General features: G+C 59.3%; 102 protein-coding genes, 2 tRNA genes and 2 pseudogenes (2 of these 106 only partly in view). 42 read left to right on the forward strand and 64 right to left on the reverse strand.

The genetic code is table 11. From position 1 onward, the window contains the following. The 4 genes and pseudogenes from I6I72_RS01610 to I6I72_RS01625 all read left to right on the forward strand — a co-directional run. Nucleotides 1-107 carry the final stretch of a LutC/YkgG family protein gene (locus I6I72_RS01610; RefSeq protein ID WP_201807339.1) on the forward strand. The gene continues 529 nt to the left of window position 1, outside the view, so the window shows 107 of its 636 coding nt (coding positions 530-636); its start codon lies off the left edge, out of view; the stop codon is at nt 105-107. A gap of 108 nt (nt 108-215) precedes the next feature. Next, nucleotides 216-289: transfer RNA gene (locus I6I72_RS01615), tRNA-Arg, on the forward strand. A gap of 218 nt (nt 290-507) precedes the next feature. After that, the gene (locus I6I72_RS01620; protein ID WP_049166722.1) at nt 508-834 is read left to right on the forward strand and encodes a hypothetical protein; all 327 of its coding nucleotides are present in this window, start codon (nt 508-510) and stop codon (nt 832-834) included. An 819-nt stretch (nt 835-1,653) separates the two neighbouring features. Beyond that, nucleotides 1,654-1,884 (forward strand): annotated as a pseudogene (locus I6I72_RS01625) (cupin domain-containing protein); the annotation flags it as partial. A gap of 148 nt (nt 1,885-2,032) precedes the next feature. Here I6I72_RS01625 and I6I72_RS01630 read toward each other — a convergent pair. The 7 genes from I6I72_RS01630 to I6I72_RS01660 all read right to left on the reverse strand — a co-directional run bounded on the left by I6I72_RS01630 (nt 2,033) and on the right by I6I72_RS01660 (nt 10,898). Continuing rightward, nucleotides 2,033-2,233: a hypothetical protein gene (locus I6I72_RS01630; protein WP_005531992.1), complete on the reverse strand. Its 201-nt coding sequence runs from the start codon at nt 2,231-2,233 to the stop codon at nt 2,033-2,035. 141 nt (nt 2,234-2,374) lie between these two features. Continuing rightward, nucleotides 2,375-2,662, reverse strand: coding sequence for a hypothetical protein (locus I6I72_RS01635; protein WP_005531991.1), 288 nt, complete (start codon nt 2,660-2,662; stop codon nt 2,375-2,377). Nucleotides 2,663-2,730: 68 nt separating this feature from the next. Further along, a complete protein-coding gene (locus I6I72_RS01640; RefSeq protein ID WP_034657594.1) occupies nt 2,731-3,255 on the reverse strand; it encodes a MarR family winged helix-turn-helix transcriptional regulator in 525 nt (174 codons plus the stop codon). 37 nt (nt 3,256-3,292) lie between these two features. Continuing rightward, entirely contained in the window at nt 3,293-5,893 is a 2,601-nt protein-coding gene (locus tag I6I72_RS01645; RefSeq protein WP_201807341.1) for an AAA family ATPase, read from the reverse strand. 3 nt (nt 5,894-5,896) lie between these two features. After that, entirely contained in the window at nt 5,897-6,994 is a 1,098-nt protein-coding gene (locus I6I72_RS01650) for a metallophosphoesterase family protein (protein WP_049166725.1), read from the reverse strand. Between the two features lie 20 nt (nt 6,995-7,014). After that, the gene (locus I6I72_RS01655; protein WP_005531981.1) at nt 7,015-7,857 is read right to left on the reverse strand and encodes an SWIM zinc finger family protein; all 843 of its coding nucleotides are present in this window, start codon (nt 7,855-7,857) and stop codon (nt 7,015-7,017) included. After that, nucleotides 7,857-10,898: a DEAD/DEAH box helicase gene (locus I6I72_RS01660; protein WP_049166726.1), complete on the reverse strand. Its 3,042-nt coding sequence runs from the start codon at nt 10,896-10,898 to the stop codon at nt 7,857-7,859. The genes I6I72_RS01655 and I6I72_RS01660 overlap by 1 nt, the downstream gene beginning before the upstream one ends. A 237-nt stretch (nt 10,899-11,135) precedes the next feature. Here I6I72_RS01660 and putP point away from each other — a divergent pair, with 237 nt between their 5' ends. The 3 genes from putP to I6I72_RS01675 all read left to right on the forward strand — a co-directional run bounded on the left by putP (nt 11,136) and on the right by I6I72_RS01675 (nt 13,779). Then, entirely contained in the window at nt 11,136-12,698 is a 1,563-nt protein-coding gene (putP, locus tag I6I72_RS01665) for a sodium/proline symporter PutP (RefSeq protein WP_049166729.1), read from the forward strand. Nucleotides 12,699-12,762: 64 nt separating this feature from the next. Next, nucleotides 12,763-13,299 (forward strand): HNH endonuclease family protein, encoded by a 537-nt coding sequence (locus I6I72_RS01670; protein WP_053085005.1) that lies wholly within the window; start codon nt 12,763-12,765, stop codon nt 13,297-13,299. Between the two features lie 36 nt (nt 13,300-13,335). Next, nucleotides 13,336-13,779 carry a hypothetical protein gene (locus tag I6I72_RS01675; RefSeq protein WP_005531974.1) on the forward strand — a complete coding sequence of 148 codons (444 nt, stop codon included), beginning with the start codon at nt 13,336-13,338 and terminating at the stop codon, nt 13,777-13,779. Nucleotides 13,780-14,084: 305 nt separating this feature from the next. Here I6I72_RS01675 and I6I72_RS01680 read toward each other — a convergent pair whose 3' ends face one another. Continuing rightward, a complete protein-coding gene (locus tag I6I72_RS01680; RefSeq protein ID WP_201807359.1) occupies nt 14,085-16,088 on the reverse strand; it encodes a DEAD/DEAH box helicase in 2,004 nt (667 codons plus the stop codon). A 234-nt stretch (nt 16,089-16,322) separates the two neighbouring features. Between I6I72_RS01680 and I6I72_RS01685 the strand changes: the two genes are divergently transcribed. Continuing rightward, a complete protein-coding gene (locus I6I72_RS01685) occupies nt 16,323-17,171 on the forward strand; it encodes an SGNH/GDSL hydrolase family protein (protein WP_049151788.1) in 849 nt (282 codons plus the stop codon). Here I6I72_RS01685 and hutI read toward each other — a convergent pair. From hutI to I6I72_RS01705, 4 genes are all read right to left on the reverse strand, one after another. Beyond that, the gene (gene hutI, locus I6I72_RS01690) at nt 17,168-18,346 is read right to left on the reverse strand and encodes an imidazolonepropionase (RefSeq protein ID WP_201807770.1); all 1,179 of its coding nucleotides are present in this window, start codon (nt 18,344-18,346) and stop codon (nt 17,168-17,170) included. The two genes, I6I72_RS01685 and hutI, sit on opposite strands and share 4 nt — an antisense overlap. A 14-nt stretch (nt 18,347-18,360) precedes the next feature. Continuing rightward, entirely contained in the window at nt 18,361-20,037 is a 1,677-nt protein-coding gene (gene hutU / locus I6I72_RS01695) for a urocanate hydratase (RefSeq protein ID WP_049151786.1), read from the reverse strand. Between the two features lie 406 nt (nt 20,038-20,443). Continuing rightward, the gene (hutH, locus tag I6I72_RS01700) at nt 20,444-21,997 is read right to left on the reverse strand and encodes a histidine ammonia-lyase (RefSeq protein WP_049151785.1); all 1,554 of its coding nucleotides are present in this window, start codon (nt 21,995-21,997) and stop codon (nt 20,444-20,446) included. Between the two features lie 78 nt (nt 21,998-22,075). Continuing rightward, nucleotides 22,076-22,783 carry an IclR family transcriptional regulator gene (locus tag I6I72_RS01705; RefSeq protein WP_049151784.1) on the reverse strand — a complete coding sequence of 236 codons (708 nt, stop codon included), beginning with the start codon at nt 22,781-22,783 and terminating at the stop codon, nt 22,076-22,078. 98 nt (nt 22,784-22,881) lie between these two features. Between I6I72_RS01705 and hutG the strand changes: the two genes are divergently transcribed. After that, complete coding sequence (hutG, locus tag I6I72_RS01710; protein WP_049146333.1) at nt 22,882-23,814, forward strand: formimidoylglutamase; 933 nt, start codon at nt 22,882-22,884, stop codon at nt 23,812-23,814. A gap of 138 nt (nt 23,815-23,952) precedes the next feature. Here the strand turns inward: hutG and I6I72_RS01715 are convergent, their stop codons facing one another. Further along, nucleotides 23,953-25,299 carry a YjiH family protein gene (locus I6I72_RS01715; protein WP_201807362.1) on the reverse strand — a complete coding sequence of 449 codons (1,347 nt, stop codon included), beginning with the start codon at nt 25,297-25,299 and terminating at the stop codon, nt 23,953-23,955. A 133-nt stretch (nt 25,300-25,432) separates the two neighbouring features. On the opposite strand from I6I72_RS01715, the gene I6I72_RS01720 reads away from it, so the two are divergent. Both I6I72_RS01720 and I6I72_RS01725 read left to right on the forward strand, forming a co-directional pair. Further along, entirely contained in the window at nt 25,433-25,837 is a 405-nt protein-coding gene (locus tag I6I72_RS01720) for a (deoxy)nucleoside triphosphate pyrophosphohydrolase (RefSeq protein WP_049146329.1), read from the forward strand. Between the two features lie 27 nt (nt 25,838-25,864). Next, nucleotides 25,865-28,978 (forward strand): DUF3427 domain-containing protein, encoded by a 3,114-nt coding sequence (locus I6I72_RS01725; protein ID WP_049146327.1) that lies wholly within the window; start codon nt 25,865-25,867, stop codon nt 28,976-28,978. Between the two features lie 150 nt (nt 28,979-29,128). Here the strand turns inward: I6I72_RS01725 and I6I72_RS01730 are convergent, their stop codons facing one another. Then, nucleotides 29,129-32,107, reverse strand: a complete 2,979-nt coding sequence (locus I6I72_RS01730) for an FAD-binding and (Fe-S)-binding domain-containing protein (protein ID WP_201807364.1) — start codon at nt 32,105-32,107, stop codon at nt 29,129-29,131. Nucleotides 32,108-32,236: 129 nt separating this feature from the next. Between I6I72_RS01730 and I6I72_RS01735 the strand changes: the two genes are divergently transcribed. Next, nucleotides 32,237-33,028 (forward strand): GntR family transcriptional regulator, encoded by a 792-nt coding sequence (locus I6I72_RS01735; RefSeq protein ID WP_005531944.1) that lies wholly within the window; start codon nt 32,237-32,239, stop codon nt 33,026-33,028. A gap of 17 nt (nt 33,029-33,045) precedes the next feature. On the opposite strand, the gene I6I72_RS01740 is transcribed toward I6I72_RS01735, so the two are convergent. From I6I72_RS01740 to I6I72_RS01755, 4 genes are all read right to left on the reverse strand, one after another. Then, nucleotides 33,046-33,306, reverse strand: coding sequence for a hypothetical protein (locus tag I6I72_RS01740; protein ID WP_005531942.1), 261 nt, complete (start codon nt 33,304-33,306; stop codon nt 33,046-33,048). Between the two features lie 15 nt (nt 33,307-33,321). After that, nucleotides 33,322-34,671 carry a TRAP transporter large permease subunit gene (locus tag I6I72_RS01745; RefSeq protein WP_005531940.1) on the reverse strand — a complete coding sequence of 450 codons (1,350 nt, stop codon included), beginning with the start codon at nt 34,669-34,671 and terminating at the stop codon, nt 33,322-33,324. Between the two features lie 176 nt (nt 34,672-34,847). Beyond that, the gene (locus I6I72_RS01750) at nt 34,848-34,994 is read right to left on the reverse strand and encodes a hypothetical protein (RefSeq protein WP_005531938.1); all 147 of its coding nucleotides are present in this window, start codon (nt 34,992-34,994) and stop codon (nt 34,848-34,850) included. Between the two features lie 66 nt (nt 34,995-35,060). Then, nucleotides 35,061-36,311 (reverse strand): MFS transporter, encoded by a 1,251-nt coding sequence (locus I6I72_RS01755; protein ID WP_049146323.1) that lies wholly within the window; start codon nt 36,309-36,311, stop codon nt 35,061-35,063. Between the two features lie 124 nt (nt 36,312-36,435). On the opposite strand from I6I72_RS01755, the gene I6I72_RS01760 reads away from it, so the two are divergent. Beyond that, complete coding sequence (locus I6I72_RS01760) at nt 36,436-36,999, forward strand: hypothetical protein (RefSeq protein ID WP_223197284.1); 564 nt, start codon at nt 36,436-36,438, stop codon at nt 36,997-36,999. 27 nt (nt 37,000-37,026) lie between these two features. Here I6I72_RS01760 and I6I72_RS01765 read toward each other — a convergent pair whose 3' ends face one another. The 3 genes from I6I72_RS01765 to I6I72_RS01775 all read right to left on the reverse strand — a co-directional run bounded on the left by I6I72_RS01765 (nt 37,027) and on the right by I6I72_RS01775 (nt 40,693). Then, a complete protein-coding gene (locus I6I72_RS01765) occupies nt 37,027-37,743 on the reverse strand; it encodes a hypothetical protein (RefSeq protein ID WP_141276826.1) in 717 nt (238 codons plus the stop codon). Between the two features lie 322 nt (nt 37,744-38,065). Continuing rightward, the gene (locus I6I72_RS01770) at nt 38,066-38,938 is read right to left on the reverse strand and encodes a DNA primase (RefSeq protein ID WP_201807366.1); all 873 of its coding nucleotides are present in this window, start codon (nt 38,936-38,938) and stop codon (nt 38,066-38,068) included. A gap of 60 nt (nt 38,939-38,998) precedes the next feature. Next, nucleotides 38,999-40,693: a carboxylesterase/lipase family protein gene (locus tag I6I72_RS01775; protein ID WP_034657585.1), complete on the reverse strand. Its 1,695-nt coding sequence runs from the start codon at nt 40,691-40,693 to the stop codon at nt 38,999-39,001. Nucleotides 40,694-40,875: 182 nt separating this feature from the next. Between I6I72_RS01775 and I6I72_RS01780 the strand changes: the two genes are divergently transcribed. Together I6I72_RS01780 and I6I72_RS01785 are read left to right on the forward strand one after the other, a co-directional pair. Next, on the forward strand, nt 40,876-41,670 hold the full coding sequence (locus I6I72_RS01780) for a hypothetical protein (RefSeq protein WP_005531928.1): 795 nt from the start codon (nt 40,876-40,878) through the stop codon (nt 41,668-41,670). Between the two features lie 173 nt (nt 41,671-41,843). Next, on the forward strand, nt 41,844-45,560 hold the full coding sequence (locus I6I72_RS01785; RefSeq protein ID WP_201807377.1) for a multifunctional oxoglutarate decarboxylase/oxoglutarate dehydrogenase thiamine pyrophosphate-binding subunit/dihydrolipoyllysine-residue succinyltransferase subunit: 3,717 nt from the start codon (nt 41,844-41,846) through the stop codon (nt 45,558-45,560). Nucleotides 45,561-45,731: 171 nt separating this feature from the next. Here I6I72_RS01785 and I6I72_RS01790 read toward each other — a convergent pair whose 3' ends face one another. Next, on the reverse strand, nt 45,732-46,517 hold the full coding sequence (locus tag I6I72_RS01790) for a hypothetical protein (RefSeq protein WP_046645497.1): 786 nt from the start codon (nt 46,515-46,517) through the stop codon (nt 45,732-45,734). Nucleotides 46,518-46,675: 158 nt separating this feature from the next. On the opposite strand from I6I72_RS01790, the gene I6I72_RS01795 reads away from it, so the two are divergent. Next, nucleotides 46,676-47,812, forward strand: coding sequence for an Mrp/NBP35 family ATP-binding protein (locus tag I6I72_RS01795; RefSeq protein ID WP_049062631.1), 1,137 nt, complete (start codon nt 46,676-46,678; stop codon nt 47,810-47,812). Between the two features lie 22 nt (nt 47,813-47,834). Here I6I72_RS01795 and I6I72_RS01800 read toward each other — a convergent pair whose 3' ends face one another. The 3 genes from I6I72_RS01800 to sigE form a co-directional block, all read right to left on the reverse strand. Further along, complete coding sequence (locus I6I72_RS01800) at nt 47,835-48,422, reverse strand: Sec-independent protein translocase family protein (protein ID WP_005531919.1); 588 nt, start codon at nt 48,420-48,422, stop codon at nt 47,835-47,837. A gap of 67 nt (nt 48,423-48,489) precedes the next feature. Further along, nucleotides 48,490-48,975 carry an anti-sigma factor family protein gene (locus I6I72_RS01805; protein ID WP_053085004.1) on the reverse strand — a complete coding sequence of 162 codons (486 nt, stop codon included), beginning with the start codon at nt 48,973-48,975 and terminating at the stop codon, nt 48,490-48,492. 99 nt (nt 48,976-49,074) lie between these two features. Further along, the gene (gene sigE / locus I6I72_RS01810; protein ID WP_005531914.1) at nt 49,075-49,740 is read right to left on the reverse strand and encodes an RNA polymerase sigma factor SigE; all 666 of its coding nucleotides are present in this window, start codon (nt 49,738-49,740) and stop codon (nt 49,075-49,077) included. Between the two features lie 132 nt (nt 49,741-49,872). Here sigE and I6I72_RS01815 point away from each other — a divergent pair, with 132 nt between their 5' ends. Beyond that, entirely contained in the window at nt 49,873-50,517 is a 645-nt protein-coding gene (locus I6I72_RS01815) for an O-methyltransferase (protein ID WP_005531912.1), read from the forward strand. 122 nt (nt 50,518-50,639) lie between these two features. Here the strand turns inward: I6I72_RS01815 and glgC are convergent, their stop codons facing one another. Next, a complete protein-coding gene (gene glgC / locus I6I72_RS01820; protein WP_005531910.1) occupies nt 50,640-51,857 on the reverse strand; it encodes a glucose-1-phosphate adenylyltransferase in 1,218 nt (405 codons plus the stop codon). Nucleotides 51,858-51,966: 109 nt separating this feature from the next. Between glgC and glgA the strand changes: the two genes are divergently transcribed. Together glgA and I6I72_RS01830 are read left to right on the forward strand one after the other, a co-directional pair. Then, nucleotides 51,967-53,121: a glycogen synthase gene (glgA, locus tag I6I72_RS01825; protein ID WP_049145184.1), complete on the forward strand. Its 1,155-nt coding sequence runs from the start codon at nt 51,967-51,969 to the stop codon at nt 53,119-53,121. A 23-nt stretch (nt 53,122-53,144) separates the two neighbouring features. Further along, nucleotides 53,145-54,587, forward strand: a complete 1,443-nt coding sequence (locus tag I6I72_RS01830) for a GH32 C-terminal domain-containing protein (protein WP_049151772.1) — start codon at nt 53,145-53,147, stop codon at nt 54,585-54,587. A 114-nt stretch (nt 54,588-54,701) separates the two neighbouring features. Here the strand turns inward: I6I72_RS01830 and I6I72_RS01835 are convergent, their stop codons facing one another. The 7 genes from I6I72_RS01835 to dapE all read right to left on the reverse strand — a co-directional run bounded on the left by I6I72_RS01835 (nt 54,702) and on the right by dapE (nt 59,668). Beyond that, on the reverse strand, nt 54,702-55,568 hold the full coding sequence (locus I6I72_RS01835) for a methyltransferase domain-containing protein (RefSeq protein ID WP_005531905.1): 867 nt from the start codon (nt 55,566-55,568) through the stop codon (nt 54,702-54,704). A 9-nt stretch (nt 55,569-55,577) separates the two neighbouring features. Next, nucleotides 55,578-55,745, reverse strand: coding sequence for a DUF3117 domain-containing protein (locus I6I72_RS01840; RefSeq protein WP_005531903.1), 168 nt, complete (start codon nt 55,743-55,745; stop codon nt 55,578-55,580). 63 nt (nt 55,746-55,808) lie between these two features. Then, nucleotides 55,809-56,180, reverse strand: coding sequence for a hypothetical protein (locus tag I6I72_RS01845; RefSeq protein ID WP_005531900.1), 372 nt, complete (start codon nt 56,178-56,180; stop codon nt 55,809-55,811). 3 nt (nt 56,181-56,183) lie between these two features. Further along, nucleotides 56,184-56,918, reverse strand: coding sequence for a glucosyl-3-phosphoglycerate synthase (locus tag I6I72_RS01850; RefSeq protein WP_201807380.1), 735 nt, complete (start codon nt 56,916-56,918; stop codon nt 56,184-56,186). Further along, entirely contained in the window at nt 56,915-57,751 is an 837-nt protein-coding gene (gene folP, locus I6I72_RS01855; protein WP_100087683.1) for a dihydropteroate synthase, read from the reverse strand. Before folP ends, I6I72_RS01850 begins: the two co-directional genes overlap by 4 nt. Continuing rightward, nucleotides 57,741-58,505, reverse strand: coding sequence for an LOG family protein (locus I6I72_RS01860; RefSeq protein WP_005531895.1), 765 nt, complete (start codon nt 58,503-58,505; stop codon nt 57,741-57,743). Before I6I72_RS01860 ends, folP begins: the two co-directional genes overlap by 11 nt. 77 nt (nt 58,506-58,582) lie before the next feature. After that, nucleotides 58,583-59,668 (reverse strand): succinyl-diaminopimelate desuccinylase, encoded by a 1,086-nt coding sequence (dapE, locus tag I6I72_RS01865; RefSeq protein WP_049151769.1) that lies wholly within the window; start codon nt 59,666-59,668, stop codon nt 58,583-58,585. A gap of 89 nt (nt 59,669-59,757) precedes the next feature. On the opposite strand from dapE, the gene I6I72_RS01870 reads away from it, so the two are divergent. The 3 genes from I6I72_RS01870 to I6I72_RS01880 all read left to right on the forward strand — a co-directional run bounded on the left by I6I72_RS01870 (nt 59,758) and on the right by I6I72_RS01880 (nt 63,668). Beyond that, nucleotides 59,758-61,119, forward strand: a complete 1,362-nt coding sequence (locus tag I6I72_RS01870; RefSeq protein ID WP_049151768.1) for an amino acid permease — start codon at nt 59,758-59,760, stop codon at nt 61,117-61,119. 80 nt (nt 61,120-61,199) lie between these two features. Further along, nucleotides 61,200-62,177, forward strand: coding sequence for a 2,3,4,5-tetrahydropyridine-2,6-dicarboxylate N-succinyltransferase (dapD, locus tag I6I72_RS01875; RefSeq protein ID WP_005531889.1), 978 nt, complete (start codon nt 61,200-61,202; stop codon nt 62,175-62,177). 123 nt (nt 62,178-62,300) lie between these two features. Further along, entirely contained in the window at nt 62,301-63,668 is a 1,368-nt protein-coding gene (locus tag I6I72_RS01880) for an amino acid permease (RefSeq protein ID WP_100618608.1), read from the forward strand. Nucleotides 63,669-63,725: 57 nt separating this feature from the next. Here I6I72_RS01880 and I6I72_RS01885 read toward each other — a convergent pair whose 3' ends face one another. The 9 genes from I6I72_RS01885 to typA all read right to left on the reverse strand — a co-directional run bounded on the left by I6I72_RS01885 (nt 63,726) and on the right by typA (nt 72,323). Then, nucleotides 63,726-64,109, reverse strand: a complete 384-nt coding sequence (locus I6I72_RS01885; protein ID WP_005531884.1) for a hypothetical protein — start codon at nt 64,107-64,109, stop codon at nt 63,726-63,728. Nucleotides 64,110-64,319: 210 nt separating this feature from the next. Further along, complete coding sequence (locus I6I72_RS01890) at nt 64,320-64,883, reverse strand: GtrA family protein (RefSeq protein WP_005531882.1); 564 nt, start codon at nt 64,881-64,883, stop codon at nt 64,320-64,322. Between the two features lie 51 nt (nt 64,884-64,934). After that, nucleotides 64,935-65,750: a pseudouridine synthase gene (locus I6I72_RS01895; RefSeq protein ID WP_049151766.1), complete on the reverse strand. Its 816-nt coding sequence runs from the start codon at nt 65,748-65,750 to the stop codon at nt 64,935-64,937. Between the two features lie 19 nt (nt 65,751-65,769). After that, a complete protein-coding gene (gene dapC / locus I6I72_RS01900; protein WP_005531878.1) occupies nt 65,770-66,867 on the reverse strand; it encodes a succinyldiaminopimelate transaminase in 1,098 nt (365 codons plus the stop codon). 103 nt (nt 66,868-66,970) lie between these two features. Then, entirely contained in the window at nt 66,971-67,294 is a 324-nt protein-coding gene (gene fdxA / locus I6I72_RS01905) for a ferredoxin (RefSeq protein WP_005531876.1), read from the reverse strand. Nucleotides 67,295-67,344: 50 nt separating this feature from the next. Continuing rightward, complete coding sequence (locus I6I72_RS01910; RefSeq protein WP_005531874.1) at nt 67,345-67,725, reverse strand: hypothetical protein; 381 nt, start codon at nt 67,723-67,725, stop codon at nt 67,345-67,347. Continuing rightward, nucleotides 67,722-68,591: a PIG-L family deacetylase gene (locus I6I72_RS01915; RefSeq protein ID WP_005531872.1), complete on the reverse strand. Its 870-nt coding sequence runs from the start codon at nt 68,589-68,591 to the stop codon at nt 67,722-67,724. The genes I6I72_RS01910 and I6I72_RS01915 overlap by 4 nt, the downstream gene beginning before the upstream one ends. Next, entirely contained in the window at nt 68,581-70,158 is a 1,578-nt protein-coding gene (locus I6I72_RS01920; protein ID WP_034657580.1) for an ABC transporter family substrate-binding protein, read from the reverse strand. The genes I6I72_RS01915 and I6I72_RS01920 overlap by 11 nt, the downstream gene beginning before the upstream one ends. Before the next feature lie 254 nt (nt 70,159-70,412). Then, nucleotides 70,413-72,323: a translational GTPase TypA gene (gene typA / locus I6I72_RS01925; RefSeq protein WP_005531868.1), complete on the reverse strand. Its 1,911-nt coding sequence runs from the start codon at nt 72,321-72,323 to the stop codon at nt 70,413-70,415. A 398-nt stretch (nt 72,324-72,721) separates the two neighbouring features. Between typA and I6I72_RS01930 the strand changes: the two genes are divergently transcribed. The 3 genes from I6I72_RS01930 to I6I72_RS01940 are packed head-to-tail and all read left to right on the forward strand — an operon-like array spanning nt 72,722 to nt 74,920. Next, a complete protein-coding gene (locus tag I6I72_RS01930) occupies nt 72,722-73,399 on the forward strand; it encodes an Rv1157c family protein (protein WP_049145262.1) in 678 nt (225 codons plus the stop codon). Continuing rightward, complete coding sequence (locus tag I6I72_RS01935) at nt 73,399-73,935, forward strand: DUF402 domain-containing protein (RefSeq protein ID WP_049062642.1); 537 nt, start codon at nt 73,399-73,401, stop codon at nt 73,933-73,935. The genes I6I72_RS01930 and I6I72_RS01935 overlap by 1 nt, the downstream gene beginning before the upstream one ends. A gap of 55 nt (nt 73,936-73,990) precedes the next feature. Further along, nucleotides 73,991-74,920 (forward strand): DUF808 domain-containing protein, encoded by a 930-nt coding sequence (locus I6I72_RS01940; protein WP_049062643.1) that lies wholly within the window; start codon nt 73,991-73,993, stop codon nt 74,918-74,920. Nucleotides 74,921-74,945: 25 nt separating this feature from the next. On the opposite strand, the gene zupT is transcribed toward I6I72_RS01940, so the two are convergent. Next, the gene (gene zupT / locus I6I72_RS01945) at nt 74,946-75,746 is read right to left on the reverse strand and encodes a zinc transporter ZupT (protein ID WP_034657613.1); all 801 of its coding nucleotides are present in this window, start codon (nt 75,744-75,746) and stop codon (nt 74,946-74,948) included. Nucleotides 75,747-75,847: 101 nt separating this feature from the next. Here zupT and I6I72_RS01950 point away from each other — a divergent pair, with 101 nt between their 5' ends. Both I6I72_RS01950 and I6I72_RS01955 read left to right on the forward strand, forming a co-directional pair. Continuing rightward, nucleotides 75,848-76,975, forward strand: coding sequence for a hypothetical protein (locus I6I72_RS01950; protein ID WP_236081475.1), 1,128 nt, complete (start codon nt 75,848-75,850; stop codon nt 76,973-76,975). A gap of 44 nt (nt 76,976-77,019) precedes the next feature. Next, nucleotides 77,020-78,432 (forward strand): hypothetical protein, encoded by a 1,413-nt coding sequence (locus I6I72_RS01955; protein WP_129720902.1) that lies wholly within the window; start codon nt 77,020-77,022, stop codon nt 78,430-78,432. Between the two features lie 56 nt (nt 78,433-78,488). On the opposite strand, the gene selB is transcribed toward I6I72_RS01955, so the two are convergent. The 3 genes from selB to I6I72_RS01970 all read right to left on the reverse strand — a co-directional run bounded on the left by selB (nt 78,489) and on the right by I6I72_RS01970 (nt 81,831). Continuing rightward, nucleotides 78,489-80,273, reverse strand: coding sequence for a selenocysteine-specific translation elongation factor (gene selB / locus I6I72_RS01960; RefSeq protein ID WP_049145203.1), 1,785 nt, complete (start codon nt 80,271-80,273; stop codon nt 78,489-78,491). Then, nucleotides 80,274-81,644 (reverse strand): L-seryl-tRNA(Sec) selenium transferase, encoded by a 1,371-nt coding sequence (gene selA, locus I6I72_RS01965; RefSeq protein WP_049145206.1) that lies wholly within the window; start codon nt 81,642-81,644, stop codon nt 80,274-80,276. A gap of 92 nt (nt 81,645-81,736) precedes the next feature. After that, nucleotides 81,737-81,831, reverse strand: a tRNA-Sec gene (locus tag I6I72_RS01970). Between the two features lie 189 nt (nt 81,832-82,020). On the opposite strand from I6I72_RS01970, the gene selD reads away from it, so the two are divergent. After that, nucleotides 82,021-83,019, forward strand: a complete 999-nt coding sequence (gene selD / locus I6I72_RS01975) for a selenide, water dikinase SelD (RefSeq protein WP_049145207.1) — start codon at nt 82,021-82,023, stop codon at nt 83,017-83,019. Nucleotides 83,020-83,052: 33 nt separating this feature from the next. Here the strand turns inward: selD and I6I72_RS01980 are convergent, their stop codons facing one another. From I6I72_RS01980 to fdnG, 4 genes are read right to left on the reverse strand one after another with little or no spacing between them, the layout of a single operon-like run. Further along, complete coding sequence (locus I6I72_RS01980; protein ID WP_129720900.1) at nt 83,053-83,256, reverse strand: sulfurtransferase TusA family protein; 204 nt, start codon at nt 83,254-83,256, stop codon at nt 83,053-83,055. Nucleotides 83,257-83,309: 53 nt separating this feature from the next. Further along, complete coding sequence (nrfD, locus tag I6I72_RS01985; RefSeq protein WP_046645472.1) at nt 83,310-84,428, reverse strand: NrfD/PsrC family molybdoenzyme membrane anchor subunit; 1,119 nt, start codon at nt 84,426-84,428, stop codon at nt 83,310-83,312. Further along, nucleotides 84,425-85,483, reverse strand: a complete 1,059-nt coding sequence (locus tag I6I72_RS01990) for a 4Fe-4S dicluster domain-containing protein (protein WP_049145209.1) — start codon at nt 85,481-85,483, stop codon at nt 84,425-84,427. The genes nrfD and I6I72_RS01990 overlap by 4 nt, the downstream gene beginning before the upstream one ends. A 13-nt stretch (nt 85,484-85,496) precedes the next feature. Continuing rightward, complete coding sequence (gene fdnG / locus I6I72_RS01995) at nt 85,497-88,784, reverse strand: formate dehydrogenase-N subunit alpha (protein WP_236592650.1); 3,288 nt, start codon at nt 88,782-88,784, stop codon at nt 85,497-85,499. 138 nt (nt 88,785-88,922) lie between these two features. Here fdnG and I6I72_RS02005 point away from each other — a divergent pair, with 138 nt between their 5' ends. After that, nucleotides 88,923-89,996, forward strand: a complete 1,074-nt coding sequence (locus I6I72_RS02005) for a lipoate--protein ligase family protein (protein WP_049152268.1) — start codon at nt 88,923-88,925, stop codon at nt 89,994-89,996. Nucleotides 89,997-90,069: 73 nt separating this feature from the next. Here the strand turns inward: I6I72_RS02005 and I6I72_RS02010 are convergent, their stop codons facing one another. Next, complete coding sequence (locus tag I6I72_RS02010) at nt 90,070-90,285, reverse strand: helix-turn-helix domain-containing protein (protein WP_005531838.1); 216 nt, start codon at nt 90,283-90,285, stop codon at nt 90,070-90,072. Nucleotides 90,286-90,662: 377 nt separating this feature from the next. On the opposite strand from I6I72_RS02010, the gene I6I72_RS02015 reads away from it, so the two are divergent. Beyond that, complete coding sequence (locus I6I72_RS02015) at nt 90,663-92,030, forward strand: dicarboxylate/amino acid:cation symporter (RefSeq protein WP_049145219.1); 1,368 nt, start codon at nt 90,663-90,665, stop codon at nt 92,028-92,030. Nucleotides 92,031-92,169: 139 nt separating this feature from the next. Here the strand turns inward: I6I72_RS02015 and I6I72_RS02020 are convergent, their stop codons facing one another. The 9 genes and pseudogenes from I6I72_RS02020 to I6I72_RS13590 all read right to left on the reverse strand — a co-directional run bounded on the left by I6I72_RS02020 (nt 92,170) and on the right by I6I72_RS13590 (nt 98,652). Beyond that, nucleotides 92,170-92,811 (reverse strand): pentapeptide repeat-containing protein, encoded by a 642-nt coding sequence (locus tag I6I72_RS02020; protein ID WP_049062652.1) that lies wholly within the window; start codon nt 92,809-92,811, stop codon nt 92,170-92,172. 197 nt (nt 92,812-93,008) lie between these two features. Beyond that, nucleotides 93,009-93,476, reverse strand: a complete 468-nt coding sequence (locus tag I6I72_RS02025) for a hypothetical protein (protein WP_049145221.1) — start codon at nt 93,474-93,476, stop codon at nt 93,009-93,011. Then, nucleotides 93,476-94,150 (reverse strand): hypothetical protein, encoded by a 675-nt coding sequence (locus I6I72_RS02030; protein ID WP_049062654.1) that lies wholly within the window; start codon nt 94,148-94,150, stop codon nt 93,476-93,478. The genes I6I72_RS02025 and I6I72_RS02030 overlap by 1 nt, the downstream gene beginning before the upstream one ends. Nucleotides 94,151-94,308: 158 nt before the next feature. Further along, nucleotides 94,309-95,505, reverse strand: a complete 1,197-nt coding sequence (locus I6I72_RS02035) for an MFS transporter (protein ID WP_080972040.1) — start codon at nt 95,503-95,505, stop codon at nt 94,309-94,311. 67 nt (nt 95,506-95,572) lie between these two features. After that, on the reverse strand, nt 95,573-96,646 hold the full coding sequence (locus I6I72_RS02040) for a GTP-binding protein (RefSeq protein ID WP_034657610.1): 1,074 nt from the start codon (nt 96,644-96,646) through the stop codon (nt 95,573-95,575). A 43-nt stretch (nt 96,647-96,689) separates the two neighbouring features. Beyond that, nucleotides 96,690-97,199, reverse strand: a pseudogene (locus I6I72_RS13575) (D-arabinono-1,4-lactone oxidase). 24 nt (nt 97,200-97,223) lie between these two features. Then, nucleotides 97,224-97,811: an FAD-binding protein gene (locus I6I72_RS13580; RefSeq protein WP_236592651.1), complete on the reverse strand. Its 588-nt coding sequence runs from the start codon at nt 97,809-97,811 to the stop codon at nt 97,224-97,226. Next, complete coding sequence (locus I6I72_RS13585) at nt 97,808-98,020, reverse strand: hypothetical protein (protein WP_236592652.1); 213 nt, start codon at nt 98,018-98,020, stop codon at nt 97,808-97,810. Before I6I72_RS13585 ends, I6I72_RS13580 begins: the two co-directional genes overlap by 4 nt. A 119-nt stretch (nt 98,021-98,139) precedes the next feature. Continuing rightward, the gene (locus I6I72_RS13590) at nt 98,140-98,652 is read right to left on the reverse strand and encodes a type III PLP-dependent enzyme domain-containing protein (protein WP_236592653.1); all 513 of its coding nucleotides are present in this window, start codon (nt 98,650-98,652) and stop codon (nt 98,140-98,142) included. A 201-nt stretch (nt 98,653-98,853) separates the two neighbouring features. Here I6I72_RS13590 and I6I72_RS02055 point away from each other — a divergent pair, with 201 nt between their 5' ends. Beyond that, complete coding sequence (locus tag I6I72_RS02055) at nt 98,854-100,401, forward strand: succinic semialdehyde dehydrogenase (RefSeq protein WP_049145223.1); 1,548 nt, start codon at nt 98,854-98,856, stop codon at nt 100,399-100,401. Nucleotides 100,402-100,459: 58 nt separating this feature from the next. Here the strand turns inward: I6I72_RS02055 and I6I72_RS02060 are convergent, their stop codons facing one another. Then, nucleotides 100,460-101,368: a cation diffusion facilitator family transporter gene (locus tag I6I72_RS02060; RefSeq protein ID WP_005531810.1), complete on the reverse strand. Its 909-nt coding sequence runs from the start codon at nt 101,366-101,368 to the stop codon at nt 100,460-100,462. 282 nt (nt 101,369-101,650) lie between these two features. Continuing rightward, nucleotides 101,651-102,736 carry a redox-regulated ATPase YchF gene (gene ychF / locus I6I72_RS02065; RefSeq protein WP_005529923.1) on the reverse strand — a complete coding sequence of 362 codons (1,086 nt, stop codon included), beginning with the start codon at nt 102,734-102,736 and terminating at the stop codon, nt 101,651-101,653. 77 nt (nt 102,737-102,813) lie between these two features. Here ychF and I6I72_RS02070 point away from each other — a divergent pair, with 77 nt between their 5' ends. The 3 genes from I6I72_RS02070 to I6I72_RS02080 all read left to right on the forward strand — a co-directional run bounded on the left by I6I72_RS02070 (nt 102,814) and on the right by I6I72_RS02080 (nt 106,304). Beyond that, nucleotides 102,814-104,313 (forward strand): AI-2E family transporter, encoded by a 1,500-nt coding sequence (locus I6I72_RS02070; protein ID WP_152681347.1) that lies wholly within the window; start codon nt 102,814-102,816, stop codon nt 104,311-104,313. Between the two features lie 36 nt (nt 104,314-104,349). Beyond that, nucleotides 104,350-105,423, forward strand: coding sequence for a DNA recombination protein RmuC (locus tag I6I72_RS02075; protein ID WP_049152258.1), 1,074 nt, complete (start codon nt 104,350-104,352; stop codon nt 105,421-105,423). Between the two features lie 77 nt (nt 105,424-105,500). Further along, nucleotides 105,501-106,304, forward strand: a complete 804-nt coding sequence (locus I6I72_RS02080) for a DUF6542 domain-containing protein (RefSeq protein ID WP_141276832.1) — start codon at nt 105,501-105,503, stop codon at nt 106,302-106,304. 106 nt (nt 106,305-106,410) lie between these two features. Here the strand turns inward: I6I72_RS02080 and I6I72_RS02085 are convergent, their stop codons facing one another. After that, nucleotides 106,411-107,382: a 4-hydroxy-3-methylbut-2-enyl diphosphate reductase gene (locus tag I6I72_RS02085; protein ID WP_005529931.1), complete on the reverse strand. Its 972-nt coding sequence runs from the start codon at nt 107,380-107,382 to the stop codon at nt 106,411-106,413. 206 nt (nt 107,383-107,588) lie between these two features. Here I6I72_RS02085 and xseA point away from each other — a divergent pair, with 206 nt between their 5' ends. The 3 genes from xseA to I6I72_RS02100 all read left to right on the forward strand — a co-directional run bounded on the left by xseA (nt 107,589) and on the right by I6I72_RS02100 (nt 109,597). Next, nucleotides 107,589-108,830 (forward strand): exodeoxyribonuclease VII large subunit, encoded by a 1,242-nt coding sequence (gene xseA / locus I6I72_RS02090; RefSeq protein ID WP_049152257.1) that lies wholly within the window; start codon nt 107,589-107,591, stop codon nt 108,828-108,830. 84 nt (nt 108,831-108,914) lie between these two features. After that, complete coding sequence (locus I6I72_RS02095) at nt 108,915-109,235, forward strand: exodeoxyribonuclease VII small subunit (protein WP_005529934.1); 321 nt, start codon at nt 108,915-108,917, stop codon at nt 109,233-109,235. Continuing rightward, entirely contained in the window at nt 109,235-109,597 is a 363-nt protein-coding gene (locus I6I72_RS02100; protein WP_049145234.1) for a hypothetical protein, read from the forward strand. The genes I6I72_RS02095 and I6I72_RS02100 overlap by 1 nt, the downstream gene beginning before the upstream one ends. Here the strand turns inward: I6I72_RS02100 and I6I72_RS02105 are convergent. Further along, nucleotides 109,590-110,210: a DUF4245 domain-containing protein gene (locus tag I6I72_RS02105; protein ID WP_005529938.1), complete on the reverse strand. Its 621-nt coding sequence runs from the start codon at nt 110,208-110,210 to the stop codon at nt 109,590-109,592. The two genes, I6I72_RS02100 and I6I72_RS02105, sit on opposite strands and share 8 nt — an antisense overlap. 243 nt (nt 110,211-110,453) lie before the next feature. Between I6I72_RS02105 and glpX the strand changes: the two genes are divergently transcribed. The 5 genes from glpX to I6I72_RS02130 form a co-directional block, all read left to right on the forward strand. Further along, a complete protein-coding gene (gene glpX, locus I6I72_RS02110) occupies nt 110,454-111,467 on the forward strand; it encodes a class II fructose-bisphosphatase (RefSeq protein ID WP_005529940.1) in 1,014 nt (337 codons plus the stop codon). 286 nt (nt 111,468-111,753) lie between these two features. After that, on the forward strand, nt 111,754-113,154 hold the full coding sequence (locus I6I72_RS02115; RefSeq protein WP_049145235.1) for a class II fumarate hydratase: 1,401 nt from the start codon (nt 111,754-111,756) through the stop codon (nt 113,152-113,154). Nucleotides 113,155-113,384: 230 nt separating this feature from the next. Further along, a complete protein-coding gene (locus I6I72_RS02120) occupies nt 113,385-113,501 on the forward strand; it encodes a hypothetical protein (protein ID WP_080986220.1) in 117 nt (38 codons plus the stop codon). A 125-nt stretch (nt 113,502-113,626) separates the two neighbouring features. After that, nucleotides 113,627-114,238 (forward strand): TetR/AcrR family transcriptional regulator, encoded by a 612-nt coding sequence (locus I6I72_RS02125; RefSeq protein ID WP_005529943.1) that lies wholly within the window; start codon nt 113,627-113,629, stop codon nt 114,236-114,238. After that, nucleotides 114,232-115,343 carry the 5' portion of an MDR family MFS transporter gene (locus I6I72_RS02130; protein ID WP_049145238.1) on the forward strand. Its footprint extends 490 nt past the window's final position, so the window shows 1,112 of its 1,602 coding nt (coding positions 1-1,112); it begins with the start codon at nt 114,232-114,234; its stop codon lies beyond the right edge, outside the window. Before I6I72_RS02125 ends, I6I72_RS02130 begins: the two co-directional genes overlap by 7 nt.

Below are 115,343 nucleotides of genomic sequence, written 5' to 3' on the forward strand. Positions count from 1 at the left end.
TCCCCGCTACGTGGATCTCCGGCCCGTCTGCTACCTCTGACATTGAGCTCTCCCGTGTGGAGGGCGTCCACGGTCCGCGCGACCTCATCGTGGTCATCGTGAAGTAGCCAGGCTAGCTAGACGCCACACCACTAAGTAGCCCCCGTATTGGCTACTTGGTGACAGCATGCGCTAGAATCACACCGTTGATATCTGGCGCATGCCGCATATCTTTTGCCTCCGTAGCTCAGCGGATTAGAGCATCGGTTTCCGGTACCGAAGGTCGCAGGTTCGATCCCTGTCGGGGGCACAATTTCTCCCCTCGCTTTCTCGGCGTTCAACCCCAGCAGGCGAGGGTTTTACCTTCGCCCCTTATCTTTCAACTCATAGTTAAGAGTTCAGACATTAGGCAGACTTTAGGTCAAAGACAGCGAATTCTTTTCAATCTATTTCGATAGGAATCCCCCTGCCGCTCGAAGTCAAAGAATCATTCCTAAGAATGATCCCGCGGGCTGTAAGGTCAGGGCCATGGATTCGACGTCTCGTCCGAAGCAGGCCTACCTCTCGTTTATCGCAACCGCGTTAGCGTTCTTCGTGGTGCCGGGGATTGTGGGCGCGGCTCTTAGTGGGGGTACAGCGACTGTGTCCATGCTGGTGCTGCTGCCAGTGATGGCGTTGGCATTGGGCATGCTGGATGGCCGGCTCTTCCGCTATACGCTGTCCTTTCCGCTCATTGCGGCTTTTATGTTCTGGCTTTCTACCAAGGTCTACTACAACACCGCTACGTGGATTTACGCAGTTGAAGTCGTCCTGCTTGCTTGGTTGGGCAGCTGGTTAACAGGAAGGAAGGCCTAGATCATGGAAACGTGGACTCTTGACCATCCGGAGGCCGGAAAACTCGAAGTCACGGTCGGCCCAGATGTGGAGTTTGCTGAAGCTTATGAAGACTGGCCGCAAGAACCGAGCGAGCAAGAATACACCGCCCTGGACGCCAACATGCCGCTTAAAGAAAGAATCCGGGCATTCATTAATAATCCACCTATTCGCGTGCAAGTTTGCCTCGATAGCGAAGTCCTTGGAAGGTACACCTCGTTGTCTTCGGCGCGAGTGGCACTAAAACAAATCGATACCGACGAGCTACGCAGCATAGAGCTTGTCAACCGCACGAAGCCGCACCTCAAGCTCCACGCGAATGCCCTCGACGAGTTGATCGAGGTGACCTATCACAACGGCTCAGAGGTGGTCGAGTTTGAGCCACCAGCTGGCAGCCGTGGAGCGCAGCGTCGCGAAGAGATGGAGCAAAGCCCCGTTAAACGCGTGGCCTATCCCCTTCTTGCAGGCCTTGGTAAAGGCGGATGGGCGTTGGCTGTTATCGTGCTCGGCCCAATCCTGCGCAAGCTTTTCGACTTGCTGCCTATCCCCGACATCGACTGGCCAGATCTGCCAGATCTCCCCGAGCTTCCCCAAATCCATCTGCCAACCATCAGTATCGATTGGCCAGACATCAACTGGCCGAACATCAATTTCCCTGACCTCCCGCCGCTGCCCGAGTGGATGGTTTTCTTGCTCAATAACTCGAAGGTGTGGGTGCCCATCGTCATCGGTATCGCCTTCGGCGTGATATCCATGCGCAACCACAAAAAGTCCGAACGGCATAAGAGGCAATGGCAGGACGGCGGCGAAATCGGCGCGGAGGTCCACGATGACCATGACCAGTTCCTGCGCCTCGAGTCCGGCCAGGGCCGCATCATGATTGGTGAAGACAAGAACAACCTGGACATCGACCAGGTAGTCGAAGACGACTTTGCCGTCTTCGTACCAGCTGGCAAGTGGCACAACTTCGTCAACGAGGGTTCCGAGCCGGTAAAGCTCTACTCCATCTACGCCGCCCCGGATCACGTTTAGGGCACCATCCACGAGACCAAGGAAGACGCGGACAACGATCCGAACGAGCAGCACTAATTGCGGCAGGCTTTAAAAACAACAATATGGCGGTCCAGAAGATGGGCCGCCATTTTAATATTTAGCTATTGAGCTTTGAGTTCTCCAAGTACTACTTGATGAATGGGTTTACGATCTCCTGGGTGATATCAAGGGTGCCGTGCTCGATGTAGTACATTCCGAGGAACATGGCGGTAACCAGAACGAATGCGAAAAGCATGTTAGGGATCCACTGGACAAACACGGAAACCCAGCCGTCAGCCTTGTCACGTGCAGCTGCTTCGCGCTGTTCCTGTGCCTCGTATTCGTTCATAATCCGTTGTTTCCTTTCACTGCGCCTGAAACCGCTAGGCACACTCCGCCTAGCAAGAGAAATCACTGCGGATAACTTTAGCAGTAGATCGTTATGAATTCGTAGTTATCCACCGTTTTATTGACACCGAATTGGCAAGATTTACACTCCGGGGTCTTCATTGTTCTCTAACGCCTCCACGAAGGCGTCCCTATCAGCGAACATACGGTTTATATCTGCCTCTGCGCCGACTATCCAGTGGCCCGATTCCTCGTCGAAAGTAATCGCGGCATCAGGATACTTGTCGAGGGCTTCCTCCATCGCAGCGGACTCCGCTTCAGAGGCAGTGCCATTCAGGTGCGACTCGGGATCTCCTAGCCCGTCTAGGACCGCAACGTTATAAATCGGGTACTGCGACTTGGGATGCTCAAAGAGCTCTTGCCCCATCATGGTGATTCCTCCCTTAGGTGGTGATTGCCCCACAAAACACTAAAGCAGGTAAGAGCCTGCTGAGATAACTAATTCTTTTCATCCACGGTGCACCTGCCATGCAGCAGTTCGTCCGGAACGAAGCCGTCATACCCAGGCACGTTGTTGACTGCGAGAATTCCCTGGAAGAAATTAACAAGGGATGGAATGTCCTTCTCGTTGAGATGGTCAAAGACTATGCGGCGCACAGACTCTACGTGTTCGGGCACGGCGCGTTCGAGACGCTCAAGGCCCTCATCGGTAATACGAACGATGACGCCTCGCGCATCACCGACGCTCTTGGACTTTGTGACCAAACCACGCTTTTCCATACGCGTTACTTGGTGGGAGGTACGTGAACGGTCCCACTCCAAGTCCGCGCAAAGCTCACGCAAACGCAGCTCATTGCCTTCTGCCTCGGAAAGTGCAACGAGAACGGCGAACTCTGACATTGAGACCTCGCCCCCAGCCATGAGGGTTTCCTCCATGCCGCGGTTAATCTTGCGAATAGAACCGAGGATGAGGCGCCACAGCTCTTGCTCTTCTTCGTTTAGCCACCGAGTTTCTGTAGTCATGTCAACAACTTTACACATTCGTTTAGGTATTAGAAAGCTATCCCTTTAACGCTTCTATATCCAGTTCTACCCTGCTGGGTACACGTGCATATCGCTGTGGCATGCATGTTAACACCAATACTTGGGAGTGCTTGGCCACTTGAGCAAACAACGTGGCCATAAGGTTGAGTCGAGTCGAGTCGGTAGATCCAAGAGCATCGTCAACAATAACGGGTACTCCGTCATCTTGCACCAATCCCGCTATTGCAAAGCGCGTAAGAATGGCCATCTGTTCCTTGGCCCCGCCCGAGAGGGAACCAAGATCTACGGTCTGACCATCGCGGCTGCGCGCCGTGACCACAAGCTCCTCAGAGAGTTCGAAATCCACGTCGCCACCGAAAACCTTACGGGCGAGCCCGTTGAGCTTGGTGACGAAGGGTTGCGCGTAGCGCTGACGTGCCGCATCGCGGTGCGTGAGCAAGAGCTCCCGCAGGTATCGCGCTGCGTTGGCACGCTTTTCCACCGCGGCCAGCACTTCCCGAGCAATCTCCAGTTCTGCGTTCGCAGATTCGAGCCGTTCCGCCACGCCCGAGTGCATCTCGATGCGGCCGGAGTATTCACGCATATCACCATCCGCATCGTGCACGGTGTTGTGCAGGCTCCGGACCTCTTCCTTAACCCCCTCATAAAGCGCAAACACAGTATCGACGTCCACGGCGCTAAGTTCGGCCAAGACTCCGCGTTGCCGGGTGAGCTTCTCCTCCGCCGCTGCAACCGCAGAGTCCAGCGCCGCGTCCGTTGCCACTTCCCTAGCCTTCTGCAGCGCTGCGTCGGCTGAATCATGATGTTCGACGGCCGCCTCATGACGAGCCTGGGCACCGGCCAACACCGCTGCTGTCGAACTCTCCCGGTACGGAGCAAGTTCCTTCTCAGCGCCGGTTACAGCAACGCGTGCCGCCTCCTCTGCTGCCTCCGCATCCACCAAAGAAACTTGGTCCTGCTCGCCCTGTTCCTCCAGCTCTGCTACCCCTTCAAAGCTGTCCGCTTGGGCCGCATGTCGGGCTTCTAGCTCGCCCAAATCATCGGCGCCAAGAGCAGCCTTAAGCTCCCGCTGTGCCTGCTCCACGGCACTGCGCAAACGCTGGTACTCGTCGTTTTTCGCGCGGGCTTCCTCGACCGACTCGCAGCCGGCCGCATCCAAAAGTTCCGCGAGCCGGGCCCGCACATGTTGCAGGGTATCTTCTGATGCCTCACCTGCGCCAGCTTGATACGTCGCGCGCAACGCGCCGAACTCGAAGGCCATTCCGTCGCGCAGCTGAACGGTGGCACCTGCATCGGTAGCCTCACTGCCAGTTTCGGAAGGCACATTTCGCTCTTCACCGTCGACGACGAAGGCGCCCTCACCGCTAAACACGAGCTTGGCAGCGGCAGCGGCGTGAACCCGTTCCTGGACGGTTACCTCAGTGGCTGCTTGTTCAAGCGCGCGCAGATCGCCCACCTCAGGCGCCTCGGCAAGTTGGCTGCGGCGGCGCTTGAGCTCAGCGTCGAGTTCCTTTAGCCCCGCAAGGCGCTGCCCCAACGCTTCCCACTGCTTTTTCTCATGGAAGCGGCGCGCAAGCTGCAGTTGCTTGCGGGCAGCTTCATAAGACTTCTGTGCCTCGGCGAGCTTGCCTGCAAGCTGCTCACGGACTTCCTCTTCCTGCGCGGTGCTCAGTTTAAGCTCCTCGACCTTGGCCGCCAAGGCCTCGACTGCCTCTGCTGCGATTGCCACGTCCTGTGCCATCGCGCGGCGCCGCTCCACGGCCTCGCGTGCAGTCTCCAGTTCCGCCTCGACACGGGAAAGCTCTGCTTTTTGAGCCTCGATCTTCTCCAGTGCTGCTCTAGCCTCCGCGACCTCAGTTTCGCGCTGGGCGAGTTCTGTCTCAGCGGCCGGCAAAGCCTGCTCAGCCTCCGCCTTGGCTTGCTGGGCAGCTTCGTGTTTGATCACGACGTCGTCAAGTTGGCGTAATGCCTGCTCAGCATCTTGTTGCACGGACTCGGCCTCGCTCACCCGGGTCTGCGCGTCCTTGTATTCCTTGGCCGGCGCCCCGGTCCGTGCGGTGAAGTACTTCTCGTATTCCTTCTGTACTCGCGTGATGAGCTCGGAGTCCTCGGCCACAGCGGTGTCCATCCCGGAAGCAGATTCCAGCGCACTGGTCACCGATGGAATGCCGACCGCAGCCACGCCGGAACCTAGGTCATCCTGGCGCAGGAAGAGGGCGTCGAGAAGCTGGCGATCCAGATGCTCTGAGAGGATTCGGTCGAGCTCGTCATCGGCCGCGCCACCGGTAAATTGCGCGGGGCGTGGTTCAAGAACGTGGAGCTCAGAGATCTTCTTCTTCAGCCACCGCTTGTGAATGCGGAAGCGATACGGGCCCACGGTCGCCTCAAGTCTGACCTCCGGTGATGCGTCGCGATGCACCGGCTTGAGCGCCTTAATCTTCTTCGAGGCGCCCGAGTGCTTCTCCGTCAGTACGGTGTCAATGGCCTCAACGATGGTGGACTTTCCGGCCTCGTTCTCACCGTGGATGACCACCACGCCTGTTTCCGGAAGCTCGTCGACGCGCAGGTGCTCAACGCCGCGGACGTTGTGGATCTCGATGGAGTGAAGTCGCTTCATGGCCTAGGCCTCCTTTGCGGTAAGTCGGAACAACAGGTTGGCGGCATCACGCGCAACCGGGTCATGAAGATTGCCCACCAGGTCGGCCAAAGCATCGGCGGCAAATCCATGCAGGTCAAGGTTGGCCAGCTCCTCCTCCGACGGGGCAAGGTGCAAATCCATGGTGCGCTCACGCGGGCGCAGCGAGGCAAACACCGGCTCCAGATCCGCCAGTCCCTGCTCGAGCCGCGCCTGCGCCTCCAGCCCCACGGTGCCGCGCAAGCCATATTTCACAGCCGTGCGCCTCTTGTACGGCAGCTCATCGACTTCCTTCAAGAAACGCTCCACGTCTTCCATGGAGTTCACGTCGGCCTCCAGCGCCCGGAAGTGCCAGCGGCCCACGCGATGCTTGACGACGTCGACCTCTCCCCCGTCGACCGTCACTATCAGCGCATTGCCTGAGCCACGCTCGCGGTCATCAAAGGCGGTGGTCTCAGGGCTGCCGGAGAACCATACCCGGCCGCTTGAGCCCAGCTCCTGCGTGGAGTGGGTATCCCCGAGGGCCAAGTAATCAATGACGCCCGCCTCGATTTGTTCCTCCACGAAGCGCAGATCGATGACGTCCGCTTCCGAATCGCGCGCCTCGACCTGGCCGTGACCTACCGCAATACGCACGCCGTCGTATGGCTCCAGCGGGGCAAGCGCCTCGCGCACCAAGTCATAGTTGGCCCGCTTGGTCAGATACGGGGCGCCAACGATTTCTACTCCAGGACGAAACTCAATGGGTGCAAAGTCCGCGATGACGTGAACATTGTCAGCAAATGGCTTGCGCAACACCGAATCAGCCACGAGTGGATCGTGGTTGCCGGGCAAGAGGTAGACCGGCACCGGCAGGTTGCGGAAGGTCTCCTTCGCGCGGCTCAACGTGTTCTTGCTCAACGCATTATGCTCGAAGACATCACCGGCCACGACGATGAACTCCGCGCCCGTCTCGCGCGCCAGCTCGCCAAGACGCACCACGGACTCCATGCGGTCGTCGTTAAAGCGTGCCTGGGCTTCCCCCTCCAGAAACCACCGCGTCATGCCTAACTGGAAATCAGAAGTATGAATGAACTTGACCATGAGTTTCCCCCTTTTAAGAATCAGTGCGTCAGATGATAGTAGAGGTCCTCGACATCAGAGACCGCTCGAAGCAAATCTATGTTCGTATGGCTTACTGCACGCATGGCTTTTCGCAGCAACTCTGGGTCCGAATCATCCACGGCCGGCGCCACCTTTGGCCGCGGCATATCGGGCAGTTGCCGCCCGCCCCAGAACAGCTCATTGCGCTCCTCGGTAGAAAGCCCCGCTCCAGCAAAACTATCCTCCGAGACAGCCTTGGCCTGTTCCATCACGGACTGCTCAAGGCGTCCAAAGTCGAGCCCACGCAGGGCAAAGACGACGGAGGAATCCGCGTCGATGCGGGTAGCCAAGCGGTCCGCCACCGCGATCACGTGCTTACACACGTACTCCGGGTCCGGGCAGGTGCAGGAAAAGCGCATGTCGCTTGGGTCCTCAGCGATGAGGATGTCGAGCGCTTCCTCGCTAAGCAGGCCGTCGCGCGCATTAGCAATGGAGTTCGGCGTGCGGGCAAACATCTGGCTCAGCGTCGCGATGTCATCATTAGTGCGATACGGCACCTGAATGAGGACGGTAAAGGGCTCGTTCTGCGAGCCGGCCACCTTGCCGTGAACGGCACCGTTGCGCACGTCCAGGCCCACAACATGACCGCCAGTTGCGTATTGCCGGCCGCGCGTAATGCGCCCGCTGTCCGCGTCCTTGTTCACAAAGGACACGATGCGCGTGGCAGCCGGAGACATGCTGTGCACGCGCGAGACGCGGCCTACCTCCTCCGGGGAGGTCACGCGTTTGCGCGCACCAAAGTTGGCGTAGATGACGTTATCTTCTGAGCCCTTGCCGGAATTACCCGAGGTATAGCGCGCCATTAGTCAGCCTCCTTGTAGCTCATCAACTGGGCCAGCTGCTCGGGATCGAGTTCCGTGAGCCAGCCCTCGCCCTCGCCCACCACGGCGCCAGCAAGATGCATCTTGCCGTCGAGGATGTCCTGAATAGACTCCTCCAAAGTACCGGCGGTGATCATCTTGTACACCTGCACGTTGCGCTGCTGACCAATGCGGAACGCGCGGTCGGTGGCTTGGTTCTCCACGGCCGGATTCCACCAGCGGTCCATGTGCACGACAATCGACGCCGCCGTCAGGTTCAGGCCCGTGCCACCCGCCTTGAGCGAGAGAATCATCGCCGGCGGGCCGTCCGGGGATTGGAAATCTTCCACCATCTGGTCGCGTTTGTTCTTGGTCACGCCACCGTGCAGGAAAGGAATCTCGCGCCCTAACTGCTGGGTGAGATAAGGCTGCAAGATGTCACCGAATGCCTTGTACTGCGTGAACACGAGGATGCGCTCCTCAGACTCAATCGCCTGGTCCACGATCCGCATAAGCTCCTCGACCTTGCCCGAGCGATGCTTGCCCTTCAACGTGACCGAGGAACCGTCGCCCAGGTAGTGCGCCGGATGGTTACAAATCTGCTTGATGCGAGTCAAAGACGCTAACACCAGGCCGCGCCGCGACATGCCCTCGCGTGTCTCCAGTGCCTTTTGCACGTCGTCGACAAGCGCCTTGTACAAGGCCGCCTGCTCGGGGGTCATCGCGACGGTGATGATCTGCTCGGACTTCTCCGGCAGGTCATCGATGATACTCGGGTCCGTCTTCAGGCGACGCAAGATAAACGGCGCGGTAAGCAGGCGCAGGCGCTCGGCCATGGTGTCGTCGTTCTCGCGCTCGATGGCCTTGGCAAAGTGATTGCGGAAGAAGGACGCGCTGCCCAGCACGCCAGGATTACAGAAGTCCAGGATGGAGCGCATCTCAGAGAGGCGGTTCTCCACCGGCGTGCCTGTTAGCGCAATGCGGTGGCGCGACGGCAGCGAACGCACGGCTTTCGACGAGCGCGTGGCCGCGTTCTTGATCGCCTGCGCCTCGTCGAGCACCACGCGATCCCACTCGACCTTGCCCAGCGTGAGGAAGTCGCGTCCCACGGTGCCGTAGGAGGTAATGACGAGGTCTGCGGACTCGGCGGCCTTGACCAGCTCTGTCTCTTTAAGTCGGTTCGAACCATGCTGGACCAGCACCTTCAGGTGCGGGACGAACTTCGCGGCCTCGCGCGCCCAGTTGCCCACCACGGAGGTAGGCGCCACCACGAGGGTGGGCTTGACCTCGGGGTTATCTTGATGCTCGACAGCAAGCAGGGTTAGCAACTGCAGGGTCTTCCCCAAGCCCATGTCGTCGGCCAGCACCGCGCCAATATTGTTGCGGGACATCCAATAAAGCCAATCCACGCCGCGCCGCTGGTACTCGCGCAGCTCGGCATTGACGGTTTCTGGAATCTCGATGCGCGCGGGTGCCACGGTGTCCATGCCGCCCAGCAGCGAAGCGTGCCACGTCGAGCCGGTGAACTCCACCGGTTCTTCAGCCATGGATTGCAAGGCCAGCTCGCGCAGCTCCGCCACGGAAACCTGCGCGGTCTCACCGTCGTTGAACTCTTTGAGCCGTTTTTCGACGTCCGCCACCAACGCCTGCCAGCCCGGTTGCTCCAGCTTCCGCGCCATCTCTGCGGCAGCGGCCAGGCGCTCGAGCTCCTTCTGTTTGCGCTTGCGAGCCGTCTCCGCGAGCTTGTCCATATACTCCGAGATCTTGGACAGCGCCTGCGTGTCAGCCATGACCCATTCGCCGCGGAGGCGAATAAGCCCGGACTTAGACTGCACCAGCTGGCGCATCTCTTCTTCGCTCAGATCGGTGTCGCCTACGGACAGGTGCCAGTCATATTCCACCAGCTTGTCCATGCCCAAGTGCGCCTTGGTAGAGCCCTCAGCGGGATCGCGGACCTCGCGGGTCTCCAGCTTGGCCTTGGTCTCCATGTGTGCCCATGCCTTGGGCAGCATGACGGTAAAGCCAGCCGCCTTGAGTGCGGACACGTCCTTGGCGATGAACTCCACCAAATCATCAGTGCCCAGGAATACGTCCCAGTCACCCGCGTCATAGTCAGGGATTCCGGAGGACTCGCGCAGGCGCGGCGCCAAGGTCAGGGCCTTGCGCTGTGAGTTCCGTAGCTTCTCCACGCTGCCCCTATCGAGCTGATCCAACACGATGGGCTGTGGTGCGTCGGTGCCGGAGCGCACCTGCACGCGAATCGGCCACACTGAGGTCTCAGGGTCCTCATCCTTGGGCGGCTCCTCCACGATGAAGACGAGCTGCAGGTCCACCGAAGTAATCGAGTCTTTCCACTCGTTGAGGCCGCGCAGCAGCTGCGCACGACCCTTTTTCACTGGCGACGTCGTCAGCATCGCCTGCGCAAAGTCGTGCCACGGTGCCGGGCGCGGGGCGTCGGCAAGCGGGCGTAAAACCATAAACGCAATCCAGTGCGTCAGCTCATCCGCCATGTCATCGGACAAGGCCCTGTTATTAATTGTCAGAATGCCAGGCGCCGCCGCGAGCATCTCCGCGAGCCAGCCACGCTCACCCAAACCAGAGGCCAGCTGCCACATGGGGTACCACTCGCCTGCCTGGTAGGCCAAGCGGATCGTCACACGTCCGGCACGCACAAACTTGCTAAGTCCACGGTAGACGCGAATAAGCCACAGCAGGTCTGGGGCGATGGTTGCCTTCTGCTCGGGCGTGGCGGCCTGACTTAGGGAATCGAGGAACTCCAGCTTGGCCAGAGTGGCCACGGCCTCCTCGGGCGCAAACATCGCCATGGGCACCATGAGGGAGACGTCCTTGCCCTTGGGCGTGCGCAAGGAAACTCGCGCTCGATTACGGAAGGATTTCTTGCCCAAAATTGTTTCGACTGCCTCAGGAAAGGTCCCTTCGGGAACGGCGGAAGGCATAACAATTTTGTGCCCTTCTACCTGCTCAATCCATAGACTAAGTCCCGAAACTGGGAGCCACAGGCCATGGATAAGGTAAGAAGCCATAGCTACCAGTCTAGCAGCGCACCATTTGGGGGCATGTTTTGAGGTTTTCGAGCAATTATTGCCGCCGAACGCAATCGTTATCTCCTCGTTATAACTTTGCGTTTACACTGTTAAAACATTACAACCAGCTGTGCGCAGGGCAGCTTCTTGCCAACAAATCCCCAGAAAAGCATTGGGTTGTTACCCACGTCTCGTTAACGTGGGATGGTCCTACTCTCAAACTACGAGGAGAAATCAGTGCAAGATTCCACCTGGTACGTCGTGGCGATGATTGTCTATCTGCTCGCGATGGCCGCCATCGGTTTCTGGAGCTACAAGCAAACAGATCAGTATGACGACTATGTTCTCGGCGGCCGTGGGTTGCACCCGTTCGTTGCAGCATTGTCTGCTGGCGCATCCGACATGTCCGGCTGGCTGCTCATGGGCCTGCCCGGCGCCCTGTTCCTGACAGGCATGTCTGAGCTATGGATGGCCATCGGCCTACTGGTTGGCGCATGGGCCAACTGGAAGTGGGTGGCGCCGCGTCTGCGCTCTTACTCTGAGATTGCCGGCAACTCGATTACGGTGCCGTCCTTCTTCGAAAACCGCCTCCACGACAAGTCCCGTCTGCTGCGTGTTCTTTCCGCGGCGATCATCATATTCTTCTTCACCTTCTATGTCTCTTCGGGCATGGTGTCGGGTGGCCGCTACTTCGAGTCGACCTTCGGCGGCGACTACCTCGTCGGCATGCTCATCGTCGCGGCAGTGACGGTGTTCTACACCTTCGTGGGCGGCTTCCTTGCTGTTTCCTACACCGATACCGTGCAGGGCTTGCTCATGTTCGCTTCTCTCATCATCGTCCCGATTATGGCCATCATGGCCTTGGACGACCCAGGCCAGATCTTCAGCTTCGCCGCTAACAATCCCTACGCCACGGGCGGTGTGATTGAGAACCCCAACTACTTCTCGCTCTTCTCCGGTGTTTCTGCCGCGGTCATCATCGGCAACCTGGCGTGGGGCCTGGGCTACTTTGGACAGCCGCACATCATCGTGCGCTTCATGGCGCTGCGCAAGCCTTCCGACGCCCGCGCCGGCCGCTTCTACGGCATCGGCTGGATGCTGCTTTCCCTGATCGGCGCCGTCTTCGTTGCGCTGGCCGGCACGGTTTTCTTCACCCAGACCAACCACTCCATCACCGACCAGGAAAACTACGAGACCATCTTCCTGGACATGGCGCAGGTCATGTTCCACCCACTGTTCGCAGGCCTGGTTCTGACTGCAGTTCTGGCAGCAATCATGTCCACCATGTCCTCCCAGATGCTCGTGGTTTCCACCTCGCTGATTGAGGATCTGTTCCTCATCTTCGCAAAGAAGAAGCCATCCCAGGACGTGCTGATCAACCTCTCTCGCACTGCGGTTGTGGGCATCGCGGTCATCGCGGCAGTCCTGGCGATTAATCCTTCCGATTCCATCCTGGGCTTGGTCGGCTTCGCTTGGGCTGGCTTCGGTTCCGCATTCGGCCCGCTGGTGCTGCTGTCCCTGCACTGGAAGCGCCTGAACTCCACCGGCGCGATTGCCGGTATGGTGACCGGTGCCATCGTGGCTATCGGCTGGGGCATGTCGCCGCTTTCCGACGCCCTTTATGAGCTCGTCCCAGGCTTTGCCATCTCCCTTATCACCACGGTTGTGGTCTCCTTGGTCACCAAGGCTCCAGAGCCAAAGGTTATGGCCGAGTTCGAGGAAGCCTCCAAGCTTGCCAAACTGGTGGAAGAAAACAAGAACTTAGACTTCGAGCAAGCTGCTGAGCAGGTTCAGAAGTAACTTCCCCCCACAAGCTTCTATAGCCACGGAACCGCGCACCTGTCCGCTTCAGTCTAAATAGTGCATGAAGCACTATTATCTGGCCGGACTGTGCGCGGTTTCTGCGTTGTGGGCCCTCAATTTCTGGGCGCCGGGGCCTCCCCTGGGCGTGAGCACTACCCCGGAGCGCGTGCGCATCTTGGGCTACGACCGCGAACTTTTCGGCGGCTGGCTGCCCTCCACCAAGGACACTGTTCGCGCTGCACAGACGACGCCAATGGGGCTTGCGGATCCGTACTCCGGGCTGCATAATCCCCCGGCCGTGGAAATCGACCACGTCTTTCCGCTCTCGGCGGCGTGGGACATGGGGGCGTGGGGTTGGGATAATAAGCGCAAGGCGGAGTTTGCCAACGATCCTTTGAACCTCGTGGCCACGGACAAGGCCTTGAACCAAGCAAAGTCTGACTCTTTGCCCTCTGAGTGGCTCCCGCCTGCTAACCGATGCGACTACTCCCGCCGGCTTGCGGCCGTGGCACGCAAATATGATTTGCCCCTTCCAGCTGCAGATGTACGCACGATGCGCAGGCAGTGTCGGTTCGATTTCCGGCTGCCCAATGGCTAGACTGCTTGTGACCCCATGACTTTGTGAAAGGCATCCATGTCTAGTTTTCTGATCATTCTTCACGTCCTCGCAGCAGTGCTGCTCATCGGTCCGGTGTGCGTTGCTACCTCTGCATTCCCCGGCCAACTGTTAAACGCGGCAAAGGGCGATCAGGCTGGTAGCGGTGCGACACGCGTTCTGCACAACATCACCAACACTTACGGCTACATTTCCGCTATTGTGCCGGTGCTGGGTATTGCGGTGTTCCTGACTGACCTGGCTGCATATAAGTCCGATATTCAGTTCCACATTGCAATCCTGCTCGCCGTCATCGCATGGTGCCTGCTCTTCTTCCTAATCATCCCGAAGCAGAAGAAGGCCGTCGCCGCACTCGAGGGCGCTGGCGCTGTTGACGTGGAGGGCACGAAAAAGCAGCTGGCTGCTTTCTCCGGCATCTTCAACTTGCTCTGGATGATCTGCGCAATCCTGATGTTCATCTAGGACACCCAAGCACTCAAGCCGCGGTCTTCGGACTCGCGGCTTTTCGCGTTTTCCGGTAACTCCGCGCCTGGCCCGGGTGCCCTCCCTTCCCTAGGAAACCCAGACCTAGATGCCCAGACCTGGATGCCCAGAACCCCAGCTCGCCATCCGAGCGCCAACCACGGCCACGATCCGCGACCTCAGGCTCTGGGTTTCCAAGGTTGTTGTTTTAGAAAAGAGCCCGCTACAAAGCTCCGAATACGCGCAGCAAAAAGGCGCCACCTCCCCTGTTTCGGGGAAGGCAGCGCCTTCGTCAGCTCACGTTACTAGTCGCGCCAACCGCCACGGCGGTCATCACGGTGTCCATGTCCGCCACGGTCGTCGCGGTCGCGGTAACCACCGCGACCACGGCCGCCGCGGTCATTGCGGTCGCGGTAGCCACCACGGCGGTCGTCACGACGTCCGCCACGGTCACCGCGGTCATCGAAGTCACGGCGCGGCGGGCGGCCAGTGTCCTTTGCGATGTTGATCAACTGACCAGAAATGCGGGTGTCCTTCAGACGGTCCAGCACGGCCGGGTCGAGGTTCTTCGGCAGGTCAACCAGGGTGTGGCCCACCGCAATGGTGATGCGGCCGAAGTCCTTGGAGGACAGGCCGCCCTCGTTTGCCAGAGCACCAACGATGGCACCCGGGCGCACGTTCTGGCGCTTGCCCACGTCCAAGCGGTAGGTCTCAAAGTCGCCATCCGGACGGCGCGGGCCACGGTCGCGGTCACGGAAGCCGCCACGTCCACCGCGGTCACCACGGTCGCGGCGATCCCCACGATCAAAGCGGTCACGGTCACGGCGGTCGCGCTTCGGCGCTGGCTGTTCCTTGAGCAGGAAGTCCTTGCCGCCCTGCAGCTGCACTGCGAGTGCCGCAGCAATATCGTCCATCGCAACGTTGTTGGCAGCGGAGTACTCGCGAACCATATCGCGGAAGAACTCGAACTGCTTATCGCCTAAGGACTCGCCGATCTTGGCCAAGAACTTTTCCTTGCGCTTCTCGTTGACTGCGTCAGCAGAAGGCAGGTCCATTTCCTCAAGGCGAGCGTTGGTCACGCGCTCAATGGAGCGCAGCATGCGGCGCTCACGCGGGGTCACGAACAGGATTGCCTCACCAGTACGTCCTGCACGGCCGGTACGGCCAATGCGGTGAACATAAGATTCGGTGTCGTTCGGGATGTCGTAGTTAACCACGTGGGTAATGCGGTCAACGTCGAGACCACGTGCTGCAACGTCGGTAGCCACGAGGATGTCCAAGCGGCCATCCTTGAGCTGGTCAACGGTGCGCTCACGCTGCTGCTGGGCGATATCGCCGTTGATGGCAGCAGCATTGTAGCCGGCGTCGCGAAGCGAATCTGCAACCTCTTCGGTCTCGTGCTTCGTACGGCAGAAGACGATGATTGCGTCATACTCAATGACCTCGAGAATGCGGGTGAACGCATCCATCTTCTGACGGTGCGGGGTCAAAAGGTAACGCTGGGTGATGTTGTCGTTCGTACGACGCTCGGATTTAACAGTAACCTCAGCAGGATCGTTGAGGTACTGCTTGGACAGGCGGCGAATCGAGTTCGGCATGGTTGCCGAGAACAGCGCGACCTGCTTCTCCTCAGGAGTGTCTTCCAGAATGCGCTCAACGTCTTCCTGGAAGCCCATGTTCAGCATCTCGTCGGCCTCATCGAGGACCAAGAAGCGCAGCTGGGAAATGTCCAGGGAGCCCTTCTCCAGGTGGTCGATGACGCGGCCCGGGGTGCCGACGATGATCTGTGCGCCACGGCGCAGACCAGAAAGCTGAATGCCGTATGCCTGGCCACCGTAGATGGGCAGCACCTCGATGCGGCCTAGGTGGTCAGCAAAGGACTGGAAGGAGTCTGCGACCTGCAGGGCAAGCTCACGCGTGGGCGCGAGGACGAGCGCCTGTGGGTGGCGGACTTCTGGGTCAACCTGGGATAGAACCGGCAGCGCGAAAGCTGCGGTCTTACCGGTACCCGTCTGGGCGAGGCCCACGACGTCGCGGCCTTCCATCAAGATCGGGATGGTCTGTTCCTGAATTGGGGATGGCTGAGTAAAGCCGACCTTCGCAACCGCCTGCTGAACTTCTTCTGGCAGGCCGAGAGTTGCAAACCCCTGGGAATTGTCGTTGGCTGAAGTATCTTCAGCGCCGGTGTCCTCAGGGTTATTCGCAGCCCCGGTGGTTTCAACGTCACCTTGCGAGATTTCCTGAGATTCCGACTTATTGAATTCTTCCGGCTCGTTTACGCCGCCGGTGGCGTTATCGGTAATGCTCATTGCTCGTCCCACAGTACGTTAAACATTGTGCATTAGCTATTGAACGAGCTAAACCCATTCGAAAGGTGTGCACAAACACATAGACCAGCGAGGCTCCGAACGGTCACACAACCCCGCTGTGGCAGGCGATTTACACACGCAGCTTACCGACGTCACCTGCCAGGGCGCCGTCGTTTCCAACGTCTTGGAGGCCCACGAGGGCTTGAACGATGAGGGAACAGTACAATCGCCCGCATGACCCACCGCGCGCGAACTGTTGGACCGCTGCTTGCTCTTGTCTTAGTTGGCAGCGGGTGTGCTTCTGCGCCGGAGAATTCCCCCGCCCCGCAGGACGCGCCGGCGCAACAACTCAGCTATGTGGCACTTGGTGATTCTTATGCGTCGATGGGAACGCGCCAAGGCCCGCACTCGGGGCCACGGTGGTGCGAGCGCGCCACGGACAACTACCCCACCAAGCTGCAAGAGCTCACCGGGATGCAGCTCAATGACCTGACGTGCCAGGGTGCATTGACCGATCATGTGCTGGGGCCGCGGGCGGATTTGCCGCCACAAATCGATGCGGTGGATTCGACGACGGATGTGGTGACGTTGTCGATTGGCGGCAACGACGCGGGATTCGGCGTTCTGACCAGCTGCGCCATGAACACCAGTGGCCTCAACTGCGCGGAGCTACACGGGGCGGAAATCGACGCCGCGCTGGCCGCGCTGCCCGCGAAGTTGGACGGCGTCTACCGGGAGTTGGAGCGGCGCGCGCCACGGGCCAAGGTGTTTGCCACGGGATATATGCCGTTGCTTGCCGACGCCGACACCGGGGCAACGTGCCCTGAAATCGCCAAGGTCAGTGACGTGGACCGGCTGTGGTTCACGCTGAAAATTTCACAAATCAACGTCGAGGTGGAAAAGGCTGCGCTGCGCGCCGGTGCGCAGTACGTGATGCCGCCTGAGATAGAGAAACACACCGGCTGCGCGCCCGCGGATCAACGCTGGGTTGATCTCGCGGGCACCGAAACTGGTGCGTTTCCGATGCACCCTACCCCGCTGGGGCAGGAGGAAATGGCCAAGACCATCGCTGCCTATCTCTAGAAGGCGCGTTTTCCTGCCACGTAGGTTCGCCACGTCATCGGCATGCCTGGGCGGTATGCCAGGTGGATGGCGCTGGGTGCGTCGAGGACGTGGAGATCGCCTGCCGCGCCTTCGACGATGGTGCCCTTGGCTGGGCGGCCTTGGGCGTCGACGCCACCGCCGACGTCGTGGCGACGCAAGGCTTGCGCGCCGCCATAGGTTGCGGCACGGATCGCCTCATCCAAGGAAAGGTGCTGCTGCAAGACTGCGGTGGTCACGCAGAAATTCATCGACGAAGTGTATGAGGTGCCCGGGTTGAGGTTCGAGGCGATGGCCACGGTTGCACCGGCATCGAGCAGACGCCGGCCCGGTGCGAGGGGCTCACGGGTAGACAGGTCGCAGGCAGGCAGCATGGTGGCCACGGTGTTCGAGGAAGCAAGCGCCTCGACGTCCGCGTCGCTGAGGTAGTTGACGTGGTCGACGGACGTTGCGCCCAGTTCGACCGCGAGCGCCACGCCGGGGCCTTCGCCTAGCTGATTGCCGTGCACGCGAACGCCAAGGCCACGCTCGATGCCGGCGGCCAGGACGCGGCGAGACTGCGCCTCGTCGAAGGCGCCGCGCTCGCAAAAGACGTCAATCCACTGCACATACGGGGCGACGCCGTCGAGCATGGGACCAACCACCTCGTCGAGGTATGACTCGGCCTGAGCTCCTGGCGGGACGAGGTGTGCGCCAAGGAAGGTGACGTCGTCGACGTGGCGGGAGGCCACCTGTGCGGCGAGAATCTCGGACTCGGTGTTAAGGCCGTAGCCGGTCTTGGTCTCCAGCGTCGTGGTGCCGCCCTTGTGAGCAGCCGCGATGCGGTCGATGAGGAGGGCTTCGAGGCGCTCCTCACCTGCCGAACGCGTGGCATCCATGGTGACAGCAATGCCCCCTGCTTGGTAGGTACCTCCACCCATACGAGCTTCGAATTCGGCGGAGCGATCTCCGTCGAAAATCATGTGGGTGTGCGAGTCCACCCAGCCCGGCAGGACGGCACGGCCGCCGAGGTCGACGGCGTCGTCAGCCGCAGGTGCCTTATCCGCCGGGCCCACCCAGGAGATGGTGCCGTCGGTGACCACAAGGGCGGCGTCGTTAAGCGTGCCCGCATCACTAACCGTGCGCAGTTCAGAGATTCCAGTAAACAGGGTGCTCATCGTCATTTTCGCTCCTAGTCGCGCGCCTTGAACTCCATTGGGATGCGTACGCCGCGCTCGTCGGCTACTTCTTTGGCGCGAGTGTAGCCTGCATCCACGTGGCGGATAACGCCCATGCCCGGGTCGTTGGTGAGCACCGCGCGCAGCTTGGCGGCGGCCAGCTCGGTGCCGTCGGCCACGGAGACCTGGCCCGCGTGGATGGAACGGCCCATGCCCACGCCGCCACCGTGGTGGAGCGAGACCCAGGTAGCGCCGGAGGAAACGGCAGTCATGGCGTTGAGCAGCGGCCAGTCGGCTACGGCATCGGTGCCGTCGAGCATGGACTCGGTCTCGCGGTATGGGGAGGCCACGGAACCGGAGTCTAGGTGATCGCGGCCGATGACGATTGGTGCGGAGACCTTGCCGTCGCGGACCAGCTCGTTGAAGAGCAAGCCAGCCTTGTGGCGCTCGTTGTAGCCCAGCCAGCAGATACGTGCCGGCAGTCCTTCGAACTCGACGTACTCCTCAGCGGCGTCGAGCCAGTTGTGCAAATGCTCGTTGTCCGGGAAGAGCTCCTTGAGAGCTTGGTCGGTGACCTTGATGTCCTCTGGGTCGCCGGACAGCGCTGCCCAGCGGAACGGGCCAAGGCCCTCGCAGAACAGCGGGCGGATGTAGGCCGGAACGAAACCTGGGAACTCGAAGGCGCGCTGGTAACCCGCGTGACGGGCCTCATCACGGATGGAGTTGCCGTAGTCGAAGACCTCAGCGCCTTCGTCCTGGAACTCCACCATGGCCTGGACCTGTGCTGCCATGGACTCGCGTGCCTTCTTGGTGAAGGTGGTCGGGTCAGCCTTGGCTTCGTTGTGCCAGTCCTCCACGGTGATTTCGGTTGGCAGGTAGGACAGCGGATCGTGCGCAGAGGTCTGGTCGGTGACCACATCTACGGTGAACTCGCCGGCACGCTGGCGGCGCAGTACCTCAGGGAATACTTCTGCGGCATTGCCCACGAGACCAACAGACAGCGGCCGCTTGTCCGCCTTCGCGGCAAGCACGAGTTTAAGAGCCTCATCCAGGTCGGTGACAACTTCATCGAGGTAACGCTTGGACTGACGGCGCTTGAGGCGGGTCTCGTCCACATCCACGATGAGGCAAGCGCCGCCGTTGAGGGTGACGGACAGCGGCTGTGCGCCGCCCATGCCGCCGCATCCGCCGGTAAGGGTGAAGGTGCCGGCGAGGGTGCCGCCGAAGCGCTTGCGAGCGACAGCTGCGAAGGTCTCATAGGTGCCCTGCAGGATGCCCTGGGTAGCGATGTAGATCCAGGAGCCGGCCGTCATTTGGCCGTACATCATGAGGCCCTCGTCCTCGAGCTTGCGGAAGTGTTCCCAGTTTGCCCAGTCGCCCACGAGGTTGGAGTTGGCGATGAGAACGCGCGGTGCCCACTCGTTGGTCTTCCAAATGCCTACCGGCTTGCCGGACTGCACGAGCAGGGTTTCGTCGGACTCGAGATCCTTAAGGGACTCTACGATGGCATCGAAAGCTTCCCAGCTACGTGCGGCACGGCCGGTGCCACCGTAGACCACGAGGTCCTCGGGACGCTCGGCAACCTCTGGGTCGAGGTTATTCATGAGCATGCGCAGCGGGGCTTCGGTCTGCCAGGACTTGGCGGATAGTTCGGTTCCGCGCGGCGCGCGTACTTCGCGTGGTTGAGACATGGTGCGGATTCCTTTCGCTTGTGCTTTTCGACGCCCTCCCAAGCCCCCTAGGCCGGTATCCCGGGGCTGTCCCCGAGGGCTTGTTTAGCGTCACAAGTCACAAGTTACTGTGATTCATGCCTATGCAACAGGCCACAAAACCTCAGACTGTCTCGTATATGAGACTCGCTCGGCGTGGTCTACCATGTCCGCGCGGCGACCATCCGGGTACTGGTTGGCCGAAAACATCACCATGGGTGGATCGAAGGTGAGGTTTTGCCACTGGCTATAGGGCGCGATGTTTTCGCGCCCCTCACCGTCCACGCTAGAGACCCATCCAATAGGGCGCGGTACCGTGCTGGCTTTAAAAGGGGAAAACGGCAAGGGGTTGGGCTCAGATTGTGGGCGCCAAGAGATGGTCGCCATTTTAATCACGCAGCTTTCCAGTAGCATTCTCGACGGCTTCGACAAGCGCGCCCTCCTTGACCAGGCGCACCGTCTCTTCGATTTCCGGGGACAAATAGCGGTCCACACCTGGACCCTTGACAGTCTCGCGCAGCTTGGCGATTACCGCGCCGGTTCCTTTAGCCGGGGTGCCCTCGCGCATATCGATGGCGCGGGCGGCGGTGAGGATTTCTACGGCAAGCACACGCTGCAAACCATCGACGGACTTGCGCAGCTTGCGGGCTGCGGACCATCCCATGGACACGTGGTCTTCCTGCATGGCAGATGATGGAATGGAATCGGCCGAAGATGGGTTGGCCAGGCGCTTCAATTCGCTCACAATGCCGGCCTGGGCGTACTGGGCAATCATGTGCCCGGAGTCAACCCCGGGGTCGTCGGCAAGAAAGGCGTTCAGCCCGCGGTTGCGCGCCGGGTCCAGGAAGCGGTCGGTGCGACGCTCGGAAATCGAGGCCAAGTCCGCGGTGACAATTGCCAGGAAGTCAAGCGCATAAGCCACCGGCGCGCCGTGGAAGTTGCCATTGGAGACCACGCGGCCGTCCTTGGCCACCACCGGGTTATCCACAGCGGCGGCTAGCTCGCGTTCGGCCACCTGGGCAGTGTGGCTCAAGGTATCGCGGAAACCGCCGGCGACCTGCGGGGCGCAGCGCACGGAGTAGGCGTCTTGTACCTGATTCTTCTTGAACTCCTCGAGGGCCGATTCCAGGATCTCAGATCCCTCGGCCACCTGGAGGATATTCGCAGCGGCATCGGCCTGTCCTGGGTGCGGGCGCAGCTGCTGGAGGTCATCGGCAAAGACCACCAAGGTGCCGAGCAGGCCCTCCACTGTCATAGCGGTGGCAATATCGGCGGTCTTTGCGGCCGCGCGCAGGTCAGTAATGGCCAGGCATAGTTGGCCGAGCATTCCATCGGTGCCGTTGATGAGCGCTAGGCCCTCCTTCTCGCGTAGCTGCAGCGGCTCGATGCCAGCTGCGGCCAAAGCTTCGCCCGCATCCTGCAGCTCGCCGTTCACGCGTACCTCGCCCTCTCCCAACAGGGCCAGCGCACAGTGAGCAAGCGGCGCCAAGTCACCGGAGCAGCCCAGCGAGCCATACTCGCGCACCACCGGCACAATCCCGGCGTTCAAGGCCTTGGCATACGTTTCCACCACTACGGGGCGCACGCCGGTACGGCCGGTGCACAGGGTGGACAGGCGCAGCAGCATCAGTGCGCGGATGACTTCTTCTTCTACTTCCGGGCCGGTGCCCGCAGCGTGCGAGCGCACCAGCGAAAGCTGCAGCTGGGCGCGCATCTCTTCCGGGATATGGCGGCGAGCGAGCGCGCCAAAGCCGGTGGAAATGCCATAGACCGGAGTGGGATCTTGTGCCAGTTCTTCCACGCGCTCGCGGGTAGCGGCCACCTCTTCTAGCGCCTCGGGAGCAATCTCCACCTGCGCGCCATAACGGGCAACAGCAACGACGTCGTCGATGCTCAGCGCGCCGACATTTACGGTCACGGTGGTTGGGTAGGCGTTAGGCATGGCAAAAACTCCTTTAAAAAAGGGATCAATAATTTCGATGTGTCACGCGACAGCCTAACGCGATAAATGTATGCTACCTCACTTTTTGTGATTGCGGTACATTTTGGCCGCCACCTTGTCTGATACCTCCAACAAAGCTCGAATAAGGGCGTCTACCTTCACATCCGGCGTCCCTACCGGATACGTCACCGCCACCGCTGCCGCCGGACGCTCCAAGTGATCCAAGATAGGCACCGCCACAGAGGCCTGACCGCGGCTAATTTCTTCAATCTCCTGGTCCCACCCGCGTGCAGCTACCAAACGCAAGTGTTCTTTCAACGCGTTAAAGCCGCTACCTCCCGCAGTATCAAAGGCGGCGCGCACCTCCGCATCAGGCAGATGCGCCAGCATCACGCGCCCCGACGCCGTCTTATGTGCCTGCAGGCGCACCCCCACCTCAGTCACCAAGGAGGTAGCACCCGCCGCACGTACCTCCTGCAAATACAAGATTTCTGAGCCGGCCATACGCGAGAGGTGCCCCGATCCACCCACCAGCGCGGCACACTGTTCCAAGTCCCGAGTGGCCATACGCACCAAGGGCTGCTGCGTCACGTAGGCCGAAGCCATGGAATACGCCGCCAGCCCCAAGCCATACGTCTTATGTTCCGGCAAATGGACCACAAAACCAGCATCAACCATCTCCGCCAGCAGGTGATATGTAGACGAGCGCGGCAGGTTGAGCTCTCCTTGAATGCGGGCGGCAGATATAGGGACGTCGATGGTGGACAAAAGCTTGAGGATCTCCATCGCGTGACGCGCTGCGGGGACTCTGTTGGTACTCACGTTTAGTGATTGTAGGCAGAGTTTCCTGTCACATTCCGCGGTTTTACCTAACATCGAAAACCATGAACACTGAAACAGCTGAACTTTTCACCCCCGCCCCCGAATGGTCCGGCCGCTCTGATGGCCCGGGCCCAGAGCACGCCCGCTGGCATAGCGTTATCAATCAGTCCGCCGCTTGCCCAGCCCCAGTCACTCTCCTGGGTTTTGCTTCCGATGAGGGCGTGCTGCGTAATGGTGGGCGCCAGGGTGCAGCCGCAGGCCCGGCTACACTGCGCTCCGCGCTCGGCTCCTTGGCGGTACACCATGAGCATGCGCTTGCCGACGCCGGCACGATCACCACCCAGGCCGATGACCTCGAGGGCGCCCACGACGCCCTTTCCGAAAAGGTGCAAGAACTCGTCGCGGCCGGCAGCCTACCCATCATCCTGGGCGGCGGGCACGAGACCGCCTTTGGCTCTCACCGCGGCCTGTATCGCGCGGTAGGCGCCACCAAGATCATCAATCTGGACGCCCATTTCGATCTGCGCCGCGCGGACCGAGCCACCTCCGGCACCCCGTTCAAGCAGATCGCCGACCTGTCTGACGACTTCGATTACACCGTGCTGGGTATTTCCCGCCCCAATAACACCGCGGTGCTTTTCAACGAAGCCGAATCGCTCGGTGTAGCCGTCACCCTGGACGAAGAGCTAGTCAACCTCACTCCCGCCGAATGCGGCGAGCTTGCCGCTCGTGCCACCGAGGGCAAGGACAAGGTTCACTTGTCCATCGACCTCGATGTCCTGCCAGCTTCTACCGCACCGGGCGTATCCGCCCCGGCATCTCTGGGCGTAAGCTATGAGCGCATCCGCGCCATGGCGGTGGCTATTGCGCAGACGGGAAAGCTGGCCTTGGTGGACGTCGTCGAGCTCAACCCCACCTTTGACATAGATAACCGCACCGCCAAAGCAGCGGCGCGGCTTATCGACGACATTGTCACGGCCCACCTCACTAGCTAAACGCCAACGACGTTGGGGACAACCTTGGCCGCACGGTTTAGCGGGTAGCTTTCTTACTCATCCAAGCTGCGATGGTGGCTATAAGCATCATTGCCCTCCAGCGATATCGATCCACTCACCCGTTTTGGACTCGACCTATCAAAACAGCAGGTGGGCAATCGGAGTGGCGATGAGAATGGTCAGCGCTACACGCTCAAACCAAATGATGACCAAGTGGGTCAGCTTCACCGGAATCTTGGTAGCCAGGATGCACGGCACCAGCGCCGAGAAGAAAATAATGGCAGAGACTGCCACCACGCCGATGACGAACTTGAGCACCATGCTGTCGCTTCCTGCCACTGCCGTGGCAGGCAGGAACATCTCCGCAATCCCCATGGCCGCGCCCTTGCCCGCTAGTACTGGCTCCGGCAACTGCACTACCCACGCAAACGGATAGAACAGGTAGCCAATCCACTCGAAAATGGGCGTAAAGCGCGCAAGCAGCAGTCCAATGAGACCCACCGACATAATAGACGGCACGATTGCCGCCGCCATGCGCACACCATCGCGCAGGTTCTCCCAAATGGATTCCCACAAAGACGGTGCGCGTTGTAGCGCCAGCATCGCCTCACGCCACGCGTTTTTGATGCGCGAGCCTTCCACCGGCTTTTCCGGATCTGGATGCGCGTCCGCAAAATACTCGTCTGGAATGGTGCGCAACGGCGGAATCCGCACGGTAATGGCGGTAACCACAAAGGTCACGATGAGCGTGACAATGAAGTATGTGCCCCAAACTTTCATCAGGTCGAGCTGCTTGGCCACGATGACCATAAAGGCCGCAGAGACCGTCGAAAAGCCGGTGGCAATAATCGCTGCCTCACGCCCGGTGTATCCGCCCTTTTGGTAGACGCGGTCCGTGACCAAAATTCCCAGGGAATATGAGCCCACGAACGAGGCCACTGCATCAATGGCAGAGCGCCCCGGCGTCTTCCACAACGGCCGCATGATGGGCTGCATGAGCACGCCGACGAACTCCAGCAGGCCAAAGCCAATGAGAAACGCAAGGAACGCACCACCAATAGGCACGATGAGGCCTACCGGAACGGCAATCGAGTTCCACAAGAACGGCACCAAGTCCTCGTCACCGAGCACCCACGGCAGCGCATCGATGACCATAAGAAAGGAGATCACCGCACCGACAATATTGAGCACCGCAAAGACTGCCTGAAGCGCGCTTTCTTTAAATGCGCCGGAAGTAAAACTTCGCACCGTTCCGTACACGGCCAAGGCAAAAATAATCCACGGCACCGCCGCCGGAATCCCCTCCCGCAGCATGGTGACCATGTGGTCCAAAGGGATGGAGCGCTTTTCCTGATATGTCACCGGGAGGAAGAATACGAACGCGCCAATCGCGCTATATAAAAAGAGTTTCCACCGTCCCCCAGGCTGCGGGATTTCCCCGTCATGGCTCTGGTGGGAGGAATAAACCGATTCGGTAGAAGTCACAGTAAAACCGTCCCCTCAAGCTTGCATACAAAAATCAAGCCCGCGTGACAGCCTTACGCGAACATTGGGGACATGTTATCTAAGTAACAGCTCAGTGTCTAGACGTTTTCGAGTTCCAAGGCACAATAGAGTCATGTCTAAACCTATCCGCGTCGTGGGCGCCGTCTTCGTCGATGAAGAACGCACACAGCTTTTAGCCTTCCGCAAGAAGCCCGGCACTTCCCTTGCTGGCAGGTGGGAATTTCCTGGCGGCAAGATCGAACCCGGCGAAACACCAGAGCAAGCACTCGCGCGCGAACTAAAGGAAGAACTCAGCATTTCAGCCACCATCGGCGAACAGGTAACGACCACCGTTCATCATTACGATTTCGCCACCATCGAGCTCACCACCTTTTACTGCACCACCACCGCTTCCCTGCTAGCCGACAATCTCAGTCTCACCGACCACGACGCCACCCGCTGGGTCAACATCTCCGACGCCCTCGAACTCGAGTGGGCTCCGGCGGACGTGCCTGCGGTAGAGCAGCTCTCCTCTTAAATCTCCCACCGATTCCTAGCTTTTCCAATGAATAAAGATTCCGCGCTCCCTTTCGGCATTTATGAAACGCCGGTGACCTCACGCATTTCCGAACGAATTCAGCAGACACAAGCCATTAATCCAACTTCCGCTTTCGGAATCGCAAGCGGCTCAGATCCGCAGGCACAAGGTCGCTTTACTTCTGCCTTCGCTCATCACGTTTCCTCTGTCATTGAGGCCCGCCTTTCTGAGTTAAACAACCAGGAAGATCGAATCGCATTCATCAACGGTCTCTCCCAGCTATTGGGCAAAGGCGAGGAAGTTTCGAGCGAAGAGCTTCTCTATGCCGTCTACAACAACTCTTTATCCGAGCCGCCTCAGCTTCCTGAGGTATCGCTCAACAAGAGCGCACTATTTACGAACTCTCTAGGAGACGCGAACCTATCTAGCGAAATCGCCCGCGAAATCAAGACTGCCGATTCCGTTGACCTACTCTGTGCTTTCGTCAAAAGCTCTGGCATTGCTGTTCTCGACGAACAACTGTCCTACTTGCGTGACAACAACATCCCGTTGCGCGTTATTACGTCGACCTATTGCGGCGCGACCGACGCGGCTGCAGTAAAGCGTCTCGTCGAACACTACGGTGCTGAAGTTCGCGTTTGCTACGAACACCAAACCACGCGTCTGCACGCCAAGGCATGGCTTTTCCGTCGCGACTCTGGCTTCGATACCGCGTTTATCGGTAGCTCAAACCTTTCGCGTTCCGCGCTTGTCGACGGCTGGGAATGGAACGTCCGCGGTTCAACCGCCAGCACCCCAGAGGTTATTTCCAAGTTCATCAAGACCTTCGACAGCTACTGGCACGATAATCACTTCCAGAACTTCAATCCTGACGCTGACTTCTTCCGCCTCAAGACAGCACTTGGAGCCGCCAAAGGAGTCCATGACGAGAAGCTTCAAAACGTGGAGCTATCTGGCTTGCGAGTCGAGCCATATCCTTACCAACAGGAAATGCTCGAAGCATTACGTTCCGAACGCGATGTAAAAGACCGCCACCGTAATCTCCTGGTTGCAGCTACCGGCACAGGCAAGACAGTTGTAGCTGCGCTTGATTACCGAGGCATTGCCGAAGACCAGGGACGCCGCCCAAAGCTATTGTTCGTCGCACACCGCAAAGAAATTCTCGTCCAGGCGCTTCGCACATACCGAGAGGTTCTGCAAGACTCCGGCTTCGGCGAACTGCTTGTAGATGGCCACGTCCCCAGTGAATGGAACCATGTATTCGCCAGCGTTCAATCCCTAAATACAGCACGCCTGGATGCGCTCGCAGAAGACCACTTCGAGGTTGTCGTCATCGACGAGTTCCACCACGCTGAGGCACGCACGTACAAACAAATTCTTACTCACTTCACTCCAACGGAGCTACTAGGTCTAACAGCAACTCCGGAGCGCGGCGACGGCGAAAACATCGAGAAATTCTTCGATTACCGCGTCGCACACGAGCTTCGCTTGTGGGATGCATTGCGGCTACAGCTGCTTGCACCACTTCACTATTACGGAATTGCAGATGGCACGGATCTCACGAGCCTAACGTGGAACCGCAACAAGAAGGACTACAACGTAAGTGAGCTCAATGAGCTTTATTTAAAGGCCGGCGAGAAGCGCACTCGATTCATCATCAACGAACTGCAAAAGCGCATCTTTGATTTATCGACAATGAAAGCCCTCGGCTTCTGCGTTTCCATCGCCCATGCGGAGTACATGGCCGAACAGTTCAATAAATTCGGCATCCCGGCGCTAGCTGTAAGTAGTGCGCTTAGCTCTTCCGACCGCAAAACTGCCATCGATTCACTTCATGAAGGCAAGACCAAGGTCCTCTTCTCCGTCGACATCTTCAACGAAGGCGTCGATATCCCGAGCGTTAATACCCTGCTACTTCTTCGTCCAACCCAAAGCCCGGTACTCTTCGTACAGCAGCTTGGTCGTGGCCTGCGCCTTCACCGAGGCAAGGAAGTCTGCAATGTATTCGACTTCATCGGCCAGCAGCATAAAGAATTCAATTTTGAAGAACGCTTCAAGTCGTTGACCCCGAAGCGAGGCAAACACCTCATCCACGAAATTGAGCAAGGCTTCCCGACGACCGCGCCTGGCTCGCATATCTCACTCGATCGCGAAACAACTGAACAGGTTCTCGCAAACGTCAAGCGGATTGCACGGAATTCTGCGAAGAAAATTCTTTCTCTAGTTTCTGAATTGAAGACGACCAACTTGCGAGAATTCCTCGACGACAGCGGCGTTCCGATCGAGGACATCTACCGCCGAAAAGGCAAGACCTGGACTACCTATTTGCGGGAAGCAGGACTAAAGGATGGAGAGTCTTCTCAACAAGAAGAATTCCTTTTGGGGCGACTTCGCTCAATGCTGCACATTAACGATTCCATTCGTGCACAGGCATATCTCCACCTGCTTTGTCCTGAAGGCCCGAGTGAAACGGAGCTCTCGGCGACTGAGCAAAAATACGCGCAGATGCTAGTACTTTCCTTCTGGGCTAATTCCGGCACCAAAGTTCCGGAGTCCCTCGACGAGGCTTTAGAAGCGCTGCGCCGCTGCCCCGCTGTCAAGGACGAGCTTGAACAGATTATGGAGTATCGCCTCGATCAATCTCGTGTGATTCCGCAGGCTGATCAAGCTGGCGTACTACAAACCCATGCAGACTATTCACTGAGCGAGCTAATCGGCGCGCTCGACCGAGGTCCGTTGAGCAGGCTCGCATCGCTTCCGCGCGAAGGCGTGAAGTACTTCGACTACATCAATACGGATCTTTTCCTGGTCACATTCCAAAAGGATGAAAACGTCAGTGCAAGCACCAACTACCGCGACTATCCAATTTCTCCGGTTTTGATGCACTGGGAATCGCAATCGACGACAACATTGAACTCGAAAGCAGCTCGTCGCTATATCCATCACCAGGAAACTGGCGGCTCAATCATCATCGCAACCCGATTTTCTAAGCAAAATGCTGTGGGCACTGCGAGCGCTTACACATTCTTAGGCAACGTCGATTACGTCTCCCACAAGAGTGAAAAGCCGATTCAGTTCGAGTGGGCTCTTAGGCGAGAAATGCCAAAGCAGCTCTTCGTTGCGGGCCGAACCGTCGCCTAGTTTTCTGGCCGGCCCGCTTCCCCGCCAAAAGCTCCATTCAGCCGCTCAAAGAAGAATAAGTTTTTCCGAATGTCGGGTGTTTCACTCCAATCGTATTCTGGAAACTTATAGTAATCGTTGGATGGCGAGCTAACTTGAGGTCACCATCGCTTAGTCGCGATAGGTCGCCTCGTCCAGGATTCCGCGGACTATTTCCGCAATGTGCTTGGCATCACTTCCTGTTCCCTGTTGAATCTGAGTGCGGCAGGAAAAGCCATCAGCGATGACAACCTTGCCTTCCGTGGCTGCCTTCCTCACCTTCGGGAATAGTTCGCGCTCCCCCAGCGCCATGGACACTTCAGCGTGGCCTTTCTCAAAGCCCCAGTTGCCGGCCAGGCCGCAGCAGCCGGTAGCGATCTGTTCCTCGTTGATCCCCAATGCCCGCAGCACGGCAGCGGAATGTTGCGGGTCGCCCAGTGACTTCTCATGGCAGTGCACCTGTGTCAGCGCGGAGACATCGCCCGGCGCGATGACGCCGGCGGCGACGAATTGCTCAAGGCGGCTGGCAATAAACTCGCTAAACGAGTGGGTGTTGCGTGCTAGGTTCTTAATCACTGCGCCGTATGTCGGGTCGTCGCAAAGCTCAGCGGCTTCATGTTGCAGCATCACGGTGCATGAGGGCTCCACGCCGATGACCTGCAGGCCGCGGTCCAGGTAGGGTTTCATCACCTTCGCCGTCTGTTTGAGCACGCGCTGCGTCATATCCAACTGACCCGTCGAGTGCCAGGTCAGGCCGCAGCAGACGAACTGTTGAGGGATAATGACCGTGTAGCCGAGTGCTTCGAGAACCTCAACTGCGGCCGTCGCAGGCGAGGTACCCAACGAGGAGTTGAAGGAGTCCGGCCACAGGACCACCGTCCGCTCGTTGTCGGCCAGCGGCGGTACCGTCGCCTTGTCATTGTTGTGCGCGGTGCCGCTGTTCGCGGTGCCGTTGTGCGCGACGTCGTCAAGCGCGGCGACGGGGGTGTGCTGCTTGTGCCACTTGCGCAGAGACGTGTGGGCGAAGCGGATGAGCGGACGGTTCGGATCGAGGCCGCCCGCCTTCGCGATGAGCTTGTCGAGGCCCTTGGTGGACATCGCCTTATCGATGAGCGTGGGCACCACCGGAATCTTGTGCGCGATATACCCCAGCAGCGGCAGCCAGCCCATCACGTAGTGCGCGCCTGGGCGCAGCTTTCCTTTGTAATGGTTGTGCAGGAACTCCGCCTTATACGTCGCCATGTCCACGTTCACCGGGCATTCGGAAACGCACGCCTTGCAGGACAAGCACAGGTCGAGGGCTTCCTCCACTTCCTTGGAATCGAAGCCGTCCCCTATGGACTCGCCACGGAACATCTCACTGAACATGCGGGCACGGCCGCGGGTCGAGTGCATCTCGTCGCCGGTGATCTGGAAGGACGGACACATCGAGCCCGACTCACTACGACAAGCGGACACGCCAACGCAACGGTTAATTGCATTGACCATCGAGCCCTTGTCGTGGCTCAGCGCGTGGACCGGAGTGAGCTCAAAGTGACGCTGCCCCGGCGCCATGCGCAGGCCCTGGGTCACGGCATCGGCCTTGACGAGCACGCCTGGGTTGAAGAAGTTCTCCGGGTCGAAGATCTCCTTGAACTGCTCAAACAACGCACGCATCTCATCGGAGTACATGCGGTCCAGCAGCGCCGATCGGGCACGGCCATCGCCATGCTCACCGGAGAGCGATCCGCCATACGAGGACACCAGCTCAGCGGCCTCATTCATGAAGGACTCAAACTGCTTGACGCCCTCCTCAGTACCAAAATTGAAGGAGATGCGCACGTGCACGCAGCCCTCACCGAAGTGGCCAAAAGGAATGCCGCGCAGCTCGTACTTGTCCATCAACGCGTAGAGGTCCCGCAGGTAGTCCGCGAGGTTCTCCGGGGGAACTGCGGAGTCCTCCCAGTTGGGCCAGGCTTCCCCGCCATCCGGCAGACGGGTCACGATGCCCGCGGACGCCTCGCGGATGCGCCACAACTCGCGCATCTCCTTCTGCTCGTGAACCACCACGTAGTCCACGGTCTCTACGGCAGTGGCCACCTCCTGCGCACGCGCGAGCGCATGCTCCAGGTCCTCAGCACCAACCTCACAGTAGAGCCAGCCGCCAGCCTCAATCCCCTTGCGGTTGCCCGGCAGATTCTCACCCGCGTGCTCCTGCCCCACTTTGGAGCGCAGCGCCCCCAGCAGATCACCGCCCATGCCCTCAATGGTCGCCACGTCAGGCAAACGCAGCTTGGCCGCGACAGCCGCTGCGTCAAAGACCGTATCGAAGGCCAACACCGCAAGTGCCTTGGCCTTGGGCACCGGCACCAACTTGACCGTCAGCTTGGTGATGATGCCGGTGGTTCCCTCCGATCCCGCCAACGCCTTGGCAGTGTCGAAGCCATTGCGCTCCAAGAGGTAGTGCAAACCGTAACCGGACACCTGGCGTGGAAAGCGGCCGAGCTCGGCGTCGATAAGCGCGGCGTTGTCCTCCACCAAAGCCTTAAGCTGTGCGTCAATCTCAGGGTCGTCGCAACCGCCCTCGCTAAAGGTCACCTCGCGGCCATCGGCCAGCATGATCGTAACGTCAACGAGGTTCTCCGCGGCCGTACCAAAAGCCACCGAGTGGGAGCCACAGGCATTGTTGGCCACCATGCCGCCCACAGTGCAGCGCGAGTGCGTGGAAGGATCCGGGCCGTAAGTGAGGCCGTGCGGGAGGGCGGCGTCGCGCAGCGCATCTGCCACCACACCTGGTTCGATGGTGGCAGTGCGCTTGGCGACGTCGATATCCAGAATGCGGTTGAAGTAGCGCGAGGTATCGATGATGAGACCCTCGCCAATGGCGTTACCCGCAACGGACGTGCCGCCGCCGCGACCCACGACCTTCCAACCTTTGGCCTTCGCGATGTCCAAACCATCGCGAATCTCGTCCACGTTGTGCGGCTCCAAAATGGCCGAGGGCACGCGGCGGAAGATGGAGGCGTCTGAGGTATAAGCCGCGCGTGATGCCATGTCGGTGCGCAAGTTCGTGCGTGCAATCTTTGAGTAGACGCTGGGGTCTAAACGATTGAAGTGAATTGTATTCGTCATTTTCGCAGCTTTCGATGTGGTACTCATCAGTGACTCGGCCTCAAGGTAAGTAACATGTTACTTCACGAAGGGGCCCTCCGGGCAAGAACTTCGCCTCAATTCATCGGCAATTCGTTATGGTGATTAGCTATGGCAACAAACTCCCCGGCAGCGCAGTCCTCGTCAAGCACCCAGCCAGCACGAGCCATGGCGCTTGCGGTGACACCTGCAAAGAACCTGGCCACCCAGGTCATGAACTACGTGCGCGATTGTGCGCAAAATGGCTCAATGGCACCCGGCGAGTGGTACAGCGTCTACAAGCTTTCAGAAGAGCTGGGCATTTCCCGCTCCCCCGTTCGCGACGGCTTGCTGCGCCTAGAAGAAGCCGGACTCATTGAATTCTCCCGCAACCGGGGATTCCAGATTGTAGAGACCAAGCCTTCCGATGTTGCCGATATCTTCGACATGCGCCTGGCCCTAGAGCCGCGCATCGCCGCCCGCGCCGCGTTGGCACGCAGCGACGAGCAGCTGGCGCAGATGCGCGCGCTCCTCCAATCCATGGAAGCCAGCGTCCAGTCCGGCAACGAGCCGGAGTTTTTCTCTTGGGACAAGCAGCTTCACGACGCCATCTTGGTCGCCGGTGGCTCTACCCGCGCCAGGGACACCCTGGACAAGCTGCGCACGCACACCCAAATTCTGACCGATTCCACGGTGCGCAACGAGCGCTCCTTGGAGCAGGTGCATTCAGAGCACGTACCGATCATTGATGCCATCGCAAAAGGCGACGCCCAAAGGGCGCGACAGGACATGGCGTCACACATCACGGCAACCGGTCGCCTGCTCCTGCGCCAGACTCTGCGCCGCCGCAACCCGCAGCTATCAGAAGCCGAGGCAGAGCAGCGAGTCGAAGAGATTTGGGATGCTCACACCCGTGAGCTTTAGGGCATGTGCTTTAAAAATTAATCCTCACCGTGTGCGCGAACGTGGGCCTTTTCTGCGTCCGTCTTGGGACGGTAGTTCAGGATGAAGGCGCATACAGCGCACAGGGTAGAACAGGTAAAAGTCACCGGAGCCAACCAGTTTTCTACGCCGGTCACGGTGCCTTGGTTAAGGGTTACGATGCCCAGGCTCTGGGTTGCGATGATACCCACGCCACCGAGGAGGAAGGCGAAGAGGAACAGGAAGAACAGCGCTTGGACGAGTCCGAAGAATGTTTTCATGATGCTTGAGCTCCTTTAAGCCGGGACGTAGATGGGAAGCCAGCCCATGCCGATGAGCCATGCCAGCGCAATCATCGGGAGGACGAAGAACAGGATGAGCGGGACGAACATCTTTGGCGGGTCCGCCTCGGCCATTGCTGCGGAGAGGTAGATCGGCGCACCGACTGGAGGCGAAGCGCCCTCGGTCGAAGTGCACAGCAGGATGACCACGATGGCCACAGTGGGATCGATTCCCACGGCGGTCAGCGCCGCAACTGCGGGCGCACCGATAGCGGCTGCGGTTGCAGTGGACGAGAGCGGCGTTGCCACGAGGACGGCCAGGATGCCCACGGCGATGAGCATGACCCACTTAGGCAGTGACATTGCATCGAGCAGGCTCGAAAGCTGATCGCCGACGCCGAGCTCCTCCATGATCTTCGCCGCGGTAAGCGCCGCGAAGAGGGAGATACCAACGGTGGCGAACTGCGGAAGGTCGCGCTTGAACTGCGCTGCGAGGTGCACATTGTTGGCACGGATTCGCCATGCGCCTTCGATAAGGGCGATGAGGGTGATAAGAATCGGCACCCAGACGATGATCGAAATGGCTTTCACACCGTCCTCGCCGATGTTGGCTTCCTTGCCCAAGTAGCCGGCCAGCGGTCCGATGGTCAGGAGCACTGGGACGATGATGCCCAGGAAGATAGAGGGTGAGGACCAGCCGTGCTTGATGGCGTGGCCGAAGCTGACCATCTCCTCGCGCTCGGTTGCCTTGATGCCGTCACGGCGAGTCCACCAGAACACAACGATGAGGCGGTAGAGCACCGCGTAGGCGCCGCCGCAGGCAAGTGCGACGTAGACGCTGGATGCAGAGGCGCCCGCTGCGGCAGGCAAAGCCAGGATGATGAACATGGTGGAGTTCGGCGGCAGCGCCACGCCAAGGCCGGAGTTGCCGGCGACGAGCGTTGCGGCGCGCTCCGAGGTCCAGCCCGCTTTCTTCATCCATGGGATGGTGACGGATCCGACCGTCGCGGAGTTGCCCGCGGTGGAGCCAGCCATCAGGCCGATCATTGCCGAGCCCAGCGTCGAGACATAAGCAGCGCCGCCACGCACGCGTCCGAAGATCGAGTTGAGAATCTCAATCAAGCGGTCAATGAGTCCAGTTGCCTGAACGATGATGCCCATGAAGACGAATGCCATACCGGCGAAGGTGACTTCAGACTGCGCAGCCTCCTTGGCGGATTCCCACAGTAGTGCTGGTGCTCGAGTGCCGCCCAGCAGAGCGGTACAGATGAGCGCTACGACGAGAGATTCGGAGATATCCCTCTTCAAGAGCGTGTTAAAGACCACGGTTACCGCGATGAAGATTGCTAGTGCGGCAATACCCATGAGTCCCTCCTCACATAATTCAGATTAAAGAAAACCGTTTCGGTGATGGCGCTCACAGTAGCATGTTACATGTCAATCATTTGCAATTTTCGCAAAACGCAAATACCCCCGCACCACCCACAATCGGGCAGTACAGGGGCATAAGGAAGCTTGGAAGATGACCTCAAACGTGCAGATTAACGGTCAAAGACCTTCAAAATATCGTCGAGTTTCCGCTGATAAACTTGGACCCGCTCTTCGTAACGCTGGGCAATCGACGACACGCGCAGTAGACGGGAGGACTTGGGGGAAGCAAAGACCACAACGACGTCCTTCTCCCCCATCTAAAGCAGTTGTTCTACAGAACCGCGGTAGGTATGACCGGACAGATTGTGCACGGAACGCCCCAGCTAACCCTTACGTGGAATTCTTTTAAGGATGGCTTTTCTCTCCGCCAAAGTTTCACGGCTAAACATCCACGCAACGACACCCATCGCAGCGACCAATCCGCACACGGCAAAAGCCTTGGCAAAACCAAAGTAGTCCGCCAATCCCCCGACTACGATGGGGCCGAGGATTTGACCGAAGTCGCCGGCCATCTGAAATGTCGACAAGACCTGCCCACCGGAGCGTTGGTTGCCCACTACGTCACCGATCGCTGCCGTTTGCGCGGGATTGATAAGGCCAGAAGAAGCTCCGGCCAGTGCAGACACCACCAGGAGCGTCAAGACAGAATCTGCAAGGCCGAGCAATCCCACAAATACACCGGTGCCGATGAGTCCGATCAGAATCAGAGGGCGTCGACCATAAGTGTCCGCCCATTTTCCTGAAAACTGCAGCACTACAGCGTTGCCGAACGCGAAGACTGCCAACGCAAAACCTGATGCCGCCGCACCGTTATGGAAAACTGTTGCCGCAAACAGCGGAAGCACAGACACGCGTACGCCCATGTTGATCCAGCCTTGGGCAAAGTTGGAGGTCAACACCGCCCGGAAAGCGGTATCGTGCCATGCCTCGTTAAGTTTCATCGGCTGCAGTTTTGTCGCGTTGGGGTCATCTTCCTCAATTGCGGGCATCAGAATCCACACGACTACCGCAGCTAAGGCCACGCCGAGCCCATAGATAACAAACGGCCAACGAAAACCGAGGAAAGACAAGCTGGCGCCAAGCAACGGGCCGATGACGTTGCCCAAAAGAAAGGCAGTGGCATAGGTGGCCGAACACTTTCCACGAATGCTCGGAGGTGACAGTCTCACGATGAGTCCCATGGCGGAGACCGTGAACATCGTCGAACCAATGCCAGCCAAGGCCCTGAACACTACGATGTGCCAATACTCTTGCGAGATGGCGACGAGTCCCGTGGTCACGGCCACTGTAAAAAGTCCGCCAAGATAGACCCAACGGGATCCAAACCTATCGACAAGGCTTCCGGCACTCGGCGCAAAGACCAAACGGCTAGCGGAGAAAATGGATACCACCATTCCTGCCGCGGCCATCGAAACATCGAAGCTGACCACGAACTGCGGAAGCAGCGGCGCGATCAGCCCGTAGCCCAAAGCAATAAGGAAAGCCGCGGAGACCATAATCCAGATTTCACGAGGAATCTTTGCCGGCTGCCCGAGCGCATCGATTGGCTCTGCGGAATTCTCTTTATTTGTCATAGCAACAAACACCATAGTCCGACGTTCAGCACTTAAGTAACCAGAACTAAAGACAACTTCACCGATAGAACATGTGTTCTAAAAAAGGTCCGGTATGTCAGGCCTCCTAAATATCATCCGTGTCATGAAGAACCACAAGAACTCCCCCTACCGCCTCAACCCCAACGCTATGCCAGCTCGCCGCAACTCCACGCGTTACTCCCGCCATCCTCAAGAAACCCATTCGCTCACGGCCGGTGAACTAGCAGTTGAGATTCTTTTCCACGAGAACGAAACTGTCAACGCCCTCAATGGCGCGCTTCGGCATCCGCGCTCACTAGCCCGCCCTACACCCACATGGCGCCCACCGCTCAAGGAACTACCGTCCGTAGCAGGCTTCCCTAGCTTGAATATGACATTGACGCGGCACCGTGTAGGCGAGCGAGCTCGCGCACGCGTTCTCGGTTACGGTGAGGAGCGAGTCCCCACCTACCTGATTTCAGTACGTATTACCGACCCAACAGGAAGTGCCGTTATGCCTAATGTTGCCGAGGCATGGGTGCGTGCCATGGTGCCGCCGGCACTGGCTGACTCGATTCACGAGACTAGCCGCGGCGACGCGCACAATTTCGTCTGGCTGGTTGACAGCAACTACGTCCCAGTCCACTCCCCGGCTTCTTTGTTTACTGGATTTAGTCAGGCGGCTTAACCGCCAAGCTGCTAGCTGCCTAGGTGCCTAGGTGCCTGTCGAATACTCGGATGCTCGATACGCATCTTCGCTATAACCCTTGTTGTCCGCACTTTCTTGGAAGATATGTTCCACAATCGATCTATTTCCTGGGAACACAAAATAAGTGCGTAGCGCGATAGGCGCAAAGCGGATGAGCGTACAGGCAAGGAGCAAGGTGAATGCCTTGTCGACGGAGTGCGATAGAAGTGCTTGACAAATAATTGCCAGGCGCTCATCACCAGTAATCAGCTGGAAATACAGCAACAGGCCTGGACGCCCGATGCCATCGCTGTTTCCAAAGGAGAAAATCAGCGGATAGACGGAAACCATTCCACACAGCATGCCGCCTACGAGACCGGTTGCAATTGTTCCCGTCACATATCGGAAAAAGCTGCGGCTACCTAGCACACCGAACAAGAACCCCACCAGTATCGCCACTGGATTAAACGCTAGTGGGTATGCGGCAAAGCTTGAGGCAACAACCGTGGCGCCAACACCCGTTGCCATGCCTAATACCGGACCATACAAGATCGCAATGACCATTGTGCCGATCGTGTCAAAGTAGAACGGGATGTTCGTGCCCATCACAAGGGAGCCAAAAATCAAGTTCACTGCCATGCCCATGATGGGGTTAAACATCATGTGCCGCGGTAAAGCACCGTGTTTGGAAATCAACAGGCACAACGTGGCAACAAGGCACAGTACCCAAATCACGATGGTCAACGGGCTTTCGAAAGTATAGGTAATGCTCCAAAACTCCGAATTCATCGTCAAAGCCCACGAAACTGTTGTAAGTAACATGGCAAGCGCAACAAGTAGCTGACGCCACCTGGTACGGAGTAAGTACGGCATAGTTGTGGATTTCACTTTGTTAGATTGGGGCAGGCGGCACGCAGAGCCGGCGAAGACACCATTACCGGGAAGAAGCCAGCATAGGGACATAAATTTACACCGCTTACAAGCAGAGCTGCGATGAAGCTTGTCTGCGGGTAAGCGGTGTGTAGGTAGCTAGAGCATTCTCGCAATCCTCATGGACGCGTTTACTCTAATCCTCACGCTCTTCGTTTCCGAAGTCTTCATCATCGTCACCATCGATGTCATCGTCACCATCGATGTCATCGTCATCAATGTCATCGTCATCGATGTCATCACCGTCGTCGGCGCCGAACAAGTCATAGACATCCGGTTCTTCGAATTCATCGTCGTCGAAGGAAACCAACTGTGCTTCCCAATCCATTGCCTGCTCAGAAACAAGGTTCAAGACATCGAAGAGACGGTCGAAGTCGGTGTAAGTGCCAAGCTCTAGGGCCTCAGCGGGAACCTCAATGATAGGAGCGACGTCGTCAAGCTCACCCGCCTCGAACAGTGCCAAGCGCTGCTCCTCGCTGATACCATCCGCGTCATCAGACTCCCACAACTCGTTGATTGCCTCGTCCTCGAGTTCGTCGAACTCTTCTTCATCAAAATCAAAGGCAAGGAATCGGACAATCGCGGAAGGAACACCGTCCACAGTTTCCACCAGAACACGCAGTTCAGAGTCATTTGCAACCTCAGCCACAACCAAGTTGGGGTTGAACTCGTCCTGCACAAATTCTAGATCAGTAATGCGCTCGTCCGTGCCTTCCAAAAGGTCACGTAACACAGTTACTACTTGGTCAGTAGCGATGTGCTTGGCCACAGCCTCAACAGCGTCATCCACAGAGAAGGCCACCGAGACTAAAACCGCCTCGAAGTCTTCATCATCTTCATCCACATCCGCCGCCGCAATGTAGACGTTCGCAGCTGGCAAGATAGGGTCAATTTCCACAAACTGAATTTCAAGGTCTGAGGTAATGGGCACAAACATCACGTCATCATTGACGCGGGACTCAATCCCCTCAGCGTCCAACGCGGAAGCGATATCTTCGAAAAAGCTCATTAGTGCAATCCATCCATGTGGCAGTTGGTCACCAAGGCAAACGCCAAGGCCATTCAGATCCTACCTGTTCTCCAGCGCCTCCGTTATGAAGCCCAGGGCAGAAAGCAGTTCCGGGCGCCCGCTTCCCCACTCCAACATGTTGTAGTTTTCCCATGCTTGGCGACGCCTCTCACAAGGCGCCTGAACCACTCGCGGCTCGGAGTCAAAAATCATCGTGTTACGCTGCGGCGATGCATACACCGGCCAATCCTCGTGCGGCTTGCCCGTGCGAATGAACGAGGACCACTGAGACTGCATCAACTCCGTCATGCCATCCATTAGTGAGCTATCTCCCATTCGAGTCAGAGCCGAAACTCGGGACGCCCCCGGGTCGCCGAAGATGTTGGAAAGCTCCATCGAGTGCATCGCTCCCAACCCCAGCCATCGCAACGCCGTCGGTGCAAAGTCGAAGCGGTACATCCACGTGTTGTTCGTGCGGGAATGCGCATCCGCAACGCGAACGGTGGGCGCCCAGAACAGGGCGTCGGTAAGCAAGTGCGCAAAGTCCTTACGCGCAATCGCCCCACCATAAGCCTTGACCACCGCCGGCGCGTTCACTTCATCGAAGGAAGCCAAAAGCCGCAGTGCCGCACGCTGCCGAGCACTTTGACGCTGGTACAGGAACTTGCCGAAGCTGGCCTCATCCGAGTTCGTGCCCACCAACAGCGGGACCTGAATTTGCTTGCCCTCTTCAAAGGCCAAAAGCGGATGCTGCGGAATGAGGTCGCCATCCACTGTGGGGGCGTAGCAGGAGTTCAAATGGAAAAGCTCGCCCGCACGCCACATCATGGATTGGCCGGCCCGCACGATGTCGCCGAAATCGTGGGTGCGCAAGTCATCGACGCTCGTCGCCCGCGGTAATGCCATGCGCGATACCAATTCTCGCGCCCAGAACGTCGACTGCGTGCGCGAATGCAACATACCAATAGGGGGCGACTGCGCAATGGCACGATTGAACAATCCCTCAGCCCGCGGAACCGTCATCAGTGTCAAAACCGCAGCACCGCCAGCTGACTCCCCCATCAACGTGATGTTTTCAGGATCGCCGCCAAAAGCCGCAATATTGCGTTTGACCCACTGCAACGCCAAGAGCTGATCCGAAACCGCAGGATTTGCCGTGCACTCCCCGCCCAGGCTACGCAAATCCAGGTAACCCAATGCGCCCAAGCGGAAGTTGACGGAAACGTAAACAACGCCCATCTGCGCGGCCAACTCGAAGCCCCGCAACATCAACATGTGCGAAGAACCCACAATAAAACTTCCCCCGTGCAGGTAGACCACCACGGGCAGCTTCTCATCATTATTGGGGCGCACCACGTCTAAGTGAAGGCAGTCTTCGGAGCCTTCGACGCGGTCCTGCCAAGAATAAATGGGTTGTGGAGCCACAGCCCCGAACTGTTTGCACTCCCGCACGCCTTCCCAAGGCGCCACTTTTTGAGCAGGCATAAACCGGTTGGCGCCACCCGTATCCGCGCCAAAGGGAAGACCACGCCAGGAGCGCACCGGGGAGGAGATAGGGCGATCGGTGCGCAGATCCTCCTCAAGACTGCCGCGCACCCAGCCGCTGTCGGTACGAACGGTCAGATCATCTTCCCAGGCATTAGCAGCGGCCACCGCTGCCGCCCGTGCCCGCGCATGCGCGCTGGCCGCATGCATTTTGGCTACGGCGGAACTTGCTTCACGAGACCTCAGCCCGTAAGTTCCATCAGCATTCATATCTACAAGATTAGGAGAGTTTTACGAGCAATGTCTGGCAGCCAGCTGCGACTACGCCCATAGCAAATACCGGCTAGCCCACAGGAAGCTTTCAGGTTGAAGGCCGAATCTTACGCTACGGTGGGAAATAAACGTGGCGCGCCAGTCGGAGCGCCATTATCAATATTGAGAGGTGAACAAAAATGGCTGCTTTCTTTAACAAAGATGACAATAAGAACGGAAACGGCAACGTAGGTACTGCTGGGGTTAGTGCTGAAGGCGCTAAGGGCACTGAGGGCACTGCCCCAGAAGGGCTCGACGTTTATGACATTAACCCCGACAACGCCAATACTTTTACTAAGGCGCTGCTCGCAGGACTCGATAAGGCCGTCACTGTACAAACTTCTGTTATCACCAAGTACGTAGAAGGACTGCGCAAGCGCAACCCAGGCTCATCACCGGCGCAACTGCAGGCGCTCGTGGACAAGCATTTCCTTAACATTGTTTCCGGTACCGGTGCGGCCGCAGGCGCATCCGCTGCCGTCCCAGGCGTCGGCATGGTTACCGGCGTGGCCGCCGTCGGTGCCGAGTCCGTAGTCTTCTTAGAGTCCGCTGCGTGGTACATCCTGTCCTCCGCCTACCTGCGCGGCGACAACATTAATGACGCAGAACGCCGCCGCGCTCTGGTTCTACTCGTGTTGACCGGCTCCAGGGGAACCGCAGTGGTTGACACTCTCGTTGGTGACTTGGGCACTGTTTCGGGCGTCACCTCAGCAGCAACCTTGTCGCGCTTTTCCGCGCCCACTCTCAACGGCCTCAACGGACGCTTGACCAAGCTCTTTACCAAGCAGATCACCAAGCGCTTGAAATGGGCATGGGTTTCTAAGCTCATGCCCATGGGCATCGGCGCCGTCCTGGGTACCTCTGCGAACCGCAAATTGGCCAAGAAGGTCATGGAACACGCCCGCGAACAACTATCGCCATTGCCCGCCGCTTAAGTGTTTTCCCGCCACTAAGGGGGCCTTTTCACCCCTAACCTAGTGAGTAAAACAACACGGAACGTATCATGTGAGGAGACACTTTTCGGGGTGCCGTGTGCGCCCGCGCGAAGACGCTACTAAAGTCCCATTAACGAACCGTAATTAACAAGGAAATGAGGCGAATTCCTGCCGTGAGCAACTCGAGCATTTTCGGCCCTAATGCGTGGCTGATTGACGAACAGTTCCAGCAGTACTCCAAGGATCCAAACTCCGTAGATAAGGAGTGGCGCGATTACTTCGAGGACAACGGAGCACCAAACAATGGTGCATCTACCCCGGCGGCTGCTTCTGCGGATAAGTCCGCCAAGAAGTCGGCTCCGGTAAAGCCCGCTGCTAAGTCCGCTGCAGCTGGCGGAGAACCGGCAGCTAAGCCTAGCAAGGTTGCTGAGAAGCCTGGCAAGGATTCCAGCTCTAAGAAGACCTCTGATTCCCCGCTCGATCGCATTGGCGAAGCCCCTGAGGCAGGCGAGCGTCAGCTCAAGGGCATGTTCAAGGCAATCGCCAAGAACATGGACGAGTCCCTTGAGGTTCCTACCGCTACCACCGTGCGCGACGTACCGGTGAAACTTATGTGGGAAAACCGCGCAATGATCAACGATCACCTCAAGCGCACCCGCGGCGGCAAGATTTCCTTCACCCACATCCTCGGTTACGCCCTCGTCAAGGCAACCCAGATTCACCCGGACATGAACGTCCGCTACGAGCTCAAAGACGGAAAGCCCACCGTGGTCCAGCCTGAGCACGTCAACTTGGGCCTGGCTATCGACCTCCCGCAGAAGGACGGCTCCCGCGCACTCGTCGTTGCCGCGGTCAAGGAAGCCGAGAACATGTCCTTCTCCGAGTTTGTGGACGCATACCAGGACATCGTTAACCGCTCCCGCAAAAACAAGCTCACGATGGATGACTTCTCCGGCGTCACCATCAACCTCACCAACCCAGGCGGCATCGGCACCCGCCACTCCATCGCCCGTCTGACCAAGGGCGCAGGCGCAATCATCGGCGTTGGCTCCATGGATTACCCGGCGGAGTTCGCCGGTACTTCCGAAGACCGCCTCGCAGATCTGGGCGTCGGCCGTTTGGTCACCCTGACCTCCACCTACGACCACCGCGTCATCCAGGGTGCAGAGTCCGGCGAGTTCCTGCGCACCCTCGGCCAGCTCATTGTTGATGACCGCTTCTGGGACGAACTCTTCGAGTCCATGGGCGTTCCTTACCAGCCTTTCCGTTGGGCACAGGATGTGCCGAACACCGGCGTAGACAAGAACACCCGCGTCATGCAGTACATCGAGTCCTACCGTTCCCGCGGCCACTTGCTCGCAGACGTCAATCCACTAGGCTGGCGCCAGCCGGGCCTGCCTTGGCCGGACCACCGCGACTTGGACCTCAAGACCCACGGTCTGACCATCTGGGACCTGGACCGCACCTTCAACGTTGGTGGATTCGGCGGCCAGGAGACCATGACCCTGCGCGAGGTCGTCAAGCGCCTGCGCGATGCCTACACGCTGAAGGTCGGCTCCGAGTACGCACACATCCTCGACCGCGACGAGCGCAGCTGGCTGCAGGATCGCCTCGAAGCAGGCATGCCGAAGCCGACCAACGCTGAGCAGAAGCACATCCTGCAGAAGGTCAACGCTGCTGAGGCTTTCGAGAACTTCCTCCACACCAAGTACGTGGGCCAGAAGCGCTTCTCCCTCGAGGGCGCTGAGTCCCTCATCCCGCTGATGGACGCCATCGTGGACACCGCTGCCAGCCAGGGCCTCGACGAGGTTGTTATCGGCATGCCACACCGTGGTCGCCTCAACGTCTTGTTCAACATCGTGGGCAAGCCACTGGCTGACCTCTTTGGCGAGTTCGATGGCAACTACAAGGGCGGCCAGCTCGGCGGCTCCGGTGACGTTAAGTACCACCTGGGCTCCGAGGGCCACCATATCCAGATGTTCGGCGATGGCGAAATCGACATCACCCTGGCTGCTAACCCGTCTCACCTCGAGGCCGTTGACCCAGTCATGGAAGGTATCGCCCGCGCCAAGCAGGACCTATTGGACAAGGGCCAGGACGGCTTCTCCGTTGTTCCGGTCATGCTCCACGGCGACTCTTCCTTCAACGGCCTGGGCATTGTTCAGGAGACCATCAACCTGTCCCAGCTGCGTGGATACACCACCGGCGGCACCGTGCACATCGTGGTCAACAACCAGGTTGGCTTCACCACCACCCCGGATTCCGCGCGTTCCACTCACTACGCCACCGACCTGGCTAAGGGCTTCGACTGCCCGGTCTTCCACGTCAACGGCGACGACCCAGAAGCAGTTGTGTGGGTAGGCCAGCTGGCCACCGAGTACCGCCGCAAGTTCGGCAAGGATGTCTTCATCGACCTCATCTGCTACCGCCTGCGCGGCCACAACGAGGCGGATGATCCTTCGATGACTCAGCCAGAGCTGTACTCCATCATCGATGAGCACAAGTCTGTTCGTGAGATCTACACCCAGGAGCTCATTGGCCGCGGCGATCTTTCTGATGCAGAAGCTGAGGCAGCTGCACGTGACTTCCACGACCAGATGGAGTCCGTCTTCACCCAGGTCAAGGAAGCTGAGAACGGTGCTCCGGGCGAGCAGCATGGCATCACCGCCGCACAGGAGCTCACCCGTGGTTTGGATACCTCCATCACTGCCGAGGAGATCGCCGAAATCGGCCAGGCCTACGCCAACGGCCCTGAGGGCTTCGAGTACCACAAACGCGTTGCTCGCGTGGCCAAGGAGCGACTGAAGTCCTCCACCCAGGGCGGCATCGACTGGGGCTGGGGCGAGCTCATCGCTTTTGGTTCCCTGGCCAACGAGGGCAAGCTGGTCCGCCTGGCTGGTGAGGATTCCCGCCGCGGCACTTTCACCCAGCGTCACGCAATCCCGATCGACCCGCGCGATGGCAGCGAGTACAACCCGCTGAATTACCTTGCACAAACCAAGGGCAACGGCGGCCGCTTCCTGGTCTACAACTCCGCTCTGACCGAGTACGCCGGCATGGGCTTTGAGTACGGCTATTCCGTGGGTAACCAGGATGCTCTCGTGGCATGGGAGGCACAGTTCGGCGACTTCGCCAACGGTGCTCAGACCATCATCGATGAGTACATCTCCTCTGGTGAGGCCAAGTGGGGCCAGCTCTCCAGCCTGGTTCTGCTGCTGCCACACGGCTACGAGGGTCAGGGCCCTGACCACTCCTCTGCTCGTATTGAGCGCTATCTGCAGCTGTGTGCTGAAGGCTCCATGACCGTGGCTCAGCCTTCTACCCCGGCAAACCACTTCCACCTGCTACGCCGCCAGGCTCTCGGTTCCATGAAGCGCCCGCTGGTTGTCTTCACCCCGAAGTCCATGCTGCGTAACAAGGCTGCCGCCTCCTCCATCGAAGAGTTCACGGAGATCAAGGCCTTCCGATCCGTCATCAATGACCCGAACTTCGTTGACCACAACGGCAACAAGGTCGGCGATGCTGACAAGGTCAAGACCATCATGCTGGTCTCCGGCAAGTTGTACTGGGAGCTGGCCAAGAAGAAGGAAGCTGACGGTCGCGACGACATAGCTATCGTTCGACTCGAGATGCTGCACCCGATTCCGTTCAACCGCCTGTCTGAGGCATTCAAGGCTTACCCGAACGCTACCCAGGTTCGCTTTGTTCAGGATGAACCGGCTAACCAGGGTCCATGGCCGTTCTACAACGAGCATCTGCGCCGCCTGATTCCGGATATGCCGGAAATGGTCCGCGTCTCCCGCCGTGCACAGTCCTCGACTGCTACTGGTATCGCTAAGGTCCACCAGATTGAGCAGAAGAAGCTGCTGGACGAGGCCTTCGACATCTAAGAGCGTGTACGTGGCCGTCTGAGACGGCCACAGCTGACGGGGTCAAGTTTGCCCCCACCAGCAAGCACTAGCGCCCTTGTCTCCCATCACGTGGGAGGCAAGGGCGCTTTTTGTTGAATAGTGAACCAACTTCCGCGTGCACGCGGTGTAGCAGGCTAAGAGATGAAAAGCTTAGGACTTTGGCTTACTGCTCTTATCAGTCTTGCCGTCATCAGATGTCAGATCAGAGCCACCAGAAGAATTCGAATCTCCGCCAGTATCCATCACTGTTCCGGCGTTGGACTCCGCCATCCATTGGCCAACGGTCTCCTCGATGGAGCCCGATTTCTCGGACTTTTCAACGAGCTCTTCAATTTCTTCCTCAGTAAGGAACTTGGTCAATGAAGACACCGCTAGGCGCTCTTCCCTATTGAACAGGCCCTTGTAGTACAAGGCCACGTAATTCTCTGGAAGTTCCACATCAGAGCCTTCACAACCGTGAGCACTGGCCGGTTCCACGACCGCCAGTTCAGGCGGCAGAGCATTCATCAATGCAATATGCGTAGTGGCTAGGAAATCTTCACCAGAGGGTTCCTTTTCGTCCGCAACAAAGCGCTGCGATAGCTTTCTGGCTTCATCAGGATTAAACGCGTTCAGGAGCTGACCGGTGCACCCAATGTAGAGGTTGCTTGTCCCGTCACTGCTTTGGAACAGCGGCAATTTTTCATTCAAACTCGGATCTTCCGAAAGTACATCGTTGTTGACTATGTTAGCTGCGCGCCCCTCCGACTCGAGGGTTTGCTTGTAGAGCTCCGCCAGCACCAATTGGCGCGTGGACTGCGCATCAACTGCGATCGTCACTGTTTGAGCCACACCCACCTTGGCATCAGCAGAAGGATCAAACCTTGCGCAGGAACTGGCCGTGCCCAAGGCTAGTCCTGCGGTGGCCAGCATCGCGAGAAATGCGCGGGTTTGCATCAACACAGTCTCCTAATAGATGTTCCAGAAGATGACATCAGTGAGTTAACAAGGGGTCACAACGTCCCTAAAATTCTACACTGGGCATTTGCGCTTAACGACGCCGCCTTATCCCAGCGTTTTCCTGTGTTAAATAAAGGGCTAAGATGGGACGGGTTATGACTAGCGCTATCACAGAATCCGCCGTTCGGGAGGCCCTTTCTAGGGTTGAAGACCCCGAGATCGGCCGCCCCATCACTGAACTCGATATGGTCAAGTCCGTCAACGTTGACGGCAATGACGTCGCTGTAGAAATCTATCTCACCATCGCTGGCTGCCCGATGAAAAACACCATCGAAGCCAACACTCGCGCTGTCCTCGAGGATCTCGAGGGCGTGGGCCAAGTATCCGTCGCACTCGACACAATGAGCGACGAGCAGCGTCGCGCACTCAAGCAAAAGCTGCGCGGCGGCCAGGCAGAGCCAGAAATTCCTTTCGCAAAACCAGACTCCACCACCCGCGTCTTTGCGGTCGCCTCCGGTAAGGGCGGCGTCGGCAAGAGCTCCACCACCGTTAACCTGGCTGCCGCGTTGGTGACCAAGGGCCTTAAAGTAGGCATCGTCGATGCTGACATCTACGGTCACTCCGTGCCCGGTCTTCTAGGTTCTACCGCTGGCCCCACGGTGCTCGATGATGAGATGCTTCTGCCGCCTATCTCTCACGGCATCAAGCACATCTCCATCGGCCAATTCGTGGAGGGCAACGCCCCTGTGGTGTGGCGTGGACCGATGCTGCACCGTGCACTACAGCAGTTCCTGGCGGACGTCTTCTGGGGCGACCTAGACGTGCTCCTGCTCGACCTTCCGCCCGGCACTGGCGACGTCGCGCTCTCCGTTGCGCAGCTCATCCCCAACGCCGAGCTACTCATCGTGACGACCCCGCAGGCCGCGGCCGCTGAGGTTGCAGAGCGTGCCGGCTCCATCTCGCAGCAAACCCGTCAACGCGTTGCTGGTGTCATTGAGAACATGGGCGCCATGGTGCTACCAGATGGCTCCACGATGGATATCTTCGGCACCGGCGGCGGCAAGGTCGTGGCTGAGCGCCTGTCCACCATCCTCGGCTACGAGGTGCCGGTCTTGGCTGAGATCCCACTCGACCCCGCTCTGCGCACTGGTGGCGACGCTGGCGAGCCGATCGTTAAGGCCGCGCCTGAGTCCCCCTCCGCGCAGGCGGTCAAGGGGCTAGCCGATAAGCTGGCCATCCGCTCCGACTCACTCGTAGGCAAGACCCTCGGACTCGGGGTTACCCGCCACTAGCCACGAGCCGGGCTCGGACGAGCTAGGTTACGTCAGCCCAGGAGAAGCCGGAACCTGCTGCATGACCCCCGTCATCGGAAGGTTTCGGCTTTTGGGCGTTTTCATGCCCCTGTGGCGCCTGTGTTTGCGCTCGTTGGCCCTGCTGGCTGGGCTTGGAGTGCGAGGTGTTTTGCTGGGGCGCATAAACCTGCGAGTAATCAAAGGTCGGCCTATTCTGCGTTGGGGTGGACGAGCTCTGCGTACCCGAGGCTGGCTGCTGCGGCTGGTTTGAAATCACCGGCTTGCCTAGGCCCTCCGTCATCTTCTTAGGGTCGAAGTCATCCCACGCGGATTCATCGCCGTCGAAAAGCGCCTTGGTGATAACGCCACGTGGGCCCATGCGAGTCCACTCTGCGGCCTGGCTGATGGGGCCACGCAGTGAGTCGAATTCCTCACCCAAGCCGCTCAGATCGCCTTCCAGCTCTGCTTTGGCGTTGTTGATGGCCTTGCGCGCGGCATAGATCGCAGCCCGAATATCGGTAATAACCCCAGGCAAGCGCTCCGGGCCGATGACAACAATTCCGATGAGAACGATGAACGCTATCTCGAGCCAACCGATTGAAGAAAACACGGTGTCATCTTATCCCTCTCAGCCGTCTTCTGCTGAGGCGACACCTCCACCAATTATGGGGACGAAGCTATTTACGGCCTTGGTTGTGCTTAACCGCGCGGATAACCATCTCAAACTTATCGAGGAAATCCTGGGGTGAAGCTGCCTGACAAACCTCTTCAGCCCTTGCTTCGTTAGAAGTGCGCATTACGGTCGCGGCGTCACTAGCAATGCCGGCGAGCTTGGCCATCAGATCTTTGGGCGCGCGGACCTGGGCATCGACGTTGCACTGGCGCAGCCACTCGGAAGCGTGCCGCTGCTCGTGGACGTCTGCGCGGCACTCCGAGCAATGAACCAAGTGCACTCGCACGCGGTGTTTTGCCTTCGGCTCCATTTCACCGTCGACAAAGGCTGCCACAGCTTCTGGCCCAAGGTGACCAATGGTGTCGCCACGCCGCGCTTTAGCTTTGGCTTTATCGCGAGCTTTGGAATGGGCACTATCGATGCTGGTTTCAGTGCCCACCACCCCACGCAGAGAGAAGGCGGCGCGGCGTTTACGTTCGAAGGATTCCATGAACTATTCCCACCTTCTTTCTTATCGAGGCGTCGCCGTTATTTTGCAGCGCGTTGCTATCTCCCACCATAGACGCCGAACGGCGCTCGGTGTGGAACGCTAGCGAGTGCGCAACAGCACGCGAGCGTCGTCGTTAGTCTGTGCCGCGTTCTCCAAGGCAGCGCGCAGCTGCGAACGGCCACGGTGGATGCGGGAACGAACAGTACCCAATTTCACACCCAGAGTCTCTGCGATTTCGTCGTAGCTCATGCCCACAACATCACAAAGGACCACGGCGACGCGGAAGTCAGGGGCAAGCTCATCCAAAGCCTTTTGCAGAACTGGATCCAAGTTCGCCACAGAATAGGCCTGCTCCGGGGTCATGTCCGTTCCTGGGACACGTTCGTAGTCCTCCGGCAAAGCCTCCATACGGATCTTGGCGCGGTGACGGACCATATCAAGGAACAGGTTCGTGGTGATGCGGTGCAGCCATCCATCAAAGGTGCCGGCTTGGTACTTATCCAGTGAACGGAAGACTCGCATGAACGTTTCTTGAGTCAGATCCTCCGCATCTTGCTGGTTACCAGAAAGGCGGTACGCCAAGCGGTAAACAGAGTCTGCGTGCTCAGCCACCAGCTCAGCCCAGGAAGGCATGGCTGCAGTGCCCGCGTCAAAAGCAGCCGTTCCAGTCAGTTCCTCCTGCGCATCAGCGAAGGATGCAGGAGCCCCCTCGTGTGCTTCGCCGAGAGAAGATTCAACGATCTGCTTTTTTGTCATGCCAATCATTTTTCTATACCTAGCTTCAAAACGCCAGACATTATTCTGTTAAGACTCTGTGAAGAGAAAACATCTATCTCATCAGTAACAAACCTGGCGTCTTGACACCGCGCACGTACAAAATTACCTAAGGTTTAGGTTGTGACTATTACGGCATACGACGCATTGCGTTCTTACATCGAATCCACCAGCGACGTTTCTGAGGCACTCGCCGGAGCACGCTCCCATGCTGAGGAATATGGCCTGTCCGTTCCTGATGAAGCAACAGGACAGCTGCTTACCTCCCTCACCGCCACCAGTACTGGCGCTGAGCGCGCACAGGCAGTGGCAATCACCCCGGCTGCCGCCGTGGTAGGAATCTATCTCCTCCAGGGTTTGCCCGAAAACGGCATCGTCACCTGTATCGACCCGGAGGCAGAGCACCAGGCCATGGCCAAGGCCACCTTCCGTGAGGCTGGATTCGCCACCACGCGTGCACGCTTCTTGCCTTCTCGTCCACTCGAGGTGATGGGCCGCCTTGCAACTGACGCCTACCAGCTCATCTTCGCCGACGTTCCTGCACTGGATATGCCTGCACTCATCAACGCCGCATTCCCTCTGCTGCGCCAGCACGGCACCTTGGTACTGGCCAATTCTCTCCTCGACGGAACGCTCGCAGACACCACGCGTACTGACCGCGACACTGCGGCAGCCCGCGAGGCAGATGAACTCGCGCGCTCCCTCGAGGGCGCGATTGTCACGCGTCTTCCATTGGGCTCGGGACTTACACTCATCACCAAGCAGTAGCTAGCTGTCACAACTCTTGAAAGACTAGCGACGAACTGGGCACAAAAAGCCGGGGCGGAGCCAACCTTTGAAAGGAAGCTCCGCCCCGGCTTTAATCGCAGCCCAAGTCCTAAGAGGCGATTTTATACAGTCTCGTTCTTGCCCACGACCACTACGCCGCCATCAGAGACCTTGAAGCGGGCTTCATCGCGCTCGCGGTCAACGCCGATAATTGCGCCATCGGAAACAACAACGTTCTTGTCCAAGATGGCGTGGCGAACCACCGCCCCCTTGCCTACGCGCACACCTGGCAAAAGGACGGAGCCCTCTACCGTTGCACCGTCTGCAACATGGACGTCCGAAGAAAGGACGGAGTTGCGGACCGTACCGCCAGAGACGATGCAGCCAGGAGCCACCATTGACGATTGTGCGATACCATTTTGCACAAACTTTGCTGGCGGCAGGTTGGACTCATCGGTGGAGTGAATCGGCCAGCGGTTGTTGTACAAGTTGAAGATTGGGTGCACAGAGATGAGGTCCATGTGCGCCTCGTAGAACGAGTCGATGGTACCTACGTCGCGCCAGTAGCCGTGGTCACGCTCAGTTGAGCCAGGAACCTCGTTAGCCATGAAGTCATAAACATGAGCCTGACCGCGCTCAACGAAATAAGGGATGATGTCGCCACCCATGTCATGATCAGAGTTCTCGTTCTGCTCATCCTCAAGCAGCGCCTCAATCAAAGCGTCGGCGGTGAAGACATAGTTACCCATCGACGCATAAGTCATGTTCGGATCATCTGGCGTTGATGGCGGGTTCTCTGGCTTTTCCAAGAACTCAGTGATTGAGCCCATGCCATCAGCCTGGATACAACCGAATGCAGACGCCTCTGAGCGCGGTACGCGAATACCAGCAACGGAACAGTCCAAGCCGGTGGCGATGTGCTCTTCGACCATCTGCCGGGGATCCATGCGGTAGACGTGGTCAGCACCGAAGACGATGACATAGTCAGGTTTCTCGTCATAGATAAGGTTGAGAGACTGCACGATGGCGTCCGCAGAACCGCTGTACCAACGCTTGCCACGGCGCTGCTGTGCCGGAACGGAAGCGATGTACTGGGAAGTAGGGCCCGACAAATTCCAGGCCTGCGAGATGTGACGGTCGAGGGAGTGGGACTTGTACTGAGTCAAGACTGCAATCTTGAGATAACCCGCGTTGACGAGATTCGACAAGACGAAGTCGATTAAGCGATAGGAGCCGCCGAAGGGAACGGCGGGCTTCGCGCGATCCTCCGTCAACGGGAAGAGACGCTTACCTTCGCCGCCGGCGAGGACAATGGCAAGGACATTAGGCTGCGTTTTCACATGTTCCAACCTATTCACTTTTCAAACGTTTCGCAGAAGAAATATCTGTGAAACTACCCCCGCGATCTTTTTCTGCACACGGTTAACTTAATCCGTATTCTGGGAGGGCATGAGAGCCGGAATTTTTTCCAAAGAATATCCACCAGAGATTTATGGTGGCGCAGGCGTACATGTCGCCGAACTAACCCGTTTTATGCGCGAACTCATCGACGTATCAGTGCATTGCACTGGCGCGCCCCGCGACGAAAAAGATGTCTTCACCCACGGGGTTGATCCGGAGCTGACGCAAGCTAACCCCGCTATCCAAACGCTGTCCACCGGATTGCGCATGGCCACTGCCGCCTCCGACATCGATATCGCACACTCACATACGTGGTATGCCGGATTGGCTGGGCATCTTGCGGCGCGCCTCTACGACATCCCGCACGTAGTCACTGCGCACTCTTTGGAGCCGCATCGCCCATGGAAGCGCGAGCAGCTCGGCGGCGGCTACGAGGTTTCCTCGTGGTCAGAGAAGAACGCCATGGAATATGCCGATGCCGTCATCGCTGTGTCTGCCGGCATGAAGGGCGCTATCTTGGATGCTTATCCCCGCATCGATGAGTCCAAGGTGCACGTTGTTCTCAACGGTATTGACACCCAGCTGTGGCAGCCGCGCCAGGCTGACTACTTCGACACCCTGGGCGTCGACAAGCAGCGCCCCGTCGTTGCTTTCGTCGGCCGCATCACCCGCCAAAAGGGCGTAAAGCACCTACTCAAGGCTGCAGCCCAGTTCGACAAGGACATCCAGCTGGTCCTCTGCGCCGGTGCTCCAGATACCCCTGAAATCGCTGCGGAAACCAAGGCTCTGGTCGAGGAACTACAGTCCACCCGTGACGGGGTCTTCTGGGTACAAGAGATGCTTTCGCGCAGCCTTATCCAGGAGGTCTACTCGGGCGCCGAAGTTTTCGTGTGCCCTTCTATCTACGAACCGCTCGGCATCGTGAATCTCGAAGCCATGGCGTGTGGCACCGCCGTCGTCGCTTCTGACGTCGGCGGCATCCCCGAGGTTGTCGTGAATGGTGAGACCGGCGTGCTGGTCCACTACGACGAGAACGATACAGCTACCTTTGAGTCGGACCTCGCCGCGGCTGTCAATCAGGTTGCTACTGACAAAGAGCGGGCTGCTGCATTCGGCCAAGCTGGCCGCAAACGCGCAGTCGACGAGTTCTCGTGGGCCACCATCGCTTCCCAAACCGTCGACATCTACCGCGCCCTCGTATAGGCACATTTCTAGGAAGGTTATTCGTGACAACTCATCGTCCTGAACTGCACTTTGTTCCGGAATCGGGAATTCTTGAAGCACCTGCCGGGGTCCTTCTCGATGGCACCACTTGGCATCTGTTCTTCCAGTACCGTCATGAGCTTTCTGCTCCGGCGCGTTGGGGCCACACATATTCTGAAGAACTCCCCTTCGACTGGCTGGAATGCGACGACGTCCTGGCCCCTGTCGGCGGCGAGCTTTCCCTGCGCGCGGGCTCCGTGGCAGCGGGGGAAGACGCCATCAATCTTTACTTCACCTCGGTGACCTCCACCGGCACTTCGGTGCGTTTGGCCCGCTTCACGGACTTCCAAGACGTGTGCGAGATTTCTGATGACAGTCACTCGTTAGATCCAAACGTTGTCCGTTATGGCGAAGTGGCTAGCTCCGTCACCAACTACTCGCGCTTCCGCTCCCCTTCGGTTGTTCCGGATTGGGCGGCAAAGGACCGCGACGAGGGCCACGAGGGCTGGCTCATGCTTGCACTGACTGGGCACTCTGATGCGCCGCTTCCGGTAATTCTCCGTTCTGCAGACGGTCTATCCTGGGAAGTCGAGGGCCCGCTCGAATTCAATGGCGAGCCAGGTTTCAACGAGGGCGAGGTGCCGGCGAACTCCTCTATTCCGCCCGTCGTTTCCCCTCGCTTGGTGCGCCTGCGTGACGAGGTGGACGGCCGCATTTACGACGTCCTCCTTCTTACCCTTGAACGCAACAATCGCGACGTGTCCGGATACTTGGTGGGCCGCTTGGAAGGAACCACCTTTACTATTGCGTCTGGCTTCCAGCGCATTGACTTCGGCCATGACTTCTCGCGGCCGCGCAATACCAACACCACTGATGGAACCATTCCGCAGGAGACGCGTTACGACGAAGCCCTCATCTTCGGCTTGCTCAACGGCAATGGCCGCGGCGACGATCCCACGCTGCACCCATCCTTCAAGGAGGAGGGGTGGGCCAATACGCTGGCGCTGCCGCGCCACCTGACCCTGCAGGGTGGAAAGCTCTTCCAGACTCCGCCGCGTGGCCTACCGGACGCAATCCGTCAGTCTGAACGCGCCCGTTCCTGGACCGGCGTACTGGACGTCCCAGAGGGCTCTTCCGTCACGGTAACTCTGTTGGACGGCAACGGTGAACCAGCGGCCGTGGTCACCCACGCAGGCAGCACCTTGACGCTTGATCGTTCTATGGCTAAGGCTTTTGATTCCTATTTCAAGGACTCCGAGCCGGCCATAGCTCAACTCGCGGAAGGCGACTCTGATTCCCTAACCATCGTAGTCGACGGCGCCACTGTAGAGGTCTACGCCGACGGCGGCCAGGTAGCAATGGGCTCCCGGGTCTACTTCGAGAAGGGCTGTTCCGATGTCATCGTTGAGACTTCCGGCGATGCTGTAATCGAGCAATCCTGGCAGCGCAAGGGCTCTAAGCTCTAAGGCACAACATTTAAAGACTAAAAGGCTGGAGACCCCCACGTGGTCTCCAGCCTTTCTGCATGTCCCTCCCTAGCCCTTAACCTAGGGTCCGGGGGTTCACGCCTTTTAATTGGGTTATACTGCGCGCAATCGGTCGAGACGCGCACGCGCAGTAACCGTCATAGATTCAGGAAGCAGCTCCATCCGCTCTGCAAGAACTTCAGCGCCCAGGTGGCGGGCCGAAGGGCTCATTCCCACCTGCGCTGCGATGGAAGCGCGGTCGAGTTTCATCGGGAAGGATAGGTCCACAGGGTCGGCTGCTTGCTCGAGATGGCCTGCGGCTTGCTCGTACATGCGCTCAATCTTGCCTTCCTCTACGCCCAGGATTCCTAGAGGTTCGCGCAATTCATCCAAGTGGCCCACACCAGGGGTCAAGACGATAACTTCGCCGCCCGGGCGCAAAATACGTTGAAACTCGGCTGGGTTGCGAGGGGCAAAGACTACGGAAATCGCATCCACCGAATCGTCCTGCAACGGAAGGCGTTCCCACACATCCGCTACAACTGCGCCGACGCGTGGGTGGCACTTTGCCAAATGCTTGGCAGCATGTGGTGAAATATCGAGGCCGATGCCGCGTGCGTCCGCGATGGAGTCGAGGGTGTGCGCTAGGTAATAGCCTGTGCCAGCACCTACTTCAAGCAGAGTCGGGGCAACGGTTTCTGGCAGTTCGGCTGCATCCAGTGCATCCTGGACCGCGCCAGTGACTGCTTCCACGAACGGCGCAAAGTGCCCGAGGGAGAGGAAGGTCTCGCGGGCATTGACCATCTCGATGGAGTCGCCCTTATGTTTAAGCCCTGCGCCTGCCGAGAGCGTGACGTAACCTTGCTTGGCTACATCAAAGGAATGGCCCGATCCCGATACCAGGCGGGTGAAATCATCCGCACCGGTGAGAGCAGAGCCATCGTTGGGGTCGGCCAGAACATCGATGATGTGTGAAAGCATGCTTTCAGACTAGCTGGAAACTTCAGTTAGGAGTGAACCGAGTTCAGCTGCTTCCTCTTTGGTGAGTTCAACGACGATTCGACCACCACCATCGGAGGGGATTCGCATAACAATCTTGCGGGACTCCTCAACTGCTTCCATTGGCCCACCTGTCGTGCGTGGCTTCATAGCTGCCATAGTTGTTCCGCTCCTTTGGGATTCAAATTATTTGGGTTACCCCAACCACTCTACGCCGTTTTCCTAGTCACGTTGCGGACTAGTGTTTTTAAGCGGCGCAGATAGGCCTTGCTTTCCAGATTCGGCGGATTCCTCTGTTGCTGCAGCCGTTTCACCGGTGGAAGCTTCAGAATTGGTGCCTGTGGAGGTCAGACGTTTTTCCAGTTCGTTAAGGAGAGCGTCGACTTGGGTCTGACGGTAGCCATAAGAGACAACGTCAAAGCGGATGTCATCAAAGCGATCCTCGCGCAACGCCTTCCGGTTGTCTTCAACAAGGTCACGGCGTTCGTCAAGGTCGGAAAACACCTCGCCACGCCCAAAAATAGAACCCCACACCCAGGTTCCTAGGATCACGAGCGCGAGCAAAACTGCAATTAACAAAATCCACGACAGCATAGGCTAGAGCTTACTGTTAAGGGCGAGGCGTTGATCAATAGGACCTACGACTGCGGCACGCGAGAGGATTGTCTGCGCCACGACATCAGCCATGGGGGCAAGCTCGTGGAGGTGTCGGTTGCGATGCACGCGCTCTCCTAAGTCCACCTCGGCGATTGATTCCACGCCGTAGCGCTTGGCGACGTCGATTAGCAGTCCTGCTTCGACCCCGTACCCGGAGACAAACGGCAGGGCACATGCGACGTCGCGTCGCAGCGCATACTCCCCGCCCAGCGGTTGGGAGATGACGCTGAGCTCAGGGAAAAACATATGCAACAACGGCTTTGCTGTGAGCTCCGTGACGCGGCCACCGCCGCTGGGAGCGCCGTCGATAGTGCGGCGGTAGGTAGCCTTCACCATTTGTATTCGCGGTTCAGTAAACGGAGCAACAAGCTCCTTGACCATTCCCGGCCGGGCAGATTCTAAGTCTGCATCGACAAAAACCACGATGTCTCCTCGCGCGGCAGCTACCCCGCGCCATAGGGATTCGCCTTTTCCTGGGCGAGGAGAAATGTCGGGAAGGATGTCCCGCCAGTTGTGCACCGTCGCCCAGGCGTCACGCGCGCGTTGCGCAGTGAGATCGACGGAGTCGGCATCGATGACGAGGACCTCTGCCGGGTTATCCGCACGGCAGGCGCGTACGACATCGGCGACGGTGGCTTCCTCATTCAACGCGGGGATGATAACGCTGACGTTCATGCAAGCCCACGTGTTGTGTTCAGCGGCGCCATGTGCCCCTGGATGGCGGCGGTCATGCGGATGACGTCGAGGGTTTCCGCAACCTCGTGGACGCGAAATGCTGCCACGCCATGCGCGGCAGACCAAGCCGTGGCCGCCAGAGTGCCAAAGACGCGCTCGCCGACGCCGCGATCCAAGGTCTCCCCTACGAAGTCCTTGTTTGATAGGGCCATGAGCACCGGCCAACCGGTGGCCACCACCTCGTCAATGCGACGCAGCAGCTCCAAACCGTGGAAGGTATTCTTGCCAAAGTCGTGTGTGGGATCGATATAGACCAGCTCTTCCGGGCAGCCAAGCGTGGCTGCCTTTTCCGCCAGCGCCGTAGTCTCGGCGATGACGTCTGCGACGACGTCGTCAAAGTGCACGCGATACGGACGCGTGCGCGGAGTCACGCCGCCGGTATGGGAACAGACGTAGCCCACCTTGTGCTGGCCGGCTACCTCAATGAGCTCGGGATCCCATCCAGCCCAGGTGTCGTTGACGAGCGTGGCGCCGGCGGCGATGGCTGCCTCGGCCACGCTGGCACGCCACGTATCGACGGAGATGATCACGTCCGGGTGGCGTTCGTGCGCCGCAGCGATGGTGGGAACCACGCGATCGATTTCTTCCTGTGCATCGACGGCTTCGCCAGGCCCAGCCTTCACGCCGCCAATGTCGACAATGCTGGCGCCCTGTTTGATGACCTCCGAGCAACGCTCAATGGCAAGTTCCTCCGCGAAGGTGGCGCCTTTGTCATAAAAAGAGTCAGGGGTGCGATTGACAATCGCCATGACTCGGGCGAGGCTAGCGCTCATTGCGGACTCGCTTGTCGCTCATCACCTTGTGGCACTCCACGATATGGGCAACCGCCTCATCGACGTCATCGGTGACGAGGAAGAGATCGAGGTCCTCCGGGTTGATGAAACCACCCGCCGCCAAGGTGGACTTGAGCCATTCAACGAGACCCGACCAGTACTCGGTACCCATGAGCACAATTGGGTAGTTGGTCACCTTGCCGGTCTGAACCATGCACAGCACCTCGAAAAACTCGTCCATGGTGCCCATGCCACCAGGCAGGCAGATAAACGCCTGAGAGTACTTGAGGAACATCGTCTTGCGAGCAAAGAAGTAACGGAAGTTCAGTCCCAGGTCCACGTACTCATTGAGCCCCTGCTCGTGCGGGAGCTCGATGCCTAGGCCCACGGAGAGCCCATCTGCTTCATATGCGCCGCGGTTGGCGGCCTCCATGACGCCGGGGCCACCGCCAGTGATGACGGCATATTCCGACTTGGCCAACGCCTCGCCAACGCGCACGCCCAGGTCGTACTCTGGTGTGCCCTCCCCCATGCGCGCTGAGCCAAACACGGTAACTGCTTTGGGCAGCTTGGACAGAGCGTCGAATCCGGCCACGAACTCACCCTGGATGCGCAGCACTCGCCACGGATCGGCGTGCTGCCACTCGTGGTCAGCGCCGGACTCCAAAAGGCGCTGATCGAAGGTGGACTCTTGCTGGCCATCGGTACGCAAAAGCAGTGGGCCACGGAGGGTGCGGTTTCTTTCAGGCGACATGGGATACTTCCTTGTTTTCGGGGTGCTTTGGGACGCTTGGGGTAACTGCGGGAGGGTGGCTTGTACGACTGTAGCGCCTAAGCGGTGGTCAGGTACTGCAGGAGTGCAGTGGATACGGTAGTGATCTGCTCGATGGGGACCTGCTCGTCCTTCTTGTGAGCAAACCCGGGATCGCCCGGGCCAAAGTTCACGGCCGGCGTGCCCATCTCGGAGAAGCGGGCCACGTCGGTCCAGCCAAACTTGGCGCGGAACTGGCCGCCGACGGCGTCGACAAGCGCGCGTGCCGCAGGCTGTCCCAGCCCGGGAAGTGCCGCGCCAGCTTCGTCGTCAACCTCGATGCTGACGTTCTCGTGCTCGCCGATGACCTCGCGCATGTGCGCCATTGCCTCCGGCAGGCTGCGGTCCGGCGCGAAGCGGAAGTTGACGAACATCCAGGCCTCGTCGGGAATCGTGTTCGTGGCCACACCCGACTCCAGGTGCACGATGTTCAGGCCTTCCTTATAGGTACAGCCGTCGATGGTGACCTCACGCGGAACATAGTTGGCCACGTTCATCAACACCGGAGCCAACGTGTGGGCAGCATTAGAGCCCAGCCAGGCGCGGGCAGAGTGGGCGCGGGTGCCGTGGGCCGTGACCCGCAGGCGGATGGTGCCCTGGCAGCCTGCCTCGATCATGGCGCCGGAGGGTTCGCCGAGCAGCGCCAGATCACCGTGCAACCACTCCGGATGATCCTTTTGTAGGTGTCCCAGGCCATTGAACTCGGTGGCCACCTCCTCGCCCTCATAGGCGATGACGGTGAGATCGTGGGCGAGCTCTGGGGCGTCGTAAAGCGCGGCGAAAGCATGCAAATACACAGCCATGCCGGATTTCATGTCGACGGTGCCGCACCCCCACATGATGTCCCCTTCCATGTGGTGGGGAACGTTGTCAGCCAAAGGCACGGTGTCGATGTGGCCAGCCAAGACCACACGGGAATCTTTGCCCCAGTTGGTGCGCGCGCATACGGTATTGCCATAGCGCACTACCTCGACTTTTTCGCTGTCGAGGCCGCGCAGGGCGGCTTCGACTGCATCGGCAATCGCCTCCTCGTGATGCGATGGGCTCGGAATATCAACGAGCGCTTTGGTCAATTCGATCGGGGACGCAAACAGATCTAAAGTCACAAAGCGCCATCGTAGCGTCCACGGATGTCTGCTGCATTGTGTAATATCCCCTTGGTCAACTTAAAGCGCGTCACAAAAGGCGGATGAATATGGCAGATGCCACACAGCAACTAAAGACTCGCCACCTCACCATGATGGGTCTCGGATCGGCCGTCGGCGCTGGTCTGTTCCTCGGCGTTGGTCTCGGTATTCAGATTTCCGGTACCTCGGTTCTCGTCTCCTATGCGATAGCCGGCGCCCTCGTAGCCGTCATCATGTGGATGCTCGGCGAGATGGCCGCAGCCCGCCCTTCCCTGGGCTCCTTCTCCACCTATGCCGGACAGGCTTTCGGCAACTGGGCCCGTTTCACCTTGGGCTGGATTTTTTGGTTCATGCTAGTCATGGTTATGGGCGCAGAGATTACCGGCGCTGCAGCCATTATCTCCTCGTGGTTTGACATCGCCCCCTGGATCCCAGCGCTCATCGCTGTGTCCTTCTTCGCCGTGGTGAACTTCGCCGCAGTCCGCGGATTCGGTGAGTTCGAGTTCTGGTTTGCCATCATCAAGGTCGCGGTTATCATCGCCTTCCTCGTCGTTGGTGTCCTCATGTTCGTGGGCGTGCTGCCTGGATTCAACGGCGATTTAGCCGGCACAAACTTCACTGAGAACTTCCTGCCTAATGGCCTACCTGGCTTTGCGGCTGGACTGCTTGCTGTGGCCTTCGCCTTCGGCGGTATTGAAGTGGTGACCATTGCCGCCGCTGAGTCTGAGGATCCAGCACACAACGTGGCAACCGCAGTCCGCGCGGTCATCTTCCGCATCATGGTCTTCTATATCGGCGCCATCGTAGTCATCACGATGATCCTGCCATTCGCCGACATTCAGGATGCCGACGCTGCCGCGGATTCCCCGTTCACCCTGGTTCTGGAAGCAGCCAAGATCCCATTCGCTGCAGGCTTCATGGAAGTCATCATCGCCCTGTCACTGCTGTCCGCGTTCAACGCGCAGATCTACGCCACCTCCCGCCTTGTTCATGACATGTCCAAGGATGGCTCCGCACCTAAGGTCTTCCTCACCAAGAACCCTTCCGGCTCCCCGGTCTTTGCCGTCATCCTCTCGATGGTTTGCGCCTTCGCATCGGTACTCCTGCAGTTCTGGAACCCACCAGGACTTCTGGCCTTCCTCTTCAATGCGGTCGGCGGCTGCCTGCTGGTGATCTGGACCTTCGTGGTTGCTTCCTACCTGAAGCTGCACCCCATCATGGCTGCCAACAACGAGCTGACCACCATCCGCGTCATCGCCTACCCGGTACTGCCATGGGCCACTTTGTTGGCCATGGCGGTGCTGGTCGTGCTCATGCTCCTCGATCCCTCTGCCCGCAACCAGGTCATTGCCGTGCTCGTACTAACGGCCTTCCTCGTCGTTGCGTCGCAGTTCACAAAACCGCGCCAAGTAGCTACGGAAACTAGCTAGCTGTGTAAGCTGTAGCGGTAAAAGATGTCGCCTGGGGTTTCTCGGGCGATTCCCGGCAATCAAAAGGTTCACTTCTAGATATGACTTCTGCATCCGCCCGCGGCCTTGCCACCCTGACCCACGATGGAACCGTCCTTGACGTATGGTTCCCTGCCGTTCACATCGGCGAGGACGCTAACGTCACGAAGACCGGCACCACCCGCTTGGAGCAGACCCCACAGCAATTCGCTGCGCTGGTGGGCCCGGACGAGGAGCGCGGCGTGGCTCGCGTTGCAGTTGAGACCGCCATCAAGGATCTGGATGAGGCCCCGGTGGACACCTACGACGCATACCTGCGCCTCCACCTCCTCTCCCACCGCGCGGTCAAGCCGCACGGCCTGAACATGGACGGCATCTTCGGCCTGCTGGCTAACGTTGTGTGGACCAACTACGGTCCTTGCGCGGTTGCCGACTTCCAGATGGTCCGCGGCCGCCTGTCCTCCCGCGGCCCCGTTACTGTCTACTCGGTGGACAAGTTCCCGCGCATGGTGGACTACGTCGTGCCGACCGGCGTCCGCATTGGCGACGCCGACCGAGTCCGCCTCGGTGCTCACCTCGCTGAGGGCACCACGGTCATGCACGAGGGCTTCGTGAACTTCAACGCCGGAACCCTGGGCGCCTCCATGGTTGAGGGCCGCATCTCCGCGGGTGTTGTGGTCGGTGACGGCTCTGATGTTGGCGGCGGCGCTTCCATCATGGGCACGCTTTCTGGTGGCGGCAAAGAAGTCATCTCCATCGGCGAGCGCTGCCTGCTGGGCGCCAACTCGGGTATTGGCATCTCGCTTGGCGACGACGCCGTAGTCGAGGCCGGCCTCTACGTCACCGCTGGCACGAAGATCGCCGTGTTCGGCAAGATCGCCGAGGCTCTTGGAGTCAAGGAAGGCGACACCGTCAAGGGCTCACAGCTCTCCGGAGCTTCTGGCGTCCTGCTGCGCCGCAACTCCGTCTCCGGTGCCGTCGAAGCCACCGAGTGGAAGGCCGATGCAGTAGCCCTCAACGAGGACCTGCACAAGAACTAAGCTTCTGCCGAGCCCCCGGTTCATAGCCCCCTCGCAGGCGCGTTCTAAACTGGGAAGGTGACTGCATCGACATCTTCCTCATCAGGCTCTCTTGGCAGCGGCCTCAAGGTCCGCCACCTCACCATGATGGGCCTCGGCTCAACCATAGGCGCGGGCCTTTTCCTTGGAACCGGCGTTGGTATTTCCGCCGCAGGCCCCGCTGTGCTCCTCGCCTACCTCATCGCTGGCTTCCTCGCCATCCTCGTGATGCAGATGCTCGGCGAGATGGGCACCGTTATCCCCGCCTCCGGTTCCTTCTCTGAGTATGCCGAACACGGCATCGGACGCTGGGCCGGATTTACCCAAGGCTGGATTTACTGGCTCGCTACCGTTGCAGTCCTAGGCGCTGAAATCACCGGCGCGGCCGGCTTCATAGGTTCGTGGTTCAATGTATCGCCGTGGATTCCGGCCGCAGTGTGCGTAGCATTCTTTGGCATCGTCAATCTCCTGCGCGTACGCCTCTTCGGCGAGTTTGAATACTGGTTCGCTGCCATCAAGGTCATTGTCATCGTCGCCTTCCTGATCGTGGGCTTCCTGCTCATTTTTGGCTTTTTACCAGGGCACGAGTTCATCGGTACCAAGATCTTCCTCGAAGACGGCTTCATGCCGAATGGCCTCGGCGGCGTCGCTGCAGGTCTGCTCGCCGTTGCCTTCGCATTCGGCGGCATCGAGGTAGTAGCCATCGCGGCCGCCGAGTCTGAGGACCCTGAGAAGTCCCTCGTCAACGCGGTGCGCTCCACCATCTTACGTATCTCGGTTTTCTACCTGGGCTCCGTTCTGGTCATCACCTTCCTGTTACCGTATTCCACTCTCGGCGGCGCTGACACCGCAGCACAATCGCCGTTTACTCAGGTGCTCGACCGCGCTGGTATTCCGGTGGCCGCCGGCTTCATGGAAGTCATCATCGTGTTGGCACTGCTCTCCGCATTCAACGCGCAGATCTACGCCTCCTCGCGCATGATGCACTCGCTGGCCTCTCGCCACGAGGCACCGCAGATCTTTACCAAGACCAACGAGCGCGGCGTCCCCACCAACGCCATCGCCCTGTCGGTGCTCCTCTCTGTGGTCATGGTCGTGCTCAACTACGCCGACACGGGCTGGTTGCTCCGCTTCATGCTCAATTCTGCTGGCGCTTCCCTGCTCATCGTGTGGGTATTCATCGCGGTGAGCCAGCTGCGCCTGCGCCGCCGCCTGGAAGCTATCCACCCGCTGCCCATTCGTATGTGGGCTTTCCCGTACCTCACGTGGTTCTCCCTGGCCATCTTCGCGGCCATTGCGGTGCTCATGCTGACCGACGCCAGTGCCCGTGTTCAGCTGCTCTCGGCCGCAGCGATGTTTGCAATTCTCGCAGTCGCCAGCGTCATCAATGCGAAGATGCGCGGGATTTCCCCGACCTCGACGCTGCCGCTTCCCGACGTCGAAAAGCGCCTCAATAAGCAGCTCGAGGACTAGCCATCCGCAACAGATCGCACCGGCCCCTCGCCGGTGCTACTGCCTTTTTAGGACCTCCTAGTTGATGGACACATGTCCGTCAGGAGTAAAAGTCGCGACGCTGCCTCCGCTTTCCATGGCGAACGTTCCATCAAAGTCATTAGTCAGTGTGATGCCTTGAATGGTGGTGCGAGTGCCCGGTTCCATTGTCTTAGGCGCCGAGTCCGCCAGGCCGCCGCCCGGTAGGCCTGCGGTCATCGACTTAACAAATTCCAGTTGTCCTGATTCACTCTTAGCGACGGTATCGGCCGAATCCATTCCCACAGGGGTTTCCACTTGTGGCGTATCAACCATTGTCATTTGGCAAGTTGCATAACTGCCGCTCTGCTTAACGAAGCAATAACCGTCGCGGATGAGCACGACCCAAGTTATCTCATTAACCATAAAGTACTGTTCGTCCACAACCTTCAGGCTCGGTGCAACGGGTGCTCTCTTCCGACGTCGCCGAGCTCGTCACCGTCGCAGACACAGCGGCAGCGAAACTAGGCTCAGAATCCTGCGAATTGTCGGAGGAACCAGACGAACAGGCAGTCAACGCACCAGCGAGGGCAGCGCAGGAAAGAAGAGAAAAGAGCTTATTCATACCTTCACCTTACTGCCGCCAAAGTACTTTTAGAGCGGATCCTCTTGGGCAACGACGACAGGCGACTTTGGCTTCGAGCGGAATGTCCACAGCTTATTGATGACAAAATTGATCGGCATAGCGACCACGATGGAAATCGCATTCGCCCAGTAGCTCTTGTTTCTTAATCCAGAGGAGTCATCGAAGATATCGCTTGGTAGCTGGACCGGCGAGTTCGTGTTGATCAAAGCGACCATAACAATCTGCGAAACGATCATCGCACCAACGCCCGTGATGAGGAATGGGAAAAAGCCCCGCAACCAGGACACCTTCTCCACCGAGCCAAACGTCCATTTGCGGTTGAGCTGGTAATTCCAAATATTTGCAACCAAAAAGGCAATGAATGCGAAGACGTTGTACCAACGGATGTTGAAATCCGTGAACGGGATCGCCCAGAAAGGATCGTAGTAGTGCAATCCAAAAGCAGAATCAAAGATCTTTTTGGTGGCAATGAACACCGCTTGGTTCACCAACACACCTGATCCACCGACCATGCCGAACTTAATGAACTGGCCAAAATTGGAGGCAAACCGCGCAAAGGTCAAATCCGCCATAGCTCGCCCCTTAGCGTCGTCTAAAATTAAAACCTATTAGAGTCTAGTCCTTCACCCTTGCGCAGCGAAAAACTGACGCCGCGCGCCACATATCGGATCGATAAATTCTAAGCGCTCGTGTACCAACTGCAAAGGCTCCGAGAAGTCATAGAGATCCAGCCCTTTATCCACTGGATAAGTGTCATCCCCGCAGATGGGACTACCCAAGTGGTTCAACAAGACCCGCAGCTGATGCGTGTGCCCGGTCAGCGGTTGGAGCTCCACGTCCTTGCCGCTCGCACGCACAAAAGTCTGCGTCGGCGTACCCGCCGGATCCACGACAACCTGTCTGCTTCCGTGCGGCTTAGCCATCCTCAGCGTCACCATGCCCTCAAACTGGAGTGGCTGCGTCACCCGAGCGCGATAAGTCTTGTGCATCTGCCTGTCCTGGAACATGTGCTGATACAGCCCACGCGTGCGTGGGTTCACCGAACACACCACAACTCCAGCCGTGAGCCTATCGAGGCGATGCAAAGGAACAATCTCACCATTGCCCATATCCACGCGCAGGCGAGTCTGCAGAGTCTCGCGCACGATTCGTCCATTCGACGTCGTGGGCAGGAAATGCGGTTTGTCAACGACAAGAAGATGCTCATCGGCATAGAGCACCTGATAGTCGAAAGGAATGGGCGGCTCCGGCGGGACCTCTGGGTGGTACCACGCAGGAATAGGGCACTCCAGCCGCGTTCCGGGCTCTAAGAGTGCACCCGCCGGAAAAGGAGAATCCCCAGCCTCGGCCGCCCAATACTGCGGCGCGGCAGGAACGGTGCCATGCAGCACCGCCTTCCGCGGGCTTATCCCCTCCCGCGCTGGCGGTCGAAAAGCCATGGGCAGGCCCTCGACCTATTTACTGCGCGAGGCGGGCAACAGCGGCGTCGATACGCTCGTCGGTGCCGTTCAAGCCGATGCGCACGAACTTCTGCCCCGTTGGGCCGTAGAAGTCACCAGGGGCGACCAAAATACCGCGTTCAGCCAGCCAGTCCACCGTCGTGCGGCAGTCTTCATCGCGGGTAGCCCACAGGTACATGCTGGCCTCAGAATGCTCAATGCGGAAGCCTGCCTCCGTTAGGGCACGCAGCAGCTTCGCACGGCGGGCAGCATAGCGACGAACCTGCAAGCTCTCGGAGTCGTCGTCGTTGAGAGCTTCAACCATCGCCGCCTGAATCGGCCCCGGCACGATGAGACCGGCGTGCTTGCGCAGCTCCAGCAGCTCCGCGATGAGCTTCGGATCGCCAGCGAAGAAACCGGTGCGGTAAGACGCCAAGTTGTGGGACTTCGACAACGAGTGCATAGCAATCAAACCCGTGGTGTCACCGTCGTTTACGCGTGGATCCAAAATGGAGACCGGCTTCTTGTCATCGTCCCAGGCCAGCGCCAAGTAGCACTCGTCGGAGGCCACAATAGCGTCGTTCTCACGTGCCCAAGCCACCACGTCGCGCAGCTCCTCCACGCTCAAGACGTTGCCCGTGGGGTTGGAGGGAGAATTCACAAATGCCATCGCAGCATCGCCGAACGCGGCTGGGTCGTCATTCCGCTCAGGAGTCGCCCCGGCGATGAGTGCGCCAACCTCGTAGGTCGGGTAAGCAACAGACGGAATAATCACCCGCTCACCGCGCATGCCGAGCAACGTCGGCAGCCAAGCGATGGCTTCCTTCAGACCAATGACAGGAAGCACACCGATAGCCTCTGGCTCCACATTGGTGCGGCGATGCACATTGCCGCGAATCGCGTCCTGCAGAGCGGCCGTACCTGCAGTGGTCGGGTATCCAGGAGCCTCCGCATTTGAAGCCAGCGCCAGCTGGACGCCCGGAGCAACCGGGTCCACAGGGTTGCCCACAGACAGATCAACGATTCCGTCCGGATGCGACTGTGCCTTCTTCTTCGCGTCTGCAAGAGAATTCCACGGGAAGTCAGGCAGTGTGTTTCCGAGCGGTTGGCGAGCCATGAGTCTAAAACTCCTTGAGCGTTATGGCGATGAATATGCGGCTAGCAAACAATTAACCCCGGCCTTGTTCACGCCAGCGCATGAATGGGCCGGGAATTTAAAATTAATCCTGATTTTGCGGCGGAAGCGCAGCAATCATCGGGGCGTCGAAGTCCTGCGGTCCGAGCGCGGCTGCTCCGCCTGGAGAGCCCAGGTCATCGAAGAACGCAGCGTTTGCGTCGTTGTAATCGATCCACTCGTCCGGAACATCATCCTCGTAGAAAATGGCCTCGACCGGGCAAGCAGGTTCACAAGCGCCGCAGTCCACGCACTCGTCAGGATGGATGTACAGGGAGCGCTTGCCTTCGTAGATGCAATCGACTGGGCACTCTTCAACGCAAGCGCGGTCCATCACATCGACGCACGGCTGCGCGATTGTGTAAGTCATGAGGTGCTAAAACTCCTGTTTTCACGGGTTTTGGGATGTTTAACAGTATGTCACTTCTGTTTGAAAAATGGGAAAATTCCGCCACCGATTCCAGCTATCAGCAGCAGAAGCGAAAGAATATTATTTGCCAGCCACATATCCCCAGTTACCGCCGCACCCAGCGCGAATGCTAAGTAGCCAAGTAACCAAGCAGCCAAAGGCACGAGACCAATGTAGGCATTATCACTCCACAGCCGCGCTGTGCGCGTGAGCACTCCATTGAACCACCAGGCCACAACAATAGTGATGGGAAACGCCACACTTGCGCCGTCGGGCAGTGGAAGGCGCGCCGTGAGGTAGACAACCTCCAAGACCAAAGAGGTCAATGCACCGACTGCCAACCACACCAAGCCGGTAACCTGCTCGCCCCGCGTGAACTGGTTTAAAATCACAGCCCCTCCAGCAAGCTGATGGCTGGCTCGCCTTGACCCAACTGGTAGTGCTCGGCGCGCAGCAACGGCATCACCAGCAGATTCGACAAACCATAAGCACCAACAGCCACCTCAGGGTCAACGATCCCCGCAACGGCTGCCTCGGGATTCGTCTCCGTAACTGTTGCGTCAGCCACCCAAATCTGCGTGGCATGGGCAACCATGGCGGCGCGCTTGGCGGCGAGGGCGGCGTCGGAAAGCGCATGCTCTACCGCATGTGACTCGTTGGTGAAGTTGTCGAGGTACGCCTGGTCTGGCTTGGCCCAGCCCTGCGGCGCGACCACCTGCTCGAGCGCGGCGTAGTGGGCGCTGCGCTCAAAGATGGCCCACCAAATGCGCTGGCGCGGATCCGCCGCAGCGTGAACTGCCTTGTGCACGGCGATGTGGTCCGGGTGACCGTAACCGCCGTCCGGGCCGTAAGTCAAAACGATGTGTGGCTGAATCTGAGCGAAGTGTTCCTTGAGAAGCACCACTGCTTCATCCACGCGGTTGACCAACGCGCGGGGATTGTCGTGGGCCGGCGAGCCCTCCATGCCGGAATCGCGGAAGTAGCCAAAGCCGCCGAGCTGGATTCCCTGCACACCGAGGATGCGCAGGGCGTCGGAAAGCTCGCGAGCGCGGAAGCCACCGAGTTGATCGGACTCGCATAGGCCTTGGTAAGGAGCGCCGATAACCTCGCCCTCCTCACCGAGGGTCGCGGTAATCACCGTGACATCGGCGCCGCGGGCAGCCATATCCGCCAGCGTTCCGCCGGTAAACAGCACCTCGTCATCTGGATGCGCGTGCACAGCCACCACGCGGTAGCCCTGTAAATCCTTATTGTTCATCTTTCCTCCACGTCGGTGCTGTAACTAGCCCTGCATCCCAATCCTCGATGCTTTGACCGGGCCCTACGATACCCCTGCCCAACGCGTGAATACGCACCTCGTCCATCAACGGGACATAAAGCACCTGCTCAGCGTTCAGCTTACGGACTCGCTCCAGACCTTCCTCCGGGGAGATGCGACCAGAGAGAATCTCGCTGACGGTTGCCTCGGAGTTCTCGGGGCAGAATCCAGAAAAATCGCTGAATACCATTCCAGCCTCTTCGCATAAGAAGTGGCTAGCCATTGTTGCGGGCTTGACGGCGAGGGACTCCCAGGAGACCAAGGCGTCGACCTCACCGCGAGGCAGCAGCGTGCCGGTGATGGTTTGGGTGCGCTCGGATACGACCTCTGCGCCAATCGCCTGAGCTTCGAGGACGTCCACGATGGTGCGTGCAGCGGCCATAGCCTCCGAGTTGGTGGGGTCCGCGGCGATGCGCAAAGGCTTGCGTCCGGCGCGCTCGCGCAGCGGTGCGAGCTCCACATCCCCGCTGACAGGGTTTTGGCCAGGGCGCAGCTCCGAAGCGCGGCCGGCGGCCAGGCGGGCTACTTGGTCGGTTTCGATGAGCGAGGCTAGGGCGCGTCGCTGGCGCTCGTCCGGTAATGCAGACTGTCGCGCGGACAGGTGCAGGCGCAGCTGCCTGCCGCGGGTTACGGTTCCGGCATTGACGTTGCTGAGCAGGCTGAGGTTCTCCAGGGAGGTTTGTTCTGGGGTGAAATCGACAAATCCCACCTGACCGGAGCGCAGCATATTGACGGCCTGGCCGGTGTTGCGGACGGTGCGCAGCTGAACGACGTCGACAAGCGCAGGGTCAGCTCCCCAAAAGCGATCGTTACGGTTGAGGGTAATGACTCCCCTGCCGCGGTCGACGCCTGCGACGGAATAACGCCCAGCGGATGCCGGGATTCCGTCTGCGAGCGCTCGAGTAAATTCGGCGTCCTGCAAAAGATGGGAGGGCAGCAAGTGAGCGAACAGGCTGTGCCAATCGGCTACTCGCTCGCTGAAATCCACCGTCACCACGCGGCCGGCCGAGGAAGTATTGACCTCTTTGATGGCGTAGTAGGCTGCGGCATCGCTGACGCCTGCGGTGGAGGTCATCTGCGTCCACAGGTAGTGGAAATCGCTCCCGCTGATGGGCGTGCCATCCGACCATTGGGCGGGCGAGGCGATTTTATAGACCACTCGCTGTGCCACTCCCTCGGGTGGCTGGACCTCTTCGGCGCTGGCGAGGACGTCGGTGTCCATGTGCTCGCCGTGGAAGGCAGAAGGTAGCACGAGCTCGGCGATTTGGCTGACTAACTCATTATTATTTGCCACAAGGTGCGGGTTGAGGCCGCTGCTGAGTGGGTCCACGCCGATGGCGACGGTCTCGCGCTCGGTGCTCTCTTCCTCCTCAACAGGAGTCGGCGTTTCCGTCTCCGTGCTCTCGGCTGCGGGTTTTTCCTCCACCGGTGGAGGACCCGGGTTGGCCATGCAGGAGGTCAAGACGCACATGGATGCGATCAAAGTCGCTGCGCTCAGCTTCTGCACGGAAGGCCTGCCTTTCTTGGTTGAACTAGCACTACTCTAGTCGGTGTCAATGCTCAGTAAGTGATTGGCGTGCTATTGGGCATGTGCTGCCTTCGAACCATCTTTGCGGGCCTGTTTGGTCAATTTCAGGGCCTTAGATGCTTCGAGTTCACAATTTGGGAGCATCCTTTTCGCACTGTGCACACAAGCTGCGCCCGCCGACCCGGAAAACACAAAACGCGGCCCCCTTTCAAGGGACCGCGCCTTGCTAGCTCTTACTTGTTGAGCTGCTTTGCACGAGAAGCCGCACGCTTACGGTCGGTAGCCGACAGCTCGACCTTGCGCACACGCATGACGTTAGGGGCAACCTCGACGCACTCGTCGGTGCCACAGAACTCGAGGGCCTCATCCAGAGAAAGGGTACGAGCCTTCGCCAAGGTCACAGTTGCATCTGCAGTAGCAGAACGCATGTTGGTGAGCTTCTTTTCCTTGGTGATGTTGATGTCCATATCCTCATCACGGTTGTTAGCGCCCACGACCATGCCCTCGTAAGCCTCCATACCTGGCTCGACGAAGAAGTCGCCGCGGTCGGCCAGCTGCTGCAGAGCGTATGCGGTGATCTGTCCGGAGCGGTCAGCAACCAGGGAGCCGGTAGCGCGGGACTTGATCTCACCAGCCCAAACATCCAGGCCGTCACCGATAGAGTTCGCGATACCTGCACCGCGGGTCTCGGTCAGGAACTGGGTGCGGAAGCCGATAAGGCCACGTGCTGGGATACGGAAGACCATACGAACCCAGTCACCCTCGCGGACGTCCATGGACTGCATCTGGCCCTTGCGAGCAGCGAGCAGCTGGGTGATTGCGCCCTGGTGCTCAGACGGGGAGTCGATGGTGAGCATCTCGTAAGGCTCCATCGTCTTTCCATCAACAACCTGGGTAACAACCTGCGGCTTGCCCACGGTGAGCTCAAAGCCCTCGCGGCGCATGTTCTCGATCAGAACAGACAGAGCCATCTCGCCGCGTCCCTGCACCTCCCAAGCGTCAGGTCGCTCGGTCGGCAGAACGCGGATAGACACGTTACCGATGAGCTCCTGGTCCAAGCGAGCCTTGACCATACGTGCGGTGAGCTTGTCTCCGCCGCCCTGGCCTGCCATTGGAGAGGTGTTAACGCCGATGGTCATGGAGATTGCTGGCTCGTCGACGTGAATCTGCGGCAGTGCGACGGGGTTGTCAACATCAGCGATGGTGTCGCCAATCATGATATCTGGGATACCGGAGATAGCGATGATGTCGCCTGCAATTGCCTCGATGTCCGGCTGACGCTCGAAACCAACGGTACGCAGCAGCTCAGCGACCTTGACGTTCTTGGTAACTTGGTTGCCCTCGTCGTCCCAAGAAATCCAAGCGACCTGCTGGCCCTTCTTGATCTTGCCGGAGTAGATACGCAGCAAAGCAATACGGCCCAAGAAGTCGGAGGAGTCAAGGTTGGCAACGTGTGCCTGCAGCGGGCCGTCGACGGAAGCGGAAGGCTCCGGAAGGACGTCGTAGATAACGTCGAAGAGCGCCTGCAGGTCCTCAGCCGCAGGAACGTTGCCGTCGCCTGGGTTCTCGGTAGAAGCCTTGCCCTCACGGCCGGAAGCGTAAAGAACCGGCAGGTCCAGCAGAGTCTCAGCAGCAGCTGCTGCCTCTTCGTCCTCAAGGCCGGAAGCGATCTCGAGCAGGAGGTCGTGAGACTCGCTGACGACCTCGTCGATACGAGCGTCCGGGCGGTCGGTCTTGTTCACGCAGATGATGACCGGCAGCTTGGCTTCCAGCGCCTTGGTCAAGACGAAGCGGGTCTGTGGGAGCGGACCCTCGGAGGCGTCGACAAGCAGCACAACGCCGTCGACCATGGAGATACCGCGCTCAACCTCGCCGCCGAAGTCGGCGTGGCCTGGGGTGTCGATGACGTTGATGATGAGGTCTCCGCCGTCCTTGCCAAGGCCCTTGCGGTGGATGGCGGTGTTCTTCGCCAGAATGGTAATGCCGCGCTCGCGCTCCTGGTCATTGGAGTCCATGACGCGGTCCGTGTGCTCGCCGTGGTCGCCGAATGCGCCGGACTGCTCCAGCATGCCGTTGACGAGGGTGGTCTTACCGTGGTCAACGTGGGCGACGATGGCGACGTTACGGAACTCGGTGTTAGTCACTGGTGGGGTGCTCCTTAAAAGCAAAATGGGAGCGCGAAAGCGCGAAGATTTTTGAACGGGGTCTAAATATACTCTGACACCCTTTGAATTGCAGCATTGAAGCGCATGAAGAGCTGTAGAAACACAAGTTCCAGGGTTTTGTAACGAAACGATATACGCGAACGAAATATGACGTAGCAGTCGGTTTAGGTCTTGACCGCAAGGAAAAAGTGAATATTGTTACTGCAGATACTATTGTGACTTCTGTGACGAGTGTTGTTTCCAAGCACCTCGCCGGGCCGAAGCCCGCAATCCCTACTGCACCCAACACAAGGATTCTGATAACAGTGAGCACTCCGAGCACCACCAACCGCGCTCAGCGCAACCACGGACCCCGCCTCCGCGCGGGCTCCGGAGTTATTGCTGCCGCCACCACGGCGCTCATCGGTCTAGCCGCACCACTTGTCGCCCCCGCACAAGCAGACGCGCCGGACCTATCCTCACTGGAGGCCCAGACCGCTGCACTCTCCCCTTTGGATGAGCTCGGCCGCCCGAAAGAAGACACCCAGAACCGCATCCGCGAATTCGCCGCACAACCCTGGATGCCCCAGGAGCTGCGCAGCGCCATCCTCTCCGGCCTCGCCTTTTCCATGGGTGAGGGAGGCGATGCCGGCGTAGCAATGCCTGAGGGCCAAGGCCCCGCCTTCCGCCAGTTCTACTGGCCTACTGTCTCCGCACAGTGCATCGGCGGCCAAGCCAACTCTGTGGGTTCCGCCATCGCGGTCCCCGGCCCCACCCAGATGCCTGCGCCTGGCGCCGGCGAGGGCGAAGCAGTCTTCCTCTTCACCGCAATGGGAACCTCGCCTGCCGCCAAGGAGCAGGGAAACATGAACGTACGGTGGTTCAACCTGGACACTTTCCAGTCCGGCATCACTCCACTGTTCAATAACGGGATCAACCAAGATGGCCCCACCACGGTTTCGGGCCGCGCGGTTACTGGCAAGGGCACAGTCGTGGCCCTTTTGTCCGGCTCCGTCAACACTCAAGAATCTACGTGTAGCTTCCCGCCCACCGCAGCCTTCCTAGAGGTGATTTAATGAGCGCAGACCTGCATCCAGTCAAGCAAGAAACCTTTAATACGGTAAGCAACGTCAACGTTGACCCCAAAGGATTCCTCCGCGAGGTAGACACCTACCGTGAGACCGACTTCGGCCTCTACATGGCCCGCGGCGCCAATCACCCGCGCTTCGGCTACCTCGAGTCATGGCTGCTTCCGAAACTGGGTTTGCGGGCAAACATCTTCCACTTCCGCGAGGGTGTGGACGCGCGCCAGGACTTCTACTTCGATGTCGCTGACATCGATAACACCGATGGTGTGTGGACCGCGCGTGATCTGTACGTTGACTTGGTTTCTAACACCGGCGAGCCCATCGACGTCCTCGACATCGACGAGCTGGCCGCCGCCACCTCCGCAGGTCTCATCTCCGCGGAGGAGGCCGAGCGCGCCATGGAACGCACCCTCACTGCAGTCGAGGGCATCACTCGTTACGGCGATGATGCAATGGCTTGGTTGCGCACGCTGGGCATCGAACTTTCCTGGGCTGAATCTGTCAGCCTGACTCCGGCTGAATAGGTGCGTAGAGTATGGAGAGATAAATTACTCTCCAAATGAAGGATGCATAACACCTATGGCTGGTGGACTTTTTGCACTGCTTGACGACGTCGCACTCATCGCCCGCTCCGCTGCTGCCAGCGTTGATGACGTAGCAGCTCTTGCCGGTAAGACCTCCGTGAAGGCGGCGGGCGTGGTCGTGGACGACGCCGCAGTAACCCCCCAATACGTCGCGGGAGTCACCCCTGCCCGCGAGCTGCCAATGATTTGGCGCATCACCAAGGGCTCCCTGATCAACAAACTTGTCATCATTTTGCCCATCGCCTTGTTGCTTTCCTGGATTGCGCCATGGGCATTGACTCCAATCCTCATGTGCGGCGGCGCTTACCTGTGTTTCGAGGGCGCGGAGAAGATTTTCCACCACTTCATGCCGCACGAGGAGCATAAAGAGGACGCGGAACCCAAGGAAAAGGACCCCGACGCCGAGAACAAGCTGGTGAAGGCCGCCATCACCACCGACCTCATCCTGTCCGCGGAGATCATGGTGATCTCTCTCAACGAGGTCATCAACGAGCCCTTCTGGCTGCGTTTGGGCACGCTTGTGGTCGTGGCCATCGCCATCACTTTGGCTGTGTACGGCGCCGTGGGCTTGCTGGTCAAGATGGATGATTTGGGTATTAAGCTCCTAGAGCGCCACAACGGGAAGTCCGCTCTGGGCAACCTCCTAGTCAAGGGCATGCCGATTGTTTTGAATATCATCTCTGTCATTGGCACCGCCGCGATGCTCTGGGTGGGCGGCCACATCGTCATCAAGGGAATCCACGAGTTCGGTGCTGAGCAGCCTTATGGCTTCATTCACCACCTGACCGAGTCCATCTCCAACGGCGCACTCGCCTGGACCGCGGACACCGTCCTCTCCATGATCTTCGGCTTCCTGCTCGGCGCTGTCATCGTCACGGTGATCATGGCCGTGAAGAAGTCCGCGGGCAAGGACGCCCACGCCTAAGCAGCGCCAACACAGGCGGCGCGCCTTATAAGAACATCAACAGTGAAAGCGCCATGATCGCCATTCCGGCGATGAGCCCGTAAATGGCGTAGTGGTGCTCCCCTGTTTCCTCTGCCGTGGGCAGCAACTCGTCCAAGGAAATAAAGACCATGATGCCGGCGATGGCAGCAAAGCTAAAGCCCATCGTGGCCGGCCCCATCAGAGGCAGCAGCAGGAGGAAACCAACTACCGCACCCACTGGCTCTGCCAGACCAGAAATGGTGGCCCACCAAAAGGCCTTGGCGCGCGAACTAGTTGCCTCGCGCAGGGGCACGGCGACGGCGATGCCTTCGGGAATGTTGTGAATTGCGATAGCCACCGCAACCGGGATCGCAATTCGCGGATCCTCTAGTCCCGCGAGGAATGTGGCGAAGCCCTCCGGAAAGTTATGGAACGCCAACGCACACGCGGTGAACACGCCAGTCTTTATCAAGCGCTTGCGGCGCGCCGCCTCCTCAGTAGTCGCGGGCTCGTGCGGATTAATCTCCTCCGGCACCAGACGGTCAATAATCGCAATAACCGCAATGCCCGCGAAGAAGGCCAATACCAACGCCCAGGTGCCGGTCTTCTCGCTGCCATAGGCCTCGGTGAGCTGGTCAAGACCGGTGGGGAGGATCTCCATGAACGATACATAGAGCATCACACCTGCAGAAAGGCCAAGTGCCGCCGCCATGAAGGCCGGACCAGGGTTGCGTTTGCTGACTGCGATGCCGGCACCGATGGACGTCGACAAGCCGGCGAAAAGCGTGAGGCCAAAAGCCATGGCTAAGGTGGACAGCGAGTACATCATCTCTGACTATAGAACACCAGCCTGTGCCTGCTCGACTGCGAGGTGCGTAGGCTAGAGATACATACAATCCGTAGTGCAGGACAACATGGGAGGCGCCGTTGAACGGAAACTTGTATCCGCTGGCGAAAAGCTACTTTGGTGTCGAACACGTTGCGGTGCTCGACAACGTAGTGCTGTCCACCGCGCTCTCCCTGCCCACGCTAAGTGAAGCGCCGCTCGCGCTCGACGTGACTTTGGAGGCTGACGCCTTTACCGGTGGTTGGCGCGTGCGCAGCCACTTTGGCATCCTGGGATACCTCGATGCACAAGAGGCCGCCGACTACCCCGCCCTCGACCGCGTGCGTGCCTCAGGGCTGCAGCTATCTACTCGGGCCACGGTTGAGATCCTCCCTACGGAAGGCTGCGTGGACGTCGCTGTGAGCTTGGGGCTGGCGCCATGGATGATTCCTAACAATGACCAGCCAGCCGGTTCGGTGCTTCTCTGCGGGGGCTTGGGACTGCTCGTTGATACGGCTTCAGGCCAGCTTAATGACGCCCAGCTGGACCAGATGGGCACGCAACAGCTGTTTGTCACGCTGCATGATGTGGAGGGCGACATCGTGGCTGCGACTCCTGGCACGGTCCTGGGCGGTGTGGCCGCAGCTGGCCAGCAGCCGCACCTCAACGCCATTCTGGAGCGCGCAGCTGGCCAGGGCACCACGGTTGCGGCCCGCGCTTTTAGCGCGGATCGGCGCCTTGCTGTCGACGTTCCCTCCCCCGACGCCACTGAGTTCTTTGCGGCCAGCGTCCCGGTACTAGGCATTCCGCCATCCCGCCCAGCAATTCCACCCGCCACCGTAGAGCCGGCCACCTTCATGGCATGGGAGACCGGCCTCGACGCCGCGGACTTCAGCGCTGACTTGCCGCACGGCATGCGTCACATCGCAAGCCCCACTGCTCCGCAGCCGGAGCCCGTTACTACACAGCCAGAACCCGTGGCCGCCCAACCAGAACCCGTAGCAGCCCAGCCAGAGCCCGCCGCCCAGCCGGAGTCCGCTGCTCCAAGTCAAGCGCACGCAGAGCTAGCAGACCTTGTCAGTCACATGCCAGGCCAGCAAACGCTAGCGTGGCGCGATTTACCCACAGCTGCGGCACCTGGCCGCTTCTCCTCCGAATCGGCCCGCGTAAGGGCCCGCCGCTCCCAGCGCGACGCCGCCCACCGCCGCGGTGGCAACCACCGCAAATAACCCGCTTAGGTCGCCGCACTTTAAACCGATACGAAAGGTCCTTCATGCTTTCTTCTCATCTCCGCTTGGTACGCCTGAGCGCCGTCGTTGTGGCCAGCAGCCTACTGCTTTCTGCCTGCGGCGAAAGTGAATCTGCCAACCCCCGAATCATTCAGGGTTTGCATCAAAAGAAGCCGAGGGAACCCATCACCCGTGCGATGAGCGATCTTGTGCCTTCCGAGGTGGCTAAGGGCCTGGGCACCGACAAGTACGGCCTGCCCACCGCACATGGCGCCCCGTTGGCTTCTGGCGCCTTAGAAAAGTGCCCCGATTTCAAAGGAGATACCTTCCAGGCCATTGCGAATTCCCAGACGCTGGAGGACCACGAAATTGAGGTCGACTACGGTCTCGACAAGGCCGACCTTTCTTCGTGGGACGGTATGTGCGCGCCCATCAAGTTTGAGGGCAAGAATGTCTTTGCCACCGTGGCCACAGTTCCTTATGAGTCCAACGGCAATGACGTCACTGGGCCGATGCTCTACATCTTCGATGGCAACAATGGCACGCCACTGGTCACGCAGCCTTTCGATTTGCCCCAAGAATTTACAGGCACAAAGCTGTCCGATTTTGCTGTCTCGCAGGTTGGCGAAGAACTGGTATTTTCCCAGTCCGATGTTGCAGAGTCCGAGGCCCCGCGGATCTTCGCGCTCTCCCTGGCTGACGCCACGACCAAGGTACTTCAGCAGCCTAAAGCTAGCAGTGAGCAGCGCCGCTTAGAGGAGTTTCCACTGGGTGAGACATACGTATATCTAGTTCAGCGGACGGGCGAGGAAGGCGACCAGCTCCTGCTCATCGATGCGCTGAGCGGTGAGGAAAAGGTACTGGTCGACGCCAATGCTCCTGGATTCATCGACGGGGAACTGCCACAGGAGACAAAGGGCTACACGTTCCTCCACAACAACGACTTTGTGGTCGGCATCTCGGATAACGCGGCACGCCCCACCTTTGTTTATGATGAGGCTCATGGCGCGCGCATGCTTGGCGACGCCTTCCCCACCGCCAACCCCGATGACCCCGCCAAGGTCACGAGCCCTACCGGCACTGTGGTGCGCAACAAGCTCACTCTGTTGGATAAAGACGAGGGAATCCGCGTGATCGACCTCGCATCTGGGGAAATGATCAAGGAAGTCTCGAACGAAGACATGACCAAGATCTTTGAAACCGAGGATTACAAGGAAGAGGGTATCTCCGCGATTTCGGATGGCATGTCACTCTACCTGGCCACTGGCCAAACACAGGAGTCCACCGAACGCTACAAGGTCAATCTGGAAACGCTGGAGGTTGAGGAAAAGCAGCCCAAGGTCGTGCCGCTTTTCGATACCCAAAACTTGTTCTATTCCGGCTCAACGCTTTTTGCCAACTTTGGTGAGTCTGGCGGCACGATTCCGGCCACCGGCATCCACGCCTATTTTGACTAGGCCCAGCTAGGTTTAAGGCTAAAGCCAGCCGCAGTAGGGCTCAGACAGGCCGCCGCCTAGCGCAGCTCGCGCTGAGCCCCGTCCAAGCGGCGGGTAACGCCCTTTTCGTCCAGGTATTCCAGCAGCGGGATGGCCACGCGGCGGGTAGTCCCCAGCGCCTGTCGCGCCTGGGACGTACTGAAAGGCTGGTCGATGCCTTGCAATCGCGTGCGCGCCTCAGCCACGGCCGAGGGCAACAACACGACGCCGTCCTTCAGGCGCAGGATTCGCCCGGCACGCTCGGCTGCGGCGAGCTCCTTGTTCCCCAGACGCAGATCCTTAAGATCCGCAGCTTCTGGTGCGGCGAAGGGTTCCTTGTGGAGCCGCTGTTCTAGCTTGGCGACGCCCTCCTCCGCAGCGCCAAGCGACGCCACAGCACCAGGCACCCGGATTGCGCCCTCGACGGACTCCAACTTGGCTGCCGCCACCGCAAGGTTGAGCAATGCATCTTCGCTAAGGCCCAAGGCGTCGCGTGCCGCGCCGCGAGGCAGGCCCACCGCGAGGGGGTTCGCGGCGGCGTGATCGGCTACGGCGCCGCCCAATTGCTGCTTCCACTGCCCCACTTGTGCTGCGGTAATCCACCACTTACTAAACGCGATGACACCGGCGGGCGGGGCGTCCACGGTGTAGCCATCGCGGCGCAAGTCTTCGATGAGGGCGTAGCCGCGTTGTTGCAGGGTCAAGGCGGGGCTCTTGTAATCTTGTTGCCCGGCGAGCTGCTCGGCCCAGCGCGCTGCCGCGCCACGGCGCCGCAGCTGCGGTGGGTTCAGGTCCACGACCTCGACGCCGGCGAGCACGTGGCGTGCGCCGGGGCCTCGCAGCACAAAGCGGTCGCCAAGTTCTAGCGCGAGCGGCTGGCTCAGGCGGATGCGTGCGAAGTCGGCGCTAAGCGGGCGAACGTGCGCCTCGACGCCAGCGGTACCAGTGTGAGCCACCAAATCCTGCGCGATTGCGTCAAGGGCATCGCCGGAGGTGCGCCGAACGTCGAAGAGCTCTGCCTGTCGCCACGTGCCGGGGCTGAGCAAGGCATCTCCTCGGCTAATCGCCGCGGCGTCGATTCCACGAAGATTGACCGCCACGCGTGTCACGGGTGTGGCAGCCTCCACTGCGGTGTTCTCGCTGTGGAGACCACGGACCTCAACGGGCGCCGTGCCAGACGCGTTGAGCAACTCGAGGCTGTCACCAACTCTCAAGGTGCCAGCCGCGAGCGTGCCGGTAACTACGGTTCCTGCGCCCTTAACGCTAAATGAGCGATCGACCCACAGTCGCATACGTTGTTCGGGGTCGGGGCTCGGTGCGGCAGCGAGAATCTCATCAAGCGCGGCACGCAGCTCATCGATGCCCTCGCCGGTCTTGGCGGAAACGGTGAGAATGGGGGCGTCGGCAAGCGCGGTGCCGTGCAGCTGGCGGCGCACGTCCGCCTCGACCTCCAAGCGGCGCGCCACGTCGGCACGATCGGCACGCGTCAAGGCCACCAAGCCGTGGCTGATGCCAAGAGCTGCAATCGCATCGCGGTGATCGGTGGACTGGGCCTGCCAGCCCTCATCTGCTGCAACCACGAAGAGCACCACGGGCGCGGGGCCGATGCCAGCCAACATGTTTCCAAGAAAACGTTCGTGCCCCGGCACGTCCACGAAAGCGACATCTGCGCCGGAGGGCAGACGCGTCCACACAAAGCCCAGATCGATGGTGAGGCCGCGGCGCTTTTCCTCTTCCCAACGATCAGGTTCCATGCCGGTAAGTGCCCTGGCCAGGGTGGATTTACCATGGTCAACGTGGCCTGCCGTTGCGACGACGAACATCTACTTCTCCCCTTGTGCGGCGAGTGCCTGTTGTGCGGCGAGGATGGCATCGATGAGCTGAGCATCCTGCGCTGGCGGGATACAGCGCACGTCGACAAGACACTGCCCCTGATGTACGCGTGGCAGGACTGCTGGTTCACCTGTACGCAGGTGCTGCGCGAACTGCTCTGGCAAAGACACAGCGAAGCCTTCGAGAGGGTACTCGGGCGCACCGCCGCCGCCCACACGTCCAGCGTGAGTTGTGACCTGCCCACCTACTGCGGCGGCAATGTCTTGAGTCCGTCCTTCATATTCCGCTAGATCGATGTGCAAGCTGTCTTGGACCGCATTCGATGGCGCATTAATCGCTGCCTCGAGTGCATTCAGGCGCAGCTTGTCGATGCGCACCGCGCGGGCCAGCGGATGCTTCTTAATCTTGGACAGCGCTTCCTTGGTGCCCAAGATGATTCCGGCTTGTGGGCCGCCGAGCAACTTGTCCCCAGAGGCAATAACCACGTCGGCACCAGACGCCAGCTGCGCCTGCAGATCTGGTTCTTCGGGCAGAGCCGGGTCTGGTACAAGCAGCCCCGAGCCTAGGTCCACGATGAGATGTACACGCTCGCCGGACGCACCTAGCTGTTTGTTGTGCCGTTTTAGAAGCTGCTGCAGCTGCGGCACGTCCACGGAGGTGGTGAAGCCTTCGATACGGAAGTTGGAGGGATGCACCTTCAGGATTGCGCCGGTGTGGGTGCTCAACGCGGATTTGTAGTCGCTGAGGTGGGTACGGTTCGTGGCTCCGATTTCCTTGAGTCGGGTACCCGAGGATTCAATAAGCTCTGGCAGACGGAATCCGGCCCCAATCTCGATGAGCTCGCCGCGGGAGATGATAACCTCTTGTTGCGGCGCAAGTGCTGCCGTGGCCAGCAGCAATGCGGATGCACCATTGTTAACCACGAGGGCATCTTCGGCGCCTGGGCATGCGGCAAGCAGTGCAGAGATTGCGCCGCGGCCACGGTTTTTGGAACGCACTCCAGCGGGCAGATCCATTTCGACGTCTGTGTAAGAAGCGGCGTCGCAAAGCGCTGCTTTAGCAACCTCTGGCAGCGATGCACGCCCAAGATTGGTATGGACGATGACCCCCGTGGCGTTGAGCACTGGACGCAGGCTATACGGGCGGGCCGAAGCGAGTACGCGTGCTACCTCTGCGCGCACATCCTGCGGGGCGATCTCAGCACGCTGAGCGCGGCCAACCACGCCTTTAATTAGTGCTTTTAGCGCATGTTCCGCAAGCCTAAGCCTCGCAGCTTTAGTCTCTGGAAGGCGGAGAAGTTCGTCGGTACGCGGGATGTTGCGGCGCTCATCTTGCTGCCGCGAATCACTGTGGCCTGTCACAATCGCTCCTTGATTTAAAGCTATCGAAGCCAGAGAAGCCACAATCGCAAGATAAACGGGCGCGACATGGCGGGCGCCAGCTCGAGAGGTTTTGGCGGAGACGGACAGGAATCGAACCTGCCAGACCGAGATGCTCGGCCTCACCGGTTTTGAAGACCGGGGCGCCCACCAGGACACGTACGCCTCCGTTGCGAAAGCTTACACGTAGGAGCCCTTCCCTTGGTGCCATGCTTCACTTTGAACGCACAAACACGTCAATCTCTAGGTGAGGTGCCCGGCGATGTGGCCTGCTGGGCTAAAGTTCCGTTACCGCGCGCCTTCGCTGCTGCTTTTAGACGATGGGTAGGGCATTCGCTGGGGTTGTAGACTCAGTTGCATGACTGACATCTTGTTAACCTCATTCGCAGCAGGTGGCGGATGCGCCTGCAAGATCCCTCCCGGCGAGCTGGAATCGGCAGTTGAGGGCCTCATTGGCAAGGCCGATCCCAACGTGCTCGTCGGCTTGGACGACGGCGACGATGCCGCCGCAGTCAAGATTCAAGACGGTCTCGCTGTTATTTCCACGGCCGACTTTTTTACGCCGATGCTCAACGACCCTTATGACTGGGGCCGAGTAGCTGCCGCTAATGCGCTTTCCGACGTCTATGCCATGGGCGGCACCCCAGTAACCGCCATCAACCTGGTGGGATGGCCGCGTGAGGTCCTGCCCCTAGATATCCTCCGCGAAGTGCTGCGCGGCGGCATGGATGTGGCAACGCAGGCCGGCATTTCGGTTACCGGCGGCCACTCTATTACCTCGCCTGAGCCAATCTACGGCATGGCAGCGACCGGCATCGTGGCGCCGGAGAAACTCATGCGTAACGACTCCGCTGAGGCGGGTCTGCCGATTACGCTAACCAAGCCCATTGGAGTGGGCATCCTCAACAACAAGCACAAGGCCACGGGTGAGGTTTCCCAGGCTGCCGTCGATTCGATGACAGCACTCAACAGGGACGCTTCCCGCGCAGCTGTGGAGGCTGGCATTTCGGCGGCTACCGACGTCACGGGCTTTGGCTTGTTGGGTCACCTCTACAAGATGATGCGTGCCTCCGGGGTCGCTGCTGAGCTCGACTTCAGCGCTGTGCCGACCGTCGAGGGTGCCAAGGAAGCGCTGGCCGAGGGCTTCATCCCCGGTGGCTCCCGCCGCAACCTAGACTGGGTCCACCCGCATATAACTAACGAGGCTGGACTGAGCGAAGAAGAGCTGGTCTTCCTCGCTGATGCACAGACTTCCGGCGGTCTGCTGCTCATCGGTGAGGTCCCTGGCTACCCGGTCATCGGACGCACCGTGGCTCACGATGGTTCTGAGGACAGCGCCTTCATCACCATCAAGTAAGACTGTGGTTTCGGCCGTGGCCTGCTGGACCGTCTAGGCCTTCTTCTTAAACAGGCGTGATACCCACCCGGACTTTTCCGCGGTGGGGTGCGTGCCGAGGATCTTCTCGCCGCGTCGGAACACAAACGTCATGCGCGCGCCCTCGCGGGTGGGCTCACCGATGAGCTCGTGGCCCGCTGCTGTGGCGTCATCCGGCACGTTGCGATAGGCCTGCGGGCAATCAGTGGTTACTTCCAGGGTCTGCCCCGGCTTGAGGGTTTTCGCGCAAAAGCGCGAGAAGCAAGCGCGGCTTAGTGCTTGGAGGTGACCACCGAGTGGGCCAGGCCTTCTTGCGCACGCTTGCGCGCGGCGCGACGCTTTTGTGGTTCGATGGTGGTCGCAGGATCCTTGACCGCCTCGATCCCCGCGTTGAGCACGCCGAAACGGGTGCAGGCGGAACCCGCCATGAGCGAAAGGCCCGAGAGCACGGAGAGGGTACGAGACTTTGTGGCCGCTGCCACCGCGGTGCCCACGCCACCAGCGGCGATGAGGTACTCGCTGGCTTTCATGAGCTTGCCTGGCTTGCCCTTGTGCAAAGGAACCACGGTCTCTGGTTCCATGTTCTCTTCCATGATCTTGGTCGCGGCCAAGTCACTAGCAGCGGCGGCCATGCCCAAGGCACGGGCTGGGCCGGCATGCTCGACTGGGGTGAACACCATGGCGCAGCCAGACGCGGCCGCCGACGCCGAGGAAACAAAGACATAAGCCAGGTGCTTCTTGGCGTCGTTCCACGTCGGGTTCGAGGTGTTGCCCAAAAGCACTGCGGTGTAGCCCGCCAAAGGACCGCCCAGCACACCAGCAACAACACCAGCAGGACCAGCCGCAGCGCCCAGTGCTTTGCGGGCAAAGCGCGGCAACGGCAGCTTCTGCTTAGTGAGTTTGTCGGCTTCATACAATGCAGGCAACGACGCAGCAGTGGCGAAGGAGCCCAGAATCCACGAACCCACGCTCATCGGCGAGGTCACCTTGAATACGCGGAACATGTTGAGCAAGCGCTCAGGGCGGCCAAGGTCAAGGACCAAGAAGACTGAGCCACCAGCGGCGGCAGTAAATGCGGCAATGCGGGTGCTGCGCGCCAAAGGTTCATTCTTCGTGGCAGATGCGCCGGCGGCCAGCAAAGCGGAGCCGCCGGAAAGGCCGCCTAGGAACAGGTAAGCGCCAATCGGCCACTCCCATGGCGGAGCCTTGACCACGGGTTTGCCGTAGTAGGAGGAGAACTCGAAGTCCTCCGCCATGCGCTCTTCCTTGGAACCATCCTGCGCACCGGCGCCAGGACGCTTACGCTTCTTCTTCGGCTTGGTGCCATCAAACTTGCGGTAGCGGTTCGCACGCTCTTCTTGCGGCGGGCGGTACTCGTCGAATTCGCTCACTTGCGGCCTCCCATCACGAACGCACCGGCAACAGCCAAGGCCATGCCGCCGATAGCTTTAGCTGCGGTCTTGTACATCTGCGGCAGGTCCGCAGTGGGCACGCGTGGGTCTGGCGGCAAGCCGTAGACCTCCGGCGAATCCAGGATAAGGAAGATAGAGCCGGTGCCACCGACGCCGTCCTCGCGGTTGGCGCCGTACAGGCGTGCCTCGGTCAGGCCCTGCTCGTGCAGAACTTTGACGCGCGCCTCGGCTGCGGCCAGCATCTCCTCGTACGGGCCGAACTGAATGGAGTCAGTCGGACATGTCCTGGCGCAGGCTGGCTGCTCGCCGATCTTAAGGCGGTCGTAACACATGGTGCACTTCTGAGCGACGCCGAGATTCTTAATCGGCATCTTCTCGCCCGGCGTGTGGTCCTCGCCTTGCGGCTTGAGCTGCGCGAGCTTCTTGAAGACGTTGATGCCCGCGTGATCATCGTGCTGGTAGTCCACGGTGGCGGTCTTATCGGTCTTCAGTGTCACGCCACCGTCGTCGCGGCGCTCGATAACGCCGAAAGGACAGCCGGCAACGCAGGTGCCGCAGCCATTGCAGACGTCATCCTGGACCACCACGGTGCCGAACTCAGAGCGGAACAGCGCGCCCGTTGGGCACACGTCCAAACAACCGGCGTTGGTGCAGTGCTTGCACACGTCGGAGGACATCAGCCAGCGAAAATCGCCGGTATCCGGCGGAGTGGTATCCACCGCGGCGGGCTGGGTGCCAACCCCCGGCATGCCGAGAGAGACCAGCTGGCGGCCTTCCTCGCGCGCCTTTTCAATGCGATCATTGTCCTGCTCGATAAAGGCCACGTGACGCCATGTATTCGCGCCCAGCGAACCGGTGTTGTCATAAGAGTCACCGGTGACCGCATAGCCCTCAACCGGGTTGCGGTTCCATTCCTTACAAGCCACCTCGCAGGCCTTGCAGCCAATACAGATCGAGGTGTCCGTAAAGAAAGCCATGCGGTTGTAGGACTCGTAGCCGTGCTGATCGGCTTTTTCAGTAAGCAAATTAGCCATGAGCTCTACTCACCTACCCTTCTTTGCCTTCATAGTCGGCTACGTTGCCGGCGGTGTCATCAGCGCCGGTGTTTTCGTCCTTGGAATTAGCACCCTTGTCTTCGGGATTCAGCGTGAAAGCATCGTCGACGTCGACAAGCTGGTTACCGGACTCGAGGTCGAGGTGAGCCTTGTCCTGGTACTCCTTGAGAAGCTCGATGCGTGCATGTCCGCGCGGACGACGACCCGGACGGATATCGCAAGCACCAATCTTGGAGTTCTGGATCCACACGTTCGGCTCAAGGGTCAGACCCAACAGGTCGTTGGCGCCGTCGCCAGCTACCGGCGTGGTCTCAGACTCGCCGTAGTGGTACGGGATACCAATCTGGTGGAAGTCCTCGCCGTTGATCTTCAGCTTCTGCACACGACCAGTGACCAGCACCTGTGCTTCGATGACGCCACGTGGCGAGACGATGGTCGCCCAATCGCCGTTGGTCAGACCACGCAGCTGCGCGAGCTCCTTGGAAACCTCGCAGAACAAGCCCGGTTGTAGCTCTGCCAAGTAAGGCAGGCGGCGCGACATTGCACCGGAGGTGTACATCTCGGTCAGACGATACGTGGAGAACACGAACGGGAATACCTCTGCACCAGGCTCCCCTGGCTCAGGACGCGACAAGTTGTCAGGACGCTTGATGGTCAGACGCGTCGGCGACTGCTGCTGCTTGTAGAGCAGGTTGTGCACTGGGGACTCATGCGGCTCGTAGTGCGTTGGCAACGGGCCGTCGGAAAGCCCCTTCGGCGCAAACAGCCAGCCCAGGCCATCAGCCTGCATGATGAATGGGTCATCACCATCGAGCGCTGCAGGACCGACGGCGTCGACAGGCGCGCGATAGTCCGGCGCCTTGTTGACTGGGAAGTCAGGGACGTCGTCGCCGACCCACGCGGCCTTGGCCTCATCCCACCAGATGTACTTCTTGCGCTCCGACCACGGAGTGCCGTCTGGGCGGGCGGAAGCACGGTTGTACAGGAGGCGGCGGTTGGCCGGCCATGCCCAGCCCCACTCCAGAGCAACTTCGTTTTGCTCGGCACCCGGGACCTTCTTGGCGGCATGGTTGATGCCGTCCTTGAAGACGCCCGTGTAAATCCAGCAGCCGCCGGAGGTGGTGCCGTCGTTCTTCATCTCGACGAAGGCCGGCAACAGCTGGCCCTTCTTCGGTCCGTCGAGGTAATAGCCGTTGATTTCCTTCAGGATCTCCTCGGAATCCGGCTCGCCTTCCTCGTTTTCTGGGTAGTCCCAGGTGATCTTCTGTACCGGAAGATCGCGCGGATCGGTTGAGTCAGCCAGGCGCTCCTTGATCTTCTTACCTAGCTGGTAGAAGAACCACAGGTCGCTCGTGGCCTCACCCGGCGGCGTGACCGCCTGGAAACGCCACTGCAGCATGCGTTGCGTCTGGGTGAAGGTGCCCGCCTTTTCCACGTGAGTAGCAGCCGGCATGAGGAAGACCTCGGTGCCGATGTCCTCGGTCTTGAGTTCGCCGTTCTTAATCTCCGGCGAATCCTTCCAGAAGGACGCAGTCTCGATCTCTTGGAAGTCACGGACCACAAGCCACTTCAGCGCAGCCAGGCCACGGCGCTGCATACCGCCGTTGGACTGTGCCACCGCTGGGTTCTGGCCAAAGACAATGTAGCCCTCAACCTCGTGCTTGAGCATGGCCATGAGCGTCTCATAGGTGGAGTGCGCACCAGAGATGCGTGGCATGAGGTTGTAGCCCCACTCGTTGTCCTTGGTCGCAGCATCGCCCCAGTAGGACTTCATGAGGGAGACGGCGTAGTTCTCACCGATCTGCCAGAAGCCCTTCTGGTCTTCCTTACGGAAGCTGTCCACGTACTGCTTCCAGTTCTGCAGAGCCACGTGTGGCATCGGCAGGTAGCCCGGCAGCGAGTTGAACAAAGTCGGGATATCGGTTGAGCCTTGGATGGACGCGTGTCCACGCAGCGCCATGATGCCCGAACCCGGACGGCCGACGTTGCCCATCAGCAGCTGCAGGATCGCAGCGGTACGGATGAACTGTGCGCCCAGGGTGTGCTGGGTAAAGCCCAGTGCATATGCGAAGCACGTGGTGCGATCCGGCTTGGAGTTATCCGCGATGGAGTTAGCCAGATAGAAGAAGTCCTCCTGCGAGATACCGCAGGTCTCCTCCACCATCTCCGGGGTGTAACGGGAGTAGTGACGCTTGAGAATCTGGAACACCGAGTTCGGGTGCTGCAGAGTCTCGTCTTTCTCCACGTTCCACGAAGAACCCTCCGGCTTACGGACGTATTGCCACGAGTCGGTGACGTACTTGCCGGTCTCTGGGTCATAGCCAGAGAAAAGACCATCCAAGTCCTCGGTGTCCTGGTAATCGGGGGAAATGATGGAGGAGGCGTTGGTGTACGAGACCACGTAATCGTGGAAGTAGAGCTCGTTGTCGATCATGTACTTGATGATCGCGCCGAGCAGGACCACGTCAGTACCGCCGCGAATGCCGATGTGGCGGTTCGCGAAAGCCGAAGTACGGGTGTAGCGCGGATCCACGTGGATGATGCGCGCGCCGCGCTTCTTGGCCTCAACTACCCACTGGAAGCCCACTGGGTGGCACTCGGCCATGTTAGAACCCTCAATGACGATGCAGTCCGCATTCGCCATATCCTGCAGCGGTTGGGTTGCGCCGCCGCGGCCAAACGAAGTTCCCAAACTGGGAACAGTGGCAGAGTGTCAAATACGAGCCTGATTTTCGACCTGTATCGCGCCCGTGGCGGTAAACAGCTTCTTAATCAGATAGTTCTCTTCGTTGTCCAAGGTCGCACCGCCCAGGCCAGCGATGCCCATGGTGCGGTTGAGGGTGCGGCCCTCTTCGTCGGTGTCCTGCCAGTGCGCCTTGCGGGATGCCACAAAGCGATCGGCAATCATGTCCATGGCGGTCTCGGTATCGAGGTACTCCCACTCCGAGGAGTACGGCGCACGGTACTTGATCTTGGTCAGGCGCGTCGCAGAGTTGATCAGCTGCTCGGAAGCAGAGCCCTTGGGGCACAGTCGGCCGCGCGAGATTGGGGAATCAGGGTCGCCTTCGACCTGAATGACTTTATTGTCCTTGACATAAACGCGCTGGGAACAGCCCACTGCGCAATAAGGACACACAGATTGCACGACGCGATCCGCCTCAACGGTCCTGCCGTGGAGCTCTTTGCTCTTCTTCGACTGGGTGCTCAAGTCCCTGCCGAAGGCGTCCTTGGAACGCACCTGGCGCACTACTGGCCAGTTGAGAGGACTAAATTTAGACATACAGTCAAAGTTAGTGCTACCTAGCCTCTAAAGCTAGAAAGGTGTACCTAAGTAGCAACTTTCGTACGTCCCCGGCTGGGCCCGGCTTGCTTAGCCACCACGCGGAACAAAGCCGGCGCTTCGCGTGTTGACCAAAGTATGGATAACCCAACGCATTTCGAACTCAAAGTCCCGGGCGGCAAGCTTCTAGTCGTCGATATCACTGTGACCGATGGAGTTATCTCTGCAGCACAGGTCTCCGGCGATTTCTTCCTCGAACCGGAAGAGGCCTTCGAGGCTCTCGGCCCCACGCTGGAGGGCTCCAAGGTTTCTGATTCCGCGCAAGAGATCACCGCGCGGCTCGATGCCGCACTCGCAAAGATTGAGGCGGAGCATCCTGTAGCCCTCCACGGCTTTTCCACGCACGACTTGGCCGTAGCTGTTAAGCGTGCACTCTCAGGCGGCACCGACTTCACGGACCACCAATGGGAGATCCTCCAGCCGGGCGTGCTGCCTACCCCAGTGAACGTGGCGCTCGACGAGGTCATCCTCAACGAGGTGGCTGAGGGAAAACGTGGTCCGACGCTGCGTTTCTGGGAGTGGGAAGACAAAGCGGTCGTGTTCGGCTCCTACCAGTCCTATGCCAACGAGCTGGACCAGGAGGGCGTCGACAAGCATGGCATCACCCCGGTCCGTCGCATGTCCGGTGGTGGCGCGATGTTCATGGAGGGCGGCAACTGCATCACGTACTCCATTTACGCCCCGGAGTCCCTGGTGGCCGGTTACTCCTACGAGGCTTCTTATGCCTACCTCGACCAGTGGGTGCTTGCTGCACTGGCCAAGCACGGTGTGAACGCCTGGTACGTGCCGATCAACGACATCACCTCCGACGGCGGCAAAATCGGCGGCGCTGCGCAGAAGCGTCGCGCGGGCGCGCTGCTCCACCACACCACGATGAGCTACAACATCGACGCCGACAAGATGATGGAAGTGCTGCGCATCGGCAAGGTAAAGGTCTCCTCCAAGGGCCTGGCCAGCGCCAAGAAGCGCGTGGATCCGCTGCGCCGCCAGACCGGCGTGGCGCGCGAGGAGATCATCGAGACCATGGCCCGCGAGTTCGCCACTCGCTACGGCGCCAAGGACGCCACGCTTTCCGACGCCACCCTTGCCGAGGCCGAGCGCCTCGTTTCCGAGAAGTACTCCACCGAGGAGTGGACGAAGCGAATTCCGTAATTCTTTCGCGGCTCTTCTCAGAGTTCAAAAGCAGCCCGGCGAAATCGCAGTTCCCGCTCAGCGGCATTAGTCGTCATGCGTTCACGACCTCAACACGCAGCCCCACCGCGCTGAGCAGTTCTAACACGGTGGAAAAGCTGGCTTTTCCGGTCCCCAGCTCCACATCTCGGACCGTTCTGTCGCTCACTCCCACCAACTCGCCCAATTCTTCCTGAGTCAATTGATACGCCTTTCGGCTTTCCCGCAGTGCGGTTCCGAGTTCAGACAACCAGCCATCGATGCGATTCATATCGGAAATATCCTTCCCTTTTACGCTTTTCAAACTCTAAAATAGCCTCGAAACCACAAAACAGGAAGTATTTTTCCGATTTACCCGTTTCTCCCGATATTCCCCTCGCTCCAGCAAGTTTTCGGAAGGATATTTCCCTTTCAAATCACCCACACCACCACGCGGCCCGAAGGTTGACTGAGCACCCCTTGCATGCCCCGGGCGCCCCAACCATGAGTCCGAGCCCACAATAGTTGCACGGGAATTTATAAACGCCGTACAGTGTTGATGTCATTAGTGAACCGATCAGTTCATAATTGATGGACTAGACAGTTCAAATACGTACAAAGTTGTCTGCAACGCCGAACTCTCACAAGTTCGTAGTAAAAGGAATTTTCGTGTCTCAACAAACAACGCAATCGCGCAAGCTGCCAGGCTGGACAACCGGCTTCGGCGCGCAGGTTATCGCGGGCCTTATCATCGGCCTCATCTTGGGTTTCATTGCATCCGGCATGGACGCTGGTCTGCCTGCCGACGATGAGAAGGGCTCCTGGCTCACCCAGACCCTCACCGGCGTGGGCAGCGCTTATGTCCAGCTACTCAAGGTGATGGTCCCGCCGCTCATCTTCGCGGCAGTGGTGACCTCCGTGGCTAACCTGCGCAAGGTGGCCAACGCCGCCTCGCTGGCTATCTCTACCCTGGTGTGGTTTGCCATCACCGCTTTCTTCTCCGTTATCACGGGCATCCTCGTCGCACTCGTGATGAAGCCGGGCGTGGGCACCACCGTGGATGCCGCCAGCGCAGCCGAGCCTTCCCACATCGGCTCCTGGACTGCGTTCCTGCAGCAGCTTGTGCCGTCCAACTTCATCGGCCTGAAGGCCTCCTTTGACGACGGCGAAGTGTCCTTGGGCTTCGGCGCACTCCAGCTGCTCGTCATCTCCTTGGCACTGGGTATTGCTGCAGTGAAGGCTGGCAAGGCTGCCGACCCATTCCTGCGCTTTACCGAGTCCTTCCTCAAGGTCATCCAGGTAGTCCTGTGGTGGATCATCCGCCTGGCTCCGATTGGTACCGCAGCCCTCATCGGTAAGGCAGTGGCCACCTACGGCTGGGACGCGCTGGGCTCCCTGGGCAAGTTCGTGCTCGCGATGTACGTGGACCTCGCACTCGTCATCGGCGTGGTTTACCCAGCAGTTCTTGCCTTCAACAAGATTCCGGTCATGGGCTTTTACAAGCGCGTCTGGCCAGTGTTCTCCCTGGGCTTTGTTACCCGCTCCTCCATGGGTGTTATGCCGGTGACTGAGCGCTACACCGAGCAGGCCATGGGCGTTCCGCGCGAGTACGCTTCCTTCGCCATCCCGCTGGGTGCTACCACAAAGATGGATGGCTGCGCCTCGGTCTACCCTGCTATCGCCGCCATCTTCATCGCTCAGTTCTACAACATTGACCTGACTCTGACGCAGTACCTACTCATCATCTTCGTCTCCGTCATCGGCTCTGCTGCTACCGCGGGCACCACCGGTGCAACCGTCATGCTCACGCTGACCCTGTCCACCCTGGGTCTGCCGCTCGCCGGCGTTGGTCTGCTGCTGGCAATCGAGCCAATCATCGACATGGGCCGCACTGCAGTCAACGTCACGGGCCAAGCACTGTGCGCCACCATCGTGGCCAAGCGCGCAGGCATCCAGGACCAAAAAGTCTGGGACGCTGCCGAGAACGGCGTCTCCGACCTCATGGAAACCAAGGATCGCGAGTCCGTCACCGCCTAAGAAACTAAGGCACTAACACAGGAAGGCACCTCACTGAGTGGGGTGTCTTCTTCGTTTTGCTGCGGTTACTCTCGGTGCCGGTCGGACTCGGTCGGCACCGGTCGGACTCGGTCGGCGGCGGTCGGCGGTGGGCTGTACGCTAGTCGACGATCGCCCCCAGAAAGGCCGCCATGGCAGGTGCCAGGTGGATGGCCTGTGTGTTAGTGAGTACCGCGCCTTTGAGGGAGCCCACACCAGAGATAGCGTCGAAGTCGAGGCCGCGGAAGTCCACGTCTTTCATCCGCGCCGCATCCACCCGCAGGGTCCGCGCGCGGCAGCCCCGGAAGGCCACGCGTTGGGCCTGCGCCTGGGACAAATCGACTTCGTCGAATACGCAGTCTTCAAAGAGGACATCCCGCAATGTTCCACCAGAATGGTTAGTCCAGGCGAATTTGCACCCACTGAACTTCACCGAAAAGAGGTCCGCTTCGGCGAAGTCTGCAGCGCCAAAGCGGGAATCAGCCACCTCGACGTCGCGAAGCACGGTGCGCGCCATCCTCCATCCCGGCGCATCGAGGCCGGTCAGCTCGCACTCGGTGAAAGTGGATGAGGAAAGGTCGATTCCGTCGAGTGAGGAATCAGCAACCATGCACCCAGTCAGTGACATCCCTTGAAGGTTGCGCTCAAACTCGCCGGAGAACCACTCGTTTTCAAACACTCCCCTCGCGTCCAGTCCCAGGCCTTCCCGCACTTCCAGGTGCAATGAAGATAGTTGGGGCGCTTGGACGATCCGGCGAGTCACTGCTTACTTCCTTTGGGTCGTGTTTTATTCATTTACGCGTTGCGTTCTATAGGCGCAAGCTTACGCAGCACCAACTCCGGCAACCACGAACGTGCCCCGATTGTGCGGGCGAAGTTACGTATTCCACACCTGTGTGGCACCCACGTGGCCCGCCAATGCTGCGCTAACCAGCAGTGCAACTGCAGCGACGCGGAGGCTCACAAAGTCGCAGGATCGACTGGGACGCTGATCGATTGTGCAGGAAGATAAGGGCGCAACAAGGCTAGGAGGCCAAAGTGGCGCTGGTTGAGCAGTGGATTGAACAGGCTTCGTGCGCTGATCTGAAGGTCCGGCTCAACAGTCAGCAACGCTTGGTACACCGGCCACTGCTCCTCATCCGACGCTAGGGAGCGAACCAAATGAACCCAGACGGTTTCGCCAAAGCGATTGACAGCGTTGGGATCGGCGCCTGCAGCGATGAGCTTTTCAATGACTGGGGCGTCCTGCGCGCAGAGCTCTGGGTTGTCCGCCAGCTCCGGCAGCAGCTTGATTGGCGGTGCCCAACCGAACTCAAGCATCGCCGTGAGTGCCTCAACTCTTTCGGCAGTGTCACGGACACGCGATGCATCGAAGAATACGGCTTCCGGGTCATGGCTCGCCCAGTCGATAGTGTCAACGAAAGTCATTACTGTGCCTCCTGGAGTTGAATCACGAGCCAATCGGGAATCCATTCCGCGGTGCGCGGGAAAGTCTCTATGTCGGCCACCCACTGCTGCGGGCTAGGTTGTACCGACCACGCCGGGCGGTAAGCAAAGTTAGGTCTGAGGACAAAACCGTTAGGTCCTGCCTTACCGTGCAGCGAGAGCCACGCTCCACGGGGATCGTCTTTGCGATAACGGGCATCCAAGAATTCTGCACGTTTGCTTGCTGGCAGTTCCCCGCTGACCTCGTAGATTTCGCCGCATGCACGCAGTACGAACTCTGGCAGGTCGGCGTCGATGGGGCCGTCGTAAGGCCCCTCTTGGTAATTAACAGGCGCGGCAGGAGCAACGCCGTATTTTTCTTCGACCCACTGACGCGCGGATTCAAGTTGAGTGCGGGCCTGGGGACGCAGCTCATCCACCTCTTGCGCGGAAAGGCTCTTGCCATCGATGATGATGCCGTGTTCGGCAGGAGCGAAGTCGATGAGCTCTCTCATCGTCATCTGCAACTGTGCTCCCCTGAAAGGCGCGATGTCGAGGGTATGCGCCTCCAGATGCGGTAGCTTTTTGCGGCTGCGAATCTTGAGCCGGAGCGGACGCGGCTTTGCTAGCGCCACTCCGACCAACGGGGCGAAGTTGAAAGCATCGGGCTTTTCCATGGCAGTCTCCTGTCACGTATAACTACAAAGTCGTTGAGCATGTGCCGCCTAGTGTAAATAAATACTGTGACGTCCGCCCCAGGAGTTTCCGCACTGAAGTTTCACGCTGCGCAGGTCGCTAAGAAATGGCTGTGCTGCACCAGCCGCAGACCGAGGAGCTAAGCAGTGGCAGCCGTAACGTGCACTGTTTCGCCGTATGCGCGCCGACCATGCACGAAGTAGTACAGCACCGTCGCCACGGCCACGGTTGCGGCAAGCACCCAATACATAGCGGAGTAGCCCAGCGCAGAAATCAGCATGCCCAAGACCACGGGGCCAAAGCCGATTCCGATGTCGAGGAGTAAGAAGAGCGTCGAAATACCCGCGCCCATCTCGTGCGGAGCCACGAGGCGCACGGCCACCGCTTGCGCCGCCGGCATGATGGAGCCATAGCCCAAGCCAACCAAAGCACCCGCGATGACGACCTCCCAGTCAGCTACTGCGATAGCAAGCACCACGAGACCAATCATGAACGAAGCGAGTGCACCGTAGAAGATGACGTTATCGCCGTGGCGATCCTGGACACGGCCCAAGACAAAGCGCATCGCGAGGCTGACAATCGCATAGGCAATGAAGAAGAAGCTGGCGCCCGTCGCCAGGTCGGACGCGTCAGCATAAGCGTTGAGGTACGTGATGATGCCTGCATAAGCAACGCCGATGAGAAGCATGAAGAAGCCAAAGGGCGCGACCGCCGGGTGGACGATGTTGGCCAGGCTAAAGGTCACGCTGGGGCGCTCCTGCGTAGGAATCTTGAGTGCCAGTGTCAAAGCCAAGGCACATACCGTGAGGCTGAGCACCACAACGAAGATGGTGTTGTAGCCACTCGCACCGACGATAGCCAGTCCTGCCGCCGGGCCAAAAGCGGTGGCAAGGGCAGTTCCCAAGGCAAAGTAGCCCGTGCCCTCAGCACGGCGATGGTCAGGAATGACGGACTGTGCCACGGCCATGACGGCAGTCGACGCCACCGCATACCCCAGGCCATGAATGATGCGCACGACGATAAGCAGTGCCAACGAGTGCGCAACAAAATACGCGGCACATGCCACGGTCACGAGAACCAACGAGACCAAGAGGGACTTTTTACGTCCTGCCGCATCAACCAGATATCCCGAGAACAGTCGCGCAATGGTCGCACCGACCACGAAGGAGCTGGAGGCAAAGCCGCCTGCTGTGTCTGATGCACCAAACTGTTGCACCGCATACAAAGCCATGATCGTCACCAACAGGTAAAAGACCATGAATTGGGCAAAATTAACCAGCCATGCAAAGACGAATGTTGGGGTGATGAGTTTCTGCTCAGCGGACGTAGGAAACACCTTCTTGACGCATATGGAGTTAAAACGAACTCTAAAACGGTATCAGACCCTTAATCGGCGCATGGCACTAGCTGGGCAGCAGAGCGGCTACCTCGGCGTCGGAAAGCACTGCGTCCTCGAAGTTGCGCAGCGTCTCCTCCGCGTTGAACTCCACACCGATGAGCACGACCTCAGAGCCCGGCGTCACTCCATTGGAGGCCCACAGTGAGGCCGGCTGGATCTGCAGGTTAGGGCCCGCCTGCTGCCAGGCGTGGGCAACGCGCAGATCCGTGTCGATCCAGCAATACCCCTTGGAGCGAACCAGCCCGGTACTCGCGCGCAGCGCCTTGAGCAGTCGCTCACGATTGAACGGCCTATCGGAGCGAAATACCACGGAGGAGATGCCATACTCCTCGGTCTCCGGGGTGTGAGGGTTGGCGAGCTCTTCCGCGTAGCCGTGATAGGCCGCAGCCGTGGAGAGGTTGTAGAGGCCGGCATCCAGGATGAGCTCCGTAGCGATGACGCCATTGGTCACGGGAACTACCTTGCAACGGGTGTTCATCGCCTTGACCGTGGCGATGACGCGCTCGGTCTCGGCAGGTTCGACGAGATCGGTCTTGGTGATGAGGATGAGATCGGCAAACTCCACCTGGTCCACGAGGAGATCAGCGATTGTCCGATCGTCTTGCGGGGTGGCCTCGATGCCCTGCGAAACGAGGCTGCGGCCCCGCCGGAGCTGGTCCATGAACGTGGAAGCATCAACCAAAGAAACCATAGTGTCAATGTTCGCGTAGTCCTGCAGCTTGAATCCGTCTTCAAATTCCCACTCAAAAGTGGCGGCAACCGGCATCGGCTCGGAGATGCCGGTCGACTCAATGATGATCTGGTCATACTTGCCCGATTGCGCGAGGCGGGCAACGGACTCTACGAGATCCTCACGCAGGGTGCAACAGATGCAGCCGTTGGACAGCTCCACGAAACGGTCTTCGCCGCGTTCGAGGTGGCCCTCCCCTGCAACGAGCGCCGCGTCGATGTTGACCTCGGAGAAGTCGTTGACGATGACGGCTAGCTTGCGGCCTTGTCGGTTAGCCAGCAGGTGGTTGAGCAGCGTGGTCTTGCCGCTGCCCAGGAATCCAGAAAGAACAGTCACGGGTGTAGTCATTCCGCAAATGATAATGGTTTTCATTTACGGAGACAACTACGCCCTAACCGAAGACCCTCCGCGTGTAATCAGAACCAAAGTGCCACTGCGGGTCCAGTTGCTCACGCAAGGCACAGAACTCGTCGAAGCGCGGATACAGCGCGGAGAAGTCTGCCCGCGTCAAGGTGTTCATCTTGCCCCAGTGCGGGCGGCCGCCGGCAGCCTTCAGAATGGGTTCCACCTTTGGCATGTACTCGTATGGGTTTTTGAAACTCGGGACGTGGAACGCGATGTACATCGACTCGCAGCCGTTGGCGGTAGACAGCGCGACGTCGTCAGGTGCCATGGTGCGTAGCTCCAGCGGGAAAGCAATCTGCCAGCCCTGTGCATCAATAAAACGTCAGATCTCTCGCACCGCTTCAGGCCCGTCCGCCAACGGCACTGTGTACTCCATCTCATGAAAACGCACGCGACGCGGCGAAACAAAGACCTCGTGTGCGCTCGCGCGGTAGCGATTGTGCGAAATCACCGAGGTAGCAAACTTATTGAAGGACGGGATAGTCCGCGGCACCACGCGCCCAATCCCCAATAACGCCGCCTAGGCGCCGTTGCCCAAGATCTCATCGTCGACGCATTGCATCTCAACCTCAACCACAACGCCGAGCGCAGCAATGCTGACCACGACGAGCCTGAGCTGTTCCGGGTCCTCGTCGAGGGAGAAGCTGCGCAGTTGACCGGCGGCGTCGACAAGCCTAAGGCCCGTGACCGTACCCGCGAAACCGGTGAAACCAATACCTGTGCCGTGGGTTGACGTGGAGATCGCGCCCGCCAGCGACTGCGGATCAACATCACCCTGGTTAGCCAAAGCCAAGCCAAATGGCCGCAGCAAACGCGGCACGTCACGCAGGCGGGTTCCCGCCAGGAATCGCACGCGCTTACGCTTCCTGTCCACACTAACGATGCCGCTTAAGTAGTCCAGGTTCATCATCACGCCATCACTGGCCGCCACCGGTGTGAAGGAATGCCCCGCGCCGACGGTACGCACGCTGCCCACACGCTGCACTGCCTGGGATACCTCCTCAATTGACCGAGGCTGCAGAAACTCCTGCGGGTTGGTGCGCACGGAGCCCGACCAGTTACTAAAGCCCTTATTCTTGGCGCCACGTGCGCCGATTAACTTGCTCATCTGAAGGTCCAGCCCTTTCCACGATAGGTATCCCAATCTTTAACCTTGTTGTTCGCGTCCACTGCCAGCAGCCCGTCGAGGTGCTCGGTCATCTCGCCAGCCTTGGCGTGACGGAACCACACGAGGTCCTCCACGCACAGGTCTTTAGCAGCCGGGCCATGCAGCGGTGACTGCACCTCGCCGGCGCCCTCCGTGCCGGAGTACTTCAAGCCCTTTGGTCACACCGGCACGGGAACGCGGTCCTTGGCAGGCGGACCGGAGGCAATCCAGCCACCCGAGTTGACGGTGGCCCATCCCGGCGCGGGCAGGCGCGAGATCCTCCATAGCTTTAGTGCGCAGCCAACGCTTGATGGCGCCAGTCGGCCCCCTTCTCCCCGTCTGCCACAGAGGCCACCTGGCCTTCGTAGGCCATCATGCCCACTAGGCGAAGATCCCGTTTGAGAATCTCGCGGGCTAGCTGGTCCACCTGCTCAGGAGTGCGGATGGGTGAGCGCCGCGGACCGATGACCACGCCGGGCAGGTGCAAAGTACAGTCAATGTCGATGGCCACTCGCATGCCCGGCGCGAGGAGGTCGAGCAGCTCCACGGAGTCCACCATGACCGTAATCGCTTCCCGTACACCAGCGTCGGCACCTAACCACGCCAAGGCCGGACGGTGAACGCTGGGATAAGCCACGACGATATCGCGAAAACCCTCCTCGTAGAGGTGCAATGCCTCGGGAACGCTAAACCCCAGGATCCCTTGGTAGCCGTCGTGCTCGAAAGCCCGGCGCAACGCGGCGACGCTGCGCACCGACTTTGACGCCACGCGGATGGGAAGCCCACCCGCACGCGTCACCATTTGTTCCGCGTTGAAGTCGAAGGCGGCAATGTCAATGACGCCAAGCGGGGCAGCCGCCTCGCCGGACCTGACGAGTGGCGCGATAGTTTCTCGGAGCTGCGGGCTCGGAATTTTTGAAAGCGTTGCCAGAAAGTCATGCTACTCACACCAGAGCTATGATTGCGATACGTATCACAATAGATTTCTGGCACCATAGACCCCATGAAAACCTTCACTAGTGCTCATCTCCCGCCGCGCGTCTCTGATTTCCTGGCCACCAACCCGGTAGGCGACGTGCGCGGTTCCGGCGCTCAACACACAGCACTCATGCCGTTTACTGGCGAAGAGCTTTTCTCCTTCCCCACCGCCACGCCTGAGGACGTCGCCGCTGCCGTCACCACCGCACGGGCCGGGGTGGGCCAGGGCAATCGCGGGCGCATACTGCTCAAGCTCCACGACCTAATCCGGAAACATGAAGAGCTCATCCTCGACCTCATTCAGGCTGAGAACGGCAAGTCCCGCTCGCACGCCTACGACGAGGTGATGGACCTCTATAACTGCGCGCGCTTTTATGGCGTGAACATACGCAAGGCCTTTGGCTCGGCGCGCCATCCCGGCGCGTTGCCGGTGCTCACCAAGACGCGCACCCAGCACTACCCACTGGGCGTCGTGGGGCTCATCTCCCCGTGGAACTATCCGCTTTCCTTGGGCGTGGGCGACGTGCTGGCGGCGCTTTCTGCTGGCAACTCTGTGGTTCACAAGCCTGATTCCCAGACCACGCTGACGGCAATCTTGGTCCGCCGGCTGGCGATTGAGGCCGGCCTTCCGGAGGCTGCCTGGCAGCTAGTTCCGGGCAACGGCGCGGAGGTGGGCGACGCCTTGGTCCCCCTCGTCGACGGTCTTTCCTTTACAGGTTCCACCAAGGTGGGCAAGTCCATTGCTGCCCAGGCGGCCGGACGTCTCATCCCCACAATGTTGGAGCTCGGCGGTAAGAATCCAATGCTGGTGCTTGACGACGCCCCCCTTGAGCCCACCGCTCGCGGCGCCGTGCGCACGGCCTTCTCGTCCTCGGGTCAACTGTGCATGTCCGCCGAACGTGCCTACGTGCACACAGACATTTATGAGGACTTCCTCGTTGCGCTTACGAAAGCCCTCGACGAACAGACTCTGGGCGCAGCCTTCTCCGATGCCGCAACTATCGGCTCCCTGACTTCGCAAAAGCAGCTCGAGACCGTCCAAGCCCATGTGCGCGATGCTGTGGACAAGGGCGCAACCATTGTCTACGGCGGAAAGCATCGCCCGGAACTCGGTCCGTTTTTCTTTGAGCCCACGGTGCTCACTGGGGTAACGCAGGAAATGGAGCTCTTCGCTAACGAGACCTTCGGCCCAGTGTTGGCTGTGTACGAGGTCGATTCTGATGCTGCTGCCATCCACGCAGCAAATGACACGAACTACGGCCTATGCGCCTCAGTGTGGTCGGGCAGCTCCCGCCACGGCTGGGAGGTTGCTTCCCAGTTAGAAGCGGGCATGGTCAATATCAACGAGGGCTTTGCCGCAGCATATGGTTCTATTGCCGCGCCGGGTGGCGGCGTAAAGGAGTCCGGCCTCAATCACCGCCACGGTATTACCGGCATGCGTCTGTGGGCAAATGAGCGCACCGTAGCCGAGCAAAAGCTGCACCCGCTGGCGCCCTCGGAGCTACTGCCGCCGCAGCGCTTCCAGAAGCTCATCACCACGGGCATGGCGGCCATGAAGGCGCTGCGCCTGTAGCAGCATGCCTGTGGGCTATGGAAAACGGTATGGCCGTGGCTAGCCTGCGTGAACCCACTTAAGGCATGCGCAAGATGCGGCGATGCACCGTGCCGGCGGGCTCGACGTGGATGAACACTTCGGCACCTGGGAAAAGCTCGTCGATGTTGTCCTCGATGCGATCCGCGATGTCGTGGGCCGCAAGAACTGTCCACTCACCAGGCACGTCCATGGTGAGATAGACCAAGCGCTGACGGCCCGATGCGATGGTACGCCGCGACGTGAACAACACGCCGAATTCTTCCTCAAGCTCAGTAAGTCGCGCATCAAGCTCAGCGTGCTCTTCCTTGGGCAGGGACTCGGAAAGCAGGCTACTCAAGGATTCTTTGAGCAGCTTGTAACCGGTCCACAGGATATTGATGCCCACTGCAAAAGCGACGATCGGATCGAGCCACAGCCAGTCCGTCAGGGCAACCAGCGCGATGCCCACGAGGACGCCAACAGAAGTCCACACGTCAGTCAGCACGTGATGGCCGTCGGCTCGAAGCGTTGCCGAACGATATTTCTTGCCCGCTTTCAGCAACACCAGACCGACAGCCAGATTAAGAACCGAAGCTAGCGTCGAAAGCGCCAGACCAATGCCTGGCTGTTCCAAGGGCTGGGGGTTGAGCAAGCGCAATGCAGAGGTATAAATGATGAGTGCTGCGGCGACAAAGATCATCGCACCCTCTACCAACGCGGAAACATACTCGGCCTTGCCGTGGCCGAATTGATGGTTCGCGTCAGCCGGCTTCGCGGCAATACGAAGGGCGATGAAGCCCACGACTGCGGCAACGAGGTTGACTCCGGATTCCAAAGCGTCAGACAGGAAGCCGACGGAACCAGTAAGCATGGCCGCAAGGACCTTTAAGACAATGGTGAGAACAGCCGTCGCGATGGACAGCTTCATGAAACGCTCAAGCAGGAGCTGCTCGGAAGGGAGTGCCATACAGATACCTTCGGTTAGTCGGCGTGACACGGCCATCCGTATGCGGTTTGGGGAGGACCGGTCAACGTAGGAGCTACGGACCGAAGGTATCGCTCACTCACGAATTTCGCAAGCTGGGTGGCCGGGCGCATAGGCACCAGTATGTCGACCATCCATCCGCCGCCATGGGGGCCGCGGAGGAGCTACTCCCCTTCAGGAATTTTAGGTTAGCAAGCCGCCGAGTTGCCAACAACTCGGCGGCTCAAGCAATGCTGAGACTACAGTTTTAATCTCAGGCGAGCGCTAGCCACCAATCTTGAAGTCGCAGACGTCGCCGTCCTGCATGATGTAGTCCTTGCCCTCTTGGCGGACCTTGCCCTCGGCGCGGGCCTCGGCCATGGTGCCAGCGGCGTCGAGGTCATCAAAGGAAACGATTTCGGCCTTGATGAACTTCTTCTCAAAGTCGGTGTGGATTACCCCCGCAGCCTGCGGAGCAGCCGAACCCTGCTTGATGGTCCAAGCGCGGGCTTCCTTCGGACCAGCAGTCAGGTAGGTCTGCAGGCCGAGCGTTGCAAAACCTGCCTTAGCCAGAGTTGCCAGGCCAGGCTCGGTCTGGCCGACGGACTCGAGGAGCTCCATCGCTTCGTCCTCGTCGAGCTCAAGCAACTCGGTCTCAGTCTGGGCATCAAGGAACACGCACTCTGCTGGGGCAACGAGCTCGGCGAGCTCGGCCTTCTTCGCGTCGTCGGTAAGCACTGCTTCATCAGAGTTGAAGACGTACAGGAACGGCTTCGAAGTCATCAAGTGCAACTCACGCACGAGAGCGAGGTCGATTTCGCCGTTCTTGGAAGCAGCGAACAAGGTACGGTCATCCTCTAGGATTTCCTGCGCCTTCTTGGTGGCCTCAACGGTCTCAGCCAGATCCTTGTTCTTGCGCGCTTCCTTCTCCAGTCGCGGCAGAGCCTTCTCGATGGTCTGCAGATCGGCCAGAATCAGCTCAGTGTTGATCACAGAGATGTCGTGCGCTGGGTCAACCTTGCCATCAACGTGGATGACATTGTCATCAGAGAAAGCGCGAACCACCTGGCAGATCGCGTCTGCCTCACGGATGTTAGCGAGGAAGGCGTTGCCCATGCCCTCGCCCTTGGACGCGCCTTCCACGATGCCGGCGATGTCCACAAAGGACACGGTCGCAGGCAGGATGCGCTCGGAGCTAAAGATCTCCGCCAAGCGGTTAAGGCGATGATCCGGCAGCTCCACGAGGCCAACGTTCGGCTCAATCGTGGCGAACGGGTAGTTGGCCGCCAAAATGTCGGAACGGGTCAGGGCATTAAACAGCGTGGACTTGCCAACGTTAGGCAGGCCGACGATTCCAAGTGTAAGACTCACAGGGGCAATCCTAACGCACGCGGAATTTTTTCAGGCAAGATGGTGGGGTGAGTTCTCAATCGCCTTCCGCATCATCCATGCCGCCTTCTGGACACAAGTCTGATCTGGACCAAGCTGGGCTTGGCGATCGTTTCGATGGTTCCGTCGACGCGACATCGCTTGACGACGTCTCCCCTCACCCACCGGGAGATCAGGTCGACCGTTCCGTTGTCGTCGGCGAGGTCATCAAGTCGACCTCGCTGTGGGCTCTGCGCCTTTTTGTTATTTGTGCATTCCTCTATGCGCTATTCCGCATGGCTGGAAACTTCTGGCGCGGCATCCTGCCGATTCTGTTGGCACTCATTATCTGTACTGTGCTCGCACCTGTCGCAGGATGGCTACGGCGCCATCACGTACCGAGTTCACTTGCCGCTGTACTGACTATCCTCGTTTCCTTCAGCGGGTTGGGCGCGCTTTTCCTTTTCATTGCGCCTAACTTTGTGCGCCAATCACAGACGCTGTATCTGCAGACCGCAAACGGTATCCAGGCTCTTCGCTTGTGGGTACAACAGCCACCGTTGAACCTTAACGAGGATGAGATCGGAACCTACATCGACGAGATCGCCCTGTGGGCACAGAAGCAGGCAGGCTCCATCGCCGGCTCCGTCTTTAACGGCATCGGCCAGGCCACTTCCATGATTGTCACATTGATGGTGGTCCTGGTCCTCACGTTCTTCTTCCTCAAGGACGGCCACCACTTTCTGCCCTGGCTGCGCGAAGCCACGGGGCGCCGCACCGGCTGGCACCTCACCGAGCTTTTGACCCGCGGTTGGAACACCTTGGGCGGCTTCGTCCGCGCGCAGGCTCTCGTATCGCTAGTAGATGCCGTCTTCATCGGCATCGGCCTCGCGATTATTGGCGTTCCGCTCGCGCTGACATTGGCCATCATCACGTTTATCGCAGGCTTCATTCCTTTTGTCGGCGCCATCGTGGCCGGCGCCCTGTCCGTGACGATTGCACTGGTCTCGCTGGGAGTCACGAAGGCGTTGCTCGTCCTTCTTCTGGTCTTGGTGGTCCAGCAACTTGAGGGAAACGTGCTTTCCCCATGGCTGCAGTCCAAGGCCATGAACCTACACCCAGTGGTGGTCTTAACCTCCGTCACCGTGGGTTCTGCACTCTTCAATCTCGTAGGTGCATTCCTGGCGGTACCGGCCGCTGCCATGTTCGCGGTTGCCTACCGCTATTTCCAAGACATGATGAAGCTGAAATCCGGAGAGAAAACAGCCGAAGAACTGCACTTTGCTACCGTCGCCGGCTTCCTCATCGGTCGCTACACCCAGGAGCAGGGCGAACATAAGCGCGCCGAGTGGCTGACAATGCCGGATCACAAAGCCCCCAATGCGGCGCCTGCCGACGTTGCACACGAAGGCGTGGGAGACAGGCTCGACGACGCAGTCAACATGGATGCCCGGCCCAATAACATCGGTGACGAGGAGGCCCCTGCATCGCGCGGTGCCCGCGCCCACGTTGTTCGAGGTAGCGTCCAGCGAGCAATGTCCCGTTTCGAACACTTGTTGCATCCAGACAAGAAGGATTAAACCGGGATGTCCTGAGCACGTGCAAGGGTGGTGAGCATGTCTACTGCCTTGCCCGTGCTTTTGTTGTTTTTCGGCGTCATCCTGGGAGCCATCCTCGGATGGTTGGCACGCGCATATAGCTCTAGCTCATCCCAGCCTTCTGCCGAACACCGCGCCCTCCAGGAATCACAGCGCCGCCAGGCAGAGCTTGCCCCGCTGGAAAAGGCGATGGATAGGTTGGGCTACCAGCTGCAGGAGCTCGAGGAAAGCCGCGCCACGGAACTCGCAGCGTTGTCGAGTCAGGTCCAGGCTGTGACGCGTACCTCCACGAAACTAACCGACAGAACCGACAAGCTGGTTGGCGCACTACGCTCGCCGAACGTGCGCGGCCGATGGGGAGAGATGCAGCTCGAGCGCGTGGTTGAAATCGGCGGCATGCTCAAGCACGTCGACTTTAATACGCAGGCCACGGCCCGAATTCAAGGCACCACGGTCCGCCCCGACCTAGTCATCCACCTCGCGGGTGGGCGCAGCGTCATCGTAGATGCCAAAGTCCCCTTCTCTTCCTATCTTGATGCCCTTGAAACCGAGGACCCGGAAGAGCATGCGGGCTATTTAAGACGCCACGCGCATCTGTTGCGCAATCATGTCCAGGCGCTGGCCCATCGCGACTACATCGAAGCCTTTTCTCCCACGCCGGAGTTCGTGGTGCTCTTTGTACCGGCGGATCCTTTCCTCGATGCCGCGCTGGGCGTCGACCCCGAGCTCTTGGAATTCGCCTTCGAGCGCAACATTGTCATCGCTACCCCGAGCACGCTCTTCGCACTTTTACGCACTGTTGCTCTGGGCTGGCGCCACGAGGACCTCTCCGAAAAGGCCAGGGAAGTCCAGAGGCTTGGCAGCGAATTCTACTCCAGGCTGGGCACGCTCAACGAGCACTACAACAAGGTCGGCCGCAGCCTGGAAAAGGCAGTCGAAGCCTACAACTCGAGTTTGGGTTCCTTGGATTCTAGAGTCGGTGTCACCGCGCGCCGCTTGTATGAGCTAGAAATTCCTGCGCGCACCGACCGACGCCCCGTGGAACCCCAGCCGGTACAGGCCGAACCACGTCGGCCGCGTTTCGAAGATTAACTATTAGGCAATTAATTTCGCCACATTCGGCCAAGAAAATACCGAAAGGGCCAGCAAAGCCTGTAGAATCGTCCGGCGTGTCACTTGCCAAAAATCGAAACCACCGAGCCAGACGTGAATCTGCCGCCGTGCACGGGCTAACGCTGCCCAAGGCCCTCTTTGGTCTGGTAGCTGCGTTAATCGTTGCAGCACTCATCACGATCGTCGTGGGTTCGATCGGCTGGCCATTTTTCGCCGTTTTCACGCTCGGCGCACTCGCCATGACTTTCTTGGTCAACCCCCGCGGGTTGTATCTCTTGGTGATCAGCATCCCCTTGCTGTTTACGGTGGCCATTGTTTCAACATCGTGGATTTTGGCCGTGCAAGCGGCACCGGAAGGGGCCTCCCCATTCTCCACTACCTCCCTTTTGACCACAGCTTTCCCATTCCTCCAGCGCTTTCCGTGGCTGATCATCGTCTTCCTTCTGTGTGCTCTCCTTGCCGTGTTTAGGCTGTGGAACGGCAAGAACAATGCCAAGTCACGCAACGTCAAAGCCCAGGTTGCCCGCCGCGCTCAACAAAAGGCAGAAAGACGCAATCGTGATGAGCGACTTTCCGTTGCGGAACTCATCGCCCGCGATAAGAAGGCGAAAGAAACAGCTCGTCAGCGCACCGGACGCCTCCGGGAAATGGACCGCGAAGAGCGCCGGCGACAGCAAGCAGTCGAGCGCGAGGCTCGCGAGCGAGCTGCGAGCGTTAGCTCGGCGGAATACGACGACTCCGATTTCGCCCCGCGTCGCCCGGATCCGCAGCGCCGCGCAGGTGACGTCGACAAGCAGCCTGCTAAAGAGCCCAAGGCCAAGCCAGCTTCTCCCCTCGACGAGAACCTCTACGAGGACTAGATTCTGCCGCGAAGCAAGAGACAGAGAAAGACCCGACTCCCCTCCTTGACTGGAGATGAAAGTCGGGTCTTTCAGTGCCTTTAGCGCGGTATCTAAGTTTCCGGCCTTAAGCCTTAGCGCCTTGTGCAGTACGTGCTGGGCGCAGCTCACGCGGCAGGGAGAACTGAATGGTCTCCGTGGACGTCGTAACCTGCTCGACGTTGGAGTAGCCGCGCTCGTCGAGGAACTCGAGGACCTCGCGCACAAGCAGCTCAGGTACGGAAGCGCCACAGGTAACGCCTACGGTCTCCACACCTTCCAGCCATGCCTCATCAATCTCGCTCGCGAAGTCAACGAGGTGGGAAGCCTTAGAGCCTGCCTCCAGGGCAACCTCGACGAGACGCACAGAGTTAGAAGAGTTCTTGGAGCCCACGACGATCATCAGATCGCACTTCGGAGCGATATTCTTCACCGACTCCTGACGGTTCTGGGTGGCGTAGCAAATATCGTCTGAAGGCGGGTTCTCCAGGTGCGGGAAACGCTCGCGCAGCTGGTTGACGATGGTGATGGTCTCATCCACCGAAAGCGTGGTCTGGGACAGCCAGATGAGCTTTTCTTCTTGGAGGAAATCAGGCAGCTTGGCGACGCCCTCTACACCATCAACGAGGTGCGTTACCTCAGGTGCTTCACCGGCGGTGCCTTCGACCTCCTCGTGGCCCTCGTGCCCCACGAGCAGGATGTGGTAGCCGTCGCGGTGGAAACGACGTGCCTCGTTATGCACCTTGGTCACCAGCGGGCAGGTAGCATCGAGCGTGAGCTGCTTACGGCCCTCAGCCTCAGCACGCACGGCAGGCGCGATGCCGTGAGCAGAGAAAACCAGGTGTGCACCCTCCGGTGCTTCGGAGGCTTCTTCGACGAAGATGACGCCGCGCTTGGCCAGGGATTCCACAACGTAGCGGTTGTGGACGATCTGCTTGCGGACATAAATTGGGGCGCCGTACTTCTCCAGCGCCTTCTCCACCGTCTCAACTGCGCGATCGACGCCAGCGCAGTAGCCGCGCGGTGCCGCCAGGAGAACGTTCTTGCCAGTCTCAGTCATGGCCTCCAGAGTATCTAAAAGTCGTAGACAACAGTAGATTGGGTGGCTTATCCTCGTGCTACGAGAGAGTGTGAGGAGTACAGCACGAGTACTGCACAGCAGGGCGTGACCGGTAAATACGCCCGAGCTCGCAGCCCCGGGCGGTCACGTGTCCGGCAAGGGCAATAGACTATGAGGCATACAACGCTGTGCAGAAAGGCTGCTTTGTGAATCAACCGGCAAACTCCCCGGAGACGCCCTGGCCCGTTGGCAAGGTCAATGACCAAGTCAAGGGCTGGATTGAGCGTCTCGGTTTTCTTTGGGTAGAAGGCCAGCTGACCCAGGTAAACGTCAAACGCTCATGGAAGCTTTCTTATCTGACGTTGCGCGACGTCGAACAAGAAAAGTCCGTGCAATTAACCTGCCCCACGGACATGGTGCTGAAGATGCCCACGCCGCTCAAAGATGGCGATCGAGTAGTGGTCTACGGTAAGCCAGCTTTCTACGCTGGACGCGGTTCGTTCTCCCTGTGGACTACTGAGATCCGTCACGTTGGGGTGGGTGATCTCTTGGCCCGCATTGAGATGCTGCGCCAGCAGCTTGCAAAGGAAGGTCTTTTTGATCCTTCCCGCAAGCTGCCGCTTCCCTATCTTCCGCACAAGGTCGGTCTGATTACCGGGCGCGGTTCCGCGGCCGAACGCGACGTCTTGGCAGTGGCCAAGGACAGGTGGCCGGCCGTTCAATTCCGCGTCATCAACACCGCGGTGCAGGGTGCCAATACGGTGCCGCAGGTGATCGATGCTCTCCAGACTCTCGATGCTGACCCAGAAGTCGATGTCATCATCATCGCGCGTGGCGGCGGCTCGGTAGAAGACCTCCTCCCCTTCTCCGAGGAAGCCCTGCAGCGTGCGGTGGCATCCGCTCAGACCCCAGTGGTCTCAGCCATTGGGCACGAGCCAGACAACCCAGTGCTGGACAACATCGCAGACTTGCGCGCCGCCACGCCTACCGACGCCGCCAAGCGCGTCGTCCCTTCCGTCGCTGAGGAGTACGCCTTGATCGATGAGGCACGCTCCCGCATGGCAGCGGCCCTGCGTGGCTGGGTTGAGCGGGAAAGACGCGGTCTGGAAAACATTCGCTCCCGCCCAGTTCTGGCAGACCCAATGACGCCGATCAATGCTCGCCGTGAGGAGCTGGAGCGTTCCCGTGCATTGATAAATCGCGACATCCGCTACCTGCTGGATAACGAAACAAATCGCATCGCGGCCTTGCGTGCGCAGGTTTCGGCGCTTGGCCCCTCAGCCACCTTGGAGCGCGGTTACTCAATCGTGCAGGTAGTCCCCCGGGATGGCTCAGGTCCTGAGGTTGTTACTTCTTATGAGCAATCGCCTCCAGGATCGCAGCTGCGCATTAGGGTTGGTGACGGTTCCATCACCGCGGCGGCCATGGCAGCTAAGCCCGCGGACTAAGCAACTAGCCATAGTTTCAAACCAAGACAGCAACCCAAGACAGCTACGAAGAACACAACCACAAGATAGAAGTTAGAGGGAAATATGAATGACACCATCGGTTCCGGCACCCCGGGCCAAGATGCTTTTCCGCCAGTAGAGCAACTCTCCTACGAGCAGGCTCGTGACGAACTCATCGAGACCGTAAAGATCCTGGAGCTCGGCCAGATGGGGCTCGACGAATCACTGAAGTACTGGGAGCGCGGCGAGGCTTTGGCCAAGGCCTGCGAGGCGCACCTTGATGGTGCAGCGCGCCGCGTCGAACAAGCACTGGGCCGTGTAGACGCAGAGTCGGAGGCTGGGGAATCACCAGCAAACAGCTACCCAGACGAGTCCCTTGAAGAAAACCCCGAGGATGAGTTCTAATGCAGATTTACGGCTACCCAGGTGACCGCGTCGATTTCGTATCCAAGTCAGGTTCCGCAGGTTCGCTCCTGTTCGGGGATCCCCGCAACCTCGCAGAGGAATTTTTCGGCACACCGCACACTGCGTCCGAAAATGAAATCTCTTACTTCTCCGGGTCTATCGTCTTAAGCTTTAGCGAGGACAAGCTGCGCTCGGTAACCATCCATCCGCAGAAGTCGAAGCGCGAGCGCGTCGATATCTACTTAGCCAAGACCCGTTTGAGCGGTTTAGACGAAGAAACCCTCGCACAGGCAGTGGAAACTGCTGGCGAGGGCGTCACTACCAGCTACGAAGAGCAGCTGGAATCTGTCACTTTTAGTTAGTTGGTGCAGGTAACCCAGACGGAGCGCTCTCGGCGCTTCCGTCTTCGCTGTGATGAAGCACTGGGGCTTCGGCAAATGCCTTGAGCGCCGTCTCGTAGTCGGCGTCTGCGGCAGAGCCAGAAAGGATCAGTCGGGCATCGCCTAGGTCCGCAATCCACAGCGGCCGCACGTCCGCGTCTTCGCTCTCTAGAACCTTAACCTTGAGACCGGCGACTTCTCGCTCGGACTGCTCCGCACGGTAGTTAGAGTCATAACCCTTTTCAGCTTCCTCAGCAGAAACCTTGGTCTGAGTCGACTCAATGTAGCCCTCGTCAGCAGTCAACCAACTGACAACCGCCGCGTTTTCACCAGCGACAGCGGACCTACGGGCCGCGGTTGGTGACCATCCCTCCGGCATCTTCGGCTCACGAATCACCGAACCGGTTGCACGCGCTTCCATCTCCAAAAAGGTCTTGGCGTCCACGTTTTGGATTGGGCCAGGCTTGGTCTCTGGGTTGATGGTGCACAAACCGGTTGCTCCCACAACCAGAAGCATCGCGATGACGGTCACTCCCAAAGACAAGATGATGTCTTTGGCGCCCTCAAAAATTTTGGGTTTCTCTTCAGCTGCCACGCAGACCAGTATTCCATGCACACTGTTGCGTAACGAAAAGCCGCGTACTTAAAGAAGAATCACACACTCTCGAAAACCGATATGCAGCAAGTTTCCTATTCAGTTGCCCCCGGATCGGGCAAAAGCCCTCTTTCGGGGGCACAAAGCGGACTACAAATCGATGCAAAAGTGCAAGAATAGAAAGGAGTGCCCTGGAAGCTCCCAGCGGCCGCAAGAAAAATGAATGGAAGGCAGCCTAAACACATGTCCGAAAACACTTCTTTCATGCCAGATCGCAACCTTGCAATGGAGCTGGTTCGCGTCACCGAGGCCGCAGCGTTGGCCTCCGGCCGCTGGGTCGGCCGTGGCAAGAAGAATGAGGGCGACGGCGCAGCTGTGGATGCAATGCGCAAGCTCATCAACTCCGTTGCCATGAACGGCGTTGTTGTCATCGGTGAGGGCGAAAAGGACGAGGCCCCAATGCTCTTCAACGGCGAAGAGGTTGGTACCGGCGAGGGCGCAGCCATGGACATCGCGGTTGACCCAGTTGACGGAACCCGCCTGATGGCGGAAGGCCGCCCGAACGCCATTTCCGTTATTGCTGCCGCCGAGCGCGGCACGATGTACGACCCATCCGCAGTCTTCTACATGAACAAGATTGCCGTCGGTCCTGCAGGTGTGGGTTCTATCGACATCAACGAGTCCGTTGAGTGGAACATCAACTCGGTGGCCAAGAAGCTCGGCATCAAGCCGGCTGACCTGACGGTTGTGGTCCTTGACCGTCCACGTCACGAGCAGCTCATCAGCGATATTCGCGCAGCTGGCGCAAAGGTCCGTCTCATCATGGATGGCGACGTCGCAGGCGCCATCGCCACCTGCCAGGACTCCAACTCCATCGACCTGATGATGGGTATCGGCGGCACCCCAGAGGGCATCATCACCGCATGCGCAATGAAGTGCATGGGCGGCGAAATCCAGGGCAAGCTGTGGCCTAAGGATGAGGCCGAAGCTGAAAAGGCTCGCAAGGCCGGTCACGACCTCGACCGCGTCCTTAAGACCGATGATCTGGTTTCTTCTGATAACTGCTACTTCGCGGCAACCGGTGTTACCAACGGTGACATGCTCCGCGGCGTCTCCTACCGTGCAAATGGCGCAAGCACCCGTTCGTTGGTCATGCGCTCCAAGTCCGGCACCATTCGTTACATCGATTCCGTTCACAAGCTGGCTAAGCTGCAGGAATACTCCGTTGTTGATTACTCCAACGCGGCCGACGCCTAAGCCTTAGCGGCAAAAATCCTGCGGATTTTCTCCGGAGGAATCTTGCTGATGCTTGCCTAACTTTTGGGGGCGTGCATCTTGCACATTTGCGCGCTTTTTAGTCCATACTGGATGAAGTGAAGCGTGCCGCCCACACCACGCACCGTGCCGGGCAACACAATTCTGCTAAATCGTATTCCGCAACCACTACTTGCAGATTCGTTCGATCCTCTTCGACGTCTGGAAGCTGTGGTGCGGACAGCTAAATAAACATCTTTATTCAACACATTCTTTTGAGGTGGATTTCATGACTGAGTACCGCATTGAACACGACACCATGGGTGAAGTGAAGGTTCCTGTTGACGCTTTGTGGCGTGCACAGACCCAGCGTGCTGTAGAGAACTTCCCGATTTCTGGCCGCGGCCTTGAGACTGCGCAGATTCGCGCCCTCGGCCTGCTCAAGGCAGCCTGCGCCCAGGTCAACAAGGACTCCGGCGCGCTCGATGCAGAGAAGGCTGATGCCATCATCGCTGCCGCAAAGGAAATCGCTGAGGGCAAGCACAACGAGGCTTTCCCGATCGACGTCTTCCAGACCGGTTCTGGTACCTCCTCCAACATGAACACCAACGAGGTTATCGCTTCCATCGCCCACAACAACGGCGTTGAGATTCACCCGAATGACCACGTGAACATGGGCCAGTCCTCCAACGACACCTTCCCAACTGCTACCCACGTGGCAGCTACCGAGGCCGCAGTCAACGACCTCATCCCGGGCCTGAAGGTTCTGCATGCATCTCTTACCGAGAAGGCAAAGCAGTTCGCGGACGTCGTTAAGTCCGGCCGCACCCACCTGATGGATGCAACCCCAATTACCTTGGGCCAGGAATTCGGTGGCTACGCTCGCCAGATTGAGCTCGGCATCGAGCGCATCGAAGCTACCCTGCCTCGCCTAGGCGAGCTGGCTATCGGTGGTACCGCAACCGGCACCGGCCTGAACACCTCCGCTGACTTCGGCGCAAAGGTAACCGAAGAGCTCAAGAAGCTCACCGGTGTCCAGGAGCTCAAGGAAGCTGAGAACCACTTCGAGGCACAGGCGGCTCGCGACGCCCTCGTTGAGTTCTCCGGCGCAATGCGCACCGTTGCAGTCTCCCTCAACAAGATTGCTAACGACATCCGCCTGATGGGCTCCGGTCCTCTGACCGGTCTCGCTGAGATCCACCTCAAGGATCTGCAGCCGGGCTCCTCCATCATGCCGGGTAAGGTCAACCCTGTTCTGTGTGAGGCTGCCACCATGGTTTCAGCCCAGGTTATTGGCAACGACGCAGCCGTCGCTTTCGGTGGCGCTAATGGCCACTTCGAGCTCAACGTCTTCATCCCAGTGATGGCTCGTAACGTACTCGAGTCCTCTCGCCTGCTGGCCAACGTCTCCCGCGTCTTCGCCGAGAAGTGCGTCGATGGCATCGAGGCTAACGAGGAGCGCATGAAGAAGTTCGCTGAGTCCTCCACCTCCATCGTTACCCCGCTGAACTCCAAGATCGGCTACGAAAACGCAGCCAAGGCAGCTAAGCACGCCCTGTACCAGAAGATGACCGTGCGTGAAGCTGTCATCGACTTGGGCTTCGTAGACGGTGAGAACCTCACCGAGGCTGAGCTGGATGAGCGCCTCAACGTTCTGTCCATGACCAACCGCGAGCGTGACCGCTTCTAAAAGCCATGACTTAGCACCGCGCTAAGTCCGCTACGACCAAGGCCTTTCTACGCCCTCAACTGAGATTCTGGGCGGAGGAAGGCTTTCTTCTTTCCTCGTCTACAGACCTAGGCACAATCGGAGGAATGAACTCACGAAACGTCGGCCGTAATGCCCAAGCCGCAGCATCCGATGCTGCTAAATAAGCAGCGCGTGGCGGTGCGCCCGGCGAAGCGTCGAACTCCGGCGCCATGGCGGCCATTGCCGCGCAGCCTTTCGGCGCCGCACTTCCCATCATCACAGCCATTGGTTTCTCCCTTAATGGCTGCTACTCCATTGCTCGTGCGAAATACACCAACGAGATCTAAACCAAGGTATGCAAACAACCCCTAGGACCTAGAGCACACTCTTCCGCTCGTCGTTTAAGAATCACCGAAGTTACACTTGGTGCAAAGTTGCATCGAGTGTAAAGTTGCACAGTGTGCAAGAAGAAATGTCATTACGCGAGCAGAAGCGCCTCGAAACGCGGCTACGCATCGAAGACGCGGCCACTTCCCTAGTGGACAAGCGCGGATTCTCCGCTACCACGATCGAGGAAATTTGCGAACATGCAGGAATTTCTCGGCGCACGTTCTTTAACTACTTCGATTCTAAAGACTCCGCTGTACTCGGTTCCCCGAGCGAGATGTTTTCGGACGATCAGCGGACGTATTTCCTTAAAACTCCAACTGAAGATCTTCTGCATCTGACCGTTGAACTCGTCAAGACCCACATGCGCGGCCACCACGCCAACCATGAAATTGCTGCGAGACGCCGTCGCATTGCAGGAGACCCGGACGCGGCCGCGGCGTCGTTTAGCCGCAAGCGAGCCAAGTCCACGGAAATCGCAGAACTCATCAAGCTGCGACTCGAGAAGAACCCCGAGCTCAGCTTGTGTCCGGATGTTCTGCCGGAAACGGAGGCGCTGCTCATCGGCGCCATCGTTCGAGAAGCGCTATGGATTGCCACCGCTTCCCCTGAAATCAACTGCGCAACCCCATTCGAGGATCGCCTCGACGACGCATTAAAACTCGTGATTAATTTTTCCAAAGGACTGAAATGGTAGATACCGCACTGACTCCGGCAAATAATGTCGGTGCAGCCGAGCCGGCCAAGGCCGCAGCTGCAGAAAAGAAAGAAAACAACGTCGGTTTGGTCTTCTCCGCCCTCGTGCTCACCATGCTGATGAGCTCTTTGGGCCAGATGATCTTCTCCTCTGCTCTGCCTACCATCGTCGGTGAGCTCGGCGGCGTGGACCACATGAGCTGGGTCATCTCCGCCTTCTTGGTCACCATGACCATCGCCATGCCGATCTCTGGCAAGCTGGGTGACATGGTGGGCCGCAAGTGGCTCTACATCGGCGGCATTGCTGTCTTCGTGATTGGATCCGCGCTCGGCGGCTTCTCCAACACGATGAACTGGCTCATTGTTGGCCGCGCAATCCAGGGCTTCGGCGCTGGATTCATGATGATTTCTTCCCAGTCCATCATCGCTGAGGTCACAACCGCCCGTGAGCGCGGCAAGTTCATGGGCATCATGGGCGGCGTCTTCGGCCTGTCCTCCGTGCTTGGCCCAGTCCTTGGCGGCTGGTTCACGGATGGTCCTGGTTGGCGTTGGGGCCTGTGGATGAACATCCCGCTTGGCCTACTCGCAATCACCGTCTGCACGTTGGTCCTGCACCTACGCGTTGGCGATACCGATTTGCGCAAGTTCGACGTCTTGGGCGCAACTTTTATCGCAATCACCACTGCTTCCCTCATTCTCATGACCACCTGGGGCGGCACTCAGTACGAGTGGTCGGACCCAATCATCATTGGCCTGGGAATCACCGTTGTCATCGGCGCCATCATCACCGTGATCGTCGAGTCCAAGGCGAAGGAACCGCTCATCCCAGTGCACCTGTTCAAGAATCGCAACATGGTTCTGACCACTGCTTCGGGCACTGTTCTGGGCCTCGCTATGTTCGGCGTGCTCGGCTACATGCCTACCTACCTGCAGATGGTTCACACCCTTACCCCGACCAAGGCAGGACTCATGATGATTCCGATGATGGTCGGCCTCATCGGAACTTCCACCATCGTGGGCTTCATCATCGCTCGCACGGGCCACTACAAGATGTACCCAATCATCGGCCTTATCATCACCACGGGCGCATTGTTCTGGATGTCCAA

The organism is Corynebacterium striatum (assembly GCF_016728105.1).
In the GTDB taxonomy this organism is placed as follows: Bacteria; Actinomycetota; Actinomycetes; order Mycobacteriales; family Mycobacteriaceae; genus Corynebacterium; species Corynebacterium striatum.

Excerpts from the sequence above, each read along its gene's own strand:
- I6I72_RS01620 (WP_049166722.1), top strand. The coding sequence starts at position 508 with ATGGATTCGACGTCTCGTCCGAAGCAGGCCTACCTCTCGTTTATCGCA.
- I6I72_RS01630 (WP_005531992.1), bottom strand. The coding sequence starts at position 2,233 with ATGAACGAATACGAGGCACAGGAACAGCGCGAAGCAGCTGCACGTGAC.
- I6I72_RS01635 (WP_005531991.1), bottom strand. The coding sequence starts at position 2,662 with ATGATGGGGCAAGAGCTCTTTGAGCATCCCAAGTCGCAGTACCCGATT.
- I6I72_RS01640 (WP_034657594.1), bottom strand. The coding sequence starts at position 3,255 with ATGACTACAGAAACTCGGTGGCTAAACGAAGAAGAGCAAGAGCTGTGG.
- I6I72_RS01645 (WP_201807341.1), bottom strand. The coding sequence starts at position 5,893 with ATGAAGCGACTTCACTCCATCGAGATCCACAACGTCCGCGGCGTTGAG.
- I6I72_RS01650 (WP_049166725.1), bottom strand. The coding sequence starts at position 6,994 with ATGGTCAAGTTCATTCATACTTCTGATTTCCAGTTAGGCATGACGCGG.
- I6I72_RS01655 (WP_005531981.1), bottom strand. The coding sequence starts at position 7,857 with ATGGCGCGCTATACCTCGGGTAATTCCGGCAAGGGCTCAGAAGATAAC.
- I6I72_RS01660 (WP_049166726.1), bottom strand. The coding sequence starts at position 10,898 with ATGGCTTCTTACCTTATCCATGGCCTGTGGCTCCCAGTTTCGGGACTT.
- I6I72_RS01670 (WP_053085005.1), top strand. The coding sequence starts at position 12,763 with ATGAAGCACTATTATCTGGCCGGACTGTGCGCGGTTTCTGCGTTGTGG.
- I6I72_RS01675 (WP_005531974.1), top strand. The coding sequence starts at position 13,336 with ATGTCTAGTTTTCTGATCATTCTTCACGTCCTCGCAGCAGTGCTGCTC.
- I6I72_RS01680 (WP_201807359.1), bottom strand. The coding sequence starts at position 16,088 with ATGAGCATTACCGATAACGCCACCGGCGGCGTAAACGAGCCGGAAGAA.
- I6I72_RS01685 (WP_049151788.1), top strand. The coding sequence starts at position 16,323 with ATGACCCACCGCGCGCGAACTGTTGGACCGCTGCTTGCTCTTGTCTTA.
- hutI (WP_201807770.1), bottom strand. The coding sequence starts at position 18,346 with ATGAGCACCCTGTTTACTGGAATCTCTGAACTGCGCACGGTTAGTGAT.
- hutU (WP_049151786.1), bottom strand. The coding sequence starts at position 20,037 with ATGTCTCAACCACGCGAAGTACGCGCGCCGCGCGGAACCGAACTATCC.
- hutH (WP_049151785.1), bottom strand. The coding sequence starts at position 21,997 with ATGCCTAACGCCTACCCAACCACCGTGACCGTAAATGTCGGCGCGCTG.
- I6I72_RS01705 (WP_049151784.1), bottom strand. The coding sequence starts at position 22,783 with ATGGAGATCCTCAAGCTTTTGTCCACCATCGACGTCCCTATATCTGCC.
- hutG (WP_049146333.1), top strand. The coding sequence starts at position 22,882 with ATGAACACTGAAACAGCTGAACTTTTCACCCCCGCCCCCGAATGGTCC.
- I6I72_RS01720 (WP_049146329.1), top strand. The coding sequence starts at position 25,433 with ATGTCTAAACCTATCCGCGTCGTGGGCGCCGTCTTCGTCGATGAAGAA.
- I6I72_RS01725 (WP_049146327.1), top strand. The coding sequence starts at position 25,865 with ATGAATAAAGATTCCGCGCTCCCTTTCGGCATTTATGAAACGCCGGTG.
- I6I72_RS01730 (WP_201807364.1), bottom strand. The coding sequence starts at position 32,107 with ATGACGAATACAATTCACTTCAATCGTTTAGACCCCAGCGTCTACTCA.
- I6I72_RS01735 (WP_005531944.1), top strand. The coding sequence starts at position 32,237 with ATGGCAACAAACTCCCCGGCAGCGCAGTCCTCGTCAAGCACCCAGCCA.
- I6I72_RS01740 (WP_005531942.1), bottom strand. The coding sequence starts at position 33,306 with ATGAAAACATTCTTCGGACTCGTCCAAGCGCTGTTCTTCCTGTTCCTC.
- I6I72_RS01745 (WP_005531940.1), bottom strand. The coding sequence starts at position 34,671 with ATGGGTATTGCCGCACTAGCAATCTTCATCGCGGTAACCGTGGTCTTT.
- I6I72_RS01750 (WP_005531938.1), bottom strand. The coding sequence starts at position 34,994 with ATGGGGGAGAAGGACGTCGTTGTGGTCTTTGCTTCCCCCAAGTCCTCC.
- I6I72_RS01755 (WP_049146323.1), bottom strand. The coding sequence starts at position 36,311 with ATGACAAATAAAGAGAATTCCGCAGAGCCAATCGATGCGCTCGGGCAG.
- I6I72_RS01760 (WP_223197284.1), top strand. The coding sequence starts at position 36,436 with ATGAAGAACCACAAGAACTCCCCCTACCGCCTCAACCCCAACGCTATG.
- I6I72_RS01770 (WP_201807366.1), bottom strand. The coding sequence starts at position 38,938 with ATGAGCTTTTTCGAAGATATCGCTTCCGCGTTGGACGCTGAGGGGATT.
- I6I72_RS01775 (WP_034657585.1), bottom strand. The coding sequence starts at position 40,693 with ATGAATGCTGATGGAACTTACGGGCTGAGGTCTCGTGAAGCAAGTTCC.
- I6I72_RS01780 (WP_005531928.1), top strand. The coding sequence starts at position 40,876 with ATGGCTGCTTTCTTTAACAAAGATGACAATAAGAACGGAAACGGCAAC.
- I6I72_RS01790 (WP_046645497.1), bottom strand. The coding sequence starts at position 46,517 with ATGCAAACCCGCGCATTTCTCGCGATGCTGGCCACCGCAGGACTAGCC.
- I6I72_RS01795 (WP_049062631.1), top strand. The coding sequence starts at position 46,676 with ATGACTAGCGCTATCACAGAATCCGCCGTTCGGGAGGCCCTTTCTAGG.
- I6I72_RS01805 (WP_053085004.1), bottom strand. The coding sequence starts at position 48,975 with ATGGAATCCTTCGAACGTAAACGCCGCGCCGCCTTCTCTCTGCGTGGG.
- sigE (WP_005531914.1), bottom strand. The coding sequence starts at position 49,740 with ATGATTGGCATGACAAAAAAGCAGATCGTTGAATCTTCTCTCGGCGAA.
- glgA (WP_049145184.1), top strand. The coding sequence starts at position 51,967 with ATGAGAGCCGGAATTTTTTCCAAAGAATATCCACCAGAGATTTATGGT.
- I6I72_RS01835 (WP_005531905.1), bottom strand. The coding sequence starts at position 55,568 with ATGCTTTCACACATCATCGATGTTCTGGCCGACCCCAACGATGGCTCT.
- I6I72_RS01840 (WP_005531903.1), bottom strand. The coding sequence starts at position 55,745 with ATGGCAGCTATGAAGCCACGCACGACAGGTGGGCCAATGGAAGCAGTT.
- I6I72_RS01845 (WP_005531900.1), bottom strand. The coding sequence starts at position 56,180 with ATGCTGTCGTGGATTTTGTTAATTGCAGTTTTGCTCGCGCTCGTGATC.
- I6I72_RS01850 (WP_201807380.1), bottom strand. The coding sequence starts at position 56,918 with ATGAACGTCAGCGTTATCATCCCCGCGTTGAATGAGGAAGCCACCGTC.
- folP (WP_100087683.1), bottom strand. The coding sequence starts at position 57,751 with ATGAGCGCTAGCCTCGCCCGAGTCATGGCGATTGTCAATCGCACCCCT.
- I6I72_RS01860 (WP_005531895.1), bottom strand. The coding sequence starts at position 58,505 with ATGTCGCCTGAAAGAAACCGCACCCTCCGTGGCCCACTGCTTTTGCGT.
- I6I72_RS01870 (WP_049151768.1), top strand. The coding sequence starts at position 59,758 with ATGGCAGATGCCACACAGCAACTAAAGACTCGCCACCTCACCATGATG.
- dapD (WP_005531889.1), top strand. The coding sequence starts at position 61,200 with ATGACTTCTGCATCCGCCCGCGGCCTTGCCACCCTGACCCACGATGGA.
- I6I72_RS01880 (WP_100618608.1), top strand. The coding sequence starts at position 62,301 with ATGATGGGCCTCGGCTCAACCATAGGCGCGGGCCTTTTCCTTGGAACC.
- I6I72_RS01890 (WP_005531882.1), bottom strand. The coding sequence starts at position 64,883 with ATGGCGGATTTGACCTTTGCGCGGTTTGCCTCCAATTTTGGCCAGTTC.
- I6I72_RS01895 (WP_049151766.1), bottom strand. The coding sequence starts at position 65,750 with ATGGCTTTTCGACCGCCAGCGCGGGAGGGGATAAGCCCGCGGAAGGCG.
- dapC (WP_005531878.1), bottom strand. The coding sequence starts at position 66,867 with ATGGCTCGCCAACCGCTCGGAAACACACTGCCTGACTTCCCGTGGAAT.
- fdxA (WP_005531876.1), bottom strand. The coding sequence starts at position 67,294 with ATGACTTACACAATCGCGCAGCCGTGCGTCGATGTGATGGACCGCGCT.
- I6I72_RS01915 (WP_005531872.1), bottom strand. The coding sequence starts at position 68,591 with ATGAACAATAAGGATTTACAGGGCTACCGCGTGGTGGCTGTGCACGCG.
- I6I72_RS01935 (WP_049062642.1), top strand. The coding sequence starts at position 73,399 with ATGAGCGCAGACCTGCATCCAGTCAAGCAAGAAACCTTTAATACGGTA.
- I6I72_RS01940 (WP_049062643.1), top strand. The coding sequence starts at position 73,991 with ATGGCTGGTGGACTTTTTGCACTGCTTGACGACGTCGCACTCATCGCC.
- zupT (WP_034657613.1), bottom strand. The coding sequence starts at position 75,746 with ATGTACTCGCTGTCCACCTTAGCCATGGCTTTTGGCCTCACGCTTTTC.
- I6I72_RS01955 (WP_129720902.1), top strand. The coding sequence starts at position 77,020 with ATGCTTTCTTCTCATCTCCGCTTGGTACGCCTGAGCGCCGTCGTTGTG.
- selB (WP_049145203.1), bottom strand. The coding sequence starts at position 80,273 with ATGTTCGTCGTCGCAACGGCAGGCCACGTTGACCATGGTAAATCCACC.
- selD (WP_049145207.1), top strand. The coding sequence starts at position 82,021 with ATGACTGACATCTTGTTAACCTCATTCGCAGCAGGTGGCGGATGCGCC.
- I6I72_RS01990 (WP_049145209.1), bottom strand. The coding sequence starts at position 85,483 with ATGGCTAATTTGCTTACTGAAAAAGCCGATCAGCACGGCTACGAGTCC.
- I6I72_RS02005 (WP_049152268.1), top strand. The coding sequence starts at position 88,923 with ATGGATAACCCAACGCATTTCGAACTCAAAGTCCCGGGCGGCAAGCTT.
- I6I72_RS02010 (WP_005531838.1), bottom strand. The coding sequence starts at position 90,285 with ATGAATCGCATCGATGGCTGGTTGTCTGAACTCGGAACCGCACTGCGG.
- I6I72_RS02025 (WP_049145221.1), bottom strand. The coding sequence starts at position 93,476 with ATGACTTTCGTTGACACTATCGACTGGGCGAGCCATGACCCGGAAGCC.
- I6I72_RS02030 (WP_049062654.1), bottom strand. The coding sequence starts at position 94,150 with ATGGAAAAGCCCGATGCTTTCAACTTCGCCCCGTTGGTCGGAGTGGCG.
- I6I72_RS02040 (WP_034657610.1), bottom strand. The coding sequence starts at position 96,646 with ATGACTACACCCGTGACTGTTCTTTCTGGATTCCTGGGCAGCGGCAAG.
- I6I72_RS13580 (WP_236592651.1), bottom strand. The coding sequence starts at position 97,811 with ATGAGCAAGTTAATCGGCGCACGTGGCGCCAAGAATAAGGGCTTTAGT.
- I6I72_RS13590 (WP_236592653.1), bottom strand. The coding sequence starts at position 98,652 with ATGGTGACGCGTGCGGGTGGGCTTCCCATCCGCGTGGCGTCAAAGTCG.
- I6I72_RS02055 (WP_049145223.1), top strand. The coding sequence starts at position 98,854 with ATGAAAACCTTCACTAGTGCTCATCTCCCGCCGCGCGTCTCTGATTTC.
- I6I72_RS02060 (WP_005531810.1), bottom strand. The coding sequence starts at position 101,368 with ATGGCACTCCCTTCCGAGCAGCTCCTGCTTGAGCGTTTCATGAAGCTG.
- I6I72_RS02070 (WP_152681347.1), top strand. The coding sequence starts at position 102,814 with ATGCCGCCTTCTGGACACAAGTCTGATCTGGACCAAGCTGGGCTTGGC.
- I6I72_RS02075 (WP_049152258.1), top strand. The coding sequence starts at position 104,350 with ATGTCTACTGCCTTGCCCGTGCTTTTGTTGTTTTTCGGCGTCATCCTG.
- I6I72_RS02085 (WP_005529931.1), bottom strand. The coding sequence starts at position 107,382 with ATGACTGAGACTGGCAAGAACGTTCTCCTGGCGGCACCGCGCGGCTAC.
- I6I72_RS02095 (WP_005529934.1), top strand. The coding sequence starts at position 108,915 with ATGAATGACACCATCGGTTCCGGCACCCCGGGCCAAGATGCTTTTCCG.
- I6I72_RS02100 (WP_049145234.1), top strand. The coding sequence starts at position 109,235 with ATGCAGATTTACGGCTACCCAGGTGACCGCGTCGATTTCGTATCCAAG.
- glpX (WP_005529940.1), top strand. The coding sequence starts at position 110,454 with ATGTCCGAAAACACTTCTTTCATGCCAGATCGCAACCTTGCAATGGAG.
- I6I72_RS02115 (WP_049145235.1), top strand. The coding sequence starts at position 111,754 with ATGACTGAGTACCGCATTGAACACGACACCATGGGTGAAGTGAAGGTT.
- I6I72_RS02120 (WP_080986220.1), top strand. The coding sequence starts at position 113,385 with ATGGCGGCCATTGCCGCGCAGCCTTTCGGCGCCGCACTTCCCATCATC.
- I6I72_RS02125 (WP_005529943.1), top strand. The coding sequence starts at position 113,627 with ATGTCATTACGCGAGCAGAAGCGCCTCGAAACGCGGCTACGCATCGAA.